The organism is Priestia sp. ST2 (assembly GCF_055810735.1).
On record NZ_JBVVNT010000003.1, the window covers coordinates 461,371 to 576,713 of the forward strand.

Consider the following 115,343-nt stretch of genomic DNA (forward strand, 5'->3'; position numbering starts at 1 on the left):
TAATGAACAAAAAACACAATAAAAAGAGGATGAACTGAAGTGATAGGAGAAAAGATTAAAAATTTGCGATTAAAAAAAGGCTATTCTATTACACGCTTAGCTGAAGAAGCTAGTATTTCAAAATCGTATTTATCTCATTTAGAAAAAGGGTTAAATAATAACCCTTCTCTTCAAATGCTTGATAAAATTGCTTCTTCTCTTCATACAACAATCGATGAATTAATTGAAGGCGATATCAGCCGTCCAGCTCTAACTTCAAAGCCAAGTCTCAACCAAGAATGGCTTTATTTAATTGAACGAGCTATTCGAGACGGCATGACCAAAGAAGAATTTATTGAATTTCAGTATTATTTGAAGTTTCGCAAAACCAAATAATGCATTTATTATCTGACTTTTAATTTTTTTATGACAATCGACCTATTTCGACACCTTTTACAAATTTTATCTTGTAAAATAACTGTATACTAAGAACACTATTACAAATTATCCAGATAAGGGCAAAACTATTGAAAAATAGTGACGCAAAGCTTCAGGTCTAAGGCCGCTTTTGGCTACGACGGCTGGGTTCCCTGGCAAAGGGTGGATGAGTCGTAATGAAAAAAGAAAATGTACTGTCAGTTGATCAAGAATGGATAAGCCTTATGGAATCAGCTCGCAGGCTAGGGCTGACCGTCGAAGAAGTCCGGAAATTTTTATCGGAGTTCAAGCAGCAGTAAATTTAAAAAGCACGCTCAGATTAGAGCGTGCTTTTTACAGTTATTATTATTCTAGAAGAAAGTAAAATCCACTTCTATTAAATACGAATTCCTTTTGGCTTGCGTTGATCAAACGTATAAATCTGCGTAAATCCGCACTGTTTCGCCATTTCAACTGCTTCTTTCATATGTGCTCCTACCGTTTCAGCAAAGTGCGAATCAGATCCAATCGTTAGAATTTCTCCGCCCAAATCGCGGTACAGCCCAACAACTTCAAGTGCCGGAAGCGCTTCGCCCAGCTTCCCTCTTATACCTGAAGTGTTAATTTCGATTCCAATATTGCGATCAATGGCTTTTTTCAAAATCTCCGCAAGAACATCTTTAAATTGCTGAAAGTCGTAAATGCCGTACTGCTCAAACGCATAGCGCTTCATTAAATCTAAATGAGCCAACACATCAATATCCGCTTCGCTTACTAGCTTATACATTTCATTAAAATAAGCGCGGTAAATTGATTCTTTATCGTTCAGCTCCAAATGTTTGCGAAGCTTGATGTTATTAATGTTATGCACCGAACCTAAAATAAAATCAAAGTTCTCCTGCTCCATTGTTTTTTGATACTTCTCTTTTAAATAGTGCGGCTCACAAATTTCAATTCCTTTTTTAATCACTAGCTGATCTTGAAACTGATTTCTGCATTCCGCTAGTTCTTGTTCATATTTATCAAAATCCATATGACCGTACGTTGGCGCTAATGGATTTAATGAAAAGTGCTCGGTAAAACAAATTTCGTTTATGCCGTTTTTCACAGCTTGTTCGCACACTTCTTTCATGACTGCCTGAGAATCAAATGAATTGTTCGTGTGATGATGGTAGTCTACTAGATACATAATTTAGTCACCTCTAAGTCTATTATACATTTCTCCTGCTCTTACTGCACATAGAGACCCTTTTCCCCCTTATCCCGCCTTTTTTCGTTCATAAAAAGTATTTCCAATAAAAAAAGACATTTTTCCTCTTCCAGTAATCCTTGTTTTCTTATAAACTAACTTAATATAGCAGATGTTCTGACATACAACTTGACAAACAACTTTTACTTACAAAGGAGAAAGGAAAGAAGAAATGCAGATTGAAAAAAGTTTTGCTCAAACAAAAAGCCCCTTTCTGTCTTACTTAAGCTCTTATGCTAAAAAGATGAAAGGAGAACTAAAAGAAGAACCGAAAATCAATTATAGAGATGCAGTCGTTTCTTCTATCGGAGGCTTAATTGCAATTATCATCAGCAGCGCGATTGCACTGGCCCTTGGTTATCCAATGGCGCTTGCTCCGATTGGCGCGAGCTGCGTGCTTGTTTTCGGGGCGCACAAAGGTCCTTTATCACAGCCGCGCCACGTGCTGGGAGGGCACTTGCTTGCGACAGTTTCCGCACTTATTATTTGGAGCTTATTTCATCGAAGTCTAATTACGATTGCGATTGTGCTTGCTTTTGTTCTTATTTTAATGATTCTTACAAAAACCGTTCACCCTCCCGCTGCAGCTAGCGCGATTGTCGCAATTAATACTCAAGCAGGCTGGGGATACTTAGGTATTATTATGATTTGTGCGTGTGTGGTCGTATTGATTTCTACTGCCTATAACAATTTATTTCAAGATCGGCAGTATCCCAGGTATTGGGTTTAGAAAAAGCTTTGGAATTTTATATTCCAAAGCTTTTTTCTTGTTCATTTATTTCATTAATCAAACTATTTTATGTCTTAACTATCTTGTTTTAATTTTCAGAATTGTTTATACTCGAAACATCTTTGTTTTTCTGGGAAAACAAAAGAGGTGAATTTGCAGCACGGTCTATACATACTCAAGGGGGATTTTTTATGTTGAAATTAATTGGAGTTTTGCTAGTGGCAGTGGGATTTCTATTTCGTTTAAATACACTGCTTGTTGTGACCGTTGCAGGCATCGTGACGGGCCTTGTATCAGGTTTATCATTGCATGAAGTAATCACGATGTTTGGACAGTTTTTTGTAGATAACCGCTATATGTCTATGGCTATTTTACTTACTCTTCCTATCTTTGGCGTGTTAGAGAAATACGGGCTGAAAGAACAAGCGGAAGTGCTGATTAAAAAAGCAAAAAACGCTTCTTCTGGAAATGTTTTACTTATATATCTTTTTATCCGTGAAATCTCAGCCGCAGTTGGCTTAAATATTGGAGGACACGCTCAATCCGTGCGTCCGTTAGTGGCACCTATGTCTGAAGGCGCAGCTCGTGCTAAATACGGAGAGCTTCCTCCTAAAGTAAAAGAAGATATTCGAGCCCACGCAGCCGCAGCTGAAAATACGGGCTGGTTTTTCGGAGAAGATATCTTTATCGCAACGGGTGGAATTCTTTTAATGAAAGGATTTTTTGACTCTGTAGGGATTCATGTCGACGTCTGGGATATGGCGCTTTGGGGTATTCCAACAGCCATCGCAGCGCTGCTGATAAGCGCGATTCGTTTCCGTCAGCTAGACCGACGTATTCACAAAAAAATGACGAAGCACAAACCAACATCATCTTCAAAGACGGAGGCGGGTTAAATGAAAAGCATCCTTACGCTTGATACGATTTACTACTTACTCGGTATTATTGTCGCTTTTATCGCGATTCGAATCGCACGCGACCACAACCATCCTAATCGTTTAGGATCTTCTCTATTCTGGGCGCTGTTTTCCATTACGTTTTTATTTGGTAACGTCATTCCGCCTTTTTATATAGGGTGCTTGGTCATTATCATGGTGCTGCTGGCTTCCTTTAACCGGGTGACTAAATCCAATGAAGCAGAAACACCTGCTGCAGAACGAGTAGCTCACGCGCAAAGATTAAAAAACAAAATCTTTTTACCGGCTTTATTTATTCCTATTTTTACGATTATTGGTACCCTTCTCTTTGGCAAAATTAAGTTTGGAAACTGGGCGTTAATTGATCCAGAAAAAGTCACGTTAATTTCATTGGCAATCGCAGCCGTCATTGCGTTTATCGCTTCAATGGGCGTTACTAAAGCAAAAATGGACGTGCCTGTTAAAGAAGGAAGCCGCTTGCTTCAAGCAGTCGGCTGGGCAGTTATTTTACCGCAAATGCTGGCAGCTCTTGGCGGTATTTTTTCAAAATCAGGCGTTGGAACAGTCGTTTCAGATATTGTGAGTGACGTGCTTCCAACTAACTATGCGTTTGTTGCTGTTCTTGCATATTGCTTAGGAATGCTACTATTTACGATTGTAATGGGAAATGCCTTTGCTGCGTTTGCCGTTATCACGGGAGGTATTGGACTTCCGCTTATTGTACATATGCACGGAGGAAATCCAGCCATTATGGCAGCGCTCGGCATGTTTGCTGGGTACTGCGGCACGCTTCTTACGCCGATGGCAGCCAACTTTAACATCGTACCTGCTATGCTGCTTGAATTAAAAGACAAAAACGCCGTGATTAAAGCGCAAGTACCGATTGCTTTATCCGTGTTTGTAGTAAATACGCTATTAATGTACTACCTTGTATATCACTTTTAAAGGAGAGTAATAGAATGACAACTGTATTACTAACTGGATTTGAACCATTTGAAGGTGAAAGCATTAATCCGTCTTTAGAAGCTGTTAAAGCTTTAGACGGCGTAACTGTTGAAGATTATCACATTATTGCTAAGCCTCTTCCTACCGTGTTTGGCGAATCAATCGCAAAGCTTCATACGTATATAGAAGAAATTAGCCCTTCTATCGTCATTTGCGTTGGACAAGCAGGCGGCCGGGAAGGAATTACGGTCGAACGCGTTGCCATTAACGTAGACGACGCGCGGATTCCTGACAACATCGGCCAGCAGCCAATTGATCGCCCTATTATTGAAAACGGCCCTGCCGCATACTTTTCGACACTGCCAATTAAAGCAGCTGTCGAAAACCTGCGCCAAGCAGGCATTCCAAGCAGCGTCTCTCAAACTGCTGGAACCTTTGTCTGTAACCACGTGTTTTACGGACTCATGAACATGATTCAAAACTGTTGTATTAAAGGTGGATTTGTTCATATTCCCTATCTTCCTGAACAAGCTGTGAATCATCAGGGGAAAGCGAGTATGTCTCTGGATTTGATTGTGGAGGGACTGCTTAGCGTGGTGAAGACGACAATTTTGGTTAAAGAGGATATTATGGTTTCGGGTGGGGCTACGCATTAATGCTAAAAACCAGTTCGTTTAGCGAACTGGTTTTTCTTTTTATACACGCAAGAATTTTTTATTTAATAAATTAATGGAAAGTATAAACAACCTTTCCTCTCAGTCGATATATAGTATGAACATATTTCCCAAAGATGTTCAATTGCTTTTATCCCGTCTTAAAGCGGGACACTTCTTGCATACAAGGATGTAAGCCAAGAAGTAAAACTTATTATACGGAGGTAAGGAAAATGAGGATTAATCACAACATTACAGCTTTAAACACGTATGGAAAACTTAACAGCGCTAACAACGCTCAAGCTAAATCAATGGAGAAACTATCATCAGGTTTACGTATTAACAGTGCAGCTGATGATGCAGCGGGTCTTGCAATCTCTGAAAAAATGCGTGGACAAATCCGTGGGTTAGACCAAGCAGGTAAAAACGCACAAGATTCTATTTCTATGATTCAAACAGCTGAGGGTGCTTTAGGAGAAACAACTAACATTCTTCAACGTATGCGTGAACTAGCAGTACAGGCTGGAAATGATTCAAATACTGAGTCAGACCGTGGAGAAATCCAAAAAGAGATGAACCAATTAACTTCTGAGGTTAACCGTATTGGTAATACTACAGAGTTCAACAATCAAAAACTATTAAACGCTACGGGCGGTTCAACATCAGATGCAACGTCTGCACAAGCTGGTGCGTACACGTTAGACATTAGCGGTGCATTCTCAGACGGTGAGAAGATTACTATCGATGGTCGACAGTTTACTGCTGGTTCTACTACGGATGCTGATGCAGGAACATTTAATAGTGGAAGTGTAGCTGACCAAGCCAATGGATTAAAAGATTTAATTGAGGCAGATGAAACGCTTTCAGCAAAATACAATGTAGCAGTTGATGCTGATACTAACGTTATCACATTGACTCAAAAAGCGGGTAAAGAATCAGCTACAGCACCTACGGTATCTGACACAAGCGCTAGTATAACTACTTCAGCTACTGAAACCCAAACATTCTCAGCGGCTCAAGGAGCGAAGTCATCTTTCACTTCACAAATTGGTGCTAATGCGAACCAAACAATGACTCTTGAATTTTCTGATATGAGAGCAGCAGCTCTTGGAATCGTAGGTGATGGTGCCAACTTCACTAGTAACAATACAGTTAACGATGGAGCAAATGGCGAAGCCAGTGAAAAGGCTCTTGATGTGACTTCAGCTGCTAAAGCAGGAAATGCCGTTACTGTAATCCAAAGTGCTATTGATAAAGTATCAAGTGAACGTTCAAAGCTAGGTGCTTATCAAAATCGCTTAGACCACACAATTAACAATCTAAGCACATCTTCTGAAAACTTAACAGCTGCAGAGTCTCGCATAAGGGATACTGACATGGCGAAGGAGATGATGGAACAAACAAAGAACTCTATTCTATCTCAAGCTTCTCAAGCTATGTTGGGTCAAGCTAACCAACAACCGCAGAACGTACTTCAATTGTTACGTTAATTGATAGTTTAAAAGAGTCTCCATTATGGGGACTCTTTTTTATCTGTGGTTTTATTTATTTGGCCCTAACATATTAATGCTTAAATAAGCTTACTTCAACAAAAGCTTTCCTTCCCAGCAAACTCCCAAAACCTTTTCTGATAGTTTATAACGTTATCTACTGCTTCGAATAAAGCAGGTGGTGTTTTTCTTTGCGGTAAAACATGCGGATCTTTCCAGTTCACATCTACACCGGTAAGCCCTTCAATAACTCCCATGGTTGCAATCGGGAGGTATGCTAGGTTATACCCTCCTTCTTGTGCTACAATAAGTCTTCCTTCGCAATATGATTCTGCTAATTCTCTCATTTTGTTTGCCATATATTTAAACCCTTCTCTTGTCACCATTAAACGAGAAATAGGATCCAAAGCATTTGCATCTTGGCCCGCTGATATTATGATAAGCTCAGGCTCAAATTGGCTAATAGCTGGTGCGATGATAGATTCGAATACATATTGATAACCTTCATCTCCAGTCAGGGGAGGCACTGGTATATTTATATTATATCCTTCCCCTTTTCCTTGTCCGATTTCATGTACCTGGCCGGATTCCAATGGAAAATAATCTTCTTCATGAATAGAAATAACAAGTACGTCGTCGCGTTCATAAAAGATGTCTTGCGTTCCGTTTCCGTGATGAACATCCCAATCCAAGATAACAACTCTTTTTAACCCGTAATGTTCAATTGCATAGGCAGCGCCTACAGCCACATTGTTATAAAAACAAAAGCCCATTGCTTGGTCTGAAGACGCATGATGCCCTGGCGGACGTATTTGAGCATAGACTTTTTTTGTCGTTTCACTTTCCATCACGGTATCTACTGCTTTCATAACGGCACCTGCGGATAGCCTCGCAATCCCTTCCGTTTCAGAAGATGCATAAGCTTCAGGTCCAATCTCCCTTGTTCCCGCTTTACATGCTTTTTGGACATGCTGGATATGTTTTTTAGTATGAACCCGACGTAAATCTTCCTCCGATGCTTCATAAGGTGATTGTCTAACTAAGTGATGTGCTAAGCCGCTTTTTTCAATCATTTCTTTGATCACATTCATTCGATGCTTGTTTTCAAACTCGTCACAAGGCTCTACTGTTTCTCCACCTTCAAATACATACTGAATCTTGCCGGTGTCATGGCGTAAAAATCGTTCATCCCAAATCCAGCCTGTTTTATGTACCATTCTGTTTTTCTCCTTTCTTTTTATACTAGAAATCAAACTTATACATTTGAAGGTGTGCGGAATGCTTCTTTTTTTAATAATAATTCGTACGTATCTGGTCTTCTGTCACGCATAAACTGAAGTAAATTACGTGTTGAATCAATTTCTTTTAAGTCAACTTCTTGAATCAAAATTCCTTCTTCATCCGTTAAAGATTGTAGAATTTCTCCCATTGGATTGCTTACAAAGCTTCCTCCGTAAAAGGTCATCTCTTTTTCCGTTCCTACCCGGTTCACCGCAGCAACAAAAACGCCATTTGAAATACCATGTGCTGAAATAGCTTTTTCCCATGCGGGACGAGTTGAAATTTCAGGATGATCAGGCTCTGAACCAATAGCAGAAGGATAAAAGAGAATATCCGCTCCTTGCAGCGATAAAATTCGTGCTACTTCTGGGAACCACTCATCCCAGCAAATTCCTACTCCGATTGTTCCATATTGCGTTTCATATACAGGATATCCCGTATTTCCTGGAACAAAATAATATTTTTCGTGATAGTTCGGCCCGTCAGGAATGTGGTTCTTTCTTGTAATTCCTAAGCAAGTTCCGTCTGCGTCGAATACGGCTGCACTATTAAAATAAACGCCTCTAGCGGCTTTTTCATAAAAAGGTACAATCAGCACAACTTTCAAGTCTGCTGCAAGGTCTGCCATTTCTTTTAATACGGAGCTCTCTGCTGGTATAGCCAGCTCATATCCTACCGGTGACACACTTTGAGGGAAATACTGAGCATTAAATAGTTCTTGTAGACAAATAATTTGAGCTCCATTTGCTGCGGCTTCTTTAATTTTTGTGAACGTGTAGTTAATATTAGCTTCCACGCTTTCTTCACACTTAACTTGAATAAGACCAACTTTTACTGTTTCTTTCATTTTAATCTCTCCTTTTATGTTAGAAATTTCAGATAATTACTAACGTACTTCATCAAGATATATGTTCGGTTTTGAGCTGGTTAGGCTCTGTTTTTTCATCAAAAGTAAATTGCGGCGGTGCTTTTGTAAAAAACGACGTCTTGTATACTAGATAAATAAAGCCTATAACAACCCAAATGCTCCCTAACGAAATAGATTTTATATCTAAGCTTGTCCATAGCCAAATTGTAAAGGCTGCCCCAAGAATAGGACTGATTAAATAACGGCATGTGCCCTTAACATCTCTTTGTTTTCCGCGGATATAATAGTGAAAGATAACGGAGATATTCACAAATGTAAATGCAATTAGCGCTCCAAAATTGATAAAGGAAGCAGCTGTAACGACGTCCATTGCAAGTGCACTTAATGAAAGTAACCCAATAAATACAACGTTTCGCGATGGTGTTTTATATTTTGGATGTATATATGCAAACAGTCTTTTAGGCAGCATGGATTCTCTGCCCATTGCATAAAGCAGCCGTGAAGCACTGGCGTGTGAAGAAATTCCTGATGCAATCGTTGAAGTAATAATTCCGGCAAGAAAAACGGATGAAAAGAGCGTTCCTCCAATATAAGCTGCTATTTCAAACGAAGCTGAATCTACAACTTTAAATGAATGATAGTTTGGATAAACAAGCTGAGTAATGTAGGAAACAAGTATAAAAAGTATTCCTCCTATAAATGCTACGAGAAAAATAGCCTTTGGTACATTTTTCTTTGGATCAACTGTTTCTTCAGACAGTGTAGTCACAGCATCAAATCCAAGGAAAGATAAACAAAGAATCGAAGCTCCTGCAAGAACAAAAGAAAAAGAATCCTCTGAGCCGAAAAGCTGTAAAGAAGAAAAGAACAAAAGATCACTTTCTCCTTCTATCATTTTCTTAATCGATAAGATAACAAATAGAGCTGTTACAAGAAATTGAAAAAGAACAAGTATTCCGTTCACTTTTGCTGTCATTTGAATACCAAACACGTTTATACAAGTGATGATAACAATAAAAAGTAGAATCCAAAGAGATGATGGAATAGACGGAAACGCAGCTGATAAAAAAGTTCCCGCTAACAAAAAGTTAATCATTGGTAAAAAAAGATAATCTAAAAGCACAGACCAGCCGACGAGAAATCCTATGTGAGGACTTATAGACTTTTGAGTATACGTATAGGCAGAGCCTGATAAAGGATATTTTTTCGCCATATGCCCGTAGCTGTATGCGGTAAATAGCATCGCTGCAAGAGCAAGGACATACGCCATAGAAACCATGCCATGCGTAGTTTGAGACACAACTCCATATGTAGTAAACACCGTCATTGGAGCCATATATGCAAGGCCTAAAATGACAAGTGATCGAAGCGTTAGCGTACGAACAAATGTAGCACTTGGCTTACCTTCCATCTTGTTTCCCCCATTCAACTGATATAATTCTCATAAACGCCCCCTTCTATTTTGATGCACATAAATAAATGAATGACTATCATTCATTTATGGTTAATGTAATGGAAATTCATAAAAAACAACAGAAGTAATGAATGACTATCATTCATTATTCTTCTATTATAATCGATAACTTTTTCTTTGTCTTCACTTTTGTCAGAATTTTTAACATATTTAATTTAACTATATATTCTATTTTATAACTTTCACGACTATCATTTATCAATCATCACTTTACTGCATCCCATCTCCCTGTGTATATCAAGTCCAATAAATGGTTCATCAAATTTAGACGCTTCGAAAACATATTCAAGCTTAAAAAAGTGATGTCTCAACGAGACATCACTTTTTTTATAAAAATCGCATTTTTAAATATTCTGCGGTTTTTTGATGAGCCGCTGGTTGACTGACAATATATCCTTGAATAAATGAACATGCGTGCTTTTGTAAAAAAGCCAGCTGTTCTGTTGTTTCAACGCCTTCTGCGATCACTTTCATGTTAAGGGCATTCGCTAAATACAAAATGCTTTGTGTAATAGCCTGTTGCTTTCCTTTATCAGTAGCGTGTTGAATAAACGTTTTGTCGATTTTTAACGTGTTAAATTCGAAGTCTTTTAAATGTGATAACGAAGAAAAGCCAGTGCCAAAATCATCTAATGCAAACGTTACGCCAATTTTCTTTAATTCGTCCATGACTTTTTTTACGTGTTCTTCATACTGAATAATAGAGCTTTCCGTCACTTCAAATTCAATGAATGAAGGGTCGATGTTGTAACGGGCTAGCGTTTGTTGAACGTGCTCTACAAATCCTCGTTTCAGCAAATGTTTAGACGAAACGTTAATCGAAACGGGCACGGTTTGTAATCCTTGATTTTTCCACTGCTGCAGCTGCTTGCACACATGATCAATTACCCAGTCGCCGAGTTCAATAATTAAATGAGTTTCTTCTGCTAATGGAATAAAGTCTTCCGGTGATACGCGTCCCCATTCCGGATGATTCCAGCGAATTAATGCTTCGATACTATCAATCTCTCTGCTGTTTGTATGAACCTTTGGCTGATATTCAATAAAAAACTCATCTTGAAGAAGTGCGTTGCGCAGTCCTTTTTCCAGATGATAGCTTTTATACGTCTCGCTGCCCATTAACGGAGAATACAGCTGCCAGTCGCTTCGCCCGACTTCTTTTTCACGGCGCATAGCAAGGTTGGCATTCGTTAGCAGCATCTTCACATCTTCACCGTCATGCGGGTAGACGCTGATTCCTATACTGGCTGTGACGTACAGAGAAAAGTCGTCAATGGTAATTTCTTTTTCAATTTCTTGAAAAAGAGCAGCAGCTAGCTTTTGACATTCATTGATATGTGCAAGAGATAAAAAACAAATCGCAAGCTCGTCTTCTCCTGCTCTAGCTAGCATCACATCTGGCGTAACGAACTTTTTCAACCGATTGGCGATACGCTGCAGCAGGCGATCGCCTACGTCGTGCCCTAATGTGTCATTAATATGTTTAAAGCGATTCAGTCCTACATAAAAGACCGCTAATGAATCTTTTTCTTTTTTCATTTGCCGAATGAAATTTTTTAATTCTCTTTCAAACTTTCTTCGATTCGGTAAGTTTGTCACATGATCATGAGTTGCAAGATATTCAACTTGATCCATGTACTTTTTTTCTGCGGTAATATCTTCAACAATGCCGTCTATGCGTACCAGCTTACCGTTCTCATCAAGCGTTGGAATGCATCGATCTTTTACCCACTTCATTTCTCCCGTTTGTGTGTAAATCCGATACTGATGACGAATTGTTTTTCCTTTTTGCAGCTGATGCTGCGCTTTTGCCACAGCTGGTTTATCTTCTGGATGAATAAAGCTTTTCCACAGATCTCTATTTCCTAAAAGTTTAGCCGCATCTTCTCCGTAAATGTCGCTAACACCACTAGAGCAGACAATCATTTCATTGCTTTGCACATTAACGGACCATATTCCAGCATCCAAATTGTTATAAATCGTTTGAAACTGCTGTTCTTTTTGCTTTAATTCGTTCGTAATTACTTTCGATTCGGTAATATCGTGCACAACGCCGATCAGCTGTACGATGTTTCCTTGCTCATTTATTAGTGCATCCGCTTGCTCAAATACCGTACGTTCTTCACCGTTTGGCCGCATCAGCGTGTATTCAATTGTATAGCTTTCTCCCGTTGAAAGTGCCTCCATAACTGCTTTTTCTAACCTTTTTTGATCACAACCGTTGATAAATTGAAGAACTTCTTTTAAAGAAGGAGTAAAGAGCTGATTAGGGTTTAATCCGTAAATATTATACAGCTGAGGTGACCAATAGCTTTTATCTTCCCGCACGTCGTAATACCAGCTTCCTACATTCGCAAGCTTTTGCTCCATTTTCAAATGTGTTTCTAATTGAGAAATGTGATTGGAGCGCTCCTGTTCTTTTGAATCATCTCGGCACACGGCGTAGACTCCCGCTACTTGTTCACTTATGATAATAGGAATAAGCGTAATATATAAATGAAGTTCTTTTTTTGTGTTGTGATTAATCGTTGTCGAAAACTGAACTTTTTCCCCTTGTAAAGCACGTTGAAAGAAATTTTGTGCCTGCTGTTGTTTCGACTTATGTATAAGAGATGTCAGCTGCTGGCTTTTTTCTTTGTGTTCATTTCCTGTTAGCTTGAAGGCTGCTTCGTTGCTAAACATGATATCGCCTTCACAGTTAATAAAAAAAATTCCTTCACTGTATTCTTTTAAAAGCTGCGTATTCAAACGATCAAGATGTTTCATCATCATGATCGACTGCTCCTTCTCCGTGTTTTTATCCGGCAAGATCTCATGGCGCCTCCTTTTATCTATTTCTTTTATATTATTATAAGCTATATTTGACATATATTTCACCCTACTTTCCCCAAATAAGGAACATCTCAGGTAAAAATAACTGAAACCATTTTTAAAGTCTTTTTAGTTTGGTAAAATAAAACATATAAAGGAGGGATAGCGTGACTCAAAGTGCTAAAAAATTCGACTTATTTTCTAGAGGTTCTTTTCAAACCGCTGCTTTTCTGCTTCTTTTCTCGCCTCTTTTTACTCGTTTGTTTCAGCAGAACGTCTGGGCGTATATAATAGTCGCTTCTATCATGATTCTTTTTAATTTCATTACCGAGTGTATTCTAGTAAAAAGAATCAGCTCCGTGCCTAAAAACTACACTGCTTTTTTCCAAACGATTTGTCTGCCTGTGAATACACTTCTGCTATGTTTTTTCTACTACATTACGTAAAAAAGCATCTATCAATTTGATAGATGCTTTTTTATCTTATGACTTTTTCAAAAGGCTCGATACATGCTTGGCTACAATCGATCCTTGACCGGCTGAAGAGCTGATACTAGAAAACAAGGGATTCGTGCACGCGTCTCCAATTGCATAAATAGCTGGGTCGCTGCTTTGATGCACTTCATTGATGACGATGAGCCCGCTTTGTGTAGTGGTGACTTTTTCTTTAATAAGTTCAACATTGGGCGCTACGCCTAGTCTAATCAGTACTGCGTCTACTGATAGGTTCTTACATTCACTGTTTTTACTTTTTAAATCAATCGATGTGACGTGATGCTTTCCGTGGATAGCCGTCACTTCGGTATCTGTCATCACTTTAACACCGGGGTCGGAAAGCACTTTTTCAACGTATTGCTCTCTTGCTTTAAAATGCGTAGAACGATGAATCAGATATACTTCTTTTGCTTGTGATGCTAAAAGATGTGCTCCTTCAAAAGCTCGGTCTCCTCCGCCAATGAGAGCAACCCTTTTACCTGTTAGCCGTTCTCCGTCTGCTGAGGCAGAATATACTTCTCCTCGGTCCATCATTTGCTGCTCACCCGGCACTCCGAGCTTTCGCTGACTAGAACCCGTTGCTAAAATAAGATACGTATAGCCAATTTCTTTTTCTGTTTCTTGCTGCTTTACTTTTACTGTTTTAGAACATTCGTCAATGGAAATTACTTTTGTATTCGCTTCATATAAGCAGTCCATATCGATAAAATGCTGAACCATTTTACGCTGCATTTCAATTCCATTTTCCGCTTGTATTCCGGGATAATCAATAATTTCATTATAAATAGTAAACAGCTGTCCGCCTAACTGTGCCTGTTCTTCAAGAAGCAAGCACTCAACGCCTAGTCTTTTACACCACACGGCAGCAGAGATACCAGCGGGTCCTCCGCCAATAATCAGTACGTCAACATGTTGCATACAGCTCACCTCGCTTCTGCTTCTCAGCTTATATGGCTTTTTGTTTCTTTACATTTGTCGCTGTAAAAGAGATAAAAATTCTCCTCGAACCTCTGGTTTTTCCATAAATGTGCCTCGAACGGATGAAGTGGCTGTAGAAGCTGAAGACTTTTTAATTCCTCTTCCGCACATGCACATATGCTTCGCTTCAATAATCACCATAACCCCTTTCGGCTCTAACACTTCTTCGATTGCATCTGCAATTTCATTTGTTAGACGCTCTTGAACTTGAAATCTCTTTGCATATCCTTCTACCGTACGAGCGATTTTAGATAAACCTGTAATTTTTTTATCCGGTATATACCCAACGTGAGCAACGCCAAAGAACGGCGCAAAGTGATGTTCACACATTGAGTGAAATTCAATGTCTCGTATTAACACCAATTCATTGTGATTCACATCAAATGTCTTTTCCAAATGAGCTTTCGGATCTTCTCGGTAGCCTTCCGTGTATTCTAAAAATGCCTTTAACACGCGGTACGGCGTCTCTTCAAGACCGTCTCTTTCCGGGTTATCTCCGCATAAATCAATCAGTTCTTTCACCGCATTCATAAATGTGTCAGCTTGACCGATTTTTTTATCTATTTCAGTTGAATTCGTGCCTACTGTTTCTAAAAATTTTTGAGCAATTAAATTTTGTGTACTAAGTGCCATCTTTTTATTTCCTCTTCCCTTTTCTTAGTAAGTTTATTTTCAAATGATGGTTTTGCTTCAGCTATTTAAAAATGCTGCTTCAAAATCTTCTGCAGCAAGAGGCTTGCTAAATAAGTACCCCTGCATATGATCACAGCCATTTTTCATTAAAAATGCTTTTTGATATTCTTCTTCTACACCTTCTGCGATTACCTGCAGCTTTAAGCTTTGAGATAAGCTGATAATTGCCTGCGCAATTTCACTGTTGCTGTAATCTTCTTGAATATCTTGGATAAAAGACCGGTCGATTTTCAAACAATCGATTGGTAGTTTTTTCAAATAACTCAATGAAGAATATCCGGTTCCAAAATCATCGATAGAAATTGATATACCATATTTCTTTAACAGATGTAAAGCTTTAATCGTTTCTTCCGCGTTCATCAGCAATGTACTTTCCGTAATTTCCATTTCAAACCATGTAGGATCAAATCTATGGAGGGAAAGAAATTGCTGTATTTCCTTAACCAACACAATCGGATCCTGGAATTGCCGCGGAGAAAAGTTAACTGCTAGCGTCATTTTTTCGTTTCGGTCCTTGTTCCATTTACTGACTTGAGAACAAGCTTTCTTCATGACAACTTCCCATAGAGACTGAATCAAACCAGCTTCTTCTGCTATAGGGATAAATACTTCCGGAGAAACAAATCCAAGCTCTGCGTCATTCCAGCGAACTAATGCTTCTACGCCGGTGATTACATTGCGCTTTGCTTCTATTTTCGGCTGGTAGTAAACATCAATGTCACCTTTTTGAATCGCTTTTCGCAAGCGCGTTTCGATGTGAACTTTTTCAGCTTGTTTTTGATTTAATGAATCATGATAAATACTTACTTTACTGCCGCCTTGTCTTTTTGAAGCATACATGGCGACATCTGCATACGTAATAAGCGTGTCCAAATTCGTAGAGTGCTCCGGATAAAAGCTTAATCCGCTGCTGATACTGACGAAAACTTCATCACTGTCAATATAGCAGGGCTGTTGAACATACGCCATGATCTTCTCGGTAATACCTTCAACTTCTTCCGGTGTAAAATCGCTGAATAAAATAACAAACTCGTCTCCTCCTTGCCTTGTAAGAAAATTGTTAGCAGGAGGCAGACACTCTTTAATACGGTTGGCTATCAGCTGTATAAGCTGATCTCCTTTTGAATGCCCTAGCGTATCATTAATATCTTTAAACCGGTCTATATCCATAAATAACACGGCTACGTGACGAATGGACTTTTCCTTCGACTCAATTAAGCACCTGTTTAATTCTTCTTTAAAATATCTTCTGTTTGGCAATCCTGTCAAAAAGTCGTGGTACGCATGATACTCACTTTCTTCCTGACTTTTCTTTAAATCGTCTACATATGTTTTTAAAAAGTGAGAAAGGTGGTTGATGTTTGCTACGAGTCCTCCCAGCTCATCTTTTCTTCTTACATTCAGCACCTTGCCAAAATTGCCTTTGGCGATTTGATTTACGTGCTCCATAATATGTTTAATTGGCCGCGTAATGGATGTAGAGAAGACAAAGCTGATAATAAGGACAATAAAGATAAACGGAAGAGACAGCAGTAAATGTTTGATTAGTTCTTGCTGCAGTTCTTTTTCAATAAGTCCGTAGTCATACACTACGCCTATTACATAAGCTGGAGTGTTTTTTTCTTTAATCGGTACCAATGTCTTTAATACTTTTTTATGATTAATTTCAGCAAGATAGCTTTGTGATTTTCCCGTTTTTAAGACCTTTTGAATGGACGTTTTATCACGTTCAGTATTTCGATACGAGTATGTTCCGTACCAAATCGGCTGATCTTTTATTTTAATATATTTATTGCCGTTTAAGTATACGTTTTGATTTCTTTTCCCGAAATTTTTGGGGTTAAAAACGGTTAGTTCAAGAACGCCTTCCAGATTTTCTGTAAAGCGGTTCATCACGTTCGTAGGACCGAACCTTTTTTCAAAATCCAGTACGTGCCGATCACGGAAATAAGGATCAATAATATAATTAGTAGACCCGTCGTAATAATAGCCCCACTTGTCAATGTGATTAGGGTTGCTAGAGGCTACTTCAATGGGACCGCTCCAAAAGTGAGGTAGAGTCACTCCTTTTTTGGTAGTAATCGGCTGCTGAGAAAGCAACTGCTGAAAAGATGTATACCAATAGCCCCACTCTTTTGTAGACATATTGATTTCCTTAGGGTCAGAAGATTTTACGCCTATAATATCATCTCCTGCAGGAGCTAATAATGTAATGTGAGATATCATCAGTTTTTTAGCCAGTCGCTTTAACTGGTCATTGCTGACGTCATGGTAATCAGCAGGCAAAGAATCCTGAATCGCAATCGAGGCCGTTCTTAATTCCTGTGCCATTCGATTTTCCATATAAGAAGCACTATTTTTGGAGTTTTCGACTTCGTACGCAATTTCCTCTGTTACCAGCGTGATTTCTTTTTTGTTAAATTCTATTAATCTATTTTTTGATCGAATGTAGTGCAAGGTATTATTCGCTAGTAGAATACACAATACCAGCAAAGTAAAGAATACGGATAACTTTTTCTTTATCGACACTAGTGATGGCCTCCTGTTTAAAGAACTGCTCCGAAAGTTTTAAAACCTGTCTATATGCTCTAGCTTTACATCGGATACTATTCTTCAATTTCCACAAAAAAAGAATGAACTCATGCAAAAAACCAACCGTTTTGGTTGGCTCTATTCTTAACTAAATTATAAAACACAGCAAATAAATACTTTTATTTACATGGGTAGAACAAATTTGTATTACTATAATATTTTAACTTCTTTTTTCAAAATATCAATGCGTAAAATTTAACTTTCTTTATCTCTGCTGCTACTTCTTAAACTTCTTTAACATTCGGTGATACCAATAGATTCCGGCTCCCGTTAGTAAAATAATCGTTCCCCACTGATGGGGTAAAAACTTCAGCAGCCATATGGACATTATAATAGTCGCTACTGTTAAGTTACTCAGCCACTGTTCTCGGCTTAGCTTTTTCCTATTCACAATCACCGCCACATAGCCAATGGGTGGCGCAAAAAAACACAGCAGCATCAGAAATTTTTCTGAACGATGCCAAGGCTGTTTTTTCATTTCTTCTCACTTTTTCGATTTAAAATAAACTGATAGCCAAACGTCACAATAATCCCTGTCCAAAACATCGAGAGTGACGATACTAACTCAGCACCATTATAGGCATACATCAATGTATTCACAAACAGCAGGAGTAAAAGTATATAAAAACCTACCGACACAGCTTTATTCCAATTTTGATGCTCCTGCTTAGAGGCATCTTTAAACAACTTCATCAAAACTCTCCTTTTACATCTGATACATCATTTCTCCATTTAGGAATTCTATCTTTATGTTAGCATATTGGGTAGTTTTGGAAAATAGATAGAGGGAATTCTATTGAAAATCCACTAACAATAACAATAGAACTATAAAAAGATAATAGATGTAAATAAATAATTCTTTTTAACTATTATTTCGCACACAAAACGTCCATATTAGTATACAATAATCTCAAAATATGTTTTTAAAGGAGATAAAAGGATGACAGCAACTCATAATCAGCTAACAAACGCTTTTCACCGTATGCCACACGATGAAAATACATTTCATTTTCTTGATGAAAAAGTAACGCTTCTTGTAGCAGGTGAAGATACAAACGGAGCTTACGCCGTGGCGCATGTAGTGAAACCAGCAAACCAAGGTCCCCCGCTTCACCTTCACGAACATGAAGACGAAACGTTTTACGTAAAGCGCGGCTCAATGATTTTTTACATAGGAGAAGAAATAATTGAAGCAAAAGCGGGCGATTATGTTTTTGCTCCTAGAGGTATTCAGCACCGCTTTGTGACTGGACCAGAAGAAACAGAATTTATCCTTACTGCTTCTCCTGCAGGCTTTGATTCATTCGTTAAAGAACTCGGTACTTCCGTTCCCGCAAATGCTCCTCTGCCGCAAGTGGGACCACCTACTGAAGAAGAAATTATCGGTTTAGTTACCGTCTCTAAAAAATACGGCATTACCTATCCTGAAATTGAAAAAGCAATGAATAAAAAATAAACCAATATATAAAGATCTGCTCTTTACCGGGCAGATCTTTTTTCTATTTTGATTTCAATTTGGCCATGGAATAATTTAACACACCCTTGTCCACACTATACTTATCTGTTTTTTCATAGATACGTACCATTTTTATAGATAGGAGGAAAGCCAATTGAAAGCAGAAAGCAAGCGTTTGACTTCAACTGAAATAACGAGTCTATGCACGCAGTATCACCAGGATACGCTGGCGGTCTGTGTAGCGAAACACGTCCTTGCAACGGTAACGGATGCCGAGATTCGGTCGCTGTTTGCCTTTTCGCTAGAGTTATCAAAAAAGCATATTGAGCTGCTTACTGCCATTTTTCATGCTGAACATTTTCCGCTGCCGAAAGGATTTACAGATGAAGATGTGGACTTGCACGCACCTCCGCTTTTTACAGACTCTTTTTGGCTGAAGTATCTTCACGACATGACGATTCACGGCTTGTCAGGGTACGGTATTTCATTTAGCGTGTCAGTTCGCCGAGATCTTCGAGATTATTATCATCAGTGCAATTTAGATGCCATGGAAATCTACAATCGGTCGCTCGACCTGCTTTTAGCAAAAAATCTTTATGTGCCAGCTCCTTATTTTTTAACCCCGAAAAAGCAAGAGTCGATTACAGAGTTGACTTACGCTCTTGATTTTGTAGGGAAGCAGCGTCTTTTAAACGCAAATGAAGCTGGAAATATTTATTTTAATTTACGCAAAAGCATGGCAACCAAAGCGCTTTTAATTGCGTTTAAACAAGTGAGCAAACGAAAAGATGTACGGAAAGTAATGGAGGCAGGGCTTGATGTAGCACACAAGCATATTGAGCTTTATTCTTCCATTATGCACGAAGAAAACCTTCATACTCCTCCGCTTTTGGATAATGAAATCACAACGTCTACGCATGCGCCTTTTTCAGAAAAGCTGATGACGTTTCACGCAAGCGCAATGTTTAAAGTAGCCATTACCTATTACGCAACGGCAATGACTACCAGCATGAGGCTTGATATTGTCGGGCACTGTGAAGCATGTATTTTACGAGACTTAAAAGTAGCCGGGCGCTGCAGCGAAGTAATGATTAAAAACGGATGGATTGAAAAGCCGCCTGAAGCAAGCGATCGTAAGCAAATGTAAGTTTTTCCATAGCAGCTCTTGACCTGAAACGCGTTTCATACTTTATGCTGTATTTATTCTCATCAGCTGGCGTGACACGAACGATGGCGTTACGGCTGATATGTTATCCATAAAAAAATCCGGTATGTTCACCGGATTTTTTGTATGCTCACATATTCATTTCTTTTTTATAAGCCAGGTACGAATACAGATAAGGAACCGCCACGCACAGAACGATACTGCCCCACATGATAACTGACTTGTATCCATCAGGTAAAAAAGCGCTAATAAGAATTAGCAGTCCGCCGATAAAAAAGATCTTTCCAGATAAACGATGCGTCTTTTTCCATACGGTTTCATTGCTCAATGTCCACGGTGTACGAATCCCCATAAAATAGTTCGAGCGCACGCGCTGCAAGTAGTTTCCGATAATGATAAAAACGAGTCCAGCCATAATTGGAGCAATGTACGACATCGGCACGTTATAGCCCAGCCCCTGTAAAATAGTGCTCATATTTACAAAAAAGAATAATAGCAGTACGGCGTTTAACACGATGTTATATGTTTTTGAAAAGTACTTATAATTTTCTTTACGCGGGTCAATTCGCGGAACAAATGCGATGATAAAATAAATAAGTACCATGATTCCTACTGTTAAGATCATTGCATTTATCTTCGTTGCAAATCCGTCTGCTTCTCCATTTGCTCCCCAGTGAATGGGCATCGTAGCTGGAAGATGCGGCAGTGCAATCAGCCATGCAACCAGTGTTAAAAGGGTAATGCTTAAAGGAAATACGTGTTTTTTCATTTAACTCTCTCCTTTCTGAAAGCTGAAAAACCAGCCGATTAAATCTTGAAAAACGGTTGTATTTAACGAATAAATCACAAACTGCCCTCTTTTTTCATCTTGAACGAGGTCCGCTTGCTTCAAGATTTTTAAATGATTTGAGATGCTTGGTTTGGTCATATTAAAATACTCGGAAATTTCTCCTGCGGTTAAATCCCGCTCTTTCAGCAGCTCTAAAATCTTTCTGCGAGTGGGATCCGCTAAAGCTTTAAACGTTTCATTCAATTGAAGTTCATCTCCATCATATTTAAGTATTTAGATAATTATCTAAATATTAAACTACAAAATATAATATGTCAATATTTTGAAAAGAGAACATCTGCATTTGACTCATTTTTTTGTTTTTTCAAAGCAGTCCATGCATACAAACTGCGCTTCTTGATGTAGAAAAGCTTTAATTTCGGTCATGCCTCTTTTACTTGGGTACTTCATCCGCATCCATACTTCTTCATTCGGCTGAATTTCTTTTTGACAAACGGAACACTGCTCCTTTATTGCAAACATATTATCCCTCCATCTCTTTGTATAACTATACGTTTGACTAGCCAAAAGGTTTCATAAAAAAGAAGCTGGAATGTAACCAAATCAATTCTAGCTAGAAGCAACTAGAGACATGAAACCTACGTTCACCCTATCATCAATGAAAAAATCCGAACGATTCATCGTTCGGATCTTCCTTCAACTAATATACTTATGTCCTAGCCTCTTTTAAACATTATAGCGGAGTTACGTCTTCCTGCTGTTTTTGCTGTATTCTTTGCTTTTTCGATTTTCTGAAATGAAGCAGTTCATATACAACCGGAATGACTACAAGCGTAAGAAGAGTCGCAACGGCTAATCCTCCGATTACAACGACTGCAAGACTTTGAGAAACAAGGCTTCCGCTTTCGCTTTGTTTAAATAATAGCGGCAGCATCGCACAAATCGTAGCAGCGGACGTCATGACAATTGGACGCATACGCGTAGCGGCTGCTTCGACAATGGCATCGCGCATAATCATTTTCTTTTCATTTTGCTTCACTCGGTCTAATAGTACAATGGCGTTGGTTACAACAATACCAATCAGCATCAGTGCGCCTAATAAAGCCGTTACGTCTACTGGAATGCGGCTGATTAATAATCCTAAAACAGCACCAATCGCTGCAAGCGGAAGCGAAAATAAAATGGCAAACGGCGTGCGGATTGTTTTAAACGTGATCACCATAATTAAGAACACAATGCCAATCGACACAAGCATTGTAATGAACAAGTCAGAGAAATCTTCTCCTTGCTGAGTGCTTGCTCCTCCGATTACAACGTCAACATCTTTTGAAATCGACAGTCCTTTATTCTTACCGTCTCCAAAAATCGCTGTTTGAATGTCTTTATTAATCTCTGAAAGCTTTTCTGGATTGACATCCGTTGTTACTTGAATATACGGGTCTCCATTTTTATGAAACTGATTGGTCGGCTTTTCAGCTTGCGTTAGCGAAGCCACTTTTGAAACAGGTGACGGTCCTGTCTCTGTCATAATAGAAATATCTTTTAACTCTTTTGGTGATGTGGGATTTAGGACAGATTCAAGAAGTACGTTTGCTTGCTTGCCTTCTAAATCTATCGCTCCAATCGGCGTTTTGTTCAGCATAACACCAAGCTGCTGCGCTACTTGCTGCGTATTCGCTTTTGTTGGATCTACGTCTAAAGAGTAAATCGTTTTCTTTTCGTCTTGGTTCGTAGAAACTTTGTCTACTCCTTTTATATCGCTGATTTCTTTCTTAATGCTGCTTGCCGTCTTTTCTAACTTGTTCATGTCATTTCCAATTACATCAACGGTAATCGAAGTAGTAGACGCTCCCATTAGTGAAGCAGCACTTACGCTAAGATCCCCTCCGTCATAGAGTTTCTTTTGATTTTGAATTCGTTTCATTAGGGAATCCGTGTTTCCACTGTCTTTTACAGTAATCGTATACGTAGCTTCAGTAGGTGAACCAACGTCTCCCCACTTGGCTCCTTCGTCCGTATTACCAAGCTGCATGTATACTTCTTTTACTTCTTTTTGAGCTAAAATATAGCGTTCAAGCTGCAGTGATTTTTCTTCTACGGTTTTAATTGGCGTGTTATTTGGATAGCTTAACGTTGTGCCTACAAAGTCAGATGAAGAGTTATCAACCGCTCCTTTAGGCATCATCGTGTACGCGCCAATAGATCCCACAAATAAAAGCAGCGAAAGCAGCAGTACAACCCATTTATGATTAAGCGACCACGTAATGACTTTTGTAAAACGAACCGGCTGCTTGTGCTTGCGAATTTTTTCATTTTTTAATAATCCCGCACTCATTAACGGTACAACCGTAAGTGCCACAATTAATGAAGACAGCAGTGAATACGTCAGCGTTAGAGCAAACGGAAGCATAAAGTCCTGAAGCCCTCCGTTTACAAGGCCGATTGGTAAAAAGACAGCTACTGTTGTTAACGTAGAAGCGGTAATAGCAGAGCCTACTTCTTTTGTGGCATCAATAATTAAACCAAGCGAAAACTTTTCTTTTTGCATTTTCCGGAAGATGTTTTCAATGACAACGATGCTATCATCTACTAATCTCCCAATCGCTACGGCTACTCCTCCAAGCGTTAAAATATTAAGCGTGACGCCTGATTTAGACAGTAAGAACAGCGTAAAGCAAAGCGATAAAGGAATGGATACAATCGTGATAAACGTAGAGCGAACGCTGCGTAAAAACAGCATGATGACAATGGTCGCAAAAAGTGCGCCCAGCAACACTTCTTTCATCATGGAATGAACAGAGTTTTGCACGCTGTCCCCTGTTGCAAAAAATACAGAAGCGTCCACATTGTTATAGTCTTTGTTAATTTGCTGAGACAGTTTTTTTACTTCTTTTGTAATGCTAACGGCGTTTGAATGACTGTCTTTTGTCACAATAAGTAAAAGTGCATCTTTTCCGTTAATATGCGTTACGACGCCTTCAGGCTTTTTCACCTCTACTTTTGCAAGGTCGCCTAGCGTTACATTCCGTGCAACCGGCAGCTTTTTCACTTTGTCCAAGCTGTCGACTTTACCTGTTACATTGATGTTGCTCGACTTGTTATTAATGACTTTTTCTCCAACTGCAAGCGACGTGTTTTTTCCTTCTAACACGCTGATGACTTTATCAATGGTCACGTTCTTTTGTGACAATTTTTTATTATCAACTTTAATAGACACGTAGGAATCCGCTGTTCCATACGTTTGAACACTCGCAATGCCTTTAATGTCTTTATATTTAGGGATCAGTTTTTTCTCTGCAAGATCCAGATTGTCTCTTGTTAATCCTTCTTTAAATGTGAGTGAAATATCTGCGATGGGAATCATAGAGGTATTTAATTGAATAACATTAGGCTTTGATACGCTGGCTGGAAGCTGCACCGAAGACAGCGCTTCTTGGACGTTTGTTTTTGCTTCTTTCATATCCGTTTTGGATTCAAATGAAAGATCGATTTTGGAATAGCCGTCTCCCGTCGTCGAGTACACGTTGCTTTTTCCTTTAACACCGGCTACCGCTTCTTCAATCGGTGACGTAACTTGTTTTTCCATAGAATCCGCATCCGTTCCTTGCCCCATAACCACTACTGACACTTGAGGCTGATCAGCGGTCGGCAGGAATTCCATCGGAAGTGTAAAATAACTAATGACTCCTAAAGCTAAAATTAAAATAGACATAATGGTGATAGCCGCTTTATTTTTGAACGACCATTTGGTGAGCCAAGACATGAAATTTCCCCTTTCACTTTTTCGTACAAACTTAGCCAAACATTTCTAAAATATGCTAAATAACCACTAAATTATACCTAATGTTCCTTACCATTTAAAGACTTATTTTTGTAAAAAGTCCCATTATGTGAACGAGATTACTTATGGATAATATAAGCAGCTTCTTTACAGCACAAAAAAAAGACGCCGATACCCGGCGTCCCACATGTAGTAAGTGAAAGAAGAAGAAGAATATGCCTACGATTTCTCAGGCAATTCTATGACCTTATTTGGTTTCTTCCCGTTTTTTTATGAAATAAACATATTTAGCATAAATTCCCTCAACTAGCAGCTCGGCTATGCTTTGATTCCGTATCGTTTTGAATTTTTAAGGAAGTCAATAAAGCCACGATACTTCCTGCAAAGCCAAATAAAAACAAGTGATGAATGCCTGCCATGAAGCTTCCGCCTGAAGTGAGCAACGCACCCATAATCGTAACGCCGATGGCTGTTCCCATGTTTCTGCAAAACATAAAAAATGATGTTGAAATACCTCTTTCATGTCCTCCTACTAATTGCTGTACACCAATGACGCCAACCGTAGAAAGCAGTCCAAACGATAGTCCTTGGACAATCATGACGCAAAACACATAAAAGAAACCGTGACTTTCATTTAGCATAAGCAGCAGTGTTCCCGAACCAACCAGCAGCACATTCCCGATTAACAATAGCTTTCTATAGCCGTGTTTTAAAATCCATTTACCTGCTGGCACAGATACAGACATCCACCCGACCGCCGTTCCTAACAGCGCAACTCCGCTCATAAACAGCGACAGATGCGCTACTCGCTGTAAAAATAATGGAATGTAGCTTGACGTACCGAATAAAGCCACCGTTCCAATAAATGCATTGATATTAATCCATGACAGCGTTTTGTTTTGGAACATAGACAGGGGTACAATTGGTGAAGCGTGTTTTCGTTCATGGAGATAAAAAATCACTAATAAAATAAGTCCCGCGACTGTATACACAACTCGGTTCTGTTCCACTACCGTCACAAGCAGCAGTGACGTAACGCCCGTTCCAAACAATATGGCACCGATGTAATCGACTTTTGCTCTTTTCGGCTTATAGCTTTCTTGATATGGCATTAACGTCAGAAATGAAACAATACATACGGGTAAATTAATAAAGAAAATCCATCTCCACGTTAAATAATCCACAAAAAAAGCGCCTAAAAGCGGAGCTAATACAGCTGATAATCCCCACATCGTTGTAAACAGCGCCTGAATTTTCCCTCGTTTCTCGACGGGAAATAAGTCTCCGGCAATAATAGCGGGAAACGCCACCATAAATCCGGCTCCTATTCCTTGAACCGCACGGAAAAGAACCAGCTGAATCATCGTATTCGCCACGCCGCAAAGCATCGAACCAATTAAAAAAGCAATAATTCCAAACCCAAATACTTTTTTGCGGCCAAATAAATCCGATAATCTTCCCGCTACTGGAGATAAAATCGTACTTGCAATCATGTACGAAGCAAACGACCACGCGTACAAATCAAATCTTCCAAGCTCTTTTGCAATAACGGGCATCGTCGTATTCATAATCGTTGAATCAAGCGAAGCCACTAGCATTGCCAGCACAATACTAACCATTACAGACGTTCTGCTTTTCATGTAACAACCTCCTTATCCCTATAATCTGAGCGTCTAGTGTACTCCTCCTTGCCGTTTGTTGTCTATACTTATGCATACAAAAATCTAAAAAGCTTCTCACTTTACTATGAGAAGCTTTTTAACTGCTTATTCACATATCTTCTTGAACCTTTTCTTGATCAGACAGTTCTTTGTTTCGAGCCATAACCGCAAATCCAGCCATTATAATAATGCTGCTTGAAATTCCGTATAGGATTGGCGTGGTAGAAGAAAGTCCTTCAATCAATAGACCTCCAAGTACTACTAGTGTACTGACAACAATAGCTGAAACCCCTGCTTTTGGATGAATTTCTTTCCAAAACAGCGACACAACAAACGGAACAAAAATTGCTCCTGATAAAATGGCATACGCAACGTCTAAAGCGACAAGCACGTCTTGAATCCAAAGAGCAAAAATAATAGCAAGCACGCCAACAATAAGCGTATTTACGCGCGTTAAAATTAAATAATTTTTCTCTGAAATATTTTTAAGCCACACTTTTTTAATAATATCGTTACTAATCAGCGTAGAAGACGCAAGCAGCGTTCCTGAAGCAGTTGACATCAGCGCCGAACAAACGCCCGCTAATACGAGACCTAATAACCCTTGAGGCAGAATTTGAACTGCAAGCGTCGCAAATGTGCTTTGACTGCTTTCTGCGTTTGGCAGCAGCAAGTACGCACACATTCCAATTACGCTTCCCGCAATCGCGTAGGCAATGCTATACACACCTGCAAAAATGGAGCCGTTTCGGGCGATTTTTTCTGTTCGCGCCGTAAATACCCGCTGCCAAATATCTTGAGATACTGCCATACCAAGCGTATACAAGAGGAAATACTGAAAGATTTGACCGTATCCAATGGATGAAAAATCAAAATAAGATGATGGCAAATCTCCGGCAAGGGCTTTGAACCCTCCTGCTTCTGATACACTCATTGGAAGCATAAATCCAAAAATCGCCACTGTCATTACAACAAATTGAATAATATCAGTAACCGTTACGCTCCACATTCCGCCTAGAATCGTATAGAACAGAACAATCGAACCGCCAATTAACATCGAGGCCGTCATGTTCCATCCAAGCAGCGCATGAATGATCGTTCCCATTCCAATCACTTGAGTGACTGATACCATGAGTGTATAAATAGCGGCAACAACGGCGCTGATAATTTGCGCTTGAGCGTTATATCTTTTTCCTAGCAGTTCACTGATAGTTGTCACTTTCAACGACGAAATCCGCTTAATGAAAATCGTGCCAAGCGTAATGATTCCAAGTCCAATCATCGTCACAAACCAAATGCCAGACAGCCCGTGCTCATAGCCAAGCTGAGCCGTTCCAATCGTCGACGCTCCGCCTAAAATAACGGCTGACAAACACCCTAAATACATGAACATCCCTAAGTTTCGTCCGGCTAAAATAAAATCTTCTGATGACTTTGCTTTTAACGAGCCAATAATACCAGCTACAACCAATACGCCAAAATAGACAAACATAACCGTCATATCCAGTCCGTTCATAACAGATTCCTCCTTATTATGGGTCAATCTATTTTTCATTGAAACAAAGAGCTTCCTAAAGCTTTAGATCACGTGAAGACTTGTGATTTCTGTTAATGCTTCGTCTAATACCCGAAGCCCGGCATCAATTTCTTCTTTTGTAATCGTTAAAGGAGGAATCATTCGAATCACTTCTCCGCTATTTCCGCAAAGGTAAAACAGCACCCCTTTTTCCAAACATTTGTCTAGAATCTCAAGAAGAAGATTTCCGTCACCTTGCTTTGTTTTTGGATTAATAATTTCAATTCCAATCATTAGTCCTACTGAACGAATACTTCCGATAACTTCATGCTTCGCTTTCAAATGCTGAAGCTGATCCGCTGCATATTTCCCCATTGCTTTTGAGTTTTCAATCAGCTTTTCTTCTTTTAATACGTCCAGCGTCGCAAGTGCTGCTGAACAAGCAATAGGATTGCCTCCAAAAGTTGTTCCGTGTGTACCAATCGGCCACTTTTCCATTAGCTGTTTGGAAGCTACGGTCGCACTTAACGGAAGTCCTGATGCTATGCCTTTTGCGATTGCCATAATGTCAGGCGTCACGTCAAACGTTTGGGCTGCAAACCACTCGCCGGTCCGTCCAAAGCCGGTTTGCACTTCGTCAAAAATAAGCAGAATGCCGTGTCTGTCACACACTTCTCTTATTTTTTGCAGCCACGCTTTCGGAGGGATCACGTAGCCGCCTTCTCCAAGAACCGGCTCTACAATCATGCACGCTACTTCTTCCGGCGTGACTTGATGCTTAAACAAAGTGTCAAAATCTCTTTCCAGCTTTTCCACGCAGTAGATTTCCGGATCTTCTCCTTTCGGACACTGAGTCACATCTGCATAAGGCACTTGATACGTTAAGCCCGATGGCTGAAGAAATTTCCGGTATTTGCTTTTTGATGTTGTCACACTAAGCGCTCCGAGAGAACGGCCGTGAAAACAGCCCATAAACGAAACCTTATAAGGTCTTTGCGTAACGTACTTTGCCAGTTTTAATGCTCCTTCAATTGCTTCAGTTCCGCTGTTAGCAAAGAAAAAGCAGTCCAATCCTCTTGGCAATACTGTTTTTAATTCTTCGGCAAGCTGTAAAATAGATTCATACATAATCACACCTGACGGGCCGTGCATAAGATGGTCAACGCTTTCTTTAATCGCTTGTACAACTTTAGGGTGACGATGACCTGTATTCGCTGTTGCAATACCTGATGTAAAATCTAAATACGTTTTTCCGTCAGCTCCATAGTAGTAGCAGCCCTCTGCTTTTACCACCGGTAAATTAGGGTGATCTTTGGCCATGCTTGGTGCTAGTAAATCCGGTAGACTGTTCATTAACTGTGTAAGTGATGCCTGCGTCATCTAACTTCCTCCTCGCAATCTATCAAGTAATGTGTTTGTACTTGTTTCACATGCAAAGAGCGTGCCAAAGACGTTAAGAAACGGAATGTTTTTTTAATTTTCTAACAACTGAAGGCTGACTGATTCCAAGTGCTTCACCTATTTCTGTTGTCGTTTTATACTGTTTTTTTGCTTTTACTAATATCTCTTTTTCCAGCTCGTTTAACGCATCATTAAGCTTTATTTCCCCGTGTTCTTCAACGTGCTGAATCCGTTTCTTTCTGTGCAGAGAATGCGGCAAATGCTCCATTGTAATCAGCGTTTGTGAAGACACAACCACGGCGTGTTCAATCACATTGATTAACTCTCGTACGTTTCCTTTCCACTCATGTGCAAGCAGTGCGTGAATAACCGCATTATCAAACGTTCTTTTTCGGTTGTATTTCTTTTCAAACTGCTCGGCAAAATGTGTGAGCAGCGGAAAAATATCTTCAGGGCGCTCGTTCAAAGATGGAATGGTAATCGGTACGACGCTTAGACGAAAGTATAAATCTTCTCGAAACTCTTTTTCAGCAACGGCTTTTTCTAAATCTTTGTTCGTCGCTGCAATTAAGCGAAAGTCCACGGTTTTAGGCTTTCTTCCGCCAACGGAATAAAACTGTTTTTCTTGAATGAGCTTTAAAATTTTAACTTGATGCGCCGGTGACAGTTCTCCCACTTCATCTAGAAAAAGCGTACCTCCATCTGCTAATTCGACCAGTCCCACCTTTCCATTTTTAGATGCACCGGTAAAAGCACCCGCTTCGTAGCCAAACAGTTCAGCCTCAAATAAATGATCTGGAATCGCCCCGCAGTTCACTTCAATAAATGGCCCTTTGCTTCTTGTACTTTTGTTATGTATCAGCTTGGCTAAGTGCGTTTTTCCTACTCCTGACTGCCCTAAAAGTAAAATATTTACGTCTACATTCGAAACGTGAACAGCCGTACGAAGAACGTGCTGCATCTTTTCGCTGTTGCATACAATTCCTTCTGTTGATAGATTTTGGTTCCGCAGCAGCATAAGCTCGCTCTTTACGCGCTGCATTTCGCCTTCCATCGCATCAAGATATGTTTTCATTTCCATAAGCTCCGTCACATCATGAGAATAGCTGACGATTCTTTTAATCTCTCCTTTTTCATCTTTGACAGGAATGCCCGTAACGAGCACTTGCTTGCCTTGTTTAGTTGTTTGTACAAGCGTAATTTTCTTCTTTGTTTCAAGCACAATTGGCGTAACGATTGGCGTAAACAGCCCTTGTTTTTCAAGTTCATAAACAGACTTTCCCAGCAGTTTTTCGGCTTTTACATCGTAAATGTTTCCCGTTCCTTCATGTATTCGGACAATGATGCCTTTTTCATCGGTCACAAGCAAATCATCTTTTAATGAATGAAGGATCCACTGATTTTCATTCCACTCTGAATTCATGTATGCTCCCCTCTTTCTATTCATTTTTGAATAAAATACAATTCGTTTTTGAATAACGGCATTTATTTTTGAATAATCAATTTATTATATCACGAGGACTTCTTTTTATTTCGAAACAGCAATTGAAATGAAGTTAAAAATGCATTAATATATTTTTATGAAGTTATAACTTCTTTCATAGGAGGCTATATGAATCCATCATTTCAAGAATTAATTAAACATAAATTCCCTGACCTTTCCCGCGGTCAAAAAAAAGTGGCGGAGTTTCTCGTTAATTTTACGGAAAAAGGCTCGCTGTACACGGCCGGGCAAATTGGTAAAGAAGCAGGTGTCAGTGAAACAACCGTTATTCGTCTAGCTTACGCACTTGGGTTAAATGGTTTTTCTGATTTGCAGGAGCTAATGCGAAAAGAATGGCTTTCTTCTGCCGAATCAAAAGAAGCAGCTAGCAAGCCTGCAGCGGAAGAAAAGAAACCTTTTAGTGAATGGCTTTCCCCTATTGACGAAAAAGAATTATCTCAAGCTGTAGATGCGCTTATCAAAAGTGATCAAGTGTATATTGCAGGTTTCCGCGAATCTCATACGGCAGCCTACTGGCTGTATTATAAAATGAATCAGCTTCGCAATCATGTTCTTTTATCTTTTCCAACAGGATTTTTGCTTGAAACGCTATGCAATCTTACTAGTGAATCTGCTGTTGTTGTATTTTCACTGCCGCGGTATACAAAAGAAGCGCTTGAAGTAGCCCAGCAGGCTAAAAAACAAGGAGCGAAAGTAATTGCCATTACAGACCGCCGTCTGTCTCCGGTAGGTCAAATCGCTGATATCACGCTTTTAGCTGGAACAACCGAACATATTTTATCGCTTCTTGCCCTATCTCAAATTGTCATTAGCAGCATGCAAAAAAGAGATAAAAAAACGGCTGGAAAACGACAAGAACACTTGGAAAAACTCTATGCCGAGCAAGGCATCTTTTTAGAATAGATAATAGAAAGGAAGTAAACAAATGACTGAAGCCTTAACGATTCGTTCACTTACAACAACCACTGAACTAGAAGACGTACGTGCATTAGAAAGCCGCGTCTGGGGAGAAGAAGAAGCAACGCCCGTTCATCAAACCTTGACCGCTGTTAAAAACGGAGGTCTTGTTCTTGGTGCATTTCTAGATGAAAAGCTGATTGGCTTTCAATATAGTTTTCCCGGGTTTGACGGAACGTGTGTCTATTTATGTTCTCATATATTAGCAGTTGACCCTGCCTATCGCAGCATGGGTATCGGTGCCAAACTTAAGCATGTGCAGAGACAAGAAAGTAAAAAAAAGGGTTATTCATATATCAGCTGGACGTATGATCCTCTAGAAAGCGCCAACGGGTATTTAAATATTGGAAAGCTTGGAGCCGTTTGTTCTACCTATATTGAAAACTGCTACGGAGACATGAACGATCCGTTAAATGCTGACTTGCCTTCTGATCGATTCGTTGTGGAATGGGCATCCACAGAAGATACAAAACGAGCTCAGCCTCTTTATACGCCAGATCAAATAATGGACGCATCGCTCATTCAATGGACGTTAACGGATCAAGGGTTTCCTTCTGTTACAGATATTGATGAAAAATGGTTTGATCATGACATCGTGTCTGTAGCTATTCCATCTGCGTTTCAGCAAATGAAAGAAGTCTCTCCTTCTCTGGCATTAGACTGGCGTATGCGTACAAGACGCGTATTTCAAACGTGTTTTGCAAAAGGATTCCAAGTAACAAACTTCATGAAGTATCCAGAAAGCAGCGCACCCGTTCATTTTTATATTTTAACGAAAAAAGAGGTACAAAAATGAAGATAAAACACGTCATTTTACGGCATTTAAAAATGGATTTACTTCATCCGTTTACCACAAGCCTTGGGAAAGAAGTGGATCGAGACTTTATTTTAGTAGAAATTCAAGACGAAGACGGACGATCCGGCTGGGCTGAATCCGTAGCGTGCGCCGATCCTTTTTATAAAGAAGAAACGCTCAAAACAAACTGGCACATTATGGAGGATTTTTTAATTCCCTTACTTCAACAGAAAGAAATTAAGCATCCTGACGAAATATCTGAACGCTTTGCTCATATCCGAGGCAATTATATGGCAAAAGCGGCGTTAGAAGGCGCAGTTTGGGATTTGTATGCGCGCAGGCAAAACCTCTCTCTATCTAAAGCGTTAGGAGGCAGTAAAAGTCAAATTGAAGTTGGTCTTAGCGTTGGCATTCAGCCTACGATTGACGAAACGCTTCGCAAAATTGACGCCGGCTTGAATGAAGGATATAAGCGGATCAAAATTAAAATTAAGCCAAGCTGGGATCTTAACTTGACGCGCGCGGTTCGAAACGAGTTCCCTTCTATTCCGCTGATGGTTGATGCGAACTCTGCTTATACGCTTGCAGATGCTGACCACCTTGCTCAGCTTGATGAGTTTGATTTAATGATGATTGAACAGCCGTTGGCTCATGATGATTTAATTGATCACGCTGAACTGCAGATCCGCATGCGCACGCCCATTTGCTTAGATGAAAGCATTCATTCAGCTGAAGACGTTCGAAAAGCTATTAAACTTGGAAGCACACAAATTATTAACATTAAAATTGGACGAGTAGGCGGACTGACAGAAGCAAAAAAAATTCATGACCTTTGTCAAACTTACGGTGTGCCCGTATGGTGCGGCGGCATGCTGGAATCAGGTATTGGACGAGCACATAATATTGCCATTACCACACTTGCCAATTTTACGCTTCCCGGAGATACGGCCGCATCCTCTAAATACTGGCCGCGTGATATCGTTCATCCGGAAATCACGGTCGACAACGGTATTATTTCCGTGCCTGATACACCAGGCATCGGCTACGAACCTGATCACGATCAGATAAAAGCGCTAACTTTACACGAAAAAGTCTATACTTGCTAATCTTAAACAAGCTGGTACAAAAGTATGTTATTTGAAGGAAAATCCGAACGATGAATGGTTCGGATTTTTTTATTGATATGGTGAGCGTAGGTTTCATGTATATAGCGGCTTCTATCTGTACAAGACGAAGACTCCTGCGGGACAAGCAGAAAGCAAAGGCTGGCATGGAAATCAACAGCACTTTAAAAAGCAATGCCTATTAGCTCCTTTATCCAATTGATTTTTCTTTAGATTGGATAGATTTAGTTATGTCCCAGCCTCTTTTTCATAGGCGTCTCTCCTGATATGACACGTGCCTTGGCAAGATAAACAAACATATTAGCAAAAATGGTCTTATGCACAATCCTTCTAGTAATAAATGAATATAAATAGAGTGTAAGGGACATGCAAGGGTATATTCATTACAAATTTTAGAAGAAAGGAGCATACTGATGAATATTGAAATTGGAATTGCCATTTTCGTGTTTACAATGACAATGCTCGTCATTTTTTGGAGGCCAAACGGCATCAATGAAGCATGGCCGGCATCCATAGGAGCAGCCATTATCCTGCTTACAGGGATTGTATCCAAATCAGACATTGTTGATATTTTCGGAAAGATAAGCGGCGCTTCTATCACCATTATTGCCACCATTGTCATGGCCGTCATATTAGAAAGTTTCGGATTCTTCCACTGGGCAGCTGCACGTCTAGTGAGTTTATCCAAAGGCTCAGGGTACCGATTATATTGGTACATTCAACTGCTTTGCTTTTTAATGACTTTACTATTTAATAATGACGGCAGTATTTTAATTACCACTCCAATTTTAATTCTACTTTTGAAAAACCTTCAGCTAAAACCCCACCAGCAGATCCCCTACCTTTTAAGTGGAGCGCTTATTGCTACCGCTTCCAGCGCGCCTATAGGTGTAAGTAATATTGTCAATTTGATTGCCTTAAAAATTGTTCATATGTCGCTTTATATGCACACGGCGATGATGTTTGTACCGGCGACACTTGGTTTATTATTTATGTCCTGGCTCATGTATACGGTCGTAAAACGCCATTTGCCAAAAAAACTGCCGCATGCTTCAAAAGATATAGAAGAGAGTTTCTTTACGAAACAGTTTCACCCCTTAAAAGGAAGCATTTCTGTTGAAACAAAACGTAAACGCACACAATTTATGCTGAAAGTTTTATTATTTGTGTTTGTTATGCGCTGTCTCCTATTTGTCGCCTCTTATTTCGGCATACCAATCGAATTGGTTGCTGTACTAGGCTCACTGATCTTACTTATTTGGAGATGGTATCACTTACGTACAAACCCGATTGATATTTTAAAGAAAACGCCGTGGCACATTTTCGTTTTTGCATTTTCAATGTACGTTATTATTTACGGATTGCATAACGTAGGATTGACAGATCTACTTGTAAAAATTTGCGAACCAATTGTGAATCGAGGGCTTTTTGAAGCAAGCTTTATCATGGGAGGACTTGTTTCCATTCTCTCTAACTTGTTTAACAATCACCCTGCTTTAATGGTCGGAACCATTACCTTGACTGAAATGGGGCTCGATCCTATTACTCTTAAAACTATTTACCTTGCTAATATTATTGGAAGTGATATGGGCTCGCTTTTATTGCCGATTGGAACACTGGCTTCTCTTATTTGGATGCATATTTTAAAAGAAAATCATATCAAGGTAAAATGGAAAGATTATTTAAAAGTATCACTTATCGTTATCCCGCTTACCACCATCGTTACGCTTTTCCTCCTATTCTACTGGGTTCAGCTCATTTTTTCTTAATACTGATTTACAGGACGGATTGTACTCTTTTGAAGCTTACAGTCCGTCAGAAATAAACAAATGTCTCTCATAAAAACTCACTACGTTTTTTTATTGTTTTTTTATAGATACACATTCACCCAATAAAAACATTTTTTTACATTCACTAATTATTTAGAACAATTTAAAAAGAAAATCAATAAATATATTGAATCGAATTTCCTTCATGTGATAAGATATGGTTATATTGTTACTTTAACAATACATAGAGCGAATGAATTAGAAAATATGCAGTTGCATAGAACTTTCTAAACCCCACACGCAACATTTAGAGAGTGACATTCATTTTCTCAGTAACACCCATACCTTTCTGAAAAGAGTGAGTACATTAGACTTGCTCTTTTTGTCTGTTCAGTGATAAGGTTCATTTCTTATGTAGGGCCTTCGTTTACAATAAGACAACAAAAAAACAGGTAACTAAGCATGCCGCTTCTTACCTGTTTTTATATGCTAAAATGATAAAATCAAATTCTATCGCGCGAATGCCCTTTACGAAATTGATTTTAATTCTTCAATTAATTGAAAAAATTTTTCTTTGTTTCTTTCTTCTAATGTTTGATCGACTTCACGTAAAATTTGATCTCTTCTAAAATCTCGGATAGCCTTATTTAATACCATTTTAGCAAATATAGAATCGAGGATATCCATACGGATGGGCTGCGAGTCTGTCGGGTGCTTTTCGATATAAATCAACTCCTATCCTTTCCTCTATTATAACAAATTCTAGCAATGTATCAAAATTTCATGGGGATATGCGCTGTTGTGAAATAGCTTCGTATTCTGTTTCTAGCTCTTGAAGCGTAAGCTCATATAGCTGCTTGTTTCCTTTTTTATAAACCCCTGCATCCAGCAATAAATCAATCATTGATGTTTTTTTACATTGTATGTGAGAGTAAGCTTGTTTTGTCATCGTTACACCGCCTATTTTACACTTAAAAATGAAATGATTTCTCTAGCTTTCACGACCTTTCTTTATCATACGGCCCGTCCTTTAGCTTACTGTGAAGAAAATGTTAAATTTATGTAATAATGCATAAAAAGAGGCCGGGACATAACTAAATAAATCCAACCTAAAGACGAACAAATGAGATACATGAGCTGAACCACTTTTCCCGCAAAAGTCTTCTCCTTGCCCTTCAATCAACTGCTAGAAGGGACAAAACAGATGAAGCTGTAGTCACCATAACAAAAAAAACGAACCACTCATCAAACTAGTTGATCAATGGTTCGTTTTTCACTTGGGCTAAAATACTTTTCTCCCAGCCTGTTAGTTCTTCTATTAAAAATCAAAGTTGTCCGGATCTGGACCTACTCGGTGATTTTGGTTTAATTCATTAATTTTACTTACGTCTTCAGCATCCAATTCAAAATCAAATAACGATGAATTTTCAACAATACGATGTTCTTTTGTCGATTTTGGAATCGTTACAACTCCGTTTTGCAGATCCCATCGCAGAATAATTTGAGCAACTGATTTACCGTGTTTTTCAGCAATTCCTTTTAACACATCGTTATCTAGCAATTCTCCTTGCATAAGCGGAGACCATGCTTCTAGCTGAATATCATGCTTTTGACAAAAAGCATGCAGCTCTTTTTGCGTCAAACGAGGATGATACTCCACTTGGTTAATAACAGGCTTAACGTCTGTATCTTTCATTAAGTCTTCTAAATGATGAATTTGAAAATTACTTACGCCCACAGCTCTTACTTTTTCTTCTTTATAAAGCGTTTCTAATGCTTTCCACGCTGCTTTATACTTACCTTCTACCGGCCAGTGAATTAAGTATAGATCTAAATATTCTAAGCCAAGCTTTTGTAAGCTTGTTTCGTAAGCAGCCAGCGTCTCTTCATAGCCTAAATCTGTGTTCCAAACTTTTGATGTAACAAAAATATCTTCGCGTGAAAGACCTGCTTCTTTCAGACCTTGGCGAATTCCTTCTCCTACACCTTCTTCATTTCCATAAATAGCTGCCGTATCAATGCTGCGATAGCCTTTGACGATAGCTGTTTTCACCGCGTTTACTAATTCAGGCCCTTCTTCTACTTTAAAGACACCTAGTCCAAGCCAAGGCATTTTGACTCCGTTGTGAAGTGTTACTGTATCTTGCAAATGATTACTCATTATAAAAAACCCCCTGCTAATTTCTTTACATTTGTTATTATGAAACAGAAAAAAAGAAAAAGATAGAACCCACTTTAAAGTAAGTTAGGCACTTCAAAGTTCTAAGGTAACTTTTTAGTAACCTTCTATTTTACTTAAAAACCGCTAAAAGAGATTGAGACATCACGAAATAAATCCAATCTAACGATGAACAACTCGGATAAATAATCTGGACTGCTTTTTCCATCGCGGTTGATTTCCATGCAAGGCATCGCTTTCCGCGGGCGGGCGCTGAGCCTCCTCGTCGCTTGCGCTCCTGCGGGGTCTCACCCCTTCCGCTTTTCCCGCAGGAGTCTTCGCCTTGCCCTCCAATCAACCGCTAGAAGCACTTACCTACATGATGCCTACGTTCACGATAATCATAAAAAAACACGAACTATCCATCAGTTTTCGATAGATAGTTCGTGTTTAACTTTAACTAAAATACTTTTGTCCCAGCCTCTTTCTATTTAACACTTACGTTCGTGGCTGAACTTGTATTTCCAGCCGCATCTTTTGCCGTCACAGCCAGCTTTACGCCTGCTTTTTGTTTTGAAATAGCGACTTTAAACTGCCCTTTGCTATCTGCTTTGCCCGATGCGATCAGCTTTGTACCGCTTTTAATCGTAATCACGGCATTTGCTTCCGTTTTTCCAGAGATAAAGGTGGACAAAGACGTAATTGCATCAACCGCCGGAGGTGCCGGCGGGGTTGTGTCTTGTACTTTTACAATTTTATAAGGGCTGTATCCTACTTTATTTTGCAGCACGGCCGTCACTTCTGTTCCTGCTTTTTGAGCAGGAATTTTTATGCTGAACTTGCCGTTTCCATCAATTTTTCCACTGGCTATAATCTTTCCGCCTACTTTAATATAAATGGACGCATTTTTTTCTCCTGTTCCCGTTACCGCTGTACTTTTTTCAGTAAGCGTATTAACGGTTGGAAGCGCTGGTTTTGTCTGCGCGGCACTGACTGTTACAAACGTGTTGGAGCTGTAGTTATTAGCTGCATCTTTTGCAATAACAGCTAATTTTGTAGAAGCAGGCTGCTTTGGAATGGTGATGCTGAACGTTCCATCGGATTTTGCATTTCCTTTGCCAATTACTTTTTTGTCAATTTTCACATGCACTTCTGCGCCCGCTTCTGTGCTTCCCGTTACGACTGTATCTTGATTGCTTACAGCGTTTACTTTTGGTGTAACGGGTGCTGTTTTATCCTGTACGGTTACAGTTACAGCTGGACTTACCCCCGCTGTGTTTCCAGCCGTTACAGACAGTTTGCTTCCTGCTTTTTGTTTTGCAATCGAGATGCTGTATGTTCCTTTAGCATCCGCTTTACCAGCTGCAAGCTGAAGACTTCCGTTTTTAATGATAACCGTCGCATTTGCTTCTGCTGTACCCGTAACGGCTGTACTTCGATCACTCACTTCATTAACTGTCGGTTTTACCGGAGCTTTTTGCTTTGCTGTAATGATTACAGTCGATTCAGAGCTGTTATTTCCTGCTGCATCTTTTGCTTGTACGCTTAGCTTTGTATTCGCTTTTTGCAGAGAAATGGCAACAGAAAACGCTCCGTTTGCACCTGCTTTAGCCGTTCCCACAGTTGTTGTTCCCACTTTTACAGTAACCGTCGCATTTGCTTCTGCTGTACCTGTAACTTTTGTATCTTGATCACTTACTGCGTTTACTTTTGGCGCAGCTGGTGCCGTTTTATCCTGTACGATTACCGCAGTGGCTGAACTTGTTCCACCTGCATTTTGAGCCGTTACAGACAGCGTGCTTCCTGCTTTTTGTTTCGCAATTGAAATGCTGTAATTTCCTTTGGCATCTGCGTTGCCTGCTGCAAGCTGAAGACTTCCGTTTTTAACGATGACCGTCGCATTTGCTTCAGCCGTTCCTTTGATCATTGTGTCTTGATCACTTACTGCATTTACTTTTGGTGCAAGCGGTGCTTTTAACGTAGATTTAACCGCAAAAGAAGGCGCTTGACTTTCGTTCCCTGCTTTATCTTTTGCACTTACCGCTATTGTTGTTCCACCTATTTGTACTGGAATTGAAACAGTAAATGTACCGTTACCATCCGCTACTGCAGAGAACGTTGCATCGCCTGCTTTTACCGTCACGGCGGCGTTTGCTTCTGTTACGCCTGTTACGGTCGTATCTTGGTCACTTACTTCATTTACAATTGGAACAGAAGGCGGCGTTTGATCCGTTACGGTCACTACTGTGGCCGTGCTTTCATTTTCAGCTGCATCTTTAGACGTTACCGATACTTTTGTATCTGCTGGCTGCTTGGCAATCGTAATTGCAAATTTTCCAGCTTCGTCAGCAAGACCCGTTCCAATTACTTCATTTTCCACTTTTGCAATAACAGAAGCATTTGGTTCTGTCACGCCCGTAAGCGATGTTTCGCTGTCTCCTAGTGCATTAACTGAAGGTGCATCAGGCGCAACCGTATCTTTCGGTGGTTCTTGCTCCTGCTCTTTTCGCGGATATTTAGTTGTATAAAAACTTAAAAGAGTAGTTGTTGGATAATAAAAATCTAAAATTTCACGATAGTCTTTTCCTACGCTTGCCATTTTTTGAGCACCGTATTGACTCATTCCAACACCGTGTCCATTTCCTTTACCATTAAAAGTTGTTGATATGCTTGTTTCATTTGTTTCCGTTACAAGCAGACTAAGCATCGCACGGCTGTTTAACATCGATTTTAGCTTCGTCGATGTTAAATCCGTTAATTCCAAATGATGAACCACTAGTTTTTGCGAACTGTCTACCTCTCCTTTAACGAGGTAGTCCACTGTAATCGCACCTTTAGTCACACGGCCTCCTGATGAAGGAGCATAAAAACTCACCTTTGGAATAGACGTAATTTTAATCGTTTTACCAGGATGCTTATTGGCTACTAACCATGACTTCAAATTATCCGTAACGGTTTTATCTTTTTCAGAAACCGTATTCCACCAAGCGCTATAGTTAGCTAAATCTTTTCCTGTTAAATCAATTTGCGTTTTTTGAATAGCTAACGTCCACGGCGTCTGCTTATCGTATGGATCTTCTTTCACCGGGAAATAAGAAAGCTGAGTTCCTCCCCAAGCATTGCTGTTTGATTCGGTTCTCCCACCGTTGCTTGATGAGAAAACGGCGTTGATTAATTTATTGTTGTATGTGACTACTTGTCCAAATGTCTCATCTACTGCTTTGTTTGTACTGTCGTACCACGTATAGCCACCGTATACTTGATAGCTTACCGTGTCATTGATTACTTTTCCTGCATAGCTCATTGCGTATGTTCTCGCTGCTACTGCCTGAGTTTTTAAGGCTTGCAGATTCCAAGATGTATAGACTTCATTTGGCACAACGCCTTTTAAATAGTCTTCAATCGGAAGCGTATTAACAGGTCTGACGTACGTTCCTTTTTCATTTGTAAACGCAACGTCCCCTAAGTACTGTCTGCCGTTAATAGATATGGGATTTTTATAAAGAGACGGTGTAATTTCAAAGCTTGTAAAATCACCTAATACAGTGCTTCCTTGTTTTAGAGTGACACCTTGAGTTGTTGCTGTTACCGTATACTCTGTATTTGCCTTTAAGACCAAATCCGAGTTTTTAATAGTGTATAAATAAGACGGCTTAATTGTAATTGCATGATGATCTCCTAAATAGTTTACTAATTTTACAGACACAACTGGTTCTACCGTTTCAGCTTTCACGCTAGCAAGCGGCGTGAATTGAAACAGCAGTACGCTTAGTACTAAAGCAAATGCCGTTAACTTTCTCATCTTGTTCCCCCATTTTCATGTACTGTCTAACGCATTTTAATATCACTCGTTATATCGACACAGTTTTATAAAAATTAAAGCATTTTACCTAGTTTTCTTTTCTGCTCGTCCATTTTTTTGTCGAAAAAACGCTTCTTTATATCATATGAACGACAAAAAAAACGTGTGACATAAATCAATTGATTTAGTCACACGCTTTTATAGGTCTTTTCACCTTTTATTTTTTCATTTCTTCATATGCCGCTACACCATCTGCAATATGATTCATCAGCTTTGTAAGGTAAGCCTGATCAGACAGGTTCCGGTCTTCTTCTGGATTCGTCATATATCCCAGTTCAACTAGCGTTACAGGTACAGTCGACCAGTTAAATCCTGAAAGATCACTGCGATAGCGAATGCCGTCTGCTTCGACAAACTGATCTTTTTTCACCTCTGTCAGAATAGCTTGAGATGCCTGCAGACTGCTTTGATAAATAGACTTTGTATAGGAATTATCTTCTGCAGGAGTAAGCACAGAAAATCCTTTTACAGAAGCATTTTCAGAACCATCTGCATGTATACGTACGTGCAGATCAGCTTTTGAATTATTCGCAAGCTCCGCTCGTTCCCGGTTGCTGATATCTACATTATCAGAACTCCGAGTAAGCTTTACGGTTATGCCTTTTTCTTCGAGCAGCTGTTTTAATATCATAGAAGCTTCCAACGTCAGCTTGTATTCGGGCTTCTTGGTCACTACGCCTGATGTGCCTCCGGAAACTTTTATTTTTGTTTCTGCTGATCCCGGTCCGATTGGCTCTTTCTCCAGGTTAGCCTGAGATTGATGACCAGGGTCAATGTAGACTAAAAAAGAAGGAGGATCCGCTTTTTCAGGCATGTTGTTTTTTACATTTTTCACTTCATTACCTGCTTCATGAGGCTGTACTGCTTGGAACTGTGAGATGGGCTGCTTCACTCTTTCTCCCTGCGCATGAGCTTTTGGTACATTTCCGCTAACGACGGCTTTCTCTGTTTGACCTTTCATCATAAAGAAAAATGAGAGTACTGCTACTATTGCAACAATACCTATTCCATAACTCCATACTAAGCGCTTCATCTTCGCTCACCAAACTTTCGAATAGAGTGGGATATTCCTTATGTTAAAGTACAAAATGTGTTAACGTTATTATCTCATAGAATATGGATTTTTTTGTATAAAACGTTAAAAATAATATTGGCAATATGTTATGTATATGCAAACAAAAAACAACACTACATAATGTAGTGTTGTTTTCCAAAAAAATGACGGATGGTTAAATCCGTTTTGCACCAATATAACGTGCTTTCCAGTAGCTGTTGCTAAGAGATGTAATCGTCACGCCTTTAGACGTAGAAGCTTGAAGAAACTGATTATTTCCTAAGTACACGCCTACATGTGAAGGACCTTTTTTATACGTTTGAAAGAAAACTAAATCTCCTTTTTGAAGCTTTGCTTTTGAAACGCTTGTCCCTACTCGATACATTTGTTCCGTTGTGCGCGGAAGTGTTTTTCCAGCCTTTTTGAAAATGTATTGAATAAATCCCGAGCAGTCAAAACCTTTTGTTGTTGTGCCTCCCCATTTATAAGGAACACCCATTAATTTTTTACCAGTAGCAATAGCCGTGTCCTTGTATGAAGATGACGCTGCTTCTACTGTTTGAGCAGGTGCAATAAACGGACTGGCTCCGCTAAATAAGACTGCCGCTGCCGTTATAGACCCAATGATGGCTTTTTTCATTTTTCTCCTCCATTATGTAACCGAACGTTACGTTTCTATAGAACTTATTTTTCAATATGTTCGGTTTAATTATAATGAAAAAAGCCTCAAAAACTATTACGCTATGATTAAATAATGTTACAAAATGGTTACTTAGGAATTTTTATCTTTAGATATGTATAAAAGAGGTTGAGACATACCTAAGTCAATCCAATTTACAGACGAATAAATGAGCTAGTATGAATCGCTTGTTACGCGGCCGTTGATTTCCGTGCAAGACTTCGCTTTCCGCGAGCGGCCGCTGAGCCTCCTCGTCGCGTACGCTCCTGCGGGGTCTCACCTATTCCGCTTTTCCCGCAGGAGTCTTCGTCTTGCCCTCCAATCAACCACTAGAAGCAACTACATATACGAAAACTACGTTCACAATCACAATGAAAAAATCCGAACGAGTTGGATTCTTCATTCATCGTTCGGATTTCCCTTCAATTAAAACACTTTTGTCCAACCTCTTTTTCTTTTACTTTTCTTTTTGCTGTTTCAAAATTAAGTCCTGTTTCGCTTTAGCATCGTGATGCTGCGCTAATTCACGTGAAAATTCTTCATTTGCTTGATCCGGAGCAATTTTTAACTCTTTTGGTGTTTGAGGCAGTGACCCTTTGTTGTTATGTGATGATTTGTGATTATTTGCTCTTCCCATGTTGAGACCTCCTTGTATCAATCATTTGTTTTTCATCTTTAGTTACTATTCCCAATTTTCCAAAGCAAATTCAACCGAAAAAAGATTGAGACATAACGAAATAAATCTCATCTAAAGCCGGATAAATTGAATAAATGAGCTGGTATGGATCACTTGTTGCACGGCCGTTGATTCCCCTACAAAATTTCGCTTTCCACGGGAGTTCTTCGCCTTGTTCTCCAATCAACAACTAGAAGCAATTGCACAGATAAACTCTATATCAATATAAAAAAGATCCGAACGAATAATCGTTCGGATCTTTCTTCAACTACAATGCTTTTGTCCCAGACTCTTTGTTGTTACGATACTTTTTTTGTTACTTCGTTAATATAAGCTTCCTTGTCTTTATCGTTAAATTGCCCTTCCCACTTCGAAATGACAATCGCACCAAGTGAGTTTCCAATTACGTTTACCGCTGTACGTCCCATATCTAACAAACGATCGATTCCAGCGATAAATGCAAGCCCTTCTACCGGAAGTCCTACAGATCCAAGCGTTGCAAGCAGTACAACAAATGATACGCCCGGAACTCCTGCAATTCCTTTAGATGTAACCATTAAAATTAATATCAGTGAAATTTGCTGTGTGATGCTCATATCAATACCGTACATTTGCGCGATAAAAATCGCAGCAAGCGCTTGATAAAGAGTAGATCCGTCTAAGTTAAACGAATATCCCGTCGGAATAACAAAAGATGTAATTGCTTTAGGACATCCGAACTTTTCCATTTTCGCAATAATACGCGGCAATACTGTTTCTGAACTTGCAGTTGAAAATGCTAACAGCAATTCATCTTTTAGCACTTTTAATAAGTGGAAGATGTTAACGCCAGCCCATTTAGCTACAAGTCCTAGCACAACTAACACAAAGAAAATCATTGTGCCGTAAGCAACAATTACAAGCTTACTAAGCGGAATCAGAGACGCTAGTCCAAATTTTGATACGGTTACACCGATTAATGCAAATACGCCAAACGGTGCAAACTTCATAACCAAATTCGTTACCCAAAACATCGCTTCTGCCGTGCCTTCAAAGAATCTTAAAACCGGCTTGCCTTTTTCACCGATTGATGCAATTCCAAGTCCAAATAGGACCGAGAAGAAAATAATTGGCAGCATGTCGCCTGCAGCAATTGACTCAAATACATTCGTTGGAACGATGTGAACAAATGTTTCTACAAATCCTTTTTGCTCTGTAGCTTCTGCCGTTGATGTGTAGCTGCTGATATCTGATTTTTCAAGACCGCTGCGGTCCACACCAGTACCAGGGTGAAGCAAGTTAGCTGCTAATAAGCCTACAACAATCGCAACCGTTGTAATGATTTCAAAGTAAAGAATTGTTTTTCCGCCTAATTTACCAAGCTTCTTAATATCACCAACACCCGCAACGCCCACAATGATACTAGATATAACAATCGGCACCACGATCATTTTAATTAAATGAATGAATACGTCTCCAATTGGCTGCAGCACTTCAACTGCTTTAGGATTTCCGTAAAAAATAGCCCCTACAATAATACCTGCAATCAAACCAATTAGAATTTGTCCTGCTAATCCAAGCTTTTTGAACATATCTTTGCACCTTCCTTCTTTTTTCTAACAGCTCAAAGCTGTTTATTTGCACTTAATGTATTCAACAGATACAATTCAATTAAGAACTGTTTATTAAGTAGTTCTTTTATTCATAAGATTACATTATCATAGGCATCACAAAATCTAACAAAAACCTACTGAAACTAACAAAAAGTTTTTAGAAAATTACAAAATGAAAACGCTGTAGTTTTTTTACTACAGCGTTTGTTTGACTTCATAATAGAGCATTTGAATAAATTTTTTTACGTTTATACGACTCGGAGTGCTGCTTTTTCCCGTGCCTTTTTCTATATCTCTCATGCGCTGATGCACCATTGAAAAATCGAAAAACTTAGAAGCATAATTTTCAAATTTAGGATTAAAGAAGTCAACCATACCAAGAGAGGTCAAATGATTTAAAGACTGATAAATAGCTCTTCTTACTCGCTGCTCGGCTGCTTTCATTTCTTTTTGCAGCACGTCTTCTGAAAAAGATGAACCAAGCTTTCTCACGGTAATTTTCTCAAAAATTTCTTTGAGAGAAGGAAAATGCTGTTCATACATCGTGCTTTTTTCCGTTTGATGCAAGTAATTGATGATTTCAATCAAATCTTTACTTCCGCTTTCTCCTAAAATCCCAAGTTCTCTTAAAAGAAACCTGCACGCTTCTGCCGGATCGCTTTCTTTTTTACCAAAAGAAGGCGTTTTTTGCTGATTTCCTACATTAAGTACGGTATTTAACGATTCTTGAATTTTCTCCATTGATTGTTGAACATGAATTCGTTCAATTACTTTTTGAATGACCATGAGTACTTCCATACGATTAAGCGGCTTCGTGATATAGTATTCAATGCCAAGCGAGTAGGCTTTTCCAATCAAATCTTTCGTTTCTACCTGTGACATCATAATAATTTTCCCTTTAAAACTATCCTTTATTTTGCGCACGGTTTCGATTCCATCTTGAACCGGCATTAATAAATCAATAAATAAAATATCGATCTGCTGCAATAAAGAAACTTGATCGTTTAACACGATCCCGTCTTCTCCTTCTCCTATAACCTCCCCTAGATCGTTATCTTCAATAATTTCGGCTAACATTGAACGAAAGACTTCGTCATCATCTATGATATAAAATCGCATATTAGTCCTTATCCCCCATTAACGTAGAAATAGGTAAATCTATAGCAAATTGAACACCGGGGCTTGGAGACAGATTAACAAATTGAATATTCCCTCCCAGCTGCTCGGTCATTTGCTTAACGTAGACAAGCCCAAGACCCGTAGAAGGCGTTCCGTCCTTTGCATATTTGGATGTAAATCCCGCTTTAAAAATGAGACGTTCATGCCTTTTTTTCACTCCGGGACCGCTGTCTCTTACATACAATAAAATGCGGTCTTCTTCTCGACATACATCGATAATAATCGCGCCTTCTTTTTCAATCGCTTCGACCGCATTCGTTACTAGGTTATTGATTAATGATAAAAACAAGTACACGTGATAGCGAGGATGCTCTCCTAAAATCGAATATGAAAAATGAATATCTTTTGCTAACATCGCCGCATATTTTTCGTTGCTGCGCATCACGATTTGAAGCAGACTTTGGATTTCCATATACTCAGAAAATTCTTCTTTTGTAATGACCTTGGACAGTCCTGCCGATATCCGCTGGTTGTCTTTTTTAATATCATGTACTTCCCCTGCAATTTGTAATGCTTTTTGGCTAAAATCGTGCAGTGAAGTAAGCTGGTGGATATCCGCTTCGTGTAATTCTTCATACAAATCATACGACTTTTTCGTAATTCTCTCAGCGTCCTGCAGCGTTTTTTTCAAATGAATGGATTCCTCATATAAATTTGAAAGCACAACAAGCAGCTGATCATTTTTTTGAGAGATTTGTCGTTCTCTCAGCTGCCCTTCGTAAAGTTTGATCATGCTAAATAGGCATAAAACAAAGAAACTTCGAAAGACGCCTACAATAAAAATCTGCATGAACTCCGGAAACACAATATGATGATGAACCATTACATACATAAAAAACAATTCCATCCCGCCTGAAACCGTTTCGATGATAATGCTCCATATGCCAATAATCCACGGCTTTGAATGAAAATCGTTAATTTTAAACCAAGAAAAAGCAATGGCATAAACGAGATAATAAATCCCCGCTGAACACCTAATCTGCAAAGAATGCAGAAAATCAAATGATTCGTAGCTATACCAGTCAAGCCACATCCGAAAGCCCACTATAGCACTCGCAACTAAAATACCTGGTATAACAGGAGATACCTTTCTTAAAAGCAGCAGTGAAAAGAAAAAAATGGGCACAGCAAAGCTAACTCTATACGTATCATGAAAAGGATAATATTTAAGCTCTCCTGCTAGCGGCACAACGACTATCATCACCAGAATGAGTAAAACATCTTTTTTTACTACCGTATCAACTTTCATCCTTCACTTCCTGCACTTTTTGAACATAAGTATATAGTTTAGCAATCTAAAAGACAATCGCTCTTCTCTATATTTTTTTACATTCCTACTTCCATTTATAAATATAGCCCATATATAAACAGTTATTTATTCTCTTTCATTATTCTCTGTAGTTTTTTAGATTTTCTTGTTTTATTTTGTAATTTTTGTTGTATAGTAGAAGTACCTTTTAAAATGTGAGGCTGTATCACAACTATTCAATTATTATTACATCACCTGATAGCTACACTAAAAAGGAAAACTATTATTTTATAGGGGGAGCTTATTTTACAATGTGGATCATTACCGTTTACTCGAAAAACCAAAGTCCGACTATGTTTGAATTTGAATCAGAGGTAGAGGCGAAAAAGACGTTTCAGGAGATTAAAGGGTGTAAGATCCTATCGGAAGTTATTTACTATAACGACCGAGTTCCCGCTTTAGCGTAAATCAGTTGATGTAGGAAATTTTACAAATTACCGGTTAAAAGCCACGTAAAGAACCAAAGGATGGTCCTATTCCTTTGGCTCTTTACTGTTTGATTAGAAAAAACGAGGCTGAGACATAATGAGATGAATCTAATCTAAAGACGAACAAACGGGAGACATGAGCTGAACCGCTTGTGACACCGCAGTTGATTTCCGCGCAAGACTTCGCTTTCCGCGGGAGTCTTCATCTTGCCCTCCAATCAACTGCTAGAAGGGTCTAACGTTGACCCTAACAAAAAAAACGAACCACTAATCAAACGTGTTGATCAATGGTTCGTTTTTCACTTCGTCTAACATACTTTTGTCCCAGCCTCGTTGTGCTTTGTAAACATACTGACTGCCCACATTACGATAAAGTTGACAAGCAGCGCAATAAATCCGACATTGATATCCTTCATTTGCTGAGGCAGTGATGGAAATAACGTACCAATAGTAGATCCGCTGATTGTAATATAGGCTACTACAATAATGCCAGCAACAATCCCCCACGCTGCTCCTTGTTTCGTTACAAAGTTATTTTTCTTCAAGCTGAAAAGCAGAGATGGAAACAGCTGTGTCATTAGACTATAGCCCATTAAAATAATTGTTGACAGCGTCGTTCCTCCGTTTAGGGTAAAGTAAACGGAAATGAGAGCCACAACCGGTACAAAGCTTTTCGCTAAACGAGCAATACGCGCTTCGCTTGCCTGAGGCGCAAACGGTTTATATATGTTTTTCGCCAGCAGCGTTGACGCACTCATTAACAGCATCGATCCCGGCACAAGCGCTGTCAGCAAACCCGCTCCTCCTATAATTCCAATAAACCAAGGATCAAAGGTTTGAATTGAGATCCGTAATAGCGCAAGATCCACGTCTCCTCCGCTTAAACCAGGAACTTTTAAAATAGCTGCAAATCCAACAAAAAATACAAAGAGCAGCATCAGCGTATAAAGAGGACTAATGATTGCATTTTTACGAAATACCTTTGCATTTTTCGCTGTATAGCTTGAACTAAAAACCTGCGGCCACATATAAAAACCAAGTACTAGTAAAATAACGGTCGAAATAAACCACGAGACGCTTAATCCTTGCTCAGGAAACTTTAAAAACCCTGGCTTCGCTGTATTCACCGCTTCAAACATCGGACCGTATCCTCCGTAATAATGAAAAGGTAAATAAATGCCTAAAAATCCAATCACAGCAAGCATCATAATGTCTTTAATAACGGCCGTCCATGCAGAACCGTGGATACCGGATATCATAACATACAGCGTTAAACTGATAGCTCCCATCCAAATAGCTGCCGGCATTGAAATGGCACCGTATGATGCTTGTGATACAATAATCCCCAATCCTTTTAACTGCACAACAATAACAGGAATGACAGCAATCACTCCTACAGCAGCTACAAGCACACCAAGGTAAGGGCTTTTATATTTGCTTACAAAAAAATCAGGCTGCGAGACGAGCTTATGATCTCTTGCATACTTCCAAATAACAGGAAGAAGCCAGTATGATAAGACGTATGATAAGCTAATATAAATTAACACATAAAGTGCAGGAGCTCCTTTTCCATAAGCCCATCCGCTTCCGCCTAGAAACGAAAACGTTGTGTAGATTTCTCCGGCCATCAGCACAAACACTAAAACAGCCCCGAAACCGCGTCCGCCTACCGTCCACTGCTCCAAGTTCATATCCTTACCTTTGGTTGATCGTATGCCAAGAAAAATAGCTGCCACTAAAAATAGTAAAATAATAATAAGTGCACTATTCATTCTTCTTCCCCTTCCCGATTTCTGGGATCAAGCTTGTACATAACCCCTAAAATAATGGACGTAAGCACCACCCATATCACCATCCAAAACATATTGAACGGCATACCGAGAACAAACGGAGTAACTCGATTAACAAAAGGGAGAAAACCTAATATGCCTACGAACGGAAGGACAGACAAAATATAGATAAATTTCATGACTAAACTCCTCCGACTTTCTAAAACTAACTTCTTTATATTACCACATATTCCGTGTATTCAATGAAGGAATGCTTGCATTTAAACTGAAATAATCTCTAAAAGATAAAATATTCTGTACTATTTTACAAAAATACTGTTTTCATTTTTCTGAATAAATAGTATAATTTCTTCTTATAGTTCGCAGGAGGTATCGTACAGATGAAAACAATAGAGAAAATCAGTACATTTGCAGGAAAAACATTTACGCTTTGGGTTATTCTAATTTCCGTTATTGCCTACTCATTCCCAGAGCATTTTGTATGGATTGGAAAGTACATCGTTCCGCTCTTAGGAATTGTCATGTTTGGAATGGGATTAACGCTGTCAGCGTCTGATTTCAGTGAAGTGTTTCGAAGACCGAAAGAAGTAGCACTAGGCGTGGTGGGACATTTTATCATTATGCCGCTTCTCGCATTCGGTTTGGCGATTGGTTTAGATTTACCAAAAGAAATAGCAGTGGGCGTTATTTTAGTAGGCTGCTGTCCAAGCGGCACATCATCAAACGTAATGGTCTTTTTGGCTCGCGGAAACGTTGCGCTCGCAGTTGCTATCGCTTCTGTTTCAACCATTTTAGCACCGATTGTTACACCGCTTCTCATTTTATTATTTGCAAGCAAGTGGGTCGATATTGATATCATGTCTCTTATTATTTCCATTATACAAGTTGTCATCATTCCGCTTGCTCTTGGATTTACAATCAAAAAGTTTTTTGGAAAAGCTGCAGAAGCAAGTTCCAAAGCTCTTCCCCTTGTTTCAGTAGTCGCGATTGTCTTGATTGTATCTGCCGTTGTGGCAGGAAGCCAAGCACAGCTTGCTAAAACAGGCGGTATCATTTTTGCCGTAGTTGTTCTTCACAACATTCTTGGTTTCACAATCGGCTTCTTCTTTGCCCGCTTATGCGGAATGGATCTAGCCAAACAAAAAGCAGTGGCAATGGAAGTTGGTATGCAAAACTCAGGGCTCGGCGTCACCATTGCTTCCACTCACTTTTCGCCGCTAGCCGCTGTCCCAAGCGCCATCTTCAGCGTCTGGCACAACATCTCAGGCTCAGTGCTAGCCTTTATCTTCAGCAAACTAAAAGACAAAAACCAGCCTTCGTCTGATAAAAAAATGGCTGGCTAATACCATACACTTATAAGGGAGCCAAAAAAACTCCCTTGAATGTTCCCAAAAATCTTTTGTATTAAGAAGGGTTTAAAAAGTTCTTAAAAGGTTCTACCTAGCGGAATGCCACCAACTCCGCAAGGGGGGTGTCATTCGCTTAGGTATAGAAAAAAGAGACATGGCGCTTTTGCCATGTCTCTTTTTTCTACATTGATTAAAAACTATTAGCCTCTTCCTGCTTGGAAAGAAGGGTATTTCGTCATACCACCATCAGCAAATAATGTAATACCTGTTACATAGCTTGCTTGTGATGATGCTAAGAATGCTGCAACTGCTGCTACTTCTTCTGGTTTACCGATGTAACCCATTGGAATCATGCTTTCTACGTCTGCACGTTGTTCTGGATCTGCAAATTTCTCTGCGTTAATTGGTGTGTTCATCGCACCTGGTCCAATGTTATTTACGCGGATACCTTTTGGCGCATATTCAAGAGCCAATGTTTCCGTCATTAGTTTCATACCGCCTTTACTTGCTGCATAGTGAACAAATAATGGCCAAGGAATCATTTCGTGAACGCTAGACATGTTGATAACATTTCCTTTAATGTCGTTTTCAACGAAATATTTAATTGCTTCACGGCTTCCTAAGAATGCACCTGTTAAGTTTGTATCAATAACTTTGTTCCAGTTATCTAGAGATAGCTCATGAGAAGGAACTGGGTTTTCAACACCAGCATTATTAATCATAACGTCTAATGTACCAAATTCTTTAATAGCTGTTTGAACAAGATTTACAACGTCTTCTTCTTTTGTTACGTCGCCTTGAACGATGATTGCTTGTCCGCCTGCTTCTTCTACTTCTTTTTTCGCATCTAAAGCTTCTTCTTCATTGTTGTAATAGTTAATAACAACTTTTGCTTCTTCTTGACCGAAACGAACAGCCATTGCGCGTCCTAAACCTGTTGATCCACCTGTAATTACAACTACTTTATCTTTTAAATCTGTATACATAATAAAATCCTCCTAGTGTTTTCATTTATTCATACATACTATCATTAACTTTTACGTAAACGTTAACTTTTAGCCATTCCGAGGAATACGCCACCTAAAATGATGAGCACAATACCAATCGTAATTGAAATAAGCTGACGCTTTGTTTTCTTTTCTCCAAGTAAGAAGATACCGCCAAGCGTTGAAATAACAATTCCCATTTGTGATAATGAGAAGCTTGTTGCAACCCCTACTTTAGGTTGAGAAATAAATAAGAACATGTTACCAGCTGCCCAAATCAGCCCTGGAATAATGTTGCGAATTGCGTATTTATTAAACGGTTTGTGTTTATAAGTAAGTATAAGTCCACCAATTAACATACCAATAGCTTGTGGGAATAGCGCCGACCATCCGTCTACATTAAATAAACGAGCGACAACTACATACACTAAGTATCCAATTGTTGAAATAATAAGGGTAATAATCCCTTTTTTGAATTGTCCAGATTGCTCTGGGTTTTTTTCGCTTTCTAGTGATGTTAGCACGATACCAATAACAATGAAAATAAGAGCTAACACGCCTAAAATAACGGTTGTTGTTGTTGACCACTCGTGAAATACGATAACACCAAACAATGATGTCGTCACAAGCTGCATACCAGTTGAAATTGGCATGGTTTTTGAAACACCAATATAATCAATCGTTTTCAACTGATTACTTTGCCCAACTGCCCAAAATAATCCTGAAACGATTCCGACAATAAAAATAAGCGGCGTCAATACGGGATGAACTACGAAGTAAATAACGGCTGAAAAGATCAGCGCACCAATTGTAGTCCCAAGCGTTTGACTGTAAGGACCTCCGCCCAATTTAACGTTGAACAGGACAATACTTCCCCAGAAAATCGCAGGAAGAATAGCCAAAAGGATATCCATTTGATACTAACCTTCTTTCTCAAACTCTTGATGTAATTGTAAATTTAAAGTACCTTTTATTTAACTAGGTAACTTTATGTAACCAATCTTAGACCTTTTTTCTTGATACGTCAACAATAATATGTCGATTTTGTGACTTTTTTTGAATACTTTACAATACAGCGTTTCCAAGCTACTGAAAGTTTTGAAAATAAAAAAAGATAGCCTTTTCATTATCCAAATGTTAGTATATAATAACATTACAGTGGTTACTTTTAATATCCTATATACAATAAAGCAGGTGACATCAATGAATGATTTTGATGATTTATGTCCAAAAGTGTGGAAAACATTCGATATAATAGGAAAAAGATGGAACGGATTAATTATTTATGTCCTTATGAGCGGACCTAAACGCTTTAGTGAAATTCACAGCAGCATTCCTTCTTTAAGTAAACGAATGTTAACCGAACGAATGAAAGAGCTGGAAGAAGAAGGCATTGTAATCCGGCACGTTATTCCTGAACGTCCGGTTCGCATTGAATATATCTTAACTAAAAAAGGATCAGAGCTTGGTACGATCTTAGGCCCCGTCAGCAAGTGGGCAAAAACATGGATAAAATAAAAAAGCCTCCAGTGAGGCTTTTTTTACGTTTGATAGAGGATATAATTATTTTTCCCTTCTCTTTTTCCTTTGTATAGCGCATCATCTGCATTTTTTAATAATAAAGCGGCTGACTCCCCGTCCTCTGGATAAATAGAGACGCCGATGGTAGTTGTTGTGCGCAAACAATAGCCCCGTACGTTCCAGCTTTGCTGAAGAGATACATGAATCCGCCCAGCAATTTGTTCAATTTCCCGTCCATTTGTTACGTTTAAAATAATGATAAACTCGTCTCCGCCCAACCGATAGATGCGATCGCCTTTCCGTACACTGCTTTTTAATCTCTTCGTGTATGCTTTTAGAAATTCGTCGCCTATATGATGGCCATATTCATCGTTAATCTGCTTAAAATTATCACAGTCGAGAAACAAAAGCGCAAAAAACTCATCGCTTTTCCGCTGCCCATTTTCAATTACTTTGTTTAACTCTTTTAATAACATCGCCCGGTTGGGAAGACCTGTTAAACTATCGTGAGTGGCTTCAAAATGAAGTTTATTTTCTAGCGCTTTTTGTTCAGTAATATCATTGTGAATGGATACATAATGAGTAATATTTCCGTCTATATCTTTTAACGGCACAATTGTTTTCGATACCCAGTATGACTGATGATGCTTCGTCTCCATTTCAAGCTGCCCTCGCCATACTTTTCCGCTTTTTATTGTTTCAAGCAGCTCATGGTGGTCATGATGAAGCTCTGCATCTCGATAATACTTCCCTAATAAATCTTCTTTTTCATAACCTGAATACTGTACATACATATCATTTACATAGGTAATAATTCCACCTGCATTTATAATCATAACGCTAGCTGATTCATCAAGCGCATATTTTATATTTTCAAGTTCTTTCAGCGTATAAGCCAGCTGTTCTTCTGCTTCTTTTTGAGGCGTAAGATCGTGTAAGATTGCATAAGCCCCAACCGTTTGATTATTTACTTTAACAGGAATGGTGGTAATATACACGTGTTGTATAGAATGTTGGCTTCTGCGGAATGTTAGTTCTGTACTATAGCTAATTTCTTCATATACATTCCAAGACTTGTAATTACAGGCTCCCATTCTTTTAGCAATATCTCGGTAATTTTGATGCAGCACATCGCTTGCAGAAAGCTGCAGCGTTTCTAAGAATGCGCTGTTGATATTTAAAATCGTGCCGTCCAAATTCAGCATACAAACCGCATGGTGGTGGTTTGTAAATAGCGATTTGTACCACTGTTTGCTTTTTATGAGCTCCAATTCTAATCTTTTAATAGCTGTGATATCTCGGTAAATCACCGAATAGGCGACCAGTTGATTTTGATAGTCATAAATCGGTGAACAGCTGACAGAGACACACACGCTTTCGCCGCTTTTTGTGTACCTGACTGTTTCATAAGGAGGCAGCGTCTTGCCATTTTTTAATTCTGCTATTAATTTAAGGTTTTCTTTTTCCTCTTTCTTTGACACGATGTTCATCTCTTGACGGCTTTTTCCTATAACTTCTTCTTTTCTCCACTGAAATAGCTTTTCAAATGCACCATTGACTGCTAAGACCTTCTCATCACAATCAGCAATTAAAATGGCGTCTACCGTGTTTTCTAGAAACGCATCGAGTAAACGCGTGCTCTCTTCCTGCGTTTTTTTATAATGAATTTCTTGAGCCATGACAAGAACATGTGAAGGGGTTGTCGCTTGATTAAAAAGAGGGGTAAATGTTACTTCATATGCATGCCGGTCGGGCTGAAAAAGCTGTATGTATTGATATTGAATCGGTTCTTTCATGGCAATAGCTTTTTCACAAAGTGTGTAAAAAAGCAGATTTTCTTCTTTATTGATTATCTTGTCTTCCATTTTGTCAAAGAATTGCTGAGCTGCTTTGTTACATTCTTTATAATATAGCTGATGTTTTTCTTGCTGAATTAAAATAACAGGCTGCGGCATATTCATAAAATAAAATTGGAATGCCCCTTCACTATACATACTAAATATCCTCCATCTGCCTTTGGAATTTCACTAAACGTCTTGTTTTGATATGCACTTCACTCATTCTACCAAGCCAACACATCTTCTTTATCCCTTAAAATATTTTAACAATCGCATAAAATCACATAATTTTATAAAAATTCAAGACATCTGCGTTGCATATAAGTCTAATTACCCATTCTCATATTACGATAAATTATCTATTTAGTGAGGTGTATGGTTTAAGAGTTCAGCAGCCTTTCTCGTCTGAATAAACTGCGGTACTTATTATAAGTTAAGTAGGAAGAGATCGACTGCGGCGTGCCCAGTAAATAGCCCTGAGCAGCATGTAGGTTTAACGAAATCGCTGCGGCTAAATCTTTATCTCGTTCAACGCCTTCTAAAATGAGATTCGTATGCGGATAATAGTTAACAAGCAAATCAATCAGATCTTTCTTTTGCTTGCAGTCAGCTAGCCCTTCAGCATAGCTTCGATCCAGCTTCATATAGTGAGGTTCGTACATGCTCACTTGTCTCATCGCTGCGGCTCCTGCTCCAAAATCATCAATCGCAATTTTGAAACCGGCCTCTTTCAAACTCATTACTCGGGCAAAAAGAGCAGGCGATTCCCATAAAATCTTTTCATGAAGCGTTTCATTTAACTCCCATACAATGCGATGCTTGGCGTTTTTATAGGTGTTCAACAGATACGTTAAAAACAGTTGAAAATGGGGATGGAGAAGAGTAGATGGAAACACATTGATAAATACATCCTCTGATTTCAACACATCAAACGGAAAGTGCTTGATCGCTCCTTCAATTGCCATCGTATCAAGCTTGTACAAATAATTATGGCGTCTTGCCAGTGAAAACAACTCTTCAATCTGCCCTTTTGCGAAAGCCGTGCGCAGCAAAGCCTCAAAACCAAGCGTCTCCCACGAATTCAACGCATAAATAGGCTGATATACAAACTGAAAGTCTTCATACGTCAGTTCCTTTAACACATGAGCATCCATTCTTTCGTTTAATCACCTTTCGTTTTCAATATACTATTTCTTCCATAACCTAAACTTATAAAAATATATCCTAAAAACAGATAATTGTCCATTAAAAGTAAGAGATTCCATTAGGCGATTTAGAGGTTTTGAGACTTGCGGGGGGCTTATGATAGCGACAAAGAAGTGTTTTAGAGACTTTTATGCTTTTGATAGACAGGCTGTAAAGGATGTTTCAAAAAAGAGCGGACTCACTCTCATCTAAAACAAACAAATTGGATAAAGGAGCTGGACTACTTGTTACACCGCGGTTGATTTCCGTGCATGGCTTCGCTTTCCGCGGGCGGGCGCTGAGCCTCCTCGTCGCTTACGCTCCTGCGGGGTCTCACCACTTCCGCTTTTCCCGCAGGAGTCTTCGCCTTGCCCTCCAATCAACCGCTAGAAGCACCTATATACATAAAATCTACGTTTACCAGATACTTAGCGCAATAATCTCTTATCGTTAGTTTGTAATCATAGACAAATTGCTAATATTGATAAATAGATGCTAGTTGGAAAACCAAAGATACCAGCCCATACAAAGCATTACAAAGAAATATTGTACCTACAGCTAAAGCAAATCCTATAACTTTCTTCATCTAATTTGTTACCTCTTCTTCTCTATAAATTCTCTACTATTTTTCATCGTTAAAATGAATATTTTCTAGAATTTTTAAAAACCATTCTTTCTTTTTATCTTCATCACCGCTTTTATATTTATCACTACTATCGAAAGAAATCTGTAATACTTTATTAGAACTCTTATCTGCTACATATGCCAAGTATGCATTAGGAATATGTTTCTTTTTATCTACTATTACACGCTTTTCTGTTCCTTTGAAATAAATATAAGCTGATTGGTAGTAAACCCTCGTCTGTGAGTTTTCAATCTTATTAGGAATACTTAATCCAAACCTTCTCTTAAATAAATACACTTTGTTTTCACTTGAGGGAACAGCTCCCCATTGTTCAAAGTCTTTATTATCTCTAGCGTAATCTCCATTTTCACTCAGTAGTCTATATCCTTCCGGAAACCACATCGTATACTGCCCCGTCTTTGATTTAAATTCATAAAATCCGTCGCCTACTTTTTTATCTTTGTTCAAAAACTTACGTGTAAAGTGATCATCAAAAGCTGGGACATTTGGATAGCGGCTTTCGTTTATCATCCATATTCCACCTATTAAAATAGCAACTCCTGTAATGATTGCGGGAAGGGTCTTCGTACGTTTTTTTATTGTCATACACTCCCTTTATTATTCTTTTGAAATAAACGGGACTTAATGTAAATTGTTCAACATATAAAAATCCCTCAGACCACTGTCTGAGGAATAGAAGTATCCCTTATGTTAATTCACTTTCATCCATTGATTCTTTATATCGAATTTCGTACTCTCTCTTATGCATATCTTTAACAGAATGCATAAAACTCATAATATGCTGAGATGCTCCAGTATCATACTGCTGAGCTCGTAGCGTATATCCCCGCTCAGCTGCTTCTAATTTACTTTTAACCGCATCCGCAAACTCACCCGTTTGGTTTTCTAAATAGCTTTTAGCATGCCAAAGCTTTTCATTCACTTCTTGATCCTTTTTAATTAACTCTTTAATCCTTTTTGCCTGCTCGTCTTTGAAGTCATCACCATCAAATTCAAACGTGTATTTACCGCTCGTTGTTCCTGTGTGTGTAAAATCAAAATCAAACAATTAAATCCCCCCTACTACTTTTTTCATACTTTTAATATCTGAAGCTACCGATTCGTCTGCTTCCATCATCTTCTCGAAATTTTGGAAGAACGCTTCAAGAAACTTTTGATAGTATGTAACTTCCTCTTGAATAGAAGAAATAATCTCTTCAACAGGGGTAAATACACTATCGTCTAGCGGATCAAACGTTTTGTCAAACGTCACTTTTTCAGCCACACGCTTTTGTCCAAACCAAGCGAGAGTAGCTCCGTCTTTATCTGCCTTTTCCATAAATGACTGGGGAGAAGCTTCTTCTCTGGATATTTTCATTTTTAACTTTTTCTTCTTAGCTTCGAAGACTTCGTTAATTTCACTATGTAAATACTGCTTTAGCGCATTTAAGTTTGCTTCTTTGTCTTTAATGGCATTAGCACAGTAATAAACAAACTTCTTCATTTGTTCATAATCTAGCAAGATTTCTTCCTGAGATCCTGAATCAAAAACCTGATAATATGTCTTCATAGTATTAGCTTCTGTGTATTTGACGACGTAATTAATTCCGTGCAGTTTTGCTTGGTCTCTTTGAGATATTCCTTTAATCCCTTGCACTAAAACTCCAGGACTTTTTATCGCCTGTTTTGTCAAGAAAAATGCGCCTTCTGTTCCTAGTACAATCCCCGGAAGATGCTTAAGCGGCTTTTCCTTAACGTCATCAACATATGATGGAATATTGAGAAGAACACTGTCGTCTACATGGGCGTTTGCCAAAGATAATCCTCCAATTATATTGGATACTCCAGAGTTATATCTGACTTCGTCAAGTTTTAAAAATAAGTTCCATTTTGCTAACCTTTTCAGAGGATATTCTCCAATATTAATCATTTCTTCTGTATCCATATCTCCAAGCATGGTTACTTTATTACCTACATACCAACTGCCAGGGAAAGATTGCGCATGCATAGGTTCACCTTTTACCCAAGTATGGCTAATTGTGGCTTTTTGTTTTTCATAATAGGTATTTGCTAACTTTAACAATTCTTTTGTAGATATATCCTCAGTCTTTCCTTTTATTTGCGTTATATAGTTAGAGAATTGTTTATCTAACCTTTTCAATTGTTTAATATTTACAGGAGCATCATTTAACCCTCTAATATTTGTAAAATCTTTCGTGATTAAACCTAATGTAACTATTAGGTTTCCTCCTAAAGAATGACCATCACCATAGTGTTGAATTTTCACGTTTAAGTTTTTATTCTGTTTCTTATTAATATGTTTCTCAACCTTGTTATACATTTCTTGAGCATCTTCAATTTGATGATCGTTGCTTCCAGCACCAATACCTAAACCATCATAAACAACATCAGGAAAATCCTTGGTTGGTTCCGTTCCTCTCATGAAATAATAAACCTGATTTACTTTCTTCTCTTTATCATAAAAATGGATAGCAGCACCATCAAACCCCGATTTTTTTCCTATCCCCATGTCTTTGCTCGTGTAAATTTCAAAATTAGGAGGATTTTTTCCTTTAACTTCTTTATAGATCTTCTTTAACTCATCTTCTCTTCCAGATAACCCCTTATACTCCAGCTGAGTTATTCTATTTCGTAGTTTATTATTTAGTAATGCCTTTTCACTCATAATCATTTCTCCTCATGAAAATTTACGCTTTGTAGTATTTTCACAATTAATTTTTCTTGTTTCTCCCCTTGTTTTTCTGTTAACTCTTCTCCTGTATATTTGTAGTAGAGCTCGATTACTCTATCCGTATCTTTATCTGCTATATATGCTACATATGTATTTGGAACGTACTTAATATTGTTCTTTACAACTTTTTCCTCAGTTCCTTTAAAATATGTATATGCTGAATCGTAATATATACTGGCATTAGCTGTTTCTATCTTTTTTGGCATGTTAACGTGTAAATTTTTTTTAAACAAACTCTCTACATTTATGTTCTCATTTTTTTTCACTTTATCTGCCAGTTCCACGTTAATATATGAAATCTCGCTTTTATTATTAAAGAAATTTTCCGAAGAAGCTACCCATCGCTCATAATCCTTTCCGTTGATAGAATAATCTTCTTTATTTTCATGAATCAACTGATACTCCTCCGGAAACCACATCGTATACTGTCCTGTCTTCGACTTAAACTCATAAAACCCATCATCCACTTTTTTATCTTTGTTTAAGAATTCACGCGTAAAGTGATCATCAAAAGCGGGAACGTTTGGGTATCGGCTTTCGTTTATCATCCATATTCCTCCTATTAAAATAGCAGCTCCTGCAATGACTGCAATAATGGTCTTCGTACGTTTTTTCATCGTCGCACACCCTTTTAGTTATGTTATAACCTATGTTTTATACATGTTCGATACTATCATACTTATAATGGGAGAGTCATAAGCAGAACGAATCAAAGAACCATAATTAGGAAGTGGTTATTTTTCACTATCACTTACCCTTTCTTTTAAATAAATAATCGTTTCTTGCTTTATTAATGATTTCTCTCAATAAAGAAAACCCCACTTTCAAAAAAGTGAGGTTGATTACATAATATAGGCCATTTACTGAACGCTTCGTTCTTCTTGTGCCAGCACATCAATTTCAGCATCAATCTTTACGCTGTGGGTTTTTCCATCAAGGCCAAGAATCACAATTTCGTACTGCTTGTTAGCAAGAACAACGGATTCAATAATGCCTTTATGCTGTCTTAACGCGTATGCTTTTGCACGGCTTTTAGTTAAAGGAATCGTTTTTTCTTTCAAAATACTGCCGGTTTGGGCGTTAATTTTTACTTTATGCTCTTCTCCGTTTAACGTAAGGATGTCTACTATATAAATAGGAAGAGTGAGTATTTTACTCAGCGATATGGATTTGATAATGCCTTTATATTCTTTTAATGCGAGAAGCTTTGCTTGTTCTTTCAACAAAAGAGATCGTTTTTCAGAAATCATTTGACGCCATCCTTTCTAGTTTATAAAACGGACTGCTGTTTCAATTTCTTAACGTACCATATCCTATGTATACGTCTACTAACTAGTATAGCGGGCTTGTCTTAAATTTATCTTAATATTACATGAAAGATAGCTGAAGAAAGCTGTTATTCACTGAAAAAACTAGACCTGATTAGATCTAGCTTCTTATTGGTGAATGTGAATTCTACATCTTTTTCGTTTCGAATCGTTCTACGGCTCTCATTTGTTTGATTGATGGGGATTTGTGTACGCACATGCCCAGATGAACTTTTTGAAGCAAATAGGGATCAATGTAAAAACCATTTTGAAAGATGTTTTCTTTTTCCTGTTCGTCATGAAATTTGGAGCATCTTACACAGTAATACATATCATAACCTCCTTGCGGACTATTTTATAAACGGGGATAGTTTTGAATGGTATATTTACCTACATCATATGGAAAAGAACAAAAGTCGTGCTTGTTTAGGGAAAATGTCCGAAAAGGAGAAGGCTTGTCTGTGGGCTAAAACACTGGATTTTAAAAATGATTATTTAGAACATAAATCAGTTTAATTCTAATAAAAAAGCCCCTTTTAAAAAGAAAAGAGGCACTTTTTATTAATTTGTTACTTTTGCGCTGTTTTGATGCCAGTTCCAAGCTGATGCGATAATTTTTTCTAATGAAATTTGCGCTTTCCAGCCTAATTCTGCGTGAATTTTATCAGAAGATGCAACTAGGCGTGCCGGATCTCCAGCGCGACGGTCTGCCATCACAACATTCGCTTTTTTACCCGTTACTTTTTCACACGTTTCGATCACTTCTTTTACAGAGTAACCAAGGCCGTTTCCAAGATTGTACGTTGCTGTTTTCTTCGTGCCGTCTAATAGGGCTTGAAGCGCTGAAATGTGAGCATTTGCTAGGTCCGTTACGTGAATGTAGTCACGGATGCACGTTCCGTCTTCAGTATCGTAGTCTGAGCCGAATACAGAGATGTTTTCACGTTCACCAAGCAGGTGCTGAAGAATGATTGGAATTAAGTGCGTTTCAGGATCATGGCACTCGCCAATTTCCGCTGTTTCGTAAGCACCCGCTGCGTTGAAGTAACGAAGCACCACATATTCCATATCGTAAGCACTTGCAAAGTCAGCTAAAATCTGTTCAATCATTAACTTTGAACGTCCGTACGGATTAATTGGGTTTGTTGCCGTATCTTCTGTAATAATATCTACAGAAGGGATCCCATATGTAGCAGCAGTAGATGAAAAAATAAACTTTTTCACATTGTGCTTCATCATCGTTTGTAAAAGGGTTAACGTCGCAGCTACGTTGTTTTGATAATATTTAAGAGGATCTGTTACTGACTCCCCTACTAAACTATTAGCAGCAAAATGCATGACAGCATCAATTTTATGATTTGTGAATACGCTTTCTAAATCTTTCTCATTACCTAGATTTCCTTCTACGAATACCGCTTTCTCATCGATTGCCCAGCGATGACCCGTTGATAGATTATCAAGTACCACAACTTCATTTGTTTTCACTAATTCTTTTACTAGGTGGCTTCCGATATAGCCTGCTCCTCCGATGACTAAAATCATACTGTCAGTCAGCTCCTTTTTATTAAGTGTCGCTACAGATATCGTACCCGTTTCTTTTCCATTTGTAAATATTTCATTTTTCAGTATATGATACCGCAGCTGTCTCTTTTAATTAGTATATCTACTAATTGTGAACTGAGTGTGAAGATATTCGTTTCTGCTCAAAAACCCGTGCGTGTAGGCAACGGGTTTTCTTCTTAGATTTGCTGAGGCACTTTCTTCATATCTTTTACTTTATTTTTTAATGGAAGCATCCCTTCAATATGACATTCAATACAGTCCCCGTCTTCAATAACAGCCGGTCCCGGCGTTCCGGTGAGGATGATGTCACCTGGATGCAGCGTCATGACTTTTGAGAAAAATGAAACACAGTATGCGATGTCGTAAATCATATTAGACACTGTATTTTCATGCTGCATGTCTCCATTTAGCAATGTGCGCACTTGAAGTGATTTTACGTTTGATATACTTTCTTTTGTGATAAATTCTGAGCCTATACTGCAAAATGTATCAAAGCTTTTCGCTCGCATTAAGTAACGATGATTCGCCGCATGAATATCAGCTGCGGTTACGTCAATTGCTGACGTATAACCAGCAATTACGTTTATGGCTTCATCTGGCTCTATATCCTTACACGTTTCGCCGATTACCACCGCTAGTTCCGCTTCAGCCGTTGTTTTGTAGGACTGCTTTGGAATACGAATGCTGTCATCTGGTCCAATAATGGCGGTTGCGGGTTTTAAAAAACTAACTGGATCAATGGCACGGTCATAGTCTTTTAGTTTTTCTTCAGAAGCCGCATAATTAAATCCAATGCCTAATAATTTCGACGGATTACTAATGATAGGAGCTGTTTTTCTGCCCTGCAAGTGTAGTACGGGAAAAGAGCTGTTCATACCAAATTTATTATGGGCGTACCATGTTTCAAGGTGGCGAAGTTCTTTATATTGAATAAGATCCCAAATTGTTGTAGACCAGTTTGTTAAATATTTAGTATTGATATCTTCTATAAGCAGAATGCTGTCATTATCTAAAATAGCTGCTTGTTCTTTCCCTTGCTCTATTATATTTACTAACTTCATGATACGCTCCTTACCGATGCTTGAATGATACGACCGCTGTTTTCTTTTACCCAATTTAATAATTTTTCATCTTGGTTGTATCCTGCAATAAAAGATAAACCGAGTGGCAAACCGTCTAGTTCTCCTGCAGGTATCGTAACTTGGGGAAGACCGCTCAGGCCGGCAATACACGTCATTTGAAGTGTTCGCAATCTTCTGTTTTCTAATTCCAGTCCTTTTGCATCTTTTACAGGCGCGGGTCCTGGAGCTGTAGGAAGTACTAATATTCCTTCTTCTCCAAGCTGTGAGTACATAAAATAGCGAAGTTCACGACGCTTTTCTTCTATATAATTCATATTTAATAATGTAAGAGTGCTGGCCCATTGAAAGCGGCTTCCGATGTCTTCTCCAAACGTTGGATTTTCTTTTTGAATCCACTCTCCGTGCGTTTGCCAGATTTCTTTTCCTTGCAGCAAACGGAAAGTTTCCATATATGTAGAAAAACCCTGAGGGGCAATCGCTATCTCTTCTATAGTAGAGAAAGACTCCATTACGTGGTTGATAGAGGGCGCAAGAGCTCGCATGCTTTGTTCATCCACAAGTTCCATTACATCTGTTGGTACATACAGCCGTGTAAATCCACTAGCACGCGACGCTGAATTCAATAAAACCGCTCCTACTTTTTGCAGAGTGTGGCCGTCTCTAGCCATTACACCAACTGTATCAAAGCTAGGAGCCAGTGGAATCAGACCGTTTGTAGAAATGCGTCCGTGAGAAGGACGATACCCGAAAATACCGCAGTAGCTTGAAGGAATTCGAACCGATCCTCCCGTATCTGTTCCAATCGCAAAATCAGTTATTCCCGCTGCGACAGCAACCGCTGATCCGCTTGAAGAACCTCCCGGAATTCGATCTGCGCTTTTTGGGTTTACCGGTGTTCCGTAATGCGCGTTTTCTCCATTTAATCCGTACATAAGCTCGTCAGTATGCGTAACTCCCTTTAGCGCAGCTCCTTCTTTTAAAAGAGCAGCTACTACGTCTGCATGTTCACTTGCAGGCTGATGCGTGGCGAGCCAATCTGGATTTCCCGCACTTGATATATGTCCTTGTACATCAAATACGTCTTTTAACGCAAAACTCAAGTTATTTAACATTCCCGTTCCCGTTGGAGGTACGTAAAGATCACTGTCTACAAATGCGTTCCACGTATCTTTCATTCAACCATCTCCTCGTTTCTTATATCTGTTTAGAATATAAAATTTGGAATAAGCTGGTCAATGAATGTGTCAGGTCTGTTAACATTAATATTATGTAAATTTCCCAGCTTCTCTTTTCCTAGAGAAACTAGCCGTTTTATTTCCCTTTTAGCACGTTTGCGAGTAAAGTAGAAACATATCATTTTACGAAAAGGACTATCGCGATGGAACAATCTACTACGCTTTTCTTATTTATTTTATTAGCTTTTGTGCTAACAAGAGGCATTCCATTTATAGGTTCATTTGCTCCTAGCATTAATCAGCTGCTTCGGCATATTGGACGTTATTTTTCAAATTTAAATACGATGTTTCATGAAGATGGCCACGCGCTAATGGGGCTTATTGTCGGAAAAGGCGTCAATCGCATTGAGCTGTATACCAATAATGAAGGCGTAGCTGTGACTGCCACCTACGCGGGATCCCGTGGATGGCTGCCGCGCGTCATTATTGCTTTAGCCGGCTACCCGTTCAGCTCAGCAATGGCTTATTTGTTTTTCTACCTGCTCGTTCACCATCACTACGACTGGCTTTTTTATGGGTTAGGAAGTGTGGTTGTTATTAATTTACTGCTTTGGGTACGTAACGGATACGGAATTGTATGGCTTTTTTCTATCGGTTTGATCCTCGGAGGTATTTATTATTTACAAGACCCACAGCTTACGCGCTACAGCATGATGTTTGTTGGTGCGCTGTTACTTGTAGAATCTCTATTTTCTGCCTTTATTATTTTTCTGTTAAGTATCAAATATCCACACGATGCAGGTGACGCTACGAGTTTAAAGCAGCTTACCCATCTTTCAGCACGCTTTTGGGGTTTTTTATTTTTCGCACAGGCCGTGTACGTGGCTTACTTAATTTTTCAACTGATTTATTAGAGAACGACGCAGAAGAAACAATATAATTAATTATTGCTTCACAAACGTATATATTTAAATAAAGGATGCTTCTCGTTGTGTGAGATAGCATTCTTTATTTACGTTTTCCTTGCAATGGATTTTTATCTAAAAGCACCTTCATAAAAGTAACCTGACTTTTTAATGTTTTTGTCTAAAACAAAAAAGCACCTTCTAAGTAGAAAGACGCTTTATTATAGCTACCTTTTTAAAGTTTTAATCAACGATCGTTGAATGTCTTGTAAAATTACCAAAAACCAGGTTTAACTATATTACTCTTTCAATATTTTTGCTAATTTTTAACTTTTGAATAAAATAAAGCACGAAATAATGTATGAAACTTTTTTTGATAAAATTTAATATACCCTCTAAAGATACTATATTTTTTATGCTTTATTGAAGGTGGATAAAGATTAGTTATCTCCGATTTATTTGGAAAAAGCCATCTCTTAAAAAAGATCATAGAATGCTTAAACTGGTCATACTCAGACAAATGTACCCGAATAAGGTTTTTAAATCCTTTTACGCTTTGTCTGTCTCCATAACGTATTTCTTGATAATCCCACCATATTTTTGATTTTTTATTAAAAGGAAAGCTATTAATTTGATCGAGATGTGGAAATTGATTATAAACAACTGTTAATGTACTTGTTAGTCGTTTTAAAGTGTGATCGTTTTTTGCTATTTTAAATAATGCATCGTAATCAATTTTATGATTTAAGACATGTATAGTTTGTATAATATCGATAAAATATTTTAAAGAATCCATTCCATGCTTCCAGCCGTGAAGACAAATCATATAGAAAGTATGTACTTCAGACAGTTGTTTTATATATTTGTAACCTTCTAAAGGAGTAGAGTGCTTCCAAAATTGCTCAATCTCTAATGAGGAACTCTCCTCTTTAAGAAGATCCCAATGAAGTTCAATAGCTAACGGAACAGGTGAATGAGGAATCACTTTACCAAACGAACGATGAAAGTGATGAGATGAGTATTCTCCTTCTGTATCGTATTCTAACTCTTCAATACACCTTATCGCTTTTTCCATATCCTCTTTGCGAATTAATATATCAATGTCCGTTGTCCTTCTTGCACTGAAATGACCAAAATATGTTTCGTTAAATAAAATTCCTTTTAATGGGATAGCAGAGATATCATTAGCTTCGAACGTATCCAAAATAAGCTTTAGCTGGTTTTTAATATAAAGGTTGTTATACAAAACAGCTTGATATTCTGTCTTTAGCTGATTTTGAAAATATGTTGGCGTTTGCTCCATTCTTCCTTGCTGTTTTAACAAAGAATATACCGTTGCTGATAAGTGAAAGTATTCGATATCTTCTAATATAGAGCTATAATCATTCGGATTTTCTGGCAATGGACGGCTTTGATCATATAATGATTGAATAAACTCAATGAACATTATGGAAGGCCTCCTAATTTATTTGTCTTTACAGCATGATGGCTCTTTCTTCGTTATGAGAAAGCTGTGATGGGTTGATATGAGCAAGGTCTCGATATAAGCCAGGCTGATGAATCAGCTCTTCATGCTTTCCTGATTGAATCAGTTTTCCATTATCAATGACAATAATAGAATCAACATTTTGAATAGTAGATAAGCGATGAGCAATTACGATAGTTGTCCTATTTTTCATAATTCCTTGGAGCGCTTCTTTAACCAAGTATTCTGTTTCATTGTCTAGTGCAGATGTTGCTTCATCAAGCAGCAAAATAGGTGCATTCTTTAAAATAGCGCGAGCAATTGCAATCCTTTGCTTTTGCCCTCCCGATAACGTTACCCCTTTTTCGCCTATTTTTGTCTCATACCCATGAGGTAGTGACAGAATGAAATCATGAATATGAGCAGCCCTTGCAGCTGTGACTAGCTCTTCTTCAGTTGTCTGAGGATTAGCTAAAAGCAGATTTTTTCTTATAGTACCAGTAAACAGAAAAGTTTCTTGTGGGACATATGCAATTAAGTTCTGCAGTTCAGATGCAGTAAGAGCACTAAGCGGTGTTTGATCTATATAAATTTCTCCGGCTTGAGGCTGATAAAAACCTTGTAATAAGTTAAATAAAGTCGATTTCCCGGCACCGCTCGCTCCAACGATAGCTATACTTTTCCCTGCAGGTATTTGTAAATTAAAATTTTCAAAGATATACCTTTCTCCGTCATAGCTAAAGGTCATATTCTGAAAACCAATAGCTTTTTGTTTTGGCTTCTTTTGAAAAAACTCAGGAAAATCAATAGTTTCATATTGCACTTTTAATATAGGAGCTATTCGCTCAACTGCTGATGTAGACCTTTGAAATGCAGCCCACTGTCCCGCGAGTCCATTTAATGGATAAATCAGCCGATTGCTTAGAGTTACAAACGCTAAAAGGGACCCTACTGTTAGCATACCTTTTGAAACCATTACTGCTCCTAAACACAGGCTGACAAGAAAAGCTATTAATGCAATAGCTTCACCTCCGGCATAAAATAATCCTTTCATTTTTCCGTTATACAAATCTAATCCTAAAGCTTGCTGATTTTGCTGACGGTATTTACTAAAGAAAGATCGTTCTAACAAAAAAGATCGAATGACAATAAACCCTTGAAAGATTTCAGATAAACTACTCGTCATTTCACTGTTTAACTTTAGAATTTCCCTACTGCTGTTGCGCAATAAAAAACCAAAAACACCGCCTGCAATCACAGCAATAGGTATAATAAATAAACCCACAAATGACAGTAATGGACTAATATGGGCTAAATAAAGAAAGATAGCAATAAATAATAACGGTAATTTTATAAGGTTGATAAGATTTCGCCCAATCATTCCATCTATGCTGTTAATATCATTGGTAAAATGAGAAATCAATTCTCCAGAGTGGGTTGTATGAATTTTATGAACGGGAGAAAGTAACAGTTGCCTTAGAAGCTGCTCTTTTAAATCTCGTTTAATAGAAGATGTTGCAACCGCTTCAATATATGTATCGTAATAGATTGTAAGAAAGCTTATAAGTATTAGACCAAAAGCAAGTGGCAGCAAGTGCTTAACGCGGGTAAAGTCTCCTTGAACGGCAGCATCTGAAAGATCTCCAAGAAACCACGCGGAGGCAAGAGTAATTAAAATGTCCGTCAATAAAAAAAGCATTAACCCTGCGTAAGATTTCCAATTTTTTCTAAGCGAAGGGTATATAATTGAAAAAGCGCTTATCATTTCCTCTTTGTCAAAATACCGCTTTATATCAGCTCGATTTAATTTCATCATAACACTCCAAAAATAAGCGATTAGCTTAATTAACTATTTTTTGATTAATATATTTTTTTAAGAAACGAGAGCTAAAAGGAAAAAAAAGCATTAACCAGCACCATATATAGTCAAAAGGAGCAGCCATATAAACTTTTTTTTGTTTTTTTCGGGAGATTGCCGTCAATTTCCCAATAACTTGTTCTCTCGTTACAGGCTCATCACAGCAAAGATTAGTATCTCCTTTAAATATATAGTGCAGCTGCTCGTTCTTGTATCTTGTTTTAATTAATCGATGAGCAATCAATTGCCCGCTTTTCGTATGAAAGAGACCAATATCACCTTTTTTTAAAACAGGTGCTTTTTCAAAGGTGCAAAGGTCATTTTGGCGAATGCAAGGGTACATGCTGAACCCCTCAGAAGGAAAATGGACATACCCTTTTTTTTCTATAACATTCTTCAACAATACTACGCTTTCTTGGTTAATTGGCATAATCAATCAATCCATATTTTATCAACTCAGAGAGAAAGCTTTCCATATCTTCAAACGAAAGCTCGTCTTCTATTTGATAATCCGTTTGCAAAGATTTGATAAGTGAAGGAATGGTACAAGGGTTTTCGAGTAAAGACCAGCAGCAACCTCCCAATTCGTTAATTTTTGTTACCGTATATGCTTCCGTGTTTAAAATTACCCATTCACTGTCAAGTTGAACGGCCTCCATATCTTGATTTCGAATAAACTGCTTCATTAGGATATCAACTCCCAAAACGTATTATTTTTTTGAAAATAAAGATCATATACAGGTACATAATCTAATACCTCTTTTATCATTTGAACAATTTTCTTTGTTTCTTCGCGGTCTTTATTCCAATAAAAGACTTTATCCATTATTTGAAGTAAAGCGCTTGCTTTTCCCAACTTTGTTCTCTCATTGTTTAAAGCTTGATGTAGCAGCTGAATACTTGCTAATGGAATAGTTCCTTTAATAGATGGAGCTGAGAGCTCACTCCGAAACGGAGAATTAAACACAGTAATTTGATTTTCTTCTACCTTTACAAGAGTTGCTTCATCAGAAAGAATGGGTCTTGGAGCGGACAATTGTGCACAAGTTGATTTTCCTGCTCCGGATTGGCCAGCAAATAAATGGGCCTTTCCTTTTTCAGTTGCACATGAGGAATGAATAAGTAGCCCCCAGTTGTGATAAACAATATAAGAACTATAAAAATTCATAAGCGCATGCTTTAAAGCTAATTCATCATAAATTTGAATTTGAGCCTTTCCCTCGCTCAAGTTTGCTTGAATTCTATAATCAGCCCTTTGAAAAGATATAGTATCTACCTTTTGTTCGACTTCTACTTGATAGTCTACAAAAGGAACTCCGTATCCATCTTCTATTCTTATAACCATATCTGGACGTTCAATTTCAGCAAAAAAAGGGTCGTAGTTTTTTTGAATTAAATTTAAAACCTGAAATGAATGACAAACAATTAAAGCTTGATGCTCTCCAATTCTCATTGTAACTTTTTCCATAATATGCTCCTTCAATTTTTAAATAGAGAAAAACAAGTAAATGTTAGGCATCTCTACAATCATCTATATGTAGCATTCGACATTCATTTAAAAATAATAGATTTTGTTAAGATGCCTAACAAGTGGGTTTAGAGCCTCTTCGTATATCCTTTTTTATGGTCTATTTGGATTGTTTGGTGGGAAATTAACACCTCCATTACCATGTCCAGGGTGGTCTTGGTTACCTTGTCCAGGATTCCAGCTTTGAGCAGTTTCAAATCTAATAGGCTGATGATCCATAACCATTGGGCGCTTAGATGATACGCCTGGTTGTTTTTTTGTCATTTTCATAATGTAGTCCTCCTTTCAATTCGTCATATTATTCAGATTATATATAATAATTTGAGGGTTCTTTTTTAACTCCTTGATCTCGAGAATTAAAGAAGTTACTATACCCCAACTCTCAGAAGCAAAGTGATAAGGTTTCCCCTCAACTATTAACCTAGTAACTAGAAAAACACTTCACAAAAAGTAATTTGTTTCACATGAATTTCACGCTTCTACACATTCTTTTTTAAATTTTTATATGTCCTTTAGACAAGGGGATAGAAGACAGTTGTGACACTACTTCCTTTCATACTTCATAATAATGTTCATTATAAAGAACGAAATTACGAAAGATATCCCTTGACTAGTCATTTAAACCTATGAAACCTGGGCTTATAATACTTAATAACTAGTTGTTTTCTATTATAAAGAACAAAATAAAAATAGTAAACCTTTATTAAGAACAAAAAGATATAAATTTTTACAAAATTCGTACCTTTATTAAGAACATCACTTATTTTTATTTTATTTATCTTTGTTTATTATTGGAATAGAAGCAAATTTATGTGGTAGATGAGTAAAAGTAGTAAACCGTCGTATATGTATCTAGCATATATATAATAATTTATACACTATTGTTAAATAGTGGTTTACGAGTTCCCTTAATGAGGTATATATTGGGTACTATGAAGTCGTAAAGAGGTGTGGGATACTTGTCATTATTTTTAAAGTGGAAGCAAAAGAAGCATGAAAAAGAAGTAGAGCGTGTTCTTGAGGAATCAATCTCAAAAAGAAAAGACTACTGGAACACAATTGGACATGTAGACGGAGACGTATTAACTCATTTGTTAAATCCCATGTTTTTTGGCGGGCCTGCTTGGCCATCTGGACGTCAAACATTTATTCGTGTTCAAAAAACAGAGACGGTTATTCTCGCAAGCGACGGCTTGTCCGATCCGTTTCAATCCCCCGAAGAAAAGAGCCGAAAGCAAGGAAAAGGTTTAGAATTCTATATCGAATGCGATGATGAATCTCTGCGCGGACCTGTATCTGATATCCAGGATCACTGGGCATTTGACCTTCTTTATCAAATGAGTCAAAATGCTGCCGCTCATCCTAATATGCTAGAACTATTCATAAAGCACGATATTCTTTCAATTGAATTTACTGATTTGGACGTACCGTCTCATTTTGTAAATGAAAATGGAGAAATTGGTGTATTGCTAGGCGTTCAGTCTCCTTCTGTTTCAGCTAGCCTCTCTTTACCTTACGAATCTATTAAACTGATTAGCATGAAGCTTCTTACACCAAACGAATTAGAGTATGTACGCGAACAAGGAGCGCAAGGACGCAGACAGCTTGCTGAAACATTTCAGCTGTCAAAAAGTTATCATATTACCATGACTAAAAGAGAATCTCTTATTTAGAAGAGGTTCTTTTTTTATTTCTGCTATTGAAATAGAGCCCTGTAGAATATACTCCTTATTTACATGTATCTCAAGTTCACATACTTTTTTAAAGCTGCTTTTCATATGAGCGTACTATTTTTGATTCATGGTATATTTTGCTATAGTAAAAAAGAAGATATAAAAAAGGAGATGGACGTTAGACATGGCAGAAAAAGTACAGATTGGAAAATCCGAATTATATGTTAATCCTATTGGACTTGGAACAAACGCTGTAGGAGGACATAACTTATATCCTAACCTAAACGAAGAAGTCGGCAAAGACCTTGTTCATAAGGCGCTAGATAATGGCATAAACCTCCTTGATACAGCGTTCATTTATGGTCCAAAACGTTCTGAAGAACTAATTGGCGAAGTGCTAAAAGAACGTGGAAATCGTGAAGAAGCGGTTATCGCCACAAAAGGAGCACATAAAATTGTTGGAGATGAGGTACTGCTAGACAACTCTCCTGCGTTTTTAAAACAGTCAGTTGAAGATAGCTTAAAACGCCTTCAAACAGATTATATCGATTTGTATTATATTCATTTCCCAGACAAAAACACACCAAAAGACGAAGCGGTTGGTGCGTTAAAAGAATTAAAAGATGAAGGTAAGATCCGTTCTATTGGCGTATCAAACTTCTCGTTAGATCAGTTAAAAGAAGCAAATAAAGATGGTTATGTAGACGTGGTGCAAGGCCAATATAACTTAATTCAGCGAGAAGCAGAAAACGATATTTTACCTTATACGGCTGCAAACCGCATTTCATTTATTCCTTACTTCCCGCTAGCTGCTGGTTTACTTGCTGGGAAATACGATAAAAACACAAAGTTTAATGACCTGCGCGAAGATATGCCTCATTTTATCGGGGAAGCATTTCAGCAAAATCTAGAAAAAGTAGAGCGTCTTCGTCAAATCTCTAGCGCAAAAGGCGTAGAAGTAGCTCATCTTGTTCTGGCTTGGTACTTAACGCGTGATTCAATTGATGTGTTAATTCCAGGGGCAAAACGCGCTGAACAAGTACTTGATAACTTAAAAACATTAGATGTTCAGCTCACTTCTTCCGAAATTAAAGACATTGATCATATTTTTAAATAATATAAAAAGAGCTTTGCCATAGGTAAAGCTCTTTTTTCTATACAATTCCGCTGGCTAATAGAACAAAAGCCGTAAAGAAGAATCCCATCTGTACAAAGCTTGTTACGTATTCTTTTGTTTCTTGTTTATATTTCCATTCATCTATACTTTTCAGCAAAATATTCACGATTAAGAATAGGAAAGATACGATATAAGGCTCTACAACCATAAAAATCATATCCAATATGAGAAAAAGAACAAAAGCTACCATTACATATTTGTCCCAACGTTCTAAAGCTAGACTTTCATACTCATATTTTCCCCAAAATTTGCTGCGAGGTCTATCAAGCACTTTTCCTAAAATAAAATCTACTACGACTGCTGCTCCTACTAGCATGATTAATATATACATCGTCATCTCTCCTTCCTTTTTATGGTATCATTTCAACTCGTTTCTGTTAAGGTCTCAGCTACAAAGTGCTTAAACTGCTTTATTTCTTCTGTTTCGCCTTTTGTTACGATATACGTGTGTGAAGAAGGCCGGATAATTTTTTGCTGTGAAATTACGCTTAACGTTTGATTTTCAACTTCCTTTTTCACCATAGAAAATGGCAAATAAGAGACGCCTAAACCTTCTTCAATAAAGCGCTTTGTAATTTCTACTTGCGTCACAGGAAGCAGCTGAATGTGAGGATAACAAGCCTTGAGTTGAAGGAGTAAATCTTCCCAATAAACAGGATGATTATTCGTAAGCAGCCGGTAGGAAGATAACAGCTCCTGTTCCGTACGTGCTCCTACAGAAAACGGGGCAACTAAGACTGCTTTTTCTTTGTGAATTAACTCATAAAAAACGTCTGCCTGACCCGGAAGCATCCTTGTTAATCCAATATCTGATTTTCTGTCGCTGATGTCTTTTCCCACTTGAAACGAATTCGTGATATTAACCGTGACTTCAATATGGGGATATCTCTCTACAAATTGTTTGATTAGACTCGGCAAAACTGATGCTGCTATTTGAGGAGCAGCGGATATAGTCAACTTTCGGTTATATCCTTGCTTCCATAGCTTAAAATCCTCTACTCCTTCCTCATATGCTCTCACCATTTTTTGAGCATGAGGCAAAAAAAAGCGTCCTGCCTCAGTCAGCGCGATATATTTACCTTTTTTTTCAAAAAGCTCATCTCCTAATTCTTGCTGCAGTCGCTGAATATGCTTTGATACAGCAGGCTGCGTTAAAAATAAATCTTCAGACGCTTGTCTGAAATTTTCGTAAGAAGCCGCTACGATGAATGTTTTTAGCCATTTGATCTCCATTTTCTTCTCTCCATCTCTTTCTATTCATAACAAACTGGAATCAATACTGCTTATTTTTGTTTATTTTCTTTTCTATCAAACTTCTATACGATATATGTATCTCAATATTACCAAATAAAGGAGCTGTAAAAATGAAAAATAACGTTAAAGAAAAATTTAATGCTCATGCTTCTCAGTATGATGAGCAGCGCCGCAAACTCATTCCTTGTTTTTTGGATTTTTATTCTATTCCCGTTTCGCTTCTTCACTTTTCAAAAAAGCCGCTTCGCATACTTGATATCGGAGCAGGTACAGGCTTGTTTTCTTCTTTTGTTAAAGAAAAGTACCCAGATGCGCATTTCACGTTGATTGACGTCTCAGATCAAATGCTTGAAAAAGCAAGGGAACGCTTTAAAAATGAACAGCATATAGAATTTATCGTATCAGATATAACAAGCTACAAATTTGAGCACTCATTTGACATTGTGATTTCTTCACTTGCTATCCATCATTTAGAAGACAAACAAAAACACAAGCTTTATGAACAAATTTATGATTTGCTGCATACAGGAGGAATATTTATTAATGCCGATCAAGTATTAGGCCATTCTTCTATTATTGAAGAGTTATATAAAAAAGATTGGAGCGAACGAATTGCCGCAAGCGGATTAACTCATGAGCAAATTGAGGCTGCTCATGAACGTACGAAGTTAGATAAAATGGCAACCCTACATGATCAGTTAAATTGGTTAACAGCAAGCGGGTTCAGCGCAGTGGATTGCATTTATAAATTTTTTAATTTTGTTGTAATGTATGCTCAAAAATAACGGTTTAAAAACTACTTGTCTCTTTGCAAGTAGTTTTTTTACTCTCTCCCTCCCTATATTCGAATAAGAATATTTATCTATTTCCACAAAACTACGCATACTTCTTTTCCAGTTTCGTATATCTAATAATAGCTTCGTTCTCCTTAACTTTTGAATTTTTTGTACATAAAACCCATATAAAGTATTTTTATACTATTTTATGTCTTTTTATGGTATAAAAAATACAACTATGTTACAATATGATTACAAAACAATCTGTATAACGCTTTCATTTCTTTACACGAAAATGAAGAACTGGAAAGGGTGTGATGCTTATTTAAATATGAATCCGCTAGATTAGTAAACTTATATTCCTAAAATTGTACAAAGTATCAAGAAAAACTTAGTTATTCTTATTATTATAAATTCCCGCTAGTAAAGTCTTTCTACTTAATGATTTCCTTATTAAGCCCATACATACAGGTATAGAAAATGCAGCTATTCGTCTTTTATTTTATTAGTGAAGAATTTATAGTACCGCCTGAAGCATACGTTTTTCATTAATGCAGCCTAAGGAGGCGCAGCACATGGCAAATAGAATATCAAGAACAACTATCGTACTCATAGCGGCTATTTTAGCTCTAGCCTGCTTGTTTGTAGGAGTTCCAAAAACAGAAGCTGCTTCAACACCATCTCATTTAATTATCATTAACAAAGCGACAAACAAACTCGCTTATTATCAAAATGGTTCACTTGTCCGAACGTTTTCAGTAGCAACAGGACGCACGCAGTCTCTTACACCAGAAGGCCATTTCAAAGTAGTAAATAAAATTGTCAATCGCCCTTATTACTCAGGGAACATTCCTGGTGGAGACCCTAGAAACCCTCTTGGCAATCGCTGGCTAGGTCTAAATGCGAGAGGTACATACGGCACGACATATGCTATTCACGGAAATAACAATCCTGCTTCCATCGGCAAATATGTAAGCAGCGGATGTGTTCGTATGTACGATGAAGAAGTCGCATGGTTATTTAGTAAAGTGACCGTCGGTACACCGGTTGTGATTACAACTTCTTCTAAATCATTTAACGACATTGCAGCAGCAAACGGGTACAACGTTTCTGGAAACTCAGGTTCTACTCCAGCTCCTTCTACAGGAACTGTTTTAAAGAAAGGCAGTAAAGGAAATGCAGTTAAAGAACTTCAGCAGAAACTAACTTCACTTGGCTATAATACACAAGGTACGGACGGTGTGTTCGGTGCCAATACAGATTCCGCTGTTCGTAAGTTCCAAAAAGACCACGGCTTAACGGCTGACGGCATTGTTGGCCCATCAACATATAAAGCTTTAGGAAGTTCAGGAGCGAACCCGACGACACCAACAAACCCGACAAATCCAAAGCCAACAAATCCACCAGCAGATACAACAATTAACACAAAACAAACGCTGAAAAAAGGAAGCAAAGGCAGCAATGTTCAAGCTCTTCAAAAGAAATTAACAGCGATTGGCTATAATACAAAAGGTACGGACGGTATCTTCGGTGCCAATACGGAAGCTGCTGTACGTAATTTTCAAAAAGACAATAAGCTAGCAGTGGACGGCATTGCCGGACCTAATACTCTAACTGCTATTTCCAAACGCTAATAGAGCCTGATTTCAGGCTCTGTTTTTTTATTGATAAACCGCTTTTTTTACATCGCGCCTTGACCCCTTAATGAACCAGTACGCCGTCTTTCTTTTCTACGACATACTTAATTAGCTGATAAACCGTTCTCATAAGATTTTGCTGCTGATAGATATCATTTTTGGCAGGAATTACGTTTTCTATCAGTCTGCTATATTTGTAGGCTTGATCGTCTTCTTTTTCTTTATAAAGAGCAAGCCAGTCATTACGGGAATTCTCAAGCAGCTGCTCGTTCAAATAGGAATAAACAACGCTTGCAAACTCACCTGCCAATTCTTGAATAACCTGCTGTCGTTCCGTGACAGAATGATAGGTACTTGACCATCCAGACGGCTGGCTTAAAAAATGCTCATACACAGATGAAATAACGGCTGAGGCAATAGCTGGTACCGGTCCTTCATGCTCTCCTAAAGCAATCTTCAAACACGCTTCTCTATCCATATAAGGAATGTTCAGCGACTCCATCGCTTCATAAAAAGCCTGGGAAACGGTCAAATTTAAATAAATAGGATGCAGCTCATGCTGTTTTTTTCTCACTCCTGATACTAAAGCTGAACTTAAGTCTTTATATAGGACATCACTCTCTTTAGCTTCCTCGTGTACACGTTCTAAAATAGACGTTTTGCCTACTGTTAAATAGTAGTGAAGCTGCTTTCTCATAAGCGGTGAAACGCTTTTAAGCGCATAATCTATCATTTTAGCCATGGCATGTTTTTTAGCATAATCCGTACGGCAGCTTGGAGAGGTCAGCAAATCTCCGTGTGTAACACAAACGTTTACCTTAGCACCGTGCCCATGTACGATGAGCTGTTGAAGAAATTGAATATCTAATTCTTTAAGCCCATGATGTACGTATAAAATAGAAGCTGCTTGTTTAAAAGAATCGTGGATGGTGCTCGTATATTCAAAACACGGATGTTCGCAAATCGCTACCCCTTTTTTAAAAGAAAAAGGGCCGGAAACTTCAATTCTACGAAATAATGGATAAATAAGACGTCCATTATTTTCTTCTTCTTCATTTGTTAGCGCCCCAAAGGAAGACAGCTCTTTTGCTGTGAGACGGCAGGATACTGGCCAGTCGTCTTCTCCTACTTCCCACGTTCCTTCCTTATATTCTCTCAACCGGGATTCAATTGTCAGAAGCATTTGCTCGGTGATTTTCCTACATTCAAGCCGCTTGTGCCATACCTCTGCAAAATCTCTTCCTTCTTGATCAACAGCGTCTTTTACTATTTCACTTTCTCGTTTAATTGCATCTACAAATTGTTTGAATGAACTATTTTCATCGCTCATTCTTAAAGGAACATCATCATTAAAGTAACGGGCTTTGTATGGGATATCCCCTAAAAGAGCGCGCAGATTAAAAGAAGAATCTCCGTGTAATAACTCAAAGACCAAGTCATAATCCGTGCCTCCTTCAGCATACACTTCAGCGCTTCTTGATAGGATATTCTCCACTTTCCTTTGCACTTCACTTCGCGTAAAAAAAGAGACAGCAGCTTCATAGTGTTGGGAATCCTTCACCTTATACGTAGCAGAATAAGCGCCTTTACTGCCTATTCCTAGAAAGCCACATTCTTTTTTTATACCAAGAAGCTGGCGGATTAAGGCTGTTTTGCCGCTTCCTTGTTCTCCGATAACATGAATGTACTCATACTCGCTGTCAATTTGTTCGCTCGTCCTTTTTTCAATATCGTTATAAAAAGCATTCACTACTCGTTCATCATATCTTGCTTTTGCTCTGCCTTTTGCAGTACTTGTCCAAAAATCCTGCACTCTCAGCAGTTCATTCATCTCTTCAACCAGAATGTCAATTTCATCGTGTTGCTCTGTATACATAAACCGTTTAACAAACGGGTGCGATCTTCCTCTTTCATCTTTTTTAAACGGATGCTGAAACATAATTGACCAGCCTTTTCGCATAGGAGATTGACAGGCTTTTGCACGAAAAACTTTCATTCATTTCCCCTTCTTTCCCTAACATTGTCCTATTTGAAATGTATGGCTTTTAAAGGGGGGATATGTCTATGATTTTCCTCTTTTTAGAAGGATTTTCCCTTCATTTATCGAAGTAATTAATTGAGGTGATGGGAGAATGTTGACAAAAATTGTGAAATGCAGCATACCGACTGATAAAAAAGCATCTTTTTCATATACGCAACAGCATTGGGCTGCTCTTGCACACGTGAATGGTTTCATTGGCCAATTAGGGGGTTGGAACGTGGAAGATGAAACAGATGCTTGTATTCTAGCTCTGTGGGAAGATGGAACAACTTATCAAGAATTCATGAAGCATACTCATGATTCTATTTTTTATAAAAGCAAGCAGGATCAAACATATACGAATTTGGACGTTTCAACATCAGATCCGTCCTACTTCATAGGAGCACGCTACAATTATTATCGAAGCAGCGCCATTGAAAGCCGTTATTTAGTAAAGACGGAAATTGAAGTCGATTTTTACGACAAAGAAGATATCCATGAGATGGTAAAAAGCTTGATAAATCCTTCTTATCGCTGTTTATCTCACGTTGTATCACCAATCGAGCATAGCAAGCTTATCATTTTTTCATTATACGGATCTGCTTGTCCGCAAAAAACAATTGATACTTTCGTTCATCCAAATGTACTGAACGCGTCTCAATACATATATCAATTAGAGAAAAATTGGAACGTTCTTTCCAATTAAAAAATAGAAGCCTAGGCCCGACGCCAAAGCTTCTATTTTTTTATGATATGAACATCTTGGTTTTGTACGGTAATGACTTCCTCCGTCATTCCTACAAACAAACCGCTTTCTACTACGCCTGGGATCCTTATCAGCTGTTTTTCCAACTCAGCAGGATTTTCAATTTCTGAAAAATGGCAGTCTAGAATGTAATTTCCGTTATCGGTGATAAACGGCGTATGATCATCTAAAAGCCTAAGCTGCGGTACACAACCTGCACTGCGAATGTGCTTCGCCGTCATTTCCCAGCCAAAACGTATAACTTCAACAGGAAGAGGAAAAGCTCCTAGCGTCTTCACTATTTTCTTAGAATCTGCAATCACGATAAACCGCTTCGCTGCGTACGCAATCATTTTTTCTCGAAGCAGCGCGCCTCCTCCTCCTTTAATTAAAGAAAGTTCGCTATCTACTTCATCTGCTCCGTCAATTGCTATATCAATATATTCAACATCTGCTAAGGTAACAATGGGAATACCTAGTTTCCTTGCCAGCTCTTCTGTTTTTTGAGAAGTAGGAACCGCTTTGATGTGTAATCCATTTTTTACTCGTTCACCTAGTTTTACAATTGTATAATAAGCTGTTGAACCTGTCCCTAGCCCTACAATCATTCCATCTTCAACAAATTGTGCTGCTTTTTCACCAACTGCTTGTTTTTCAATCATACAAAGGCCTCCTTACTCATATTGTACCCGTTTACATAAAAAAGGAAAAGTATTATGAACCCTTACGTAAAAACTCAGCTGACTACTCAGCTGAGTTTTTTTGAAACTGTGTATTTAGAAGAATTTTTTCTACCCAATACTGCTGTTTTGTACTGTTTGTCTGTTCGCTGCTTTTTAGTTCAAACGTATAGTAAATATACTTGTCTGAATAATCATCATTCACATAAGCATGGTAAATGCTATGCTTTCCATCTCTTGTTTGTTTTTTCACATAAATCGTTGCATTTTTACCTTTTAACATGTAATCAGGCTGAAACGCATCTATTTTATTTTGAGCTGCTTTGCTTTTTTTCTTAGAAAATAAAGCCGTTATTTTCCCAGCATTGTATGAATCATTTTCCTTCGTTGATGCTGTCCATACTTCACTTTCATCTTCACTGCTTTTATAAGAAGATTTATGAATAACATACTGAAGCGGAAACCACATCCTATATTGATTGGTATCCGAAGTAAATAATTCAAATCCATTGTCTGTTTGTTCATGATCGACCAAAAATGTACTCGTAAACTTATCTGCCTGCGCTTCACTTTTAAATTTCCCGCTTTGAAATAGCCAAATTCCTACGGCAATAACCAATGCTCCGGCTACTGATGCGACTTTTTTTCGATCCATTGTTTCCACACACCTTTTAATACCCCTTTAACTTTTGATAATACCATATTGACGTTTATATCGTCATAAGGAGAAATAACCAAAGGGTTATATGAGCGCACATGCTAATTTAACTAGAGAAAATAAACTTTTTTACAATAGTAAATTTGATAACAGACGCTGAGCTAACAGCCGGTTAGCCTCACCGGGCTCTAGCGTATACGTTAGTAGTTCTTGCTTTTCAGCTTTCGCTTTTATCAAACATTCACCCTTTGGAGAAAGAAGAGAAGTTGTGCTTTTTTGGTTCTCTAAGGCATAATTCACGCTTGCAAAGTAAATACCATTCTCCGTACTTCTTGCAATCATTGCATAATCATAAAACTTCGGATCTGGTACTTCACCAGTAAACTGTGGATGAAACACAATGCTTGCTCCTCTTATAGCAGCCCATCGGACAGTTTCAGGATAGCGCCATCCTTCATGGCAAATGACAATACCGAATTTCACGCCGTTTATTTCAAACAACTGGCGGCCATTTCCAGGCTTATAACCAAATTGATCTTCTGCTGGATCAATTTGATTTTTAGTTTGATACCCTAATTCTTTTCCATTTTCATCAATTACAAAAGCAGTTAAATGCATACCAAGTTCGTCGCGCCACTCCAGTGGTAAAATTACGTTGAGCTTTAACTGTTTGGCAAGCAACTTAACTCTATAAAGCGTATTTTGTTGAATTTCGTGATTGTATGTCTCAACTTCAAAACCCACTCCTCTAAGTCCCGGCACAATTGATTCTGGAAAACATGCAAGGTTACACCCTTCTTCTGCTGCTTGTTTCATATAATTTTCTACCGTTTCTATGCCCTCTGCGGCTGACTTTGGAAATCTCACTTGAGCTAACCCAATTTTCATTCATTGCTCCTCCGTTTCCAATATCATAAAAAACTCATGCTACTAGCGTAACATGAGTTTTTTATCTTTACGTAAATAATTTAATTAGCATGCTAAGAAGAATACCTACCGCACTAAAGTCCGAATCTCCAAATGTTGTGCCTTTAAAACCTAACGACGCGAGAACAGGCAGTAAAATAGCCGGTAAAAAACTAATTAAGATTCCATTGGCAAATGACCCGACCACTGCTCCTCTTCTTCCCCCCGTCGCATTTCCAAATACTCCGGCAGCTGCTCCCGTAAAAAAGTGCGGAACGAGGCCTGGCACGATAATACTTAGACCAAATAGAGGCAAAAAGAACATTGAAATGAGACCTGCGATAAAGCTTGAAAAGAATCCAATGACCACTGCGTTAGGAGCAAACGGAAACACAGTTGGACAATCTAGAGCTGGAATGGCATTTGGTACCGCTTTGTCAGCAATTCCTTTAAATGCTGGTACAATTTCTGCTAAAAGCATACGAACACCCGCCAGCACGACATATACTCCTGCTGCAAAAGTGATTGCTTGAATTAGCGAGTACACAATAAAATTTTGACCCCCGCTTAATTTTGTTTCGATAAATGCAGGACCTGCAAAAAGTGCAACAACAATAAATAAAACGGTCATGGTCAGTGAGACAGAAACGGATGTATCCCGAAGAAATCCTAAGGATTGAGGAACTTTAATTTCTTCTGTTGTTTTTTCGCGATTTCCTACTCGCTTGCCGATAAACCCTGCTACTAAATAGCCTAAGGAACCAAAATGACCAACGGCAATATCGTTTGACCCTGTAATTTCACGCACATACGGCTGAAGCAGTGCAGGAAATAAAACCATTAAAATACCTAATAATAGTGAACCGATCAAAACCAAAGGTGCTCCCGTTAACCCGCCGGTAGATAAAATTGCTGCAATCAAACAAGCCATAAACATGGTGTGATGCCCAGTTAAAAAGATATACTTAAATTTCGTGATGCGCGCGATAATGATATTTACAATCATACCTAAAAGCATAATCATCGCTGTTTCTGTACCAAACGTTTGTTGAGCTACAGCTACAATTGCTTCATTATTAGGAATGATGCCTTCAACGGAAAACGCTTTATTAAACATTTTTCCAAACGCTTCAAGTGAAGCAATTAATATATTAGCTCCCGCTCCTAATATAAGAAAACCCATAATTGTTTTTAAGGTGCCTGATACAATATCTGCACTTTTTTTCTTTTGAAGCAACAAACCGATTAGTGCAAACAACCCTACTAGAATAGCGGGTGTTCCTAATATATCTTTCATAATTAAATCAAACATGGCTTACGCCTCCACGAAGTATTTTTGCAGTGCTCCTTTAATTTCCGCTTGATTTAAAATGTTTTGCAGTGCCACGACCGTGCGAGTGCCATCATCCAATTGATTTACAATATCTGCAGATCCTAAATAGATATCTGCCTGCTCCGTTTTACTAGTTGTTAAATCCGTATGAGATACCTGTGCTTCAACACCAAGCTCTACTAAAATTTTCTTTACATTCATTTCCACAATAAAACTGCTTCCTAAACCGTTTCCGCATACAACTAAAATCTTTTTCATTTTTTATCTCTCCTTTTAATTTGAGTAAGCTTCAATTAATGCAAGCATTTCTTGTTTTGTATTCATAGCAATAAGCTTGTCAATATTATCGTTTTCAGATAGCATCATTGAAAGCTGTGACAATGCTTTTAAGTGGGTTTCATTATCAGTAGCAGCAAGTACGATAATAAGCTGCGCTCCGTGCTGTTTTTCAGTAGAAAAATAGACCGGCTCCTTTAAACGAAGCATGCTCATACCCACACGATTTACACCTTGTTCCGGCCTTGCGTGAGGGAGCGCAACTTTTGGCGCAATAACAATATAAGGGCCTAACTGTTCTACACTTTTGATCATTGCTTCTACATAAGAAGGTTCAATATATTCATAGTTCAACAAAGGCTTGGCAGCCAGCCTAACAGCTGATTTCCAATCGTCTGCTGAATCTGTAAGCTGCAAGAATGGCTCTTGCAATACTTCATGCAACATTGGCTTTTTATCCTCTCTTACCATTTTTTTAGATTGCTGTATTACTAGTTTTAAATTAGCTAACAGAGCTGGTTCATCCTGAATATTTGCATGCTGCTTAATAATACCCATTATGGCTTGAGTGGTTAGCTGAGAAGAAGCTGGTTCAACTAAGTCGATTAACCGCTGCTTTTCATCATCCGTTAAAATAGGATTCACAAGCATCACATTCATTCGCTTTTTTAATGGCGTAGTTGTAATAACTAAATCATAGGTTTCTTTAAACTGCTCATAATCTCTTACCGTCATTGGCCCTATCAATTCAGCATCTGTTAACAGTTGTTCAAGCTGATACTGAAGCATACGGGACGTTCCAATTCCATTGGCACAAACAATAACAATACGCTTTTGTTTTTGCCTTCCCTCTTGTTTTTTCATCCATCCTCCGAAATGAAGAGCAAAATAAGAAATTTCGTCTTCATTAATACGTGTTTGAAGGCTGTTTTCCAAAGGAAGCAACGCTTTTTTTGTCAGTTCTACTATATCCTGATACTTTGTTTGAATAGCCGAAAGCATAGGGTTAGGGAGGTGAATATTATAGAGAAGCCTGTAATAAGCCGTCTTCAAATGAATATATAAATTTTGTTCAAGACGATTTCGATCTTCAAATACCACACAAGCATATGCTTGAAACCGTGATACCATTTCTTTTACAATGCTTCTCATCCAATCATCACTATCTGCTTGATTTACTACATTTACTTTTGCACTTAGTAAAACCGTGGCCAGATAATGTTTTTCTTGAGGTGGAAAATCAAATCCTAAAACGCTTTCAATTTCTTGGAGCGCTTTGTACTGCCTGGTTTTTTCTAATTCGTCTTTTCTAGTAATCAAGGCGTCTACATAGCGCTTGCCTCCAATACGCTGAATACAGAACGTGAGCATATAGGCTAATTGCGTCAGCATCTTGTCTGTAAACGCCATTCCCAGTTTATCTTCACACTCTACAAGCCAGTTATAAATCATTGAATATTCGTAATCTGCTTTCATGACCCTTTTCAACAACTCTTCTTGATGTTGACTTAATAATTCTGTGATGTGTATATAAAGCAAATTTCGAATGTCGCTTTCAGATCCTTTTACTTCGTACCCATCTTTATAGCTATATGTCAAAGATATGCCTTTCTTTGCCCACTTGTTTTTTAAGTCTTTAATATCTTGTAAGACAGTGTTGCGACTAACTTCTGTTTCATCCATGAGCTGCTGAGTTCCGATTTTCCCGCCTCGAAGTATACACATCAAAGCAACGTATATTTGCCGGTCCTCAACTGATAAGTAAGCAGATGGCATAACATGAGAAAATTGTTTAGCAACTTGGTCCTTTGCTTGATCGTTTAGAAAAAAGCCTTTCCCATATGTGTACTGAACAAACTCTAATTCTTGCTGGCACAGCCAATCGTTAATTTTCTCAATATCATAATAGATAGTACGCCTTGACACTTGAAACTGCTTCATTAACTCTTGTACTGATATAAATGTTGCGGCTTGAAGCAAAACCTGCAATACGGCCGTACTGCGTTTGTCTAACAAATGAATCACCTTCAGTCCAATTCGTGCACAAATTGAAATACTTACTATGCTTTATGCTTTTACTATACTACGGGTCTTACAAAATGATTAGACCGAATTCACCCACATACATTGTGCAAAAAATGTACTCAACAAAAAAAAGAAGTGCTGTATGCACTTCTTTTAAGAGTTAATCTTTAGTCGGCTGTTCCATTGCTTCTCCGATGGCTTTTTTTAAATGTCCGTCATGTTTATCAAGCAGCCGATGCACCTCATCACCTTCTGTAGAAGTAAGAAGCGCAAGAATGGCGGCTTTTGGCGTTTTGTATGTTTGTAAACTTTCCGCTGCCTCCTCTGGTGAGACGCCTGTTAGTTCCGCAATAATATTTTTAGCACGCTGTACAAGTTTATCATTAGTCGGCTGTACGTCTACCATTAGATTGCTGTAGACTTTACCAATTTGAATCATTGAAGCGGTCGTCAGCATATTAAGAACAAGCTTTTGGGCAGTTCCGGCTTTCATTCTTGTTGAACCTGTTACAACTTCCGGCCCTGATTCTGCTACTATTGCATATTTTGCTTCTTGTTCCATAGGTGATTGAGGAGAATTTACAACACAGCCCGTTACTGCTCCCAGGCTGTTTGCATACGCAAGCGCTGAGAGTGTATAAGGAGTTCTTCCGCTTGCAGCTATACCTACAAGAATATCTTTATTTGATAAATTAATCGCTTTCAAATCTTCTATCGCTTGTTTCTTATTATCTTCTGCTCCTTCTAACGCATGACGGAGCGCTTTGTCTCCCCCGGCTATAATCCCAATTACCTGTTCGGCAGGTGTACCGAATGTTGGTACACATTCAGATGCATCTAATACACCTAGCCGCCCGCTTGTACCTGCTCCGATATAAATAAGACGTCCGCCTTGTTTAAAGGCACTGACAATTTCATCTACTAACAGAGCAATAACAGGCAGCACTTTGTTGATCGCCTGAGGCACTTGATGATCTTCTTCATTAATTTTTTTTACAATTTCCAGACTTGATAATTCATCAATGTTTAAGGTTTGCGGATTGCGTTTTTCTGTTAAGATATGATTTAAGTTCACTGTGATCCCCTGCCTTTTCCACCATCATTTTTTCTCTATTTATACTCGTTCATGAACAGCTGATAAGCTCCTTTAGCAGATGATACTCGCTGTGTTGACCACTGGATATGCTTTATTTCTTTTTCACATGCTTTTTTATAAACATCAAACACTTCTGGAACTTCCGTTAAAATGCTGCCCTTGCATGACAGCAAGCAGCTCCCTTCAAACCGCTGTTTCTTATATAAATGAAGAGTCATGTTTGCAAGGTTCTTTCCAGCCTGTTGAAGAATGTCACTTGCTTCTTGTTTATGATTTCTCGCTTGATTTACAACAAGCGGAGTGAGTGAAGCAACCTCTGATTTAGGAGATGAATAGACAAACTTTTTTATATCGTGTATGGTATCTGCTTTTACATGTTGCAAGATTGTCTGACTAAGGCTGCTGTAAGGAAGGCTTTGATCATGCTCTTTCGTCAGCAATATCAGTGCTTGAAGACCAATCCAATATCCGCTTCCTTCATCTCCAAGAAGGTGTCCCCACCCTCCTCCGTATTCGTACACTCCGTCTTTTTTCCCAATGCTGACGGCTCCAGTTCCTGCAATGGTTAAAATCCCGTCTTTTCCATGCAGTAGTGCTTCATGTGCAATCATGGCGTCATCATATAAACCTACTTCTACCTGATAACGATCATAAAAATATCTTTTTATTTCTTCTTTAGATAATGCTTTACTTCCAGCAAGCCCTAGTGAAATGCCTTTACATGTATGACCAGCAAGCGCAGTTTTGCACGCCGTAATACATTCATCAATATGAGTAATAGCCGTGTTGTAATTAATGAGCAAATTTCCATAGCCGCTTTTTGAAGCAGCGAGCTCTTGACCGTCTAAGCTATACGCAACGCCTTCTGTTTTTGTTCCCCCGCCGTCGATACCAATAATATAGTCCATTTTATCACCGCTCAAAAAAAGCAAATTTGTCCCATGGCTGCAGTTCATTTAGTAAAAAAATTTCCTCTTCTGCAATGCGTCCTACTACGTTTGTTTTACCTGAGTTCTCCATGTCTAACAGCGCAATTTGCAGCTCTCCTTTGTACTGTCCATAGAGCTCATTTTCTATTAAAATATCGCCTCTTCGAATGGAAGGAGTATGCGTAGGCTTGAATTCTTCTTTTTTATATTTTACTCGGCTTTGCGTAGAGCGAATTAAATAATCAGATACGTCTCCGCGGTAAAAATGAAACTCTTCCAGCACAATTTTTTTCTCAAGCTCGGTAATCGTATCATACAGGGTCACGTTAAAAGTAAAGCGCTCTTGCTGAACAACATCACGCAACGCCTTCATCTCTTCTTCTGATGCATACGCATTCGCAATGATTGCACAATCAATTAATCCCGTTTTAAAAAGATGCTTAGCCTGCACGTCGATCGGAAGCGTGCGATGCATTTCAAGCGTACAAAGTCCTTCAGTAACAGGCCACGGTCCAAAAGTAGCGCTTGGTGAATTAATAAAGGCTGCTGTTTCAAGGTTATGTTCTTTAAACAATGCTGAACACTTCAAAAAGTGATCATACGACAACCCCGCATATCGATGAGGATAGAAGTTGTGCGACCCGATCAGCTGCTTTCGATTCGGTCGGTAACTTAAAATATTACCCACATACTTCGTCGCATTACTCATATTAATTTCAATTTTTAAGCCGTATGGATTAAAGGTCATAATGGACTCTTCATTTCCCGTATACCCTAGATCAAGACGAATAGCATAAGCCCCTAATTCGTGAAAAAAAGATAAGTCATCATAAGAAATGCCAAGCGCTCCAAATACGCGAGGAGCGATGTCCACTACTACTTCCATCTCTAGCTCATTGGCAAACTCAATAATTTCTTTAAAATTTGCCATTACTTTTTTCTGATCGCCTTCAACAGAAAGCAAGCATGTAAAAATGCGGGTAAATCCGTATTGATGCGCAAGTGCTATATACGCTTTATCTTTTTCGACAGTCGAATGTTCCGGGTAAATCGCAATACCTAGCTTTTTCATTGATTTTCGCCTTCTTTTTTAAATTTTTTAATAAGCTTAATCATATGTTCAATTAATTTTTGCTCTGAAATAGCCGTCATTAAATGATCTTGTGCGTGAATTAAAAGCAGCGACTTTTCAATTGTTTTTCCGTTCAATTCACGTTGAATAAGCGCAGTTTGCGTTTTATGAGCATGACTGAGCTCTTCTTGAGATTGCTTTAAAAGTTCGTCAGCTTTATTAAAATCATAGTCTTCAGCTGCTTCTAACGCTTCATATGCAAGTGATCTGGCATTTCCTCCGTATGCAATCAGTTCAAAAATTTCATTTTCCATATTTGCTGCTTCTGTCATTTCTTCCATCCCCTTTTTTATAGTGGTACAGGCGTAATGTTTCCTAATATTACAGGAGACAAGGCGCCGGTTGCGCTTGGTACATTGCTTGCATAACCTGAAAGTGTTTCATTTGCGAGCACCGCAAAAGCTACGGCTTCTTTTGCTTCTGAAGACATTCCTATTTCTTCTTGTGTATACACGCTGCAGCGTTTCCCGATCTGCGCTTTAATCATATTCATGAGCGTATTATTATAACTTCCGCCTCCTCCAATAATCACTTCGTCAATAGAATAGGCAGGAAAAATAAATGTTTCATAGTGATGTACAATGGATGATGCCGTGAACATAGTAATCGTAGCTAGCAGATCTTCCTTTTTATGTTTACTATAATTCTCTAGCAGTCTCTTTGTGTACTGTGTACCGAACAGTTCTCTTCCAGTCGATTTAGGAGGAGAAAGCTTCATGTAATCATGATTCATACAGTCTTCTAAAAGCTCTGAAATAACCTTTCCTTCAGCTGCTAAACGCCCATTTTCATCAAATGAAACATTAAAAAGCTGCTGACACGCTTCGTCTATCATCATATTTCCCGGCCCCGTATCAAAAGCTACTACGGGTATAGGAGATTTTTTTGGCGGAATCAACGTTACATTTCCAATACCTCCAACGTTTTGAAGCAGCCTTGTACGCTCAGCGTGGCTGTACAAAATCCGTTCCGTGTGAGGAACTAACGGAGCACCTTGCCCGCCTGCTGCTATGTCCATCACTCTGAAGTTTGCTACTACCTTCGTTTTGGTTTCATAGGCAATAACAGCCGGCTCTCCAATTTGGAGTGTAGACATCGCTGTACTTCCCGAAGCATAAGGCTGATGGTAAATGGTTTGACCATGCGATCCAATAACATCTATTTGTTCAAGAGAAAAGTGGGCTTCTTGGCACACTTTTTTCACTGCATCCGCAAATGCATAGCCAAGTTTAAAATTTAAGCTGCAGATCAGCTGTACATTTGAATGTTCAAAAGAAAGCGCCTGCTCAATTTCCTTTTTTAACTGAGGTGAAAATGGCACGGTAATAAAATGAAGAAGCTTAACTTTACTTTCATAGCCGCTTCCTTCAATTTGAACAAGAGCTGCATCAATTCCGTCGAGTGACGTTCCTGACATAAGTCCAACAGCATACATACTACGCGTTCACTTCCTTAAAAAAAGCAGGTAAATACTTGCGATGAGCTTGAAGCAGTTCATCTAAGACCGACTTAGCCAGCTCGTCACTTGGAACAAGCGGATTAATGCTCAGCGCAACCAGTGCTTTTTCATAAGATCCTGTAACCGCAGCTTCTGCTCCTACTCGTTCAAACGATTTAATTTGCTGCACAAGTCCATTAACTTCTACCGGAAGTTCACCGACAGCGAGCGGTACTGGCCCTTGCTTTGTTACTACACAGTTTACTTCAACCGCAGATTCGTTTGGGAGTGAGGAAATAGCTCCATTGTTTTTTACATTTAATGTTTGAATATCGCCTTTATCGTTATAAATGGATGAAATTAAATTGCATGCGGCATCGCTGTAATAAGCGCCCCCTCGTTTTTCCAGCTGCGGTGGCTTCATTTCTAGATTTGGATTTTTATAGAGTTCAAAAAGCTCGGCTTCTAATGCTTTGACCACTTCAGCTCGTGTGGTACCTGACTGAAAGGCCAGAAGCTCTTCTGCTAATATTTCTTTTGTTTTGTAGTAGTAGCGGTGATAAGGACATAAAATCACGCCAAGAGCTTCCAAAAAGTCCGGTTGCCATGGAATAGGAGCTATGTTTCTCATTGTTACTTGAGAGTTTGGATCACTTAATCGCCGAATGACTTCTTGCGTTACTTCCTTTCCTTTTGCATACACATGCAGTCCATATACCAAGTGATTTAACCCTGCAAATGCAATGTGAACATCTTCTTTTTCTACTTGAAGCAAGCCCGCGATTGAGTTTGTCATATGTACAGGCAGGTTACAAACTCCTACTACTTTAGAATGCTTTCCGTAGCGAAGCAGCGCCTCCGTTACCATACCTGCAGGATTTGTAAAATTAATAAGCCAGGCGTTTGGACAAACTTCGTGTATTTCCTCGGCAATTTTCAACAAAACTGGTATCGTTCGTAAGCCCTTAAATAATCCTCCCGCCCCGTTTGTCTCTTGACCAATCATTCCGTACTTAAGAGGGATGCGTTCATCTTGAATACGCGCATCAAGCTGACCTACTCTAAGCTGTGTCGTTACAAAATCAGCATTTATCAACGCTTTTTGTCGATCAAGCGTTAAATGAATTTTCATATCAACACCTGCTTTTTTGACCATTCTTTTCGCAAGTGCTCCTATAATTGCAAGTTTCTCTTTTCCTTCTTCAACATCTACAAGCCATAGCTCTCGAATTGGAAGCTCATCATATCGTTTAATAAACCCTTCGACCAATTCCGGTGTGTAGCTTGATCCTCCCCCAATTGTCACTACTTTCATTTTTTGCCCCTCCTTGTTAAAAAACGGCTAAATATGTAACGGCTGTGCACCCTATTCCAAGCAAAACAAAGCGTATACAAACGGCGGTTTTAGATAAAGCTGCGTTTGAAAGCCGAATGGAAATAAATGTTGTAAGCAGCGCCGCTGATAGGCTTGTAATGGCAAATAAACTATGCTGCGCTGATAAACCAGCATACTGCAGCAGAGGTGTAAAAATAACGTTGCAAAGAACCATGGTTAGCAGAAATAAAAACACAGTTTTATATCGAAACCGTACAAACATTGACCCTCACTCCTACTAAAGAGATAGAAGCCAAACAAGTTGGCTTCTCTTTCTTTACATTTGAACTGAACTATCGGATGGTGCAACCGTTGCTTCATCGCTTTTTTCCATTTCGACCATCTTTCGGTCGTACATTTTAAAGAACGGAAGATAAATGACAACAGAAATAGCAATATTGATAACGACTAGCACAACCGCACGCCAGTCTCCTCCGGTTGATAGATACGCTCCGATCGGTGCCGGGAGCGTCCAAGGAACCATTACGTAGGTTGGCGTAATAAGACCTGTCGCCGTTGCTGCGTATGAAATGATCGTTGTAATAATCGGGATAATGATAAATGGAATAATTAAAATAGGATTTAAGACAATTGGCAAACCGAAAATAATTGGTTCGTTAATATTAAAAACCGCCGGAATAAAAGATGTCCTAGAAAGCGCTTTCGAATATTTAGATTTTGAGAAAAACAGCATCGCTAAGGCAAGACCTAGCGTCGCTCCAGATCCTCCGATCCAAACAAACCACTGAAAGAACGTTTCAGGTGCAATATACGGAAGTATGGAAGCTCCGTCTGCTACCGCTTCAGCATTTTTGGCTAAATACACTTCCCATACAGGCCTTGCCACTGTCCCAACAACAGAGACGCCGTGGATTCCAAATGACCAGAAAAACGTAATTAAGAAAACCGGTATTAATACTCCTGCTAAACTATCTCCAGCTTCCACAAGCGGAGCAACTAGTTTATCAACTAAATGGTGAAGATCGATACCTAAAACAATGGTAATAATCGTCATAAGTACAACAACAATCGCAACCGGAATTAGTGCTTCAAAAGACCTCGATACCGAAGGCGGCACTTGTTCTGGCATTTTAATGGTGACATTTTTTGCTTTACAAAACCTGAGAATTTCGACCGATAAAATCGATACAATCATCGTTACAAATAAACCGTGACCTCCAAGGTTTGTCATTGGAAGCATAAACCCTTCTTCTTCAATCAGCTTTGGAGTGACCGTAAGGAGTAGTGCAGCTACTGCAATTTGCGCTCCTGACAGCGGATCGAGATTATAGCTTTTGGACAAGTTGTATCCTATCCCAAAGGCTATATATAAAGACATAATAAACATCGTTACGCGATACGGTATTAAAATATTGGCGCTGTTATCAGCGGCCCATTTCGCAATTGTGCTGTCTTGCGGCACAGGCGGAAACGCTAGAATCAAGAAAAAACTTCCGATAATGATAAACGGCAAAGCGGATATAACACCATCGCGAATGGCTTGAAGATGCCGCTGTTCTGATAACCTGGCCATAGGTCCTGATAAATTGTTCTCTAAAAACGACACAAATTTGCTCATATACCCTTTCCCCCTCTATATTCTCCCCTTGTGTAAATGAAACCCCTTATCTATTTAAAAAGCAGGAATACACCTGCTTTTCTTAGCTAACGAGCTGTTGAACCGTTTTAAAAAGCGTTGGACCTCCAAGCGGCGTATAAGCCTGCGGCGGAATGGGCCCGCATGGAACAGAAGCTTTATCTGCTTCCGCTTTCACTGCATTAAACCGGTGACGAATCTGCGGTGCAACCATTACAACGTCCCAGCCCTTTTGAATTTCCTCTGCCACTTCATTTGTTCCAATTGCCAGCACTTCCATATCCGTTCCGTGCTTTTGTGCTTCTGTTTTTAATGCTTTTACCACAATCGCACTTGACATTCCTCCAGAACATACAAACAATACCTTCATTTTCTCATTTCCCCCTACCTCTTTATTTTTTGAATTACATTATGTGTATCGATTATGCGTTCAAACACTTGATTGCCTTTTTGAATACATAACCGTATAAACATCGCATCTACAATGGCTAACTGAGCAATACGAGCGCTCATCGTTCCAATTCGAATATGCTGTTCTTCTACCGAAATAGTCAGCAGAATATCAGCTAATCTAGAAGCTGGCGATGATCCGTGCTGCGTTAGCAAAATGACGGCTGCTCCTTTGTCTTTGGCTATTTGCATCAGTTCTACCACTTCTTTTGTTTGACCTGAAGTGGATACCACAAACAGCACATCATCTTTTGTCATATTCGTAGCCATCATCATTTGAACATGACTATCTAATGAAAACAGAGCCGAAATATCAATTCGAAGCAGTTTATACTGAGCATCTAGCGCAACTACAGATGATCCTCCTGCTCCGTATAAAAACACTCGTTTCGCTCCATGAATAGCTTCCGCAGCTGCATCGATTGCAGAAGTGCTCACTAGTCGGCTTGTATTCATCAGTGCGCTCATACTTTTGCTTATGACTTTTTCAAGCACGGCATCTGTCTCGTCTTCAAAATTAACTGGAAGATTCGGCAGCTGTTCGGTATGCACCTTATGAGCATCTTTTGCTAATTCAATCTTTAATTCTTTAAAACTATTAATGCCTACACGCTGACAAAAGCGAATAATCGTAGCTTCGCTGCACTGACACTGCTTAGCTAACTGTTTGGTCGTTAAGTTCAACGTGGTCGTGGGATTTTCTAGCACGTAATCAGCTACTCTTCCTTCAGCAGGACTGTAATGATTCATTTGTGCATCGATTAAAGTAAGTACGGAAAATTGGCGCATGAATTCCTCCATCGTTAAGTAACGTATTTCTAAAATATTCTTTAAATTACCATTATTATATTTTTTCTGAAGTTTAATTTCAATATTTTTCTGATATTTTTAAAACTTTATTTTATTTTTCAGAATATTTCATCAAAATCTATTGTGGATATAACGACCGCATGCTATATTATGAAAGAAATTTTATCTCAACCAAAAAAGAAGGAGGAACGAACATGCGTATTAAAAAATGGGTTGGAGGCATCTTGTTTTTACTGCTGTTTTGTTCGAGCACATTGCCTGCTAAAGCAGACGTACCTACTACGTATCAAAAACGGGAGCTTCGAGCCGCTTGGATTGCAAGCGTATACAACATTGATTGGCCTTCTCAGCCTGGTCTTCCGGTTGAACAGCAGAAAAAAGAGTTTACCTATTTGCTAGATGAAGTAAAAAAGATGGGGATGAATGCTGTTGTTGTTCAAATTAAACCGACCGCCGATTCCTTTTATCCGTCAAAATATGGCCCGTGGTCAGAATATTTAACCGGTACACAAGGAAAAGATCCGGGCTATGATCCTCTGGCCTTTATGGTAGACGAAGCACACAAGCGCAACTTAGAATTCCACGCATGGTTTAACCCTTACCGCATTACAATGAATCATACTGATTTAAACAAACTAGCCGATAATCATCCTGCCAAACAACATCCTGATTGGGTCGTCTCCTACGGAAAACAACTCTACTACAACCCAGGTATTCCAGAAGTAAAAAACTTTATTATTGAAGAAGTGCTCGAAGTCGTAAGAAACTATGATATTGATGCTGTTCATATGGACGACTATTTTTATCCTTATAAAATTGCAGGTCAAACGTTCCCAGATCAAAAAACATATGAAGCCTACGGTGCTCAAACGTTTTCCAATATTGAAGACTGGCGGCGTGACAATGTTAATCAGCTTGTTCGAGATTTAAATAAATCTATTAAAAAAACAAAATCATACGTGAAGTTTGGCATCAGTCCGTTCGGCGTATGGCGAAACATTGCTAATGATCCAACTGGCTCTGAGACGACTGCTGGACAAACAAACTACGATGATTTGTATGCCGATACGCGTACGTGGATTCAAAATGGATACATTGATTACATCACTCCGCAAATTTATTGGAATATCGGATTTGAACCCGCTGCTTACGATACGCTGCTCAACTGGTGGAGAGATGAAGTTCGCGGAAAGCTAGTTCACCTTTATATTGGACAAGCTGCTTACAAAATTAATAACAACGCGGTGGAAGCTTGGTCTGATCCCGATGAGTACCCAAGGCAAATTGCTCTAAATCACCAGTTTCCAGAAGTACAGGGGAGCATGCATTTTAGCCTGAAAGATTTGAACCGAAACCCGCTAGGAATAAAAGATAAGCTGCAAAACGATATTTATAAACACCCTGCGCTTATTCCAGCAATGCCTTGGCTTGATAATACGGCCCCAAAAGCACCAAAATTAAAAAACGCGGGTCCTCATACAAAAGAAGCAGCATTTGAAATTCGAGATCACCAGCAGAATGATTCCGCTTATTATGCCATTTATCGCTTTCAAGGCAATAAAAAAGGCGACATTAACAGCGCAGAAAACCTGCTGACAACCGTTCGAAAAACAGGAGAAAAACAATTGTTTGTAGATCAAAATGCACTCAAAAATCAAACATACACATATGTTGTAACCTCTGTTGACCGTTTGCATAACGAAAGTGCCGTTTCCCGCACGCTTACTGTAAAAGCATCTCATTAAAAAAGGTTCTATAGCAAAATGTATGGTAGGATAAAGAAATCAAACGATGCTTTATCAAGCCATTCTGTTATAGAAAGTAGTGAAAAAAAGATGGAACCAAATTATGATCGCGCTTTTGGCGTATATGGAATTTGTATGCGAGATAACAAGCTGCTTGTTATTCGAAAAAATAGAGGTCCGTATATTCATCGTTTTGATTTGCCAGGCGGACAGCTAGAGCACGGTGAAACATTAACCGAAGCGATGAAAAGAGAATTTGTGGAAGAAACAGGCTTTGAGATTAACATTGTTTCTCAAGCGGGTACAACAGATTTTCAGTATCCTTGTAAGTGGAAAGAATTTACTCACGTGCATCACATTGCTGTATTTTATTACGTAGACATTGCCGGCGGTGACCTTCTTTCCCACCCCGTACAGTTTGAAGGACAGGATTCTTTGGAAGCATTGTGGATTGCACCGCAGGATCTCAACATCGATAATGCTTCGCCTCTTGTTCTAAAAGCAGTGGAATCTTTAAGCTTATTATCATGGCCTTATGAATCTCAGATTTATGATGATTGGGAGCTTAAAACCTCCGAACAATAATAATGATAGTTGCCTACACATTACTCCTAAATATCGTACACTTAGCTTCTATTTAAGTTGAAATCAGAAAATATGTTTAATTTCTTTCTAATGGTGGAACAGACAAGTAACACTACTTAATTACTAATAGAAAGGAAGATTAAAATGAGTAAAGGTTTAGGAGATAAAGTTAAAGGAAATGTATCAAAAGCTAAAGGTGAAGTAAAAGATCAAGTGGGAAATGCAACGAATAACCGCGACCTTCAGCGCGAAGGAAAAGCTGAGAAAACAAAAGGAAATGCTCAAAAAGCAGTAGGCGAAACAAAAGATACATTTAGCAATAAATAAAAAAGGACGAGCTTAAATGCTCGTCTTTTTTTATTTAATAAGCTGATTTAAGCTTTTAATGATTACGTTTGGCTGCAATTCTTTATGTTCAGCTACATTTCCTTTTCGGTTGACCCAAGCCGTTGCGAACCCGTAGTTTTTAGCACCGGCAATATCCCATGTATTCGATGACAAAAATAATACTTCTTCTCTTTTGGCGTTCATTTTGTTTTTTGCATAGTGATAGCTTGCCATCGTAGGCTTGTACTGTTTGATTTCGTCTATGGAAATAACGTCCTCAAATAAATGATTCATATTGTGATAAGAAACAAGCGGATCAACCATGTGCTTAGGACCATTCGTAAAAATAGCCAGGCGATACCCTTTTTCTTTTAAATAGGCGAGCACCTCTTTGACTTCATCGTAGACATTCAGCTTCATGTAGGCACTCATCAGCATTTTTTCTTCGTGTTCCGTTAAATCAATATCATTTGCTTCTGCTGCATATTTCAGGGATTGATTTGTTAATGTATAAAAGTCAACGTATCGTCCCATCAGCTGATATTGCATGGCGTATTCAATTTGCTTCAAACGCCATAAATGACTAATGCTTTCTCCCCGCTCCGGATACAGCTGATCACACGTTTCAATAACGGTATGTACATCAAACAGTGTTCCATATGCATCAAATAAAATCGTTTTAAATTTCATCTGTGTTCGCCTCCTTCTTTCATTTTACCCACTCGCAAAAAAACATAACGTTTTTTCTGTTAAAAAAGAGGCCTATTAACAGCTGATGTATGCTCATTTCTTATGAAAATAAAAAAACAGCAGGCTCTCCTACTGTTTATAATCCCACACGACTTTCCATTCTCCTTTTTCACGAACAGCATACACTTTCTGCACCAAATCAAAGTTTCCATATTTCCCTTTATACGTTTGGATAACAGTCATTTCGTAAACAACAGGAAACGCTTTACGATCATTTTCCATCTTCCAGCTCTTTCTTTTTTCAACATCTTCAATGGAATAAGTAAAGGTGTCTACCCCGAAATGATTGAGAAATACGTGTGCTCGATCTTGTATGTATGCACCTTTTGTCCATTTCTTTTTCATGGATGAATGAAAAAGGTCCCATGATTCCGAAAAGTTTCCTTCCTGTTCTAGCGTATAAAATTCTTTTACGGCAGATTTGGCTTGATGACTCGGAGAAAAGAATGTAAATTGAAACATCCAAACTCCCAGCGCAATAACAGAAAGAAACACAGCTACTCCTAAACTTCGCTTCAAAAGCAGTGTTTTTTTTCGATACAAGTAAAAAGCCCCTTTATCAAAAATGCAGTATACAACAGCTTATTCGATATCCAAGCTTTTTAGTATTGCCGGACTAAACTTATCCGGCATATCTTTTAAAAAAGGGATTGAGACATAAACATAAAAGATCCGAACGATTCATCGTTCGGATCTTCCTTCAACTAAAGTACGTTTGTCCCAGCCTCTTTCGTCGCTATACAATGTGAAAAGCCATTTGCATGGCTGCTAAAAAGCCCACGAACACAAGGCCCGTCACGAGACCCTCTTTCCAATCTGGCCGGTCCCCTCGAACAAATTTAGCAATATCATACGATAGCATCGCTGCTAAAAAAATGGATAAGACAATATACAGCGGCTCCATCTTTTATCACCCACTATTTCTTTTCTTCAGTGTAACAACTTTTTCATAAGTATGCATGTAAGAAAAACAGCTTAAAATTCTTGACGAATGTGTGAAATTTCTCTTTTTTATGCATAAACTACTTAAAAGCGTGAAAGGAAGATGCCGTTTGTCTGCTTTTAATCCTCAGCAATTTAGCGTCACATACCGGCAAGGAAGCACGCCCACCTTTCCTTTTATTGGGCGACGCTATACGCTCACACATTCTGAACAAACAGACGATTTATTTCTTTGGATCGACGAAAAGTTTGCTGTTGATCAATTAAATGAGCAGCGAAATGAGCTTTTTGCCGAATGGCTCCACAAAGACGGTGTTGATACGCTGTATGTATACGTATTTATTGGCAATGAACAAACGGAAAAGTCCGTTCAAGCCATACGGTACGCTATTTTCAAACAGGAAATGCCTTACTTGCTAAAAGCATTGCGCTACGGTGATGCCACGTTTTTCAACGCTCACCCTGCTTTAGATCGTTCCCCCATTTACGTACATTTTCATTCCAGCGACAAAGATTTTCATTCCATTCGATATTTTCAAACGCCTTCTCACTATGCCTAAGCATATGAGAAGGGATCTTTACTTCGTTAATCTCCTGTTTTCCAAACTCCATTTCTTCTAGGATCTCCGGCTCCTTCCATTTGTTTATCTTGAAAATTAATGGTTAACGCTTGAATACCTCCATAAAAGACGTCGCTTTCCTTTTTTTCTATTCGAAACGCAGAAGGAATATTTTTGGTATTTAAATCGGGCTCTACATAAATAGTCGAATCATCAAAAATAAAGCGCGGTTCGTTTACAGCTTTTTGAAGCGATTCATTTCCTTCAAGGTTTTTAGAAAGTACCTGAGTTAAAATTTGAGGAATCCGCGTTCCACCCGGAGAACCTATTCCCATCGCCCACTCGCCTTTTTCTCTTATAATAGTTGGAGCCGTAAAAGTTCTTGCTCTTTTTCCCGGCTCGCGATTATTCGGTTCTTTGCTTCCAAACGTATCAGCATTGTTATTAAGAAAAAAGCCGTCAACTTGTTCGCCTGTACCAAAGAAGTTACTCAACGTATTAGTTGTAGATACGACGGTTCCTTCTGAATCAATAACCACAAAATGTGTTGTACTTTCGTGTTCTTCATCGCCTTCACCTGAAGAACGTGTCGGGTGATTGACCAAGTTTGTTATATAATCATCACTGACTAATTCACTTGAGTTTTGATTATGAAAGTCTGGATCTCCGATTTGTTTTAACCGGTCGGAGTAAGCTGCCTTTTTAATTCTGTTCATCGTTTCGTAATATTCTTTATCAGGCATTGTTTCAAGATTTTCTTTCTCTGCCATTTTTAACATTTGAATCAGTGTAATTCCGGAAAAAGGCGGAGGCGCTGAAATCACTTCCGTTCCATTGTAAGTTGAAACGACAGGCTTGATTTCTGTCACTTGATAGGAAGATAAGTCTTTTTTAGAAATAGGCGTTGCATCAGCAAGATCTTTTGCCACATCTCCTTTATAAAATGCAGACGCACCTTCTCGCTGAATTTTGATTAGTGTTTTAGCTAACACGGGCTGCGACAGGGTTTCTCCTTCTTCAATTGCTTCTCCCTTTGGATAAAAAGCGGATAGATCTTCTACATCCATCCTTCCTCTAGAGTAATACAATCGAGACGATAAAAGAGAGTCTACTTCAAACCCTTTTTCAGCGTATTCAACAGCCGGCTGAATCAAATCACTCATTGATTTTGTACCATATTTCTGCTGAATATATTCCATACCAGCGACAAATCCCGGCACGCCGTTTTTACCACTCATAGAAGTTGGAGCGGTTTCCCGATAATCGATAAAAGTAGCAGGCTGATCTTTTTTGGCAATCAGCATACCTCCACCTCCGCCAATTCCAGATCCAAAAGGTTCGACTACGTTAAGGGCATACGAAATTGCAATGGCCGCATCTACTGCATTCCCGCCTTCTTTTAATACGTCCATCCCTACATTTGCTGCCAGAGAATTAGAAGCACTCACACCGTAAGAATGATCATTATTTTTTTTTAGGAGCTTTTTAGGATTAAGTTCTGTACTTGATTGAGTCATAAATAAAGCGGCTATAACGCCGATTAACAACAAAACAGCAACAATATTAAATAACAGTAATTTTTTATTCACATATTACCCTCCATTTTTACTCATCTGTATATTTTGTGAAGCGCTTTCATTTTTATCCATACATTACATTGCACACAAAAAAGACATCGTCTAGGACGATGCCATTTTTGTTACTACATAAGATTTATTTTCCAGCAGCTGCCGCAGCATCATTTACTGCATCTGTAGCAGCTGATTTTGTTTGTTCAATCATTTTTACGTTATTTTCAATTTTTTGCTGTTCATCTGTTGAAAGAGTAGCCGGATGTTTTAAAGCTCCAAGTCCTGCTACTACTCCTGCTACAATAGCAATTGGTCCTACAATCCCTACGATTCGTTTTGCGATCATTTTCTATTCCTCCAATTAAGTTAGTCTGTACTTTTTTCCCATAAACCGTGGCGGCGCGGATCAGCGTCACCTTGAATCTTATTTTTCTTTAAGTCTTTCACAAGAGCTTGAACGCCTCCGTAAAACATCGCGTTATCATTGTTTTTTAAGTCATAGCCGTACGTTTTTAAACCATCTTTAGTTGACTGTTTAAGCTTAGCTTCTGAATAAAACTTATGAGAATCAAAAATGACACGCTTGTTTTCTACTGCGTTTTTAATGGAATCTTTGTCTTCAAAATAATCCCCAATTACTTGCGTTAACACTTGAGGAATGCGATTTCCTCCCGGTGTGCCAATGGACATTACCCATTCATCACCTTCACGAATAATGGTAGGGGCTGTAAATGTTCTTGGACGCTTACCGGGTTGACGCTTATTAATTCCTTCCCCAAACGTATTGAGCGTATTATTTAAAAAGAATCCATCTACATATTCACCGCTGCCAAAGAAATTACTCAGCGTATTCGTTGTTGATACAACGGTTCCTTCACCGTCCATGACAACAAAATGAGTGGTACTTTCATGTTCTTCGACGTCGCTTACTTTGGTATGATCTGTTTCAGTATTATTTAATTTATTACGAAGTAAATGCACGTAATGATCGTCGATCCAATCATTTGGCGTTTCTTTTATAAAAGCCGGATCAGCAATTTTTTTCAAGCGGTCTTGATAAGCTACTTTTGAAATTTGACCAAGAAAATGATAATAAAGACTAGGATGCGATTCCTTCAGCTTCCAAATATCTTCTTGATCCGTCATTTTTAACATTTGAATAAGCGTAGCACCAGCAAAAGGCGGAGGTGCTGAAATAATTTGATGACCTTTATAATTCGTCGATAGAGGTTTGCGTTCAACAGGCGCATACTTTCGCAAGTCTTTGTGACTTACTTTTGTTTCTTCTGTAATATCGTCTGCAATCTTCCCTCTATAAAAAGCATTTGGCCCTTCTTCCTTAATCTTTTGCAGCGTGTTCGCTAATTCATGCTGTTTGACAATTTCACCTGTGTTAATGGCGTCCTTATCTGGATAAAAGCTAGGAATTTCATCTTCATTCACATTACCTTTGTATGAAACCAGCCTGTCGTGCAAATCTTTGTCCACTTTATACCCATTCTCAGCATAGTTAATGGCCGGGTCGATTAGTTTGCTCATCGACATAGATCCGTAGTGGTGCTGAATATAATCCATACCAGCAACGAACCCTGGTACGCCAATCTCATCTTCTTTATCATTCTTAGGTGCAATTTCTCGGTAGTCAATAAATGTTGGAGAGGCATCTGCTGGATCAATCAGCATTCCGCCGCCTCCCCCAAGTCCTGATCCGTACGGTTCCACAACGCCAAGCGTGTAGGAAATGGCAATAGCTGCATCAACTGCTGTACCGCCTTGTTTAAGAATTTCCATACCTACTTTTGTGGCGCGAGGATCTGAAGTACTTACTGCATATTCTTGTTTTGGAAACATAAATTGATAAACACATACACCTACTATGAGTGAAAAGATGACAATGGAAACAATAATCGCATTACGTTTATTTATCATCTTTTACCTCCTCTGTGTATGACGGGCTATTAGTTAGCTTGCGCTTCGTTCTTTTTGCGCTCCTCTGCATGTTTTATAATGCGAGAATGATCTAAGTTTAATTCAAACTTGTTTCGTTCTTTTTCTAACAGTTCAGGGTTTGAAGAAAACTTGTTTAAATCGTTATAAATACGCTTCATGCGCCAAGGGTTATCTGTTGGAGTTGGTGTACCTGCTTTAATAACCATTGGAATAACATCAATTTTAGCTTGGCCCTGCTTATTTAAATGATACTGAACCATCGCTGTATTTTTTGTACTTGACCACCCTTGGTCAAAAATAAAGTTTCCTAAGCTATAGAAAATAACCGAACCTTTATATACGTCATATGACTGTAAAACGTGCGGATGGTGACCAATGATAATGTCCGCACCAGCGTCTACCATCGCTTTTGCTAGCCCTTCTTGACGAGGACTTGGCTGTGCATCGTATTCTTCACCCCAGTGGGCATTTACTACAACTAAATCAGCATTTGCTTTCGCTTGCTGAATCGTGCTGAAAATAAGATCCGGATCTGCTTTTAAAATCCCTGGGTTGTTTTTTCCAGCCGACATTCCGTCTGAATGTACATCCGTAAAACCTACGGTTGCAATACGAATACCGTCAGCATCTTTATACGAAATATGCTTTGCTTCTTCAGAGTTACGGCCAGCACCAACAAAATCTAATTTGTTTGCTTCAAAAGTAGAGATCGTATCTTCTAACCCTTTTGCACTGTAGTCCATTGAATGGTTGTTCGCTAAGTTTAATACGTCGAAACCTGCATTTTTAACAGTCGCTAGATCAGCAGGCTTACTATATAAATGAATACCTTTTTCCATTGCTTTATATGAATCTACGTCATTTGTTAAAATCGGTGTTTCGTAGTTCCCGCTTACGTAATCCGAATTTTTAAAGAACGGCTCCACGTTGCGGAATACAAAATCTTCTCCGTAGCGTTCAGTTACTTCTCTTACATGGCGACCCATCATAATGTCTCCGACCATAGTCATCGTTAAATCATTATTGGCCTCTGGATTAGCCGTCTCAGGGTTTTCAAGAGCATCCGAACGCTCCATCCATCCTGAAAGAGCTAAAATTACGATTAAAATTGGCGTTAAGATAAGAGCTTGCTTGCCCGTTGTAGGCTTTGTTTTCTTTATAAACATCAATACTTTTTCTTGAAAGTTTAATTTTTTCTCTTTCAACGCTTTCACCTTCCTTTACCAGCTGCGGTTTGTTTGTGTATTAAAATAAATAATAAACTTGCATAATTCCAAATGTTACACCACTTAATAAAACCGTTGTTCCAACTGTTAAAGGAAGACCTTGCTTTTGCATTGTATTTGCAATTAAGCCCGGTACAATGATACCAATTCCGCGTAATTCAAACACTTCAAACGGCAAGATCGGGAAGAAATAATCAAATGCAACTTTAATCACAATACCCGTAATTAACATCGCTGTAAATTTGCGACGTCCATATAAAATAACTACTTTTGAGATTCCGTATACGACGATAACATAAGTTAAAATACTAATTAAGAAAATCATTAAAATGGTAATTGGCTGATCAAATACAAGAGCTAAATACCCCGGTACGATAAGACCCGCTGGCAATACGCCCGTTTTTTCTGTAAAAATTAAGCTTAGTGTAACCCCTAACACAAGGGCGATATATAAATCTGATCCGAACATGGAATGGCCTCCTAGATTAAACTGCTTTTCTCATCTTTTTCATTTCAATAATAGCTTCAACAAGCGGCTCGGCTGAACCGTGGATATTTCCGACACCGTATACGATACGATCTTTTAAATAAGGCTTCATGCGCTCTAAAATTTCTTCTGTAGAAGCGCCTTCCATATCCCAGAATTCTTTTGTTGGCAATTCGCCTCTTTGATATGCTGCAGCGATTGGTGAGGTCGTCTGACCAATTGCAATCATTACGTCCGCTTCAATGTATGGCATTACATCTTCAGCAAATTGCTCCGTGCGATCTACACGGTCCGGACGGCAGTTCATAATGACAATAGGAAGTTTTTCACTATAGTTCATTGAATCTACACGTTCCCAAATACGAAGCGTGGAAGAAGCGTCGTTCGCAGCAAATCCATTCACTAAAAAGGCTGGATTTTTTTCATCGCCAAACGTTGTAATTCTCATAGCTCCTGGGTCAGGCTGGGCATTTAACATTCCTCTCATCGCTGTTTCAGCATCGATACCAAGTGCTTCTGCTACTGCTAAACCGATGGAAGCATTATCAGGGAAAACCATATAATCAAATTCACGTAAATACGCTTCAGATACTTTATCATTGTCAGCTACAATAACTTTTGTGTTGCGCTCTGCGGCTATTTTTTTATAGTATTCCAAATATGGACCTTCAATTGTAACAAGGTGGCCATCGTAAGGAATAGTAGCAGTGAACGCTTGAGCAACTTCATCTAGAGTTGGACCCATTACATCCATGTGATCTTCTAGTACGTTTACAATAACGCCTACCTTGGCTTGAATCAGCTGATTTTGGAATGTGATTTGATAATCAGGCTGTACAGCCATACATTCACAAATAAGAGCTTCTGCGCCAATATCGGCAACTTCATTTACCACTCGTCGCTGTTCTCCAATGTTCGGACCTTCTTTACGACGAATAATTGGTTCTTCTTCACTTGTATGCCAGTAGATCATACGCGCTTGTGTTCCTGTCGTTTTTCCTACTGTTTTGTAACCTGCTTCTTTTACAATACCTGTAATCAATCGTGTAACGGTGGATTTTCCGCGAATACCATTAACATTCACTCGTACAGGAATTGAATGCAGCTTGCGTAAATGTCTGCGATACTCCCAAACGCCATACCCTACTAAAAATAGGCAGCATAGGATAATTAAGATCATGTTTCATTCTTCTCCTTCCAAACTTCTCCTGTTGGATACGTTTATGAATGCTTTTGATTCATAATGATAGATATACGATTTCATAGTTTCACTCCCTTTATATATGTATGGGAGCTAATCAATTAACAGCGCTAGCATGCTGCTAAAACACCTGCTTTGAAAAATGGACTCGAGTACCAATTTCAACAGCTCTAAAACTATCATCTGCGCTCATTAGTGGTCAATAGCTCAAATGTTATATATTCTTACAATTCCGATTGTCTATTTACAGAATTAAAAACTCATCGTTTTATTTAAAATTTACAGAATAGGTCTAAAGTTTATTTACCTAGAAAAATCCCATCTATACCTTTTTTTACCATAACAACAGGAATATTTTATACACCACTCTTACAATTAACACACGGAAATATTACGTAATTAAAAATTTCTTAACTTTAGAAAACGTTTTGTAATATAAAGGTGGGATAAAAAATATTTTATCCCATTAATTCCTTTTTATGGATATACCAATTGAATTTGTCTAACAACCGTACTTATAAGGATGATAGATAGATATAAAAGTAAAAAAAATACATTTATTTATCATTTTATGCTTACATTTAACTTACTTAAATAGAAAGGACATTAAATATTTTTTTCTAATTATATAAGCATTTAGACTCCATGTGTTCCTAGTTCTTTTGTTGTAATTTTATAGATTTCCTTTATTTAATAATCAATTCAGTAAATCTAAATCTCTTGACTATGGCCTCTTTTCCTATTTTTATTTCAATATTTTCTGAATCTTTCTACCGATAAAGGAGTCTTTCGTCCGTTAAGATTGCCTAGAAAAATGCATGTTTTCTCACTTTTTTGGTATATGATGTTATCATAAAAAGAAGAAGTATCATCAGAAGGAGGAAAACAATGGTTGATACAACCCTTTATTTTCTATTTTCTTTTTGCTATATTGTCCTGTTTTTCTTTAGCATATATGTAGTGCGAAAAAACACTTCGCCGTTTTACATGCTTTTTCTTCCTTTAGTAATAGCTGGACTAATTTACGATAATATAATGATTGGGATTGGTTCATTTATCGGTGAAGGGGATACTTTACGTTCACTCAGCATGCTTCGCTTTTGGTTTCACGCTTTATTTACCCCTACTTTGGTGCTCTTTGCGTATGGCGTAGCGAAATATTCGACGATTACATGGGCTAAAAAACCTGTTGCCGGCATCCTTTTTTTTCTAACTACGTTTGCCTTAATTAGCTATGAAATAATCGAGACGATTAGTCAGCGTATGGAAGTTGTACGTGAATATGGCATTGTTCGCTATACATTAGTAGGATCATCCGGTCCCCCTCTTATGGTTCTCATTGTGGCGATTATTTTGCTTTTTGTTGGAATTTCCTTATTTCGCAAGACGCAATGGAGCAGTATGATGATTGGAGTAGCCGTAATGATTGTAGGAAGTGCCGTGTCAATTCCTATACCAAGCACAGCTGTAACAAATACGTTTGAGCTTATTTTTATCTTCTCTTTATTTTTAACTCAGCGTCATTTAGTGAAAATACATTAAAAAGAAGCGATTCCCTTGCTTCTTTTTTTTACATTTGATATCTTTTACCTAACGAACGTTAGTTAGATTGAGGAGGAGCTTTTCTTGATTGAATTATCAACTGTAGAAAAAATTAGAGCTGCAGCAATGGAGCTCTTTGGAGAAAAAGGCTATACAGAAACATCGCTTGCCGATATCTCATCAAAAGTAGGCATAAAAAAACCTTCCCTGTACGCTCATTTTAAGAACAAAGACGACTTATTTTTACTAACCGTGCATGATTTAATGAATTTATTTTTAACAAAGTTATCTGTTATATACGAACAGCATAAAACAAAGTCTGCTAAAGAACAGCTTCACTGCTTTGTTGTAGATTTCTGCACGATGATTGAAAAAGATTCTTTTGGCCAGATGTACCGTCGTCTTATTTTGTTTCCACCTGAACATTTACAGTCGGAAGTAAAAGCTATTTTCTTAAGAAGCGAACGATTGTCTGATCAAATTCTGCATGCTATTTTTACACATGGAATGGCTGAAGGCGAAATAATTGAACGTCCGATTGATTTGTATATCAATAGCTTTTATTGTTTAACCGACGGACTGTTCATTCAGCGCTTTTATTATGAACCGGAGTATTATGACCAAAAAATTCACGATGCTTGGACGATATTTTGGGAAGGCATACGTGCTAAATAGGCCCTGTAAAAAGGGCTTATTATTATGCAAGGAGGAATTAAAATGGCTTGGATTTACCTTATTATCGCTGGTTTGCTCGAGATTGCATGGGCAATCGGCTTAAAATATTCACACGGATTTACTGAAGTAACTCCAACAATCATTACAATCGTCACAATTGTGATCAGCTTTTATTTCTTTTCAAATGCCTTAAAAAAAATTGCTGTCGGAACAGCTTACGCAGTATTCACTGGTATAGGGGCTGCTGGCACAGCGATACTTGGAATGACCGTTTTAGACGAAGGAGCAAATATTGGAAAGATTTTATTTTTAGGATTAATGATCTTTGGAATCGTTGGTTTAAAGTTGATTTCTACTGAAGAAACAGAAAGAGAGGAATCGTAACATGGCTTGGATTGCATTAATAGCTGCCGGTTTTTGCGAAGTGGGATTTGTGATTTTTTTAAAACTTTCAGATGGGTTTAAGCGGTTGTTTCCTTCGATTGGATTTATCCTTTTCGGTGCAGGAAGTTTTTATCTTCTCTCCTTAGCATTAAAGGAGATACCTATTGGAACAGCTTACGGCATATGGACGGGAGTAGGAGCTGCCGGAAGCGTACTTCTTGGCATGCTTTTCTTTCGTGAAGCAAAAGATATGCGTCGAATTTTATTTATTTTTTGTATTGTAGCAGGTGTAATCGGCCTTAAAATCACTGGATAATGATGTACTACTTCCTTTCTTTTCATGCTATACTAAACTTGTAAACACTTTCAAAAAATAGGAGACGATGACAATGAACCTTGGGTTTGGAGAAATTGCCTTAATTGTATTTGTCGCTCTATTGCTTTTTGGCCCAAAGAAACTGCCGGAATTAGGGAAAGCTGCCGGAAAAACGTTAAAAGAGTTTAAAAACGCTACAAAAGGAATTATGGAAGAAGATGAAAAAGAAAAAGCTCCTCCTAAATAAGAGGCTTATATCTCTTTTAAAAGCTGACTCAAACGTTTGAGTCAGCTTCTTTGTGGTGAGAATATACTGAAATTCGATTTCGACCCGTACGCTTTGCTTCATATAAAGCCTGATCTGCTCCATGGACAATTGAAATCAGCTGTATGTGTTCGGATGGAACGACTGTCATTATTCCAACACTGATTGTGACACACTTAAACACGTCAGAAGCTTGATGGATAATTGCACGCTGCTGCACTTGCTGTCTAATAGCTTCTGCCATTTTTATCGCTTCATATTGATTAGCTCGAGGAAGCAATATACCAAACTCTTCTCCTCCGTATCTTGCAACAAAAGCCGCTTCGTCAAAAACAACGCTTTTAGCAATATTCGCTACTTCTTTTAAGCATTCGTCTCCTTGAATATGGCCATAGGTATCGTTATACGCTTTAAAATAATCAATATCAAATAATAGAAAAGAAAGCGGCTCTTTTTCTTTCTGTGCATATTCCCACTCATTTTCCAGCTGTTTATCAAGAGATCGGCGGTTGTTCAGACCTGTTAATCCATCTTTCATGGACAGCATTTCAAGCTTTTTATTGGCTTTGCGAAGATCACACTCAGCCTTCTTTTTCTCCGTAATATCTCGATATTCCCAATAGTGGCCAATATACACATGGCCTTCATAGATTGGAATGTAGTCACGCGCATAAATTTTACCGTTAATAAACGTAATTTCTTCATCTACTATTGACTCTTTTGAATAAACGGTGCTTTCTACTGTTTTTAAAAACCTAGCAGGATCTTTCAACATAGGAGCGTGAGATAAAAACAGCTGATTACTTTTCAATCCCACGTATTGATTAGGAGGTCCGGGTATGTCAAACATGTCACAAAAAGTTTGATTAATAACAGCTACTTCGCGCTCTGGCGTTTCAATCATGGTACCTGTCTTTGCATTTTGAATCATAACTGAAAACATTTTAGACAGCTTTTTATGCTGACTTGTCGTTACTCGAGATACATATATATATCTACCTACCAGATACACCAAACACCCACCTATAAAAGAAGCAGGCAGTAAATAAATGATAATTGTAGCAGCGTGCTTGATATCTTTAAAAAGAAAGGACAATGAGAAGAATACGCAAAGCAAGCTAATAGAATTCATTAATTGAAAACGAATAAATGGACGATAAGGTAAGCGAACCGTCCACCCAGACAGTAAAGCCATTACGATAATTGCAGCAGCCCCTATTATTCCGCTTGCCGTAATTCCAAACAAAAGCAGACGCATTACCCCTATAATACAAGCCGCAATGATAGCAGGTACCATTCCTGCATAAAGACAGACAATTGTCACCGCTAAAAAGCGAAGGTCAAGAATAATAGTAGAATCTATTTTAATTGTATATATCATTAAAATGCTGCCTAATAGGCCGTAAGAACATCCGTAATAAATTAAGCGATACATTTTGTACCGGCTTATTCCTTCTACTCTAGAAATGATTTGCTCTCGAACTATACTCGCAGCAAACATGAAAGAAATAATTAACGTGATATTAAAGAGAAGTTGACTCACTTTATTCTTCACCTCTTTCCAAAAAGCTAAAACAAAAAACAATAGGCTTCTTAGCTTACATATTGTTTACTGCCCCTTTTTATAAATCGTGCTGTTCGATTTATCGAACAGCACGATTTTTTCCTTCATTAAATAAAACTCTTCTAAACTCTATTCGTTGCCGACAATCCTCTCTATATAAAGAGTGATTATCTTCCTTTTATACAAGAAATTCTACTTGTTAGTATACTACTAAACTCTATTTGCACACATAATATTTTACCTTTTTTTTAATATTTATCCATTTTCTATTTTTTGTATTTTCGTAAGGTAAGTAGTCAAACTTCAGCAAAAATAAAAAAAGAGCGTCGATACAACGAGCGCTCTTTTTTATTTATGGCGTAAAAATTCCCAAAGTCCTGGCGTTTTGGAAAAATCAAACGTCTTAACAGCGGAAAGAATTTTAATCTTTAAATCTTGCTTTACGTCTTCTCTCTCATGCAGCGAAAAGCTTTGAACAGCTTTATTTAGTTTTGGTTCCAGCTTTTTTAATAAACGCCTTGACGCCTCTTCATCTCCAGCTTTCACTTTACTTACAAGCTCATATAGAGTTTCCATTTCTTCACTTCTTTCTTAAGTCAGTTGTTAATTTCTCTACTTTTTCTTCAAGTCTCTTTATATTGTTTTCTACACGCAGTAATAAATAAAAAGAAAGGACAGCAGGAAATCCTACGTTTCCAACAAGTTGAAGCCACTGAGGATCAAACATATCTATCACTCACCTTCATAATTTTTTTCAACTTGCTTAGCGCACGTTGATAATGATTAGAAACCGCTTGCTGAGAAATAGAAAAATAAGCAGCGATTTCTTTATGAGTCCAGCGTTCGACAATAATCAAGTGCAGCATACACTGCTGCTTGGCCGTTAATTGGCGAAATGCATGATGAAGAATACGATTTTCAAGTTGATTTCCTAAAAATTCATGCTCCCATACAGCCCCGTCCTGTACTCCTAGCATATCTTCCACTGTTCGATTTCCATCTAGCGCAGCCGGCTGCTGCAGGCGAAGAGGAATATAAGAACGCTCTTTTTCTTTGATACGCATAACATCTCTGGAATAATGTCTGCAAAGCTTGTTAATATAATGAAGCAATCTAACTTCGCTATAAAACTGATGAAATTCTTTGTTTAGAAGTCTTTGTTCTTTTGTATCATGTTTAACAACCGCTTTTTGTAATCGCTCATAGCGTTCTGGTGTCAAAAATGTATTCATTATATGAGTCTGAAGAGTTGGGCTGTGGTTTGTAAGAAATGTATGAAAGGTACATTCTTTGTCATGCCGCTTTTCTTGCTGCGAATAGAGCTGAGTCATTGTGCAAATCTCCTCCTTTTTTTCTTATACTTATTAAAAAGGGAGAAAAGAGTAAAATAACAACACCAAAAACGAACGCTTGTTCTTATATAAATTTAACTATATTAGGTTTTTTATGTCAATATGATGAATTGCTCATTAATAATGAAAACGACTCAGTAAAAAATAAAAAAGAGATTGAGACATAACGAAATGAATCCAATTTAAAGACGAATAAATAGGATACATGAGCTGATCCCGCTTGTGACACAACAAAAAAAACGAACTACTAATCAAATATTTTGATTAGTGGTTCGTTTTTCACTTCGGCTAAAATATTTTTATCCCGGCCTTTTTATTTCTTCTTCATGTAGAGATTATTCTTCGCCTAAAACGCGGTTAATACGTTTGCGAAGCATCGGCATTCCATTTCCACCCGCTTGGAAATGGCGAAGCTGACCTTCTTTATCAAATACATAATATGCTGGTACATATTTATTTTCAAAAGCGTCTGTTAACTTATGCTCACTGTCTACGTAAATTGGCTGAGTAATATCGTGTCCCATTGCCATTGCCTCAATAACACCCATATCTAAGTCATCTTCCGAACGAGGCATATGAACTGCTACAACATTCAATTGATCATCATACTCATCACGAAGATCATTAACTTCAGGCATTGCTTCTTTACATAAATGGCAGCTTACTGACCAAAAGTGGATAAGCGTTGCTTTATCACCTACTAAGTCTTCCTTTGTTACTTCGTCGTTAATCCAAGATGTTGCTCCAGTTAATTCAGGCATTTGTTCACGTAATTTCATTTTAAAATCCTCCTCCACATTAATTAAACTGAATATTCTGTTTTTTATAGTTAGAAAACTGCCTTTTCTATTTTAATGGCAGCAGTAGAGGAATTTCTCCTCTACTCCACCGCTATTTATTAAAGTGTTTTTTGACCTGGTTTCCAGTTAGCTGGGCAAAGTCCGCCAGTTTGAAGAGCTTGAAGTACACGTAATGTTTCTTCTACGCTGCGGCCGATGTTGTTATGGTTTACAACTGCGTATTGCAATTCACCTTCTGGATTAATAATAAACAACCCGCGAAGCGCTACGCCTTCTTCTTCAATTAACACGCCGTAATCACGTGCTACTGCGTGAGTTGGATCTGCAGCTAATGGATAATTCAAATCTCCAAGTCCATTATCTTTACGATCTGTGTTAATCCAAGCTAAGTGAGTATGAATTGTATCTGTAGAAACGCCTACAACTTCAGCATCTAGATCTTCAAACTCTTCGTAGTGATCTGATAGAGCTGTAATTTCTGTTGGACATACGAATGTAAAGTCCATTGGATAGAAGAACAATACTGTCCATTTACCGTTTTTCATATTTTCTTCTAAACTTACTTTTCCAAATTCCTTATTTGCAAGTACAGCCTCCATTTCGAAGCGTGGTGCTTGTTTTCCTACCATACGTTCTGCCATGTCAAAACCTCTCCTTGTACGATGTATTTTACAAGCTTATGCTTGTATGTATTATTTTTAATGCAATCAATGACAGCTTCTATTTGATAACGATTATTAGTATCATTATAAACTAGTAATGACTATTGATTACATTCTTTATTATACACGAGCTATTATTATAGTCAATACTTTTTTATAATCATTTTAATCTAGGATTGATTATCGAATATTTTCCACTCTTTTTATTCTTTCCTTTGATTAATCCTATGTATGCAGGGATAGATAAAGATAGAAGATACTAAAAAACTTCCCTTGTTTCAACATATTTGCTTTTAAAATGTGCCGAAGCAAGATTTCGAATCTCAATTATGTTCTTTATAGCGACAATAAAAAAGAATGAGACATAACTATCTCAATCCAATTTAGAGACGAACAAATTAGAAAATGATCTAGTATGGATGATGGGTTACACCGCTGTTGATTTTCGTGCAACAGCTAGAAGCAACTTCATACATGAAACCTACTTTTACCCTATCAATAAAAAAATCCGAACGAGCTTGATTCTCCATCAAGAATCAAACTCGTTCGGATCTTTCTTCAACTAAACTACTTTTGCCCAGCCTCTGTTATTTATTATCATTTGGATATACAAGACCGATTTGCTCTCGCACTTTATCCATCACATGCATTGTTAAATATGAATTCTCATAAGAATTTGTGTCCGATTCCATCTTTCCTTGCTTTAACAGCTCTACGAATTCATTTATTTCATAGTACATAGCAGGATAAGGCTGATCGACCGTTAACTCTTCTACCCGTCCGTCATTGTACCGAATTTCTACTTTTTCAGCGGTATGTATTTTGTCAATAATCATACTGCCTTTTTCTCCTTGAATTTCACTTGGCAAATGCGAATTTGTAATTTTAGAATACATGATGACCGCGTCACGATCTTCGTACTCTAAAGCAACTGACCCTTCTCCATCTACTCCAGATTCTAGCATAAACGCCGTTGCCTTTATTTTATGAGGCCCTCCAAACAACGTAATCAGAGGATAAAGACAATATACACCTAAATCCATCAGTGAACCGTTTGCAAGCTCTGGCTTAAAGGCATTAAGCACGATACCTTCT

The 115,343-nt window shown here is 38.4% G+C and carries 119 protein-coding genes and 1 riboswitch (1 of these 120 running past the window's edge); of the genes, 32 read left to right on the top strand and 87 right to left on the bottom strand.

Translation table 11 applies throughout. The features are described from left to right. Positions 1-39 precede the first annotated feature (39 nt). The gene (locus AC0KUU_RS14775) at positions 40-375 is read left to right on the top strand and encodes a helix-turn-helix domain-containing protein (protein ID WP_340597926.1); all 336 of its coding nucleotides are present in this window, start codon (positions 40-42) and stop codon (positions 373-375) included. A 111-nt stretch (positions 376-486) separates the two neighbouring features. Next, positions 487-573, top strand: a riboswitch (cyclic di-GMP riboswitch). A gap of 20 nt (positions 574-593) precedes the next feature. After that, positions 594-716, top strand: coding sequence for a DNA-binding anti-repressor SinI (sinI, locus tag AC0KUU_RS14780; RefSeq protein WP_340597928.1), 123 nt, complete (start codon positions 594-596; stop codon positions 714-716). Between the two features lie 77 nt (positions 717-793). Here the strand turns inward: sinI and AC0KUU_RS14785 are convergent, their stop codons facing one another. Continuing rightward, entirely contained in the window at positions 794-1,585 is a 792-nt protein-coding gene (locus AC0KUU_RS14785; RefSeq protein WP_340597930.1) for a histidinol-phosphatase HisJ family protein, read from the bottom strand. Positions 1,586-1,817: 232 nt separating this feature from the next. Between AC0KUU_RS14785 and AC0KUU_RS14790 the strand changes: the two genes are divergently transcribed. From AC0KUU_RS14790 to AC0KUU_RS14810, 5 genes are all read left to right on the top strand, one after another. After that, positions 1,818-2,375, top strand: a complete 558-nt coding sequence (locus AC0KUU_RS14790) for an HPP family protein (protein ID WP_034653823.1) — start codon at positions 1,818-1,820, stop codon at positions 2,373-2,375. A 191-nt stretch (positions 2,376-2,566) separates the two neighbouring features. Then, positions 2,567-3,271, top strand: a complete 705-nt coding sequence (locus AC0KUU_RS14795; RefSeq protein ID WP_230183738.1) for a DUF969 domain-containing protein — start codon at positions 2,567-2,569, stop codon at positions 3,269-3,271. Further along, complete coding sequence (locus tag AC0KUU_RS14800; RefSeq protein ID WP_340597933.1) at positions 3,272-4,237, top strand: DUF979 domain-containing protein; 966 nt, start codon at positions 3,272-3,274, stop codon at positions 4,235-4,237. 14 nt (positions 4,238-4,251) lie between these two features. Beyond that, positions 4,252-4,893 (top strand): pyroglutamyl-peptidase I, encoded by a 642-nt coding sequence (gene pcp, locus AC0KUU_RS14805; RefSeq protein WP_340597935.1) that lies wholly within the window; start codon positions 4,252-4,254, stop codon positions 4,891-4,893. A 230-nt stretch (positions 4,894-5,123) separates the two neighbouring features. Beyond that, on the top strand, positions 5,124-6,380 hold the full coding sequence (locus AC0KUU_RS14810) for a flagellin N-terminal helical domain-containing protein (RefSeq protein WP_340597937.1): 1,257 nt from the start codon (positions 5,124-5,126) through the stop codon (positions 6,378-6,380). A gap of 95 nt (positions 6,381-6,475) precedes the next feature. Here the strand turns inward: AC0KUU_RS14810 and AC0KUU_RS14815 are convergent, their stop codons facing one another. The 4 genes from AC0KUU_RS14815 to AC0KUU_RS14830 all read right to left on the bottom strand — a co-directional run bounded on the left by AC0KUU_RS14815 (position 6,476) and on the right by AC0KUU_RS14830 (position 12,775). After that, entirely contained in the window at positions 6,476-7,597 is a 1,122-nt protein-coding gene (locus AC0KUU_RS14815) for a class II histone deacetylase (protein ID WP_340597939.1), read from the bottom strand. 38 nt (positions 7,598-7,635) lie between these two features. Next, positions 7,636-8,508: a carbon-nitrogen hydrolase gene (locus tag AC0KUU_RS14820; RefSeq protein WP_340597941.1), complete on the bottom strand. Its 873-nt coding sequence runs from the start codon at positions 8,506-8,508 to the stop codon at positions 7,636-7,638. A gap of 52 nt (positions 8,509-8,560) precedes the next feature. Next, positions 8,561-9,940, bottom strand: a complete 1,380-nt coding sequence (locus tag AC0KUU_RS14825) for an APC family permease (protein WP_340597943.1) — start codon at positions 9,938-9,940, stop codon at positions 8,561-8,563. A gap of 390 nt (positions 9,941-10,330) precedes the next feature. Then, on the bottom strand, positions 10,331-12,775 hold the full coding sequence (locus AC0KUU_RS14830) for a sensor domain-containing protein (protein WP_340597944.1): 2,445 nt from the start codon (positions 12,773-12,775) through the stop codon (positions 10,331-10,333). A 206-nt stretch (positions 12,776-12,981) separates the two neighbouring features. On the opposite strand from AC0KUU_RS14830, the gene AC0KUU_RS14835 reads away from it, so the two are divergent. Next, on the top strand, positions 12,982-13,260 hold the full coding sequence (locus AC0KUU_RS14835; RefSeq protein WP_043979929.1) for a hypothetical protein: 279 nt from the start codon (positions 12,982-12,984) through the stop codon (positions 13,258-13,260). A 36-nt stretch (positions 13,261-13,296) separates the two neighbouring features. Here AC0KUU_RS14835 and AC0KUU_RS14840 read toward each other — a convergent pair whose 3' ends face one another. The 5 genes from AC0KUU_RS14840 to AC0KUU_RS14860 form a co-directional block, all read right to left on the bottom strand. Continuing rightward, entirely contained in the window at positions 13,297-14,226 is a 930-nt protein-coding gene (locus AC0KUU_RS14840; RefSeq protein ID WP_340597946.1) for an NAD(P)/FAD-dependent oxidoreductase, read from the bottom strand. 48 nt (positions 14,227-14,274) lie between these two features. Then, a complete protein-coding gene (folE, locus tag AC0KUU_RS14845) occupies positions 14,275-14,919 on the bottom strand; it encodes a GTP cyclohydrolase I FolE (protein WP_025749591.1) in 645 nt (214 codons plus the stop codon). Positions 14,920-14,976: 57 nt separating this feature from the next. Then, entirely contained in the window at positions 14,977-17,508 is a 2,532-nt protein-coding gene (locus AC0KUU_RS14850) for an EAL domain-containing protein (protein WP_340597948.1), read from the bottom strand. A 280-nt stretch (positions 17,509-17,788) separates the two neighbouring features. Beyond that, complete coding sequence (locus AC0KUU_RS14855) at positions 17,789-18,049, bottom strand: hypothetical protein (RefSeq protein WP_165575479.1); 261 nt, start codon at positions 18,047-18,049, stop codon at positions 17,789-17,791. After that, the gene (locus tag AC0KUU_RS14860; protein ID WP_098333728.1) at positions 18,046-18,264 is read right to left on the bottom strand and encodes a hypothetical protein; all 219 of its coding nucleotides are present in this window, start codon (positions 18,262-18,264) and stop codon (positions 18,046-18,048) included. Before AC0KUU_RS14860 ends, AC0KUU_RS14855 begins: the two co-directional genes overlap by 4 nt. 247 nt (positions 18,265-18,511) lie before the next feature. Here AC0KUU_RS14860 and AC0KUU_RS14865 point away from each other — a divergent pair, with 247 nt between their 5' ends. Both AC0KUU_RS14865 and AC0KUU_RS14870 read left to right on the top strand, forming a co-directional pair. Continuing rightward, complete coding sequence (locus tag AC0KUU_RS14865) at positions 18,512-19,027, top strand: cupin domain-containing protein (protein ID WP_043979940.1); 516 nt, start codon at positions 18,512-18,514, stop codon at positions 19,025-19,027. 154 nt (positions 19,028-19,181) lie between these two features. Continuing rightward, entirely contained in the window at positions 19,182-20,174 is a 993-nt protein-coding gene (locus tag AC0KUU_RS14870; RefSeq protein ID WP_340597952.1) for a DUF3231 family protein, read from the top strand. 148 nt (positions 20,175-20,322) lie between these two features. On the opposite strand, the gene AC0KUU_RS14875 is transcribed toward AC0KUU_RS14870, so the two are convergent. The 8 genes from AC0KUU_RS14875 to AC0KUU_RS14910 all read right to left on the bottom strand — a co-directional run bounded on the left by AC0KUU_RS14875 (position 20,323) and on the right by AC0KUU_RS14910 (position 30,764). After that, entirely contained in the window at positions 20,323-20,961 is a 639-nt protein-coding gene (locus AC0KUU_RS14875; RefSeq protein WP_098332140.1) for an SdpI family protein, read from the bottom strand. Next, positions 20,962-21,225 carry an autorepressor SdpR family transcription factor gene (locus AC0KUU_RS14880; protein ID WP_013082079.1) on the bottom strand — a complete coding sequence of 88 codons (264 nt, stop codon included), beginning with the start codon at positions 21,223-21,225 and terminating at the stop codon, positions 20,962-20,964. It abuts the gene before it with no gap. A gap of 105 nt (positions 21,226-21,330) precedes the next feature. Continuing rightward, the gene (locus AC0KUU_RS14885) at positions 21,331-21,504 is read right to left on the bottom strand and encodes a Fe3+ hydroxamate ABC transporter substrate-binding protein (RefSeq protein WP_097824148.1); all 174 of its coding nucleotides are present in this window, start codon (positions 21,502-21,504) and stop codon (positions 21,331-21,333) included. A 211-nt stretch (positions 21,505-21,715) separates the two neighbouring features. Further along, positions 21,716-24,745, bottom strand: a complete 3,030-nt coding sequence (locus tag AC0KUU_RS14890; protein ID WP_340597955.1) for an efflux RND transporter permease subunit — start codon at positions 24,743-24,745, stop codon at positions 21,716-21,718. Positions 24,746-25,065: 320 nt separating this feature from the next. Next, positions 25,066-26,403 (bottom strand): MFS transporter, encoded by a 1,338-nt coding sequence (locus tag AC0KUU_RS14895; RefSeq protein ID WP_162213733.1) that lies wholly within the window; start codon positions 26,401-26,403, stop codon positions 25,066-25,068. 130 nt (positions 26,404-26,533) lie between these two features. Continuing rightward, positions 26,534-27,940: a sodium:solute symporter family protein gene (locus tag AC0KUU_RS14900; protein ID WP_340597957.1), complete on the bottom strand. Its 1,407-nt coding sequence runs from the start codon at positions 27,938-27,940 to the stop codon at positions 26,534-26,536. Between the two features lie 63 nt (positions 27,941-28,003). Further along, positions 28,004-29,320 carry an aspartate aminotransferase family protein gene (locus AC0KUU_RS14905; protein ID WP_340597959.1) on the bottom strand — a complete coding sequence of 439 codons (1,317 nt, stop codon included), beginning with the start codon at positions 29,318-29,320 and terminating at the stop codon, positions 28,004-28,006. Positions 29,321-29,393: 73 nt separating this feature from the next. After that, positions 29,394-30,764 (bottom strand): sigma-54 interaction domain-containing protein, encoded by a 1,371-nt coding sequence (locus AC0KUU_RS14910; protein WP_340597961.1) that lies wholly within the window; start codon positions 30,762-30,764, stop codon positions 29,394-29,396. 189 nt (positions 30,765-30,953) lie between these two features. On the opposite strand from AC0KUU_RS14910, the gene AC0KUU_RS14915 reads away from it, so the two are divergent. From AC0KUU_RS14915 to AC0KUU_RS14930, 4 genes are all read left to right on the top strand, one after another. Then, on the top strand, positions 30,954-31,748 hold the full coding sequence (locus AC0KUU_RS14915; RefSeq protein ID WP_043979964.1) for a MurR/RpiR family transcriptional regulator: 795 nt from the start codon (positions 30,954-30,956) through the stop codon (positions 31,746-31,748). A 22-nt stretch (positions 31,749-31,770) separates the two neighbouring features. Then, positions 31,771-32,598, top strand: a complete 828-nt coding sequence (locus AC0KUU_RS14920; protein ID WP_340597964.1) for a GNAT family N-acetyltransferase — start codon at positions 31,771-31,773, stop codon at positions 32,596-32,598. Beyond that, on the top strand, positions 32,595-33,704 hold the full coding sequence (gene menC / locus AC0KUU_RS14925) for an o-succinylbenzoate synthase (protein ID WP_097824153.1): 1,110 nt from the start codon (positions 32,595-32,597) through the stop codon (positions 33,702-33,704). Before AC0KUU_RS14920 ends, menC begins: the two co-directional genes overlap by 4 nt. 431 nt (positions 33,705-34,135) lie before the next feature. Then, entirely contained in the window at positions 34,136-35,491 is a 1,356-nt protein-coding gene (locus AC0KUU_RS14930) for an arsenic transporter (RefSeq protein WP_025749607.1), read from the top strand. A gap of 528 nt (positions 35,492-36,019) precedes the next feature. On the opposite strand, the gene AC0KUU_RS14935 is transcribed toward AC0KUU_RS14930, so the two are convergent. The 12 genes from AC0KUU_RS14935 to AC0KUU_RS14990 all read right to left on the bottom strand — a co-directional run bounded on the left by AC0KUU_RS14935 (position 36,020) and on the right by AC0KUU_RS14990 (position 47,940). After that, a complete protein-coding gene (locus AC0KUU_RS14935) occupies positions 36,020-36,223 on the bottom strand; it encodes an IDEAL domain-containing protein (protein WP_016766443.1) in 204 nt (67 codons plus the stop codon). A gap of 49 nt (positions 36,224-36,272) precedes the next feature. Continuing rightward, positions 36,273-36,440, bottom strand: coding sequence for a Fur-regulated basic protein FbpA (locus tag AC0KUU_RS14940; protein ID WP_075421395.1), 168 nt, complete (start codon positions 36,438-36,440; stop codon positions 36,273-36,275). A 369-nt stretch (positions 36,441-36,809) separates the two neighbouring features. Further along, complete coding sequence (locus tag AC0KUU_RS14945) at positions 36,810-37,652, bottom strand: aldo/keto reductase (protein WP_340597968.1); 843 nt, start codon at positions 37,650-37,652, stop codon at positions 36,810-36,812. A 130-nt stretch (positions 37,653-37,782) separates the two neighbouring features. Continuing rightward, positions 37,783-38,007, bottom strand: a complete 225-nt coding sequence (locus tag AC0KUU_RS14950) for a hypothetical protein (RefSeq protein WP_340597970.1) — start codon at positions 38,005-38,007, stop codon at positions 37,783-37,785. 129 nt (positions 38,008-38,136) lie between these two features. After that, entirely contained in the window at positions 38,137-41,451 is a 3,315-nt protein-coding gene (locus tag AC0KUU_RS14955) for an Ig-like domain-containing protein (RefSeq protein WP_340597972.1), read from the bottom strand. A gap of 217 nt (positions 41,452-41,668) precedes the next feature. Beyond that, positions 41,669-42,544, bottom strand: coding sequence for an N-acetylmuramoyl-L-alanine amidase family protein (locus AC0KUU_RS14960; protein WP_162213726.1), 876 nt, complete (start codon positions 42,542-42,544; stop codon positions 41,669-41,671). Between the two features lie 196 nt (positions 42,545-42,740). Beyond that, positions 42,741-43,205: a C40 family peptidase gene (locus AC0KUU_RS14965; RefSeq protein ID WP_322551793.1), complete on the bottom strand. Its 465-nt coding sequence runs from the start codon at positions 43,203-43,205 to the stop codon at positions 42,741-42,743. A gap of 230 nt (positions 43,206-43,435) precedes the next feature. Beyond that, positions 43,436-43,570: a hypothetical protein gene (locus AC0KUU_RS14970; RefSeq protein ID WP_255293589.1), complete on the bottom strand. Its 135-nt coding sequence runs from the start codon at positions 43,568-43,570 to the stop codon at positions 43,436-43,438. A 131-nt stretch (positions 43,571-43,701) separates the two neighbouring features. Next, complete coding sequence (locus AC0KUU_RS14975) at positions 43,702-43,881, bottom strand: YfhD family protein (RefSeq protein WP_013055768.1); 180 nt, start codon at positions 43,879-43,881, stop codon at positions 43,702-43,704. A 338-nt stretch (positions 43,882-44,219) separates the two neighbouring features. Next, a complete protein-coding gene (locus AC0KUU_RS14980; RefSeq protein ID WP_028407730.1) occupies positions 44,220-45,491 on the bottom strand; it encodes a cation:dicarboxylate symporter family transporter in 1,272 nt (423 codons plus the stop codon). 216 nt (positions 45,492-45,707) lie between these two features. Then, on the bottom strand, positions 45,708-46,631 hold the full coding sequence (locus tag AC0KUU_RS14985; RefSeq protein ID WP_043979980.1) for a response regulator: 924 nt from the start codon (positions 46,629-46,631) through the stop codon (positions 45,708-45,710). 1 nt (position 46,632) lies between these two features. Then, entirely contained in the window at positions 46,633-47,940 is a 1,308-nt protein-coding gene (locus AC0KUU_RS14990; RefSeq protein ID WP_340597977.1) for a sensor histidine kinase, read from the bottom strand. A gap of 311 nt (positions 47,941-48,251) precedes the next feature. On the opposite strand from AC0KUU_RS14990, the gene AC0KUU_RS14995 reads away from it, so the two are divergent. Then, positions 48,252-48,407, top strand: coding sequence for a hypothetical protein (locus AC0KUU_RS14995; protein ID WP_013055763.1), 156 nt, complete (start codon positions 48,252-48,254; stop codon positions 48,405-48,407). Between the two features lie 329 nt (positions 48,408-48,736). Here the strand turns inward: AC0KUU_RS14995 and AC0KUU_RS15000 are convergent, their stop codons facing one another. Next, the gene (locus AC0KUU_RS15000; protein ID WP_043979982.1) at positions 48,737-50,200 is read right to left on the bottom strand and encodes a sodium:solute symporter family protein; all 1,464 of its coding nucleotides are present in this window, start codon (positions 50,198-50,200) and stop codon (positions 48,737-48,739) included. Then, positions 50,197-50,397 (bottom strand): DUF3311 domain-containing protein, encoded by a 201-nt coding sequence (locus tag AC0KUU_RS15005; RefSeq protein ID WP_013055761.1) that lies wholly within the window; start codon positions 50,395-50,397, stop codon positions 50,197-50,199. The genes AC0KUU_RS15000 and AC0KUU_RS15005 overlap by 4 nt, the downstream gene beginning before the upstream one ends. 201 nt (positions 50,398-50,598) lie before the next feature. Between AC0KUU_RS15005 and AC0KUU_RS15010 the strand changes: the two genes are divergently transcribed. Beyond that, positions 50,599-51,561, top strand: a complete 963-nt coding sequence (locus tag AC0KUU_RS15010) for a bile acid:sodium symporter family protein (protein ID WP_013082056.1) — start codon at positions 50,599-50,601, stop codon at positions 51,559-51,561. Between the two features lie 206 nt (positions 51,562-51,767). Here AC0KUU_RS15010 and gdh read toward each other — a convergent pair whose 3' ends face one another. Further along, on the bottom strand, positions 51,768-52,553 hold the full coding sequence (gdh, locus tag AC0KUU_RS15015; protein WP_025749618.1) for a glucose 1-dehydrogenase: 786 nt from the start codon (positions 52,551-52,553) through the stop codon (positions 51,768-51,770). A gap of 62 nt (positions 52,554-52,615) precedes the next feature. Further along, positions 52,616-53,467, bottom strand: a complete 852-nt coding sequence (locus AC0KUU_RS15020; protein ID WP_014461263.1) for a GRP family sugar transporter — start codon at positions 53,465-53,467, stop codon at positions 52,616-52,618. Between the two features lie 289 nt (positions 53,468-53,756). Between AC0KUU_RS15020 and AC0KUU_RS15025 the strand changes: the two genes are divergently transcribed. Then, a complete protein-coding gene (locus tag AC0KUU_RS15025) occupies positions 53,757-54,071 on the top strand; it encodes a winged helix-turn-helix transcriptional regulator (protein ID WP_043979984.1) in 315 nt (104 codons plus the stop codon). A 23-nt stretch (positions 54,072-54,094) separates the two neighbouring features. Here AC0KUU_RS15025 and AC0KUU_RS15030 read toward each other — a convergent pair whose 3' ends face one another. From AC0KUU_RS15030 to AC0KUU_RS15085, 12 genes are all read right to left on the bottom strand, one after another. Further along, a complete protein-coding gene (locus AC0KUU_RS15030) occupies positions 54,095-56,068 on the bottom strand; it encodes a PAS domain S-box protein (RefSeq protein ID WP_340597981.1) in 1,974 nt (657 codons plus the stop codon). Positions 56,069-56,292: 224 nt separating this feature from the next. Further along, entirely contained in the window at positions 56,293-57,066 is a 774-nt protein-coding gene (locus tag AC0KUU_RS15035; RefSeq protein WP_165575489.1) for an EAL domain-containing protein, read from the bottom strand. A gap of 279 nt (positions 57,067-57,345) precedes the next feature. Beyond that, positions 57,346-57,480 carry a hypothetical protein gene (locus tag AC0KUU_RS15040; protein ID WP_272911194.1) on the bottom strand — a complete coding sequence of 45 codons (135 nt, stop codon included), beginning with the start codon at positions 57,478-57,480 and terminating at the stop codon, positions 57,346-57,348. Positions 57,481-57,719: 239 nt separating this feature from the next. Then, positions 57,720-58,322, bottom strand: coding sequence for a hypothetical protein (locus tag AC0KUU_RS15045; protein ID WP_340598417.1), 603 nt, complete (start codon positions 58,320-58,322; stop codon positions 57,720-57,722). 106 nt (positions 58,323-58,428) lie between these two features. Then, positions 58,429-58,791 carry a hypothetical protein gene (locus AC0KUU_RS15050; protein WP_340597985.1) on the bottom strand — a complete coding sequence of 121 codons (363 nt, stop codon included), beginning with the start codon at positions 58,789-58,791 and terminating at the stop codon, positions 58,429-58,431. Then, entirely contained in the window at positions 58,792-60,408 is a 1,617-nt protein-coding gene (locus tag AC0KUU_RS15055) for a DUF6792 domain-containing protein (RefSeq protein ID WP_340597986.1), read from the bottom strand. 2 nt (positions 60,409-60,410) lie between these two features. Continuing rightward, positions 60,411-61,091, bottom strand: a complete 681-nt coding sequence (locus AC0KUU_RS15060) for a hypothetical protein (RefSeq protein ID WP_340597988.1) — start codon at positions 61,089-61,091, stop codon at positions 60,411-60,413. 243 nt (positions 61,092-61,334) lie between these two features. Further along, positions 61,335-61,724, bottom strand: a complete 390-nt coding sequence (locus AC0KUU_RS15065; protein ID WP_043979997.1) for a PepSY domain-containing protein — start codon at positions 61,722-61,724, stop codon at positions 61,335-61,337. 205 nt (positions 61,725-61,929) lie between these two features. Next, a complete protein-coding gene (locus tag AC0KUU_RS15070; protein WP_013055747.1) occupies positions 61,930-62,112 on the bottom strand; it encodes a DUF3973 domain-containing protein in 183 nt (60 codons plus the stop codon). A gap of 230 nt (positions 62,113-62,342) precedes the next feature. Then, on the bottom strand, positions 62,343-63,323 hold the full coding sequence (galE, locus tag AC0KUU_RS15075) for a UDP-glucose 4-epimerase GalE (protein WP_013055746.1): 981 nt from the start codon (positions 63,321-63,323) through the stop codon (positions 62,343-62,345). A 197-nt stretch (positions 63,324-63,520) separates the two neighbouring features. Beyond that, the gene (locus AC0KUU_RS15080; protein WP_162213720.1) at positions 63,521-64,405 is read right to left on the bottom strand and encodes a fumarylacetoacetate hydrolase family protein; all 885 of its coding nucleotides are present in this window, start codon (positions 64,403-64,405) and stop codon (positions 63,521-63,523) included. After that, entirely contained in the window at positions 64,402-65,601 is a 1,200-nt protein-coding gene (locus AC0KUU_RS15085) for an amidase (protein WP_340597991.1), read from the bottom strand. Before AC0KUU_RS15085 ends, AC0KUU_RS15080 begins: the two co-directional genes overlap by 4 nt. Before the next feature lie 203 nt (positions 65,602-65,804). Here AC0KUU_RS15085 and AC0KUU_RS15090 point away from each other — a divergent pair, with 203 nt between their 5' ends. Further along, positions 65,805-66,515: a M50 family metallopeptidase gene (locus AC0KUU_RS15090; protein ID WP_043980006.1), complete on the top strand. Its 711-nt coding sequence runs from the start codon at positions 65,805-65,807 to the stop codon at positions 66,513-66,515. Positions 66,516-66,825: 310 nt separating this feature from the next. Here the strand turns inward: AC0KUU_RS15090 and AC0KUU_RS15095 are convergent, their stop codons facing one another. From AC0KUU_RS15095 to AC0KUU_RS15120, 6 genes are all read right to left on the bottom strand, one after another. Further along, positions 66,826-67,953, bottom strand: a complete 1,128-nt coding sequence (locus tag AC0KUU_RS15095) for a nucleotidyltransferase domain-containing protein (RefSeq protein WP_340597994.1) — start codon at positions 67,951-67,953, stop codon at positions 66,826-66,828. A 28-nt stretch (positions 67,954-67,981) separates the two neighbouring features. Beyond that, on the bottom strand, positions 67,982-69,784 hold the full coding sequence (locus AC0KUU_RS15100) for an ABC transporter ATP-binding protein (protein ID WP_340597996.1): 1,803 nt from the start codon (positions 69,782-69,784) through the stop codon (positions 67,982-67,984). 28 nt (positions 69,785-69,812) lie between these two features. After that, positions 69,813-70,259, bottom strand: coding sequence for a S24/S26 family peptidase (locus tag AC0KUU_RS15105; RefSeq protein WP_016763296.1), 447 nt, complete (start codon positions 70,257-70,259; stop codon positions 69,813-69,815). After that, complete coding sequence (locus AC0KUU_RS15110) at positions 70,249-70,515, bottom strand: PqqD family protein (protein ID WP_016763295.1); 267 nt, start codon at positions 70,513-70,515, stop codon at positions 70,249-70,251. Before AC0KUU_RS15110 ends, AC0KUU_RS15105 begins: the two co-directional genes overlap by 11 nt. Beyond that, positions 70,515-71,297: a hypothetical protein gene (locus tag AC0KUU_RS15115; RefSeq protein ID WP_340597999.1), complete on the bottom strand. Its 783-nt coding sequence runs from the start codon at positions 71,295-71,297 to the stop codon at positions 70,515-70,517. The genes AC0KUU_RS15110 and AC0KUU_RS15115 overlap by 1 nt, the downstream gene beginning before the upstream one ends. Before the next feature lie 153 nt (positions 71,298-71,450). Further along, positions 71,451-71,621 carry a hypothetical protein gene (locus AC0KUU_RS15120; RefSeq protein WP_160297360.1) on the bottom strand — a complete coding sequence of 57 codons (171 nt, stop codon included), beginning with the start codon at positions 71,619-71,621 and terminating at the stop codon, positions 71,451-71,453. 686 nt (positions 71,622-72,307) lie between these two features. On the opposite strand from AC0KUU_RS15120, the gene AC0KUU_RS15125 reads away from it, so the two are divergent. Both AC0KUU_RS15125 and AC0KUU_RS15130 read left to right on the top strand, forming a co-directional pair. Continuing rightward, complete coding sequence (locus AC0KUU_RS15125) at positions 72,308-73,030, top strand: hypothetical protein (protein ID WP_340598001.1); 723 nt, start codon at positions 72,308-72,310, stop codon at positions 73,028-73,030. A gap of 184 nt (positions 73,031-73,214) precedes the next feature. Next, complete coding sequence (locus AC0KUU_RS15130; protein WP_025749635.1) at positions 73,215-74,147, top strand: aldo/keto reductase; 933 nt, start codon at positions 73,215-73,217, stop codon at positions 74,145-74,147. 37 nt (positions 74,148-74,184) lie between these two features. On the opposite strand, the gene AC0KUU_RS15135 is transcribed toward AC0KUU_RS15130, so the two are convergent. Both AC0KUU_RS15135 and AC0KUU_RS15140 read right to left on the bottom strand, forming a co-directional pair. After that, positions 74,185-74,538 (bottom strand): DUF4181 domain-containing protein, encoded by a 354-nt coding sequence (locus AC0KUU_RS15135; protein WP_043980022.1) that lies wholly within the window; start codon positions 74,536-74,538, stop codon positions 74,185-74,187. A 32-nt stretch (positions 74,539-74,570) separates the two neighbouring features. Beyond that, positions 74,571-75,440 (bottom strand): LysR family transcriptional regulator, encoded by an 870-nt coding sequence (locus AC0KUU_RS15140; protein ID WP_340598003.1) that lies wholly within the window; start codon positions 75,438-75,440, stop codon positions 74,571-74,573. 131 nt (positions 75,441-75,571) lie between these two features. Here AC0KUU_RS15140 and AC0KUU_RS15145 point away from each other — a divergent pair, with 131 nt between their 5' ends. Then, positions 75,572-76,246, top strand: coding sequence for a class I SAM-dependent methyltransferase (locus AC0KUU_RS15145; RefSeq protein ID WP_043980028.1), 675 nt, complete (start codon positions 75,572-75,574; stop codon positions 76,244-76,246). Between the two features lie 566 nt (positions 76,247-76,812). Continuing rightward, on the top strand, positions 76,813-77,871 hold the full coding sequence (locus AC0KUU_RS15150; RefSeq protein ID WP_162213714.1) for a L,D-transpeptidase family protein: 1,059 nt from the start codon (positions 76,813-76,815) through the stop codon (positions 77,869-77,871). A 67-nt stretch (positions 77,872-77,938) separates the two neighbouring features. On the opposite strand, the gene AC0KUU_RS15155 is transcribed toward AC0KUU_RS15150, so the two are convergent. Continuing rightward, complete coding sequence (locus AC0KUU_RS15155) at positions 77,939-79,870, bottom strand: hypothetical protein (RefSeq protein WP_322551780.1); 1,932 nt, start codon at positions 79,868-79,870, stop codon at positions 77,939-77,941. Positions 79,871-80,006: 136 nt separating this feature from the next. On the opposite strand from AC0KUU_RS15155, the gene AC0KUU_RS15160 reads away from it, so the two are divergent. Beyond that, on the top strand, positions 80,007-80,600 hold the full coding sequence (locus tag AC0KUU_RS15160; protein WP_025749640.1) for a YdbC family protein: 594 nt from the start codon (positions 80,007-80,009) through the stop codon (positions 80,598-80,600). Positions 80,601-80,632: 32 nt separating this feature from the next. Here AC0KUU_RS15160 and rpiA read toward each other — a convergent pair whose 3' ends face one another. The 16 genes from rpiA to AC0KUU_RS15240 all read right to left on the bottom strand — a co-directional run bounded on the left by rpiA (position 80,633) and on the right by AC0KUU_RS15240 (position 95,323). Continuing rightward, entirely contained in the window at positions 80,633-81,301 is a 669-nt protein-coding gene (rpiA, locus tag AC0KUU_RS15165) for a ribose-5-phosphate isomerase RpiA (RefSeq protein ID WP_025749641.1), read from the bottom strand. Between the two features lie 82 nt (positions 81,302-81,383). Then, positions 81,384-81,974: a hypothetical protein gene (locus AC0KUU_RS15170; protein WP_043980032.1), complete on the bottom strand. Its 591-nt coding sequence runs from the start codon at positions 81,972-81,974 to the stop codon at positions 81,384-81,386. Between the two features lie 132 nt (positions 81,975-82,106). Then, entirely contained in the window at positions 82,107-82,865 is a 759-nt protein-coding gene (locus tag AC0KUU_RS15175) for a carbon-nitrogen hydrolase family protein (protein WP_162213712.1), read from the bottom strand. 67 nt (positions 82,866-82,932) lie between these two features. Next, positions 82,933-84,195: a PTS ascorbate transporter subunit IIC gene (locus AC0KUU_RS15180; RefSeq protein WP_043980035.1), complete on the bottom strand. Its 1,263-nt coding sequence runs from the start codon at positions 84,193-84,195 to the stop codon at positions 82,933-82,935. A 3-nt stretch (positions 84,196-84,198) separates the two neighbouring features. Then, a complete protein-coding gene (locus AC0KUU_RS15185; protein ID WP_013055730.1) occupies positions 84,199-84,474 on the bottom strand; it encodes a PTS sugar transporter subunit IIB in 276 nt (91 codons plus the stop codon). 15 nt (positions 84,475-84,489) lie between these two features. Further along, positions 84,490-86,508 (bottom strand): BglG family transcription antiterminator, encoded by a 2,019-nt coding sequence (locus tag AC0KUU_RS15190; RefSeq protein WP_043980037.1) that lies wholly within the window; start codon positions 86,506-86,508, stop codon positions 84,490-84,492. A gap of 169 nt (positions 86,509-86,677) precedes the next feature. Continuing rightward, positions 86,678-87,592: an N-acetylmuramic acid 6-phosphate etherase gene (gene murQ, locus AC0KUU_RS15195; protein ID WP_047931788.1), complete on the bottom strand. Its 915-nt coding sequence runs from the start codon at positions 87,590-87,592 to the stop codon at positions 86,678-86,680. Positions 87,593-87,627: 35 nt separating this feature from the next. Beyond that, a complete protein-coding gene (locus tag AC0KUU_RS15200; protein WP_322551779.1) occupies positions 87,628-88,521 on the bottom strand; it encodes a BadF/BadG/BcrA/BcrD ATPase family protein in 894 nt (297 codons plus the stop codon). A 4-nt stretch (positions 88,522-88,525) separates the two neighbouring features. Beyond that, positions 88,526-89,614: a DUF871 domain-containing protein gene (locus tag AC0KUU_RS15205; RefSeq protein ID WP_322551778.1), complete on the bottom strand. Its 1,089-nt coding sequence runs from the start codon at positions 89,612-89,614 to the stop codon at positions 88,526-88,528. Further along, positions 89,611-89,946 (bottom strand): PTS lactose/cellobiose transporter subunit IIA, encoded by a 336-nt coding sequence (locus AC0KUU_RS15210; protein ID WP_013055725.1) that lies wholly within the window; start codon positions 89,944-89,946, stop codon positions 89,611-89,613. The genes AC0KUU_RS15205 and AC0KUU_RS15210 overlap by 4 nt, the downstream gene beginning before the upstream one ends. A gap of 17 nt (positions 89,947-89,963) precedes the next feature. Beyond that, positions 89,964-91,109 (bottom strand): anhydro-N-acetylmuramic acid kinase AnmK, encoded by a 1,146-nt coding sequence (gene anmK / locus AC0KUU_RS15215; RefSeq protein ID WP_322551777.1) that lies wholly within the window; start codon positions 91,107-91,109, stop codon positions 89,964-89,966. A gap of 1 nt (position 91,110) precedes the next feature. After that, on the bottom strand, positions 91,111-92,427 hold the full coding sequence (locus AC0KUU_RS15220) for a 6-phospho-beta-glucosidase (RefSeq protein WP_322551776.1): 1,317 nt from the start codon (positions 92,425-92,427) through the stop codon (positions 91,111-91,113). Between the two features lie 16 nt (positions 92,428-92,443). After that, the gene (locus tag AC0KUU_RS15225; protein ID WP_013082025.1) at positions 92,444-92,710 is read right to left on the bottom strand and encodes a hypothetical protein; all 267 of its coding nucleotides are present in this window, start codon (positions 92,708-92,710) and stop codon (positions 92,444-92,446) included. Between the two features lie 54 nt (positions 92,711-92,764). Then, on the bottom strand, positions 92,765-94,066 hold the full coding sequence (locus tag AC0KUU_RS15230; protein WP_043980052.1) for a PTS sugar transporter subunit IIC: 1,302 nt from the start codon (positions 94,064-94,066) through the stop codon (positions 92,765-92,767). An 82-nt stretch (positions 94,067-94,148) separates the two neighbouring features. After that, complete coding sequence (locus AC0KUU_RS15235; RefSeq protein ID WP_013055720.1) at positions 94,149-94,454, bottom strand: PTS sugar transporter subunit IIB; 306 nt, start codon at positions 94,452-94,454, stop codon at positions 94,149-94,151. 14 nt (positions 94,455-94,468) lie between these two features. Next, on the bottom strand, positions 94,469-95,323 hold the full coding sequence (locus AC0KUU_RS15240) for a MurR/RpiR family transcriptional regulator (RefSeq protein WP_043980054.1): 855 nt from the start codon (positions 95,321-95,323) through the stop codon (positions 94,469-94,471). A gap of 215 nt (positions 95,324-95,538) precedes the next feature. On the opposite strand from AC0KUU_RS15240, the gene AC0KUU_RS15245 reads away from it, so the two are divergent. From AC0KUU_RS15245 to AC0KUU_RS15255, 3 genes are all read left to right on the top strand, one after another. Further along, on the top strand, positions 95,539-97,089 hold the full coding sequence (locus tag AC0KUU_RS15245; RefSeq protein WP_322551775.1) for a glycoside hydrolase family 10-like protein: 1,551 nt from the start codon (positions 95,539-95,541) through the stop codon (positions 97,087-97,089). 90 nt (positions 97,090-97,179) lie between these two features. Further along, the gene (locus AC0KUU_RS15250) at positions 97,180-97,674 is read left to right on the top strand and encodes an NUDIX hydrolase (RefSeq protein WP_322551774.1); all 495 of its coding nucleotides are present in this window, start codon (positions 97,180-97,182) and stop codon (positions 97,672-97,674) included. A gap of 144 nt (positions 97,675-97,818) precedes the next feature. Further along, positions 97,819-98,001 (top strand): CsbD family protein, encoded by a 183-nt coding sequence (locus AC0KUU_RS15255; RefSeq protein ID WP_013082019.1) that lies wholly within the window; start codon positions 97,819-97,821, stop codon positions 97,999-98,001. A 30-nt stretch (positions 98,002-98,031) separates the two neighbouring features. On the opposite strand, the gene AC0KUU_RS15260 is transcribed toward AC0KUU_RS15255, so the two are convergent. The 3 genes from AC0KUU_RS15260 to AC0KUU_RS15270 all read right to left on the bottom strand — a co-directional run bounded on the left by AC0KUU_RS15260 (position 98,032) and on the right by AC0KUU_RS15270 (position 99,655). Beyond that, complete coding sequence (locus AC0KUU_RS15260) at positions 98,032-98,691, bottom strand: haloacid dehalogenase type II (protein ID WP_165575497.1); 660 nt, start codon at positions 98,689-98,691, stop codon at positions 98,032-98,034. Between the two features lie 129 nt (positions 98,692-98,820). Continuing rightward, the gene (locus AC0KUU_RS15265; RefSeq protein ID WP_013082017.1) at positions 98,821-99,294 is read right to left on the bottom strand and encodes a hypothetical protein; all 474 of its coding nucleotides are present in this window, start codon (positions 99,292-99,294) and stop codon (positions 98,821-98,823) included. Positions 99,295-99,487: 193 nt separating this feature from the next. Further along, the gene (locus AC0KUU_RS15270) at positions 99,488-99,655 is read right to left on the bottom strand and encodes a hypothetical protein (RefSeq protein WP_013055713.1); all 168 of its coding nucleotides are present in this window, start codon (positions 99,653-99,655) and stop codon (positions 99,488-99,490) included. 148 nt (positions 99,656-99,803) lie between these two features. Between AC0KUU_RS15270 and AC0KUU_RS15275 the strand changes: the two genes are divergently transcribed. After that, entirely contained in the window at positions 99,804-100,253 is a 450-nt protein-coding gene (locus AC0KUU_RS15275) for a staygreen family protein (RefSeq protein ID WP_028407691.1), read from the top strand. A 26-nt stretch (positions 100,254-100,279) separates the two neighbouring features. Here AC0KUU_RS15275 and AC0KUU_RS15280 read toward each other — a convergent pair whose 3' ends face one another. The 6 genes from AC0KUU_RS15280 to pgsB all read right to left on the bottom strand — a co-directional run bounded on the left by AC0KUU_RS15280 (position 100,280) and on the right by pgsB (position 106,667). Beyond that, positions 100,280-101,842, bottom strand: coding sequence for a gamma-glutamyltransferase family protein (locus AC0KUU_RS15280; RefSeq protein WP_322551773.1), 1,563 nt, complete (start codon positions 101,840-101,842; stop codon positions 100,280-100,282). Between the two features lie 124 nt (positions 101,843-101,966). Beyond that, on the bottom strand, positions 101,967-102,170 hold the full coding sequence (locus tag AC0KUU_RS15285) for a CapE family protein (RefSeq protein ID WP_013082014.1): 204 nt from the start codon (positions 102,168-102,170) through the stop codon (positions 101,967-101,969). A 20-nt stretch (positions 102,171-102,190) separates the two neighbouring features. Beyond that, positions 102,191-103,753 carry a gamma-glutamyltransferase family protein gene (locus AC0KUU_RS15290; RefSeq protein WP_043980064.1) on the bottom strand — a complete coding sequence of 521 codons (1,563 nt, stop codon included), beginning with the start codon at positions 103,751-103,753 and terminating at the stop codon, positions 102,191-102,193. A gap of 29 nt (positions 103,754-103,782) precedes the next feature. After that, entirely contained in the window at positions 103,783-104,979 is a 1,197-nt protein-coding gene (locus tag AC0KUU_RS15295; RefSeq protein ID WP_013082012.1) for a CapA family protein, read from the bottom strand. A 40-nt stretch (positions 104,980-105,019) separates the two neighbouring features. After that, positions 105,020-105,469, bottom strand: a complete 450-nt coding sequence (gene pgsC, locus AC0KUU_RS15300; protein WP_013055707.1) for a poly-gamma-glutamate biosynthesis protein PgsC — start codon at positions 105,467-105,469, stop codon at positions 105,020-105,022. Positions 105,470-105,485: 16 nt separating this feature from the next. Then, positions 105,486-106,667, bottom strand: a complete 1,182-nt coding sequence (pgsB, locus tag AC0KUU_RS15305) for a poly-gamma-glutamate synthase PgsB (RefSeq protein WP_016763263.1) — start codon at positions 106,665-106,667, stop codon at positions 105,486-105,488. Between the two features lie 909 nt (positions 106,668-107,576). On the opposite strand from pgsB, the gene AC0KUU_RS15310 reads away from it, so the two are divergent. The 5 genes from AC0KUU_RS15310 (at position 107,577) to AC0KUU_RS15330 (ending at position 109,852) form a co-directional block, all read left to right on the top strand. Continuing rightward, positions 107,577-108,230, top strand: coding sequence for a hypothetical protein (locus tag AC0KUU_RS15310; RefSeq protein WP_237074569.1), 654 nt, complete (start codon positions 107,577-107,579; stop codon positions 108,228-108,230). A gap of 84 nt (positions 108,231-108,314) precedes the next feature. Further along, the gene (locus AC0KUU_RS15315) at positions 108,315-108,905 is read left to right on the top strand and encodes a TetR/AcrR family transcriptional regulator (RefSeq protein ID WP_237074568.1); all 591 of its coding nucleotides are present in this window, start codon (positions 108,315-108,317) and stop codon (positions 108,903-108,905) included. A gap of 42 nt (positions 108,906-108,947) precedes the next feature. Beyond that, entirely contained in the window at positions 108,948-109,289 is a 342-nt protein-coding gene (locus AC0KUU_RS15320) for a DMT family transporter (RefSeq protein WP_237074567.1), read from the top strand. 1 nt (position 109,290) lies between these two features. Then, the gene (locus AC0KUU_RS15325; protein WP_013082006.1) at positions 109,291-109,605 is read left to right on the top strand and encodes a DMT family transporter; all 315 of its coding nucleotides are present in this window, start codon (positions 109,291-109,293) and stop codon (positions 109,603-109,605) included. A 73-nt stretch (positions 109,606-109,678) separates the two neighbouring features. Then, on the top strand, positions 109,679-109,852 hold the full coding sequence (locus AC0KUU_RS15330) for a twin-arginine translocase TatA/TatE family subunit (RefSeq protein ID WP_013055701.1): 174 nt from the start codon (positions 109,679-109,681) through the stop codon (positions 109,850-109,852). A gap of 28 nt (positions 109,853-109,880) precedes the next feature. Here the strand turns inward: AC0KUU_RS15330 and AC0KUU_RS15335 are convergent, their stop codons facing one another. From AC0KUU_RS15335 to AC0KUU_RS15365, 7 genes are all read right to left on the bottom strand, one after another. Then, a complete protein-coding gene (locus tag AC0KUU_RS15335; protein ID WP_237074566.1) occupies positions 109,881-111,413 on the bottom strand; it encodes a sensor domain-containing diguanylate cyclase in 1,533 nt (510 codons plus the stop codon). Positions 111,414-111,782: 369 nt separating this feature from the next. Continuing rightward, a complete protein-coding gene (locus AC0KUU_RS15340) occupies positions 111,783-112,010 on the bottom strand; it encodes a helix-turn-helix domain-containing protein (protein WP_043980077.1) in 228 nt (75 codons plus the stop codon). 4 nt (positions 112,011-112,014) lie between these two features. Further along, positions 112,015-112,161, bottom strand: a complete 147-nt coding sequence (locus AC0KUU_RS15345; protein ID WP_013082003.1) for a YvrJ family protein — start codon at positions 112,159-112,161, stop codon at positions 112,015-112,017. Continuing rightward, positions 112,154-112,765 carry a sigma-70 family RNA polymerase sigma factor gene (locus AC0KUU_RS15350; RefSeq protein ID WP_322551772.1) on the bottom strand — a complete coding sequence of 204 codons (612 nt, stop codon included), beginning with the start codon at positions 112,763-112,765 and terminating at the stop codon, positions 112,154-112,156. Before AC0KUU_RS15350 ends, AC0KUU_RS15345 begins: the two co-directional genes overlap by 8 nt. Before the next feature lie 356 nt (positions 112,766-113,121). After that, positions 113,122-113,565: a TlpA family protein disulfide reductase gene (locus AC0KUU_RS15355; RefSeq protein ID WP_013055693.1), complete on the bottom strand. Its 444-nt coding sequence runs from the start codon at positions 113,563-113,565 to the stop codon at positions 113,122-113,124. A gap of 119 nt (positions 113,566-113,684) precedes the next feature. Next, complete coding sequence (locus AC0KUU_RS15360) at positions 113,685-114,227, bottom strand: peroxiredoxin (protein WP_014461319.1); 543 nt, start codon at positions 114,225-114,227, stop codon at positions 113,685-113,687. A 608-nt stretch (positions 114,228-114,835) separates the two neighbouring features. Continuing rightward, positions 114,836-115,343, bottom strand: the 3' portion of a protein-coding gene (locus AC0KUU_RS15365; RefSeq protein ID WP_162213700.1) for a Gfo/Idh/MocA family protein. 479 nt of this gene lie beyond the right edge of the window; the window shows 508 of its 987 coding nt (coding positions 480-987); its start codon lies beyond the right edge, outside the window; the stop codon is at positions 114,836-114,838.

What these genes read in the sequence shown, in the direction of transcription:
- AC0KUU_RS15055 (WP_340597986.1), bottom strand. Translation starts at nt 60,408, where the DNA reads ATGAGTGAAAAGGCATTACTAAATAATAAACTACGAAATAGAATAACT.
- AC0KUU_RS15330 (WP_013055701.1), top strand. Translation starts at nt 109,679, where the DNA reads ATGAACCTTGGGTTTGGAGAAATTGCCTTAATTGTATTTGTCGCTCTA.
- AC0KUU_RS15360 (WP_014461319.1), bottom strand. Translation starts at nt 114,227, where the DNA reads ATGGCAGAACGTATGGTAGGAAAACAAGCACCACGCTTCGAAATGGAG.
- AC0KUU_RS15270 (WP_013055713.1), bottom strand. Translation starts at nt 99,655, where the DNA reads ATGGAGCCGCTGTATATTGTCTTATCCATTTTTTTAGCAGCGATGCTA.
- AC0KUU_RS14920 (WP_340597964.1), top strand. Translation starts at nt 31,771, where the DNA reads ATGACTGAAGCCTTAACGATTCGTTCACTTACAACAACCACTGAACTA.
- AC0KUU_RS14955 (WP_340597972.1), bottom strand. Translation starts at nt 41,451, where the DNA reads ATGAGAAAGTTAACGGCATTTGCTTTAGTACTAAGCGTACTGCTGTTT.
- AC0KUU_RS14910 (WP_340597961.1), bottom strand. Translation starts at nt 30,764, where the DNA reads ATGAATTCAGAGTGGAATGAAAATCAGTGGATCCTTCATTCATTAAAA.
- AC0KUU_RS15200 (WP_322551779.1), bottom strand. Translation starts at nt 88,521, where the DNA reads ATGGACTATATTATTGGTATCGACGGCGGGGGAACAAAAACAGAAGGC.
- AC0KUU_RS15115 (WP_340597999.1), bottom strand. Translation starts at nt 71,297, where the DNA reads ATGGAAAAAGTTACAATGAGAATTGGAGAGCATCAAGCTTTAATTGTT.
- AC0KUU_RS14785 (WP_340597930.1), bottom strand. Translation starts at nt 1,585, where the DNA reads ATGTATCTAGTAGACTACCATCATCACACGAACAATTCATTTGATTCT.
- AC0KUU_RS14795 (WP_230183738.1), top strand. Translation starts at nt 2,567, where the DNA reads ATGTTGAAATTAATTGGAGTTTTGCTAGTGGCAGTGGGATTTCTATTT.
- pcp (WP_340597935.1), top strand. Translation starts at nt 4,252, where the DNA reads ATGACAACTGTATTACTAACTGGATTTGAACCATTTGAAGGTGAAAGC.
- AC0KUU_RS14815 (WP_340597939.1), bottom strand. Translation starts at nt 7,597, where the DNA reads ATGGTACATAAAACAGGCTGGATTTGGGATGAACGATTTTTACGCCAT.
- AC0KUU_RS15240 (WP_043980054.1), bottom strand. Translation starts at nt 95,323, where the DNA reads ATGCGCCAATTTTCCGTACTTACTTTAATCGATGCACAAATGAATCAT.
- AC0KUU_RS15150 (WP_162213714.1), top strand. Translation starts at nt 76,813, where the DNA reads ATGGCAAATAGAATATCAAGAACAACTATCGTACTCATAGCGGCTATT.
- AC0KUU_RS15145 (WP_043980028.1), top strand. Translation starts at nt 75,572, where the DNA reads ATGAAAAATAACGTTAAAGAAAAATTTAATGCTCATGCTTCTCAGTAT.
- AC0KUU_RS15310 (WP_237074569.1), top strand. Translation starts at nt 107,577, where the DNA reads ATGGTTGATACAACCCTTTATTTTCTATTTTCTTTTTGCTATATTGTC.
- AC0KUU_RS15020 (WP_014461263.1), bottom strand. Translation starts at nt 53,467, where the DNA reads ATGGATATCCTTTTGGCTATTCTTCCTGCGATTTTCTGGGGAAGTATT.
- AC0KUU_RS15070 (WP_013055747.1), bottom strand. Translation starts at nt 62,112, where the DNA reads ATGTATTACTGTGTAAGATGCTCCAAATTTCATGACGAACAGGAAAAA.
- AC0KUU_RS14890 (WP_340597955.1), bottom strand. Translation starts at nt 24,745, where the DNA reads ATGTCTTGGCTCACCAAATGGTCGTTCAAAAATAAAGCGGCTATCACC.
- AC0KUU_RS15220 (WP_322551776.1), bottom strand. Translation starts at nt 92,427, where the DNA reads ATGAAAGTAGTGACAATTGGGGGAGGATCAAGCTACACACCGGAATTG.
- AC0KUU_RS14810 (WP_340597937.1), top strand. Translation starts at nt 5,124, where the DNA reads ATGAGGATTAATCACAACATTACAGCTTTAAACACGTATGGAAAACTT.
- AC0KUU_RS15000 (WP_043979982.1), bottom strand. Translation starts at nt 50,200, where the DNA reads ATGAATAGTGCACTTATTATTATTTTACTATTTTTAGTGGCAGCTATT.
- AC0KUU_RS15180 (WP_043980035.1), bottom strand. Translation starts at nt 84,195, where the DNA reads ATGTTTGATTTAATTATGAAAGATATATTAGGAACACCCGCTATTCTA.
- AC0KUU_RS15120 (WP_160297360.1), bottom strand. Translation starts at nt 71,621, where the DNA reads ATGACAAAAAAACAACCAGGCGTATCATCTAAGCGCCCAATGGTTATG.
- AC0KUU_RS15210 (WP_013055725.1), bottom strand. Translation starts at nt 89,946, where the DNA reads ATGACAGAAGCAGCAAATATGGAAAATGAAATTTTTGAACTGATTGCA.
- AC0KUU_RS15225 (WP_013082025.1), bottom strand. Translation starts at nt 92,710, where the DNA reads ATGTTTGTACGGTTTCGATATAAAACTGTGTTTTTATTTCTGCTAACC.
- AC0KUU_RS14930 (WP_025749607.1), top strand. Translation starts at nt 34,136, where the DNA reads ATGAATATTGAAATTGGAATTGCCATTTTCGTGTTTACAATGACAATG.
- AC0KUU_RS14875 (WP_098332140.1), bottom strand. Translation starts at nt 20,961, where the DNA reads ATGAAAAAACACGTATTTCCTTTAAGCATTACCCTTTTAACACTGGTT.
- AC0KUU_RS14855 (WP_165575479.1), bottom strand. Translation starts at nt 18,049, where the DNA reads ATGAAAAAACAGCCTTGGCATCGTTCAGAAAAATTTCTGATGCTGCTG.
- AC0KUU_RS15345 (WP_013082003.1), bottom strand. Translation starts at nt 112,161, where the DNA reads ATGTTTGATCCTCAGTGGCTTCAACTTGTTGGAAACGTAGGATTTCCT.
- menC (WP_097824153.1), top strand. Translation starts at nt 32,595, where the DNA reads ATGAAGATAAAACACGTCATTTTACGGCATTTAAAAATGGATTTACTT.
- AC0KUU_RS14945 (WP_340597968.1), bottom strand. Translation starts at nt 37,652, where the DNA reads ATGAGTAATCATTTGCAAGATACAGTAACACTTCACAACGGAGTCAAA.
- galE (WP_013055746.1), bottom strand. Translation starts at nt 63,323, where the DNA reads ATGATTTTAGTCATCGGAGGAGCAGGCTATATCGGAAGCCACCTAGTA.
- AC0KUU_RS15110 (WP_016763295.1), bottom strand. Translation starts at nt 70,515, where the DNA reads ATGAAGCAGTTTATTCGAAATCAAGATATGGAGGCCGTTCAACTTGAC.
- AC0KUU_RS15250 (WP_322551774.1), top strand. Translation starts at nt 97,180, where the DNA reads ATGGAACCAAATTATGATCGCGCTTTTGGCGTATATGGAATTTGTATG.
- AC0KUU_RS14915 (WP_043979964.1), top strand. Translation starts at nt 30,954, where the DNA reads ATGAATCCATCATTTCAAGAATTAATTAAACATAAATTCCCTGACCTT.
- folE (WP_025749591.1), bottom strand. Translation starts at nt 14,919, where the DNA reads ATGGCACTTAGTACACAAAATTTAATTGCTCAAAAATTTTTAGAAACA.
- rpiA (WP_025749641.1), bottom strand. Translation starts at nt 81,301, where the DNA reads ATGATTGAAAAACAAGCAGTTGGTGAAAAAGCAGCACAATTTGTTGAA.
- AC0KUU_RS14995 (WP_013055763.1), top strand. Translation starts at nt 48,252, where the DNA reads ATGTGGATCATTACCGTTTACTCGAAAAACCAAAGTCCGACTATGTTT.
- AC0KUU_RS15245 (WP_322551775.1), top strand. Translation starts at nt 95,539, where the DNA reads ATGCGTATTAAAAAATGGGTTGGAGGCATCTTGTTTTTACTGCTGTTT.
- AC0KUU_RS14965 (WP_322551793.1), bottom strand. Translation starts at nt 43,205, where the DNA reads ATGAAAAAAGCCATCATTGGGTCTATAACGGCAGCGGCAGTCTTATTT.
- AC0KUU_RS15090 (WP_043980006.1), top strand. Translation starts at nt 65,805, where the DNA reads ATGGAACAATCTACTACGCTTTTCTTATTTATTTTATTAGCTTTTGTG.
- gdh (WP_025749618.1), bottom strand. Translation starts at nt 52,553, where the DNA reads ATGTATACAGATTTAAAAGATAAAGTAGTTGTAATTACAGGTGGATCA.
- AC0KUU_RS14790 (WP_034653823.1), top strand. Translation starts at nt 1,818, where the DNA reads ATGCAGATTGAAAAAAGTTTTGCTCAAACAAAAAGCCCCTTTCTGTCT.
- AC0KUU_RS15235 (WP_013055720.1), bottom strand. Translation starts at nt 94,454, where the DNA reads ATGAAGGTATTGTTTGTATGTTCTGGAGGAATGTCAAGTGCGATTGTG.
- AC0KUU_RS15135 (WP_043980022.1), bottom strand. Translation starts at nt 74,538, where the DNA reads ATGTATATATTAATCATGCTAGTAGGAGCAGCAGTCGTAGTAGATTTT.
- AC0KUU_RS15130 (WP_025749635.1), top strand. Translation starts at nt 73,215, where the DNA reads ATGGCAGAAAAAGTACAGATTGGAAAATCCGAATTATATGTTAATCCT.
- AC0KUU_RS15095 (WP_340597994.1), bottom strand. Translation starts at nt 67,953, where the DNA reads ATGTTCATTGAGTTTATTCAATCATTATATGATCAAAGCCGTCCATTG.
- AC0KUU_RS14990 (WP_340597977.1), bottom strand. Translation starts at nt 47,940, where the DNA reads ATGAAAGTTGATACGGTAGTAAAAAAAGATGTTTTACTCATTCTGGTG.
- AC0KUU_RS15355 (WP_013055693.1), bottom strand. Translation starts at nt 113,565, where the DNA reads ATGAAATTACGTGAACAAATGCCTGAATTAACTGGAGCAACATCTTGG.
- AC0KUU_RS15030 (WP_340597981.1), bottom strand. Translation starts at nt 56,068, where the DNA reads ATGTATAGTGAAGGGGCATTCCAATTTTATTTTATGAATATGCCGCAG.
- AC0KUU_RS15290 (WP_043980064.1), bottom strand. Translation starts at nt 103,753, where the DNA reads ATGATAAATAAACGTAATGCGATTATTGTTTCCATTGTCATCTTTTCA.
- AC0KUU_RS15005 (WP_013055761.1), bottom strand. Translation starts at nt 50,397, where the DNA reads ATGAAATTTATCTATATTTTGTCTGTCCTTCCGTTCGTAGGCATATTA.
- pgsB (WP_016763263.1), bottom strand. Translation starts at nt 106,667, where the DNA reads ATGATCTTAATTATCCTATGCTGCCTATTTTTAGTAGGGTATGGCGTT.
- AC0KUU_RS14980 (WP_028407730.1), bottom strand. Translation starts at nt 45,491, where the DNA reads ATGTTCAAAAAGCTTGGATTAGCAGGACAAATTCTAATTGGTTTGATT.
- AC0KUU_RS15085 (WP_340597991.1), bottom strand. Translation starts at nt 65,601, where the DNA reads ATGAAAGATACGTGGAACGCATTTGTAGACAGTGATCTTTACGTACCT.
- AC0KUU_RS15155 (WP_322551780.1), bottom strand. Translation starts at nt 79,870, where the DNA reads ATGAAAGTTTTTCGTGCAAAAGCCTGTCAATCTCCTATGCGAAAAGGC.
- AC0KUU_RS14905 (WP_340597959.1), bottom strand. Translation starts at nt 29,320, where the DNA reads ATGACGCAGGCATCACTTACACAGTTAATGAACAGTCTACCGGATTTA.
- AC0KUU_RS14865 (WP_043979940.1), top strand. Translation starts at nt 18,512, where the DNA reads ATGACAGCAACTCATAATCAGCTAACAAACGCTTTTCACCGTATGCCA.
- sinI (WP_340597928.1), top strand. Translation starts at nt 594, where the DNA reads ATGAAAAAAGAAAATGTACTGTCAGTTGATCAAGAATGGATAAGCCTT.
- AC0KUU_RS15010 (WP_013082056.1), top strand. Translation starts at nt 50,599, where the DNA reads ATGAAAACAATAGAGAAAATCAGTACATTTGCAGGAAAAACATTTACG.
- AC0KUU_RS14940 (WP_075421395.1), bottom strand. Translation starts at nt 36,440, where the DNA reads ATGACAAAACAAGCTTACTCTCACATACAATGTAAAAAAACATCAATG.
- AC0KUU_RS14840 (WP_340597946.1), bottom strand. Translation starts at nt 14,226, where the DNA reads ATGCAACATGTTGACGTACTGATTATTGGCGGAGGACCCGCTGGTATC.
- AC0KUU_RS15100 (WP_340597996.1), bottom strand. Translation starts at nt 69,784, where the DNA reads ATGAAATTAAATCGAGCTGATATAAAGCGGTATTTTGACAAAGAGGAA.
- AC0KUU_RS15340 (WP_043980077.1), bottom strand. Translation starts at nt 112,010, where the DNA reads ATGGAAACTCTATATGAGCTTGTAAGTAAAGTGAAAGCTGGAGATGAA.
- AC0KUU_RS15230 (WP_043980052.1), bottom strand. Translation starts at nt 94,066, where the DNA reads ATGAGCAAATTTGTGTCGTTTTTAGAGAACAATTTATCAGGACCTATG.
- AC0KUU_RS15185 (WP_013055730.1), bottom strand. Translation starts at nt 84,474, where the DNA reads ATGAAAAAGATTTTAGTTGTATGCGGAAACGGTTTAGGAAGCAGTTTT.
- AC0KUU_RS15105 (WP_016763296.1), bottom strand. Translation starts at nt 70,259, where the DNA reads ATGCCAATTAACCAAGAAAGCGTAGTATTGTTGAAGAATGTTATAGAA.
- AC0KUU_RS15255 (WP_013082019.1), top strand. Translation starts at nt 97,819, where the DNA reads ATGAGTAAAGGTTTAGGAGATAAAGTTAAAGGAAATGTATCAAAAGCT.
- AC0KUU_RS14820 (WP_340597941.1), bottom strand. Translation starts at nt 8,508, where the DNA reads ATGAAAGAAACAGTAAAAGTTGGTCTTATTCAAGTTAAGTGTGAAGAA.
- AC0KUU_RS14900 (WP_340597957.1), bottom strand. Translation starts at nt 27,940, where the DNA reads ATGAACGGACTGGATATGACGGTTATGTTTGTCTATTTTGGCGTATTG.
- AC0KUU_RS15285 (WP_013082014.1), bottom strand. Translation starts at nt 102,170, where the DNA reads ATGATCGCAAAACGAATCGTAGGGATTGTAGGACCAATTGCTATTGTA.
- AC0KUU_RS15025 (WP_043979984.1), top strand. Translation starts at nt 53,757, where the DNA reads ATGAATGATTTTGATGATTTATGTCCAAAAGTGTGGAAAACATTCGAT.
- AC0KUU_RS15080 (WP_162213720.1), bottom strand. Translation starts at nt 64,405, where the DNA reads ATGAAGTTAGTAAATATAATAGAGCAAGGGAAAGAACAAGCAGCTATT.
- AC0KUU_RS15170 (WP_043980032.1), bottom strand. Translation starts at nt 81,974, where the DNA reads ATGGATCGAAAAAAAGTCGCATCAGTAGCCGGAGCATTGGTTATTGCC.
- AC0KUU_RS14985 (WP_043979980.1), bottom strand. Translation starts at nt 46,631, where the DNA reads ATGCGATTTTATATCATAGATGATGACGAAGTCTTTCGTTCAATGTTA.
- AC0KUU_RS15140 (WP_340598003.1), bottom strand. Translation starts at nt 75,440, where the DNA reads ATGGAGATCAAATGGCTAAAAACATTCATCGTAGCGGCTTCTTACGAA.
- AC0KUU_RS14895 (WP_162213733.1), bottom strand. Translation starts at nt 26,403, where the DNA reads ATGAAAAGCAGAACGTCTGTAATGGTTAGTATTGTGCTGGCAATGCTA.
- AC0KUU_RS15035 (WP_165575489.1), bottom strand. Translation starts at nt 57,066, where the DNA reads ATGGATGCTCATGTGTTAAAGGAACTGACGTATGAAGACTTTCAGTTT.
- anmK (WP_322551777.1), bottom strand. Translation starts at nt 91,109, where the DNA reads ATGTATGCTGTTGGACTTATGTCAGGAACGTCACTCGACGGAATTGAT.
- AC0KUU_RS15175 (WP_162213712.1), bottom strand. Translation starts at nt 82,865, where the DNA reads ATGAAAATTGGGTTAGCTCAAGTGAGATTTCCAAAGTCAGCCGCAGAG.
- pgsC (WP_013055707.1), bottom strand. Translation starts at nt 105,469, where the DNA reads ATGTTCGGATCAGATTTATATATCGCCCTTGTGTTAGGGGTTACACTA.
- AC0KUU_RS14975 (WP_013055768.1), bottom strand. Translation starts at nt 43,881, where the DNA reads ATGGGAAGAGCAAATAATCACAAATCATCACATAACAACAAAGGGTCA.
- AC0KUU_RS15065 (WP_043979997.1), bottom strand. Translation starts at nt 61,724, where the DNA reads ATGATTTCTGAAAAACGATCTCTTTTGTTGAAAGAACAAGCAAAGCTT.
- AC0KUU_RS14860 (WP_098333728.1), bottom strand. Translation starts at nt 18,264, where the DNA reads ATGAAGTTGTTTAAAGATGCCTCTAAGCAGGAGCATCAAAATTGGAAT.
- AC0KUU_RS15160 (WP_025749640.1), top strand. Translation starts at nt 80,007, where the DNA reads ATGTTGACAAAAATTGTGAAATGCAGCATACCGACTGATAAAAAAGCA.
- AC0KUU_RS15350 (WP_322551772.1), bottom strand. Translation starts at nt 112,765, where the DNA reads ATGACTCAGCTCTATTCGCAGCAAGAAAAGCGGCATGACAAAGAATGT.
- AC0KUU_RS14885 (WP_097824148.1), bottom strand. Translation starts at nt 21,504, where the DNA reads ATGTTTGCAATAAAGGAGCAGTGTTCCGTTTGTCAAAAAGAAATTCAG.
- AC0KUU_RS14825 (WP_340597943.1), bottom strand. Translation starts at nt 9,940, where the DNA reads ATGGAAGGTAAGCCAAGTGCTACATTTGTTCGTACGCTAACGCTTCGA.
- AC0KUU_RS15260 (WP_165575497.1), bottom strand. Translation starts at nt 98,691, where the DNA reads ATGAAATTTAAAACGATTTTATTTGATGCATATGGAACACTGTTTGAT.
- AC0KUU_RS15205 (WP_322551778.1), bottom strand. Translation starts at nt 89,614, where the DNA reads ATGAAAAAGCTAGGTATTGCGATTTACCCGGAACATTCGACTGTCGAA.
- AC0KUU_RS15060 (WP_340597988.1), bottom strand. Translation starts at nt 61,091, where the DNA reads ATGAAAAAACGTACGAAGACCATTATTGCAGTCATTGCAGGAGCTGCT.
- AC0KUU_RS14800 (WP_340597933.1), top strand. Translation starts at nt 3,272, where the DNA reads ATGAAAAGCATCCTTACGCTTGATACGATTTACTACTTACTCGGTATT.
- AC0KUU_RS14960 (WP_162213726.1), bottom strand. Translation starts at nt 42,544, where the DNA reads ATGAAGCGCTTAGTATGGAGTTATGGAATAGGTATTGTTGCAATAGTA.
- AC0KUU_RS14830 (WP_340597944.1), bottom strand. Translation starts at nt 12,775, where the DNA reads ATGATGATGAAACATCTTGATCGTTTGAATACGCAGCTTTTAAAAGAA.
- AC0KUU_RS15320 (WP_237074567.1), top strand. Translation starts at nt 108,948, where the DNA reads ATGGCTTGGATTTACCTTATTATCGCTGGTTTGCTCGAGATTGCATGG.
- AC0KUU_RS15325 (WP_013082006.1), top strand. Translation starts at nt 109,291, where the DNA reads ATGGCTTGGATTGCATTAATAGCTGCCGGTTTTTGCGAAGTGGGATTT.